General features: G+C 67.6%; 78 protein-coding genes, 1 tRNA gene, 17 pseudogenes and 1 riboswitch (2 of these 97 running past the window's edge). Of the genes and pseudogenes, 29 read left to right on the top strand and 67 right to left on the bottom strand.

The features are described 5' to 3' along the window. From atpA to G4Q83_RS02695, 6 genes are all read right to left on the bottom strand, one after another. On the bottom strand, window positions 1-1,263 hold the 5' portion of the coding sequence (gene atpA, locus G4Q83_RS02720) for a F0F1 ATP synthase subunit alpha (protein WP_128419620.1). It extends 285 nt beyond the left edge of the window; the window shows 1,263 of its 1,548 coding nt (coding positions 1-1,263); its start codon is at window positions 1,261-1,263; its stop codon lies off the left edge, out of view. 144 nt (window positions 1,264-1,407) lie between these two features. After that, on the bottom strand, window positions 1,408-1,935 hold the full coding sequence (locus G4Q83_RS02715; protein WP_128419621.1) for a F0F1 ATP synthase subunit delta: 528 nt from the start codon (window positions 1,933-1,935) through the stop codon (window positions 1,408-1,410). 1 nt (window position 1,936) lies between these two features. Further along, entirely contained in the window at window positions 1,937-2,407 is a 471-nt protein-coding gene (locus G4Q83_RS02710) for a F0F1 ATP synthase subunit B (protein WP_128419622.1), read from the bottom strand. 116 nt (window positions 2,408-2,523) lie between these two features. After that, window positions 2,524-2,823, bottom strand: coding sequence for a F0F1 ATP synthase subunit C (atpE, locus tag G4Q83_RS02705; protein WP_128419623.1), 300 nt, complete (start codon window positions 2,821-2,823; stop codon window positions 2,524-2,526). 76 nt (window positions 2,824-2,899) lie between these two features. After that, window positions 2,900-3,694: a F0F1 ATP synthase subunit A gene (gene atpB, locus G4Q83_RS02700; protein ID WP_128419624.1), complete on the bottom strand. Its 795-nt coding sequence runs from the start codon at window positions 3,692-3,694 to the stop codon at window positions 2,900-2,902. 27 nt (window positions 3,695-3,721) lie between these two features. Then, window positions 3,722-4,087: an ATP synthase subunit I gene (locus tag G4Q83_RS02695; protein WP_128419625.1), complete on the bottom strand. Its 366-nt coding sequence runs from the start codon at window positions 4,085-4,087 to the stop codon at window positions 3,722-3,724. Window positions 4,088-4,523: 436 nt separating this feature from the next. Between G4Q83_RS02695 and G4Q83_RS02690 the strand changes: the two genes are divergently transcribed. Next, the gene (locus G4Q83_RS02690) at window positions 4,524-5,351 is read left to right on the top strand and encodes a hypothetical protein (RefSeq protein WP_128419626.1); all 828 of its coding nucleotides are present in this window, start codon (window positions 4,524-4,526) and stop codon (window positions 5,349-5,351) included. 164 nt (window positions 5,352-5,515) lie between these two features. Here G4Q83_RS02690 and G4Q83_RS02685 read toward each other — a convergent pair whose 3' ends face one another. From G4Q83_RS02685 to aceF, 3 genes are all read right to left on the bottom strand, one after another. Beyond that, window positions 5,516-5,797 (bottom strand): hypothetical protein, encoded by a 282-nt coding sequence (locus G4Q83_RS02685; protein WP_128419627.1) that lies wholly within the window; start codon window positions 5,795-5,797, stop codon window positions 5,516-5,518. A gap of 93 nt (window positions 5,798-5,890) precedes the next feature. Continuing rightward, the gene (gene lpdA / locus G4Q83_RS02680; protein ID WP_128419628.1) at window positions 5,891-7,696 is read right to left on the bottom strand and encodes a dihydrolipoyl dehydrogenase; all 1,806 of its coding nucleotides are present in this window, start codon (window positions 7,694-7,696) and stop codon (window positions 5,891-5,893) included. 135 nt (window positions 7,697-7,831) lie between these two features. After that, a complete protein-coding gene (aceF, locus tag G4Q83_RS02675; RefSeq protein WP_128419629.1) occupies window positions 7,832-9,571 on the bottom strand; it encodes a dihydrolipoyllysine-residue acetyltransferase in 1,740 nt (579 codons plus the stop codon). A gap of 220 nt (window positions 9,572-9,791) precedes the next feature. On the opposite strand from aceF, the pseudogene G4Q83_RS02670 reads away from it, so the two are divergent. Next, window positions 9,792-10,545, top strand: a pseudogene (locus G4Q83_RS02670) (hypothetical protein). Window positions 10,546-10,551: 6 nt separating this feature from the next. Here the strand turns inward: G4Q83_RS02670 and G4Q83_RS02665 are convergent. After that, the gene (locus G4Q83_RS02665; protein ID WP_246432359.1) at window positions 10,552-11,010 is read right to left on the bottom strand and encodes a DNA-deoxyinosine glycosylase; all 459 of its coding nucleotides are present in this window, start codon (window positions 11,008-11,010) and stop codon (window positions 10,552-10,554) included. Between the two features lie 257 nt (window positions 11,011-11,267). Here G4Q83_RS02665 and G4Q83_RS02660 point away from each other — a divergent pair, with 257 nt between their 5' ends. The 3 genes from G4Q83_RS02660 (at window position 11,268) to G4Q83_RS02650 (ending at window position 13,734) form a co-directional block, all read left to right on the top strand. After that, window positions 11,268-11,900: an OmpW/AlkL family protein gene (locus G4Q83_RS02660; protein ID WP_128419631.1), complete on the top strand. Its 633-nt coding sequence runs from the start codon at window positions 11,268-11,270 to the stop codon at window positions 11,898-11,900. A 663-nt stretch (window positions 11,901-12,563) separates the two neighbouring features. Further along, a complete protein-coding gene (locus tag G4Q83_RS02655) occupies window positions 12,564-13,031 on the top strand; it encodes a hypothetical protein (RefSeq protein ID WP_246432253.1) in 468 nt (155 codons plus the stop codon). Window positions 13,032-13,152: 121 nt separating this feature from the next. Beyond that, the gene (locus G4Q83_RS02650) at window positions 13,153-13,734 is read left to right on the top strand and encodes a hypothetical protein (protein WP_128419632.1); all 582 of its coding nucleotides are present in this window, start codon (window positions 13,153-13,155) and stop codon (window positions 13,732-13,734) included. A gap of 24 nt (window positions 13,735-13,758) precedes the next feature. On the opposite strand, the gene G4Q83_RS02645 is transcribed toward G4Q83_RS02650, so the two are convergent. The 4 genes from G4Q83_RS02645 to G4Q83_RS02630 form a co-directional block, all read right to left on the bottom strand. Then, entirely contained in the window at window positions 13,759-14,562 is an 804-nt protein-coding gene (locus G4Q83_RS02645) for a MetQ/NlpA family ABC transporter substrate-binding protein (protein WP_128419633.1), read from the bottom strand. A gap of 185 nt (window positions 14,563-14,747) precedes the next feature. Further along, window positions 14,748-15,443 (bottom strand): methionine ABC transporter permease, encoded by a 696-nt coding sequence (locus tag G4Q83_RS02640; RefSeq protein WP_128419634.1) that lies wholly within the window; start codon window positions 15,441-15,443, stop codon window positions 14,748-14,750. Further along, a complete protein-coding gene (locus tag G4Q83_RS02635) occupies window positions 15,440-16,447 on the bottom strand; it encodes a methionine ABC transporter ATP-binding protein (RefSeq protein ID WP_128419635.1) in 1,008 nt (335 codons plus the stop codon). The genes G4Q83_RS02640 and G4Q83_RS02635 overlap by 4 nt, the downstream gene beginning before the upstream one ends. Before the next feature lie 114 nt (window positions 16,448-16,561). Beyond that, window positions 16,562-17,488, bottom strand: coding sequence for a DMT family transporter (locus G4Q83_RS02630; protein WP_128419636.1), 927 nt, complete (start codon window positions 17,486-17,488; stop codon window positions 16,562-16,564). 107 nt (window positions 17,489-17,595) lie between these two features. Between G4Q83_RS02630 and G4Q83_RS02625 the strand changes: the two genes are divergently transcribed. Both G4Q83_RS02625 and G4Q83_RS02620 read left to right on the top strand, forming a co-directional pair. Next, window positions 17,596-18,078 carry a YajQ family cyclic di-GMP-binding protein gene (locus G4Q83_RS02625; protein ID WP_128419637.1) on the top strand — a complete coding sequence of 161 codons (483 nt, stop codon included), beginning with the start codon at window positions 17,596-17,598 and terminating at the stop codon, window positions 18,076-18,078. A 65-nt stretch (window positions 18,079-18,143) separates the two neighbouring features. Then, window positions 18,144-18,704: a DUF1415 domain-containing protein gene (locus G4Q83_RS02620; protein ID WP_128419638.1), complete on the top strand. Its 561-nt coding sequence runs from the start codon at window positions 18,144-18,146 to the stop codon at window positions 18,702-18,704. Window positions 18,705-18,775: 71 nt separating this feature from the next. Here the strand turns inward: G4Q83_RS02620 and G4Q83_RS02615 are convergent, their stop codons facing one another. After that, window positions 18,776-19,489 carry a pseudouridine synthase gene (locus G4Q83_RS02615; protein ID WP_128419639.1) on the bottom strand — a complete coding sequence of 238 codons (714 nt, stop codon included), beginning with the start codon at window positions 19,487-19,489 and terminating at the stop codon, window positions 18,776-18,778. Then, the gene (locus G4Q83_RS02610) at window positions 19,486-20,559 is read right to left on the bottom strand and encodes a class I SAM-dependent methyltransferase (protein WP_128419640.1); all 1,074 of its coding nucleotides are present in this window, start codon (window positions 20,557-20,559) and stop codon (window positions 19,486-19,488) included. The genes G4Q83_RS02615 and G4Q83_RS02610 overlap by 4 nt, the downstream gene beginning before the upstream one ends. Window positions 20,560-20,701: 142 nt before the next feature. Between G4Q83_RS02610 and G4Q83_RS02605 the strand changes: the two genes are divergently transcribed. Continuing rightward, the gene (locus G4Q83_RS02605; protein ID WP_128419641.1) at window positions 20,702-20,965 is read left to right on the top strand and encodes a hypothetical protein; all 264 of its coding nucleotides are present in this window, start codon (window positions 20,702-20,704) and stop codon (window positions 20,963-20,965) included. A 219-nt stretch (window positions 20,966-21,184) separates the two neighbouring features. On the opposite strand, the gene G4Q83_RS02600 is transcribed toward G4Q83_RS02605, so the two are convergent. The 5 genes from G4Q83_RS02600 to G4Q83_RS02580 form a co-directional block, all read right to left on the bottom strand. After that, window positions 21,185-22,519, bottom strand: a complete 1,335-nt coding sequence (locus tag G4Q83_RS02600; RefSeq protein ID WP_386272420.1) for a PQQ-dependent sugar dehydrogenase — start codon at window positions 22,517-22,519, stop codon at window positions 21,185-21,187. Window positions 22,520-22,625: 106 nt separating this feature from the next. Beyond that, on the bottom strand, window positions 22,626-22,913 hold the full coding sequence (locus G4Q83_RS02595; RefSeq protein WP_128419642.1) for a DUF3247 family protein: 288 nt from the start codon (window positions 22,911-22,913) through the stop codon (window positions 22,626-22,628). Between the two features lie 65 nt (window positions 22,914-22,978). Then, window positions 22,979-24,973, bottom strand: coding sequence for a PAS domain-containing hybrid sensor histidine kinase/response regulator (locus tag G4Q83_RS02590; protein WP_128419643.1), 1,995 nt, complete (start codon window positions 24,971-24,973; stop codon window positions 22,979-22,981). 160 nt (window positions 24,974-25,133) lie between these two features. Further along, window positions 25,134-25,316: a hypothetical protein gene (locus G4Q83_RS02585; protein WP_128419644.1), complete on the bottom strand. Its 183-nt coding sequence runs from the start codon at window positions 25,314-25,316 to the stop codon at window positions 25,134-25,136. Window positions 25,317-25,402: 86 nt separating this feature from the next. Next, entirely contained in the window at window positions 25,403-25,873 is a 471-nt protein-coding gene (locus G4Q83_RS02580) for a hypothetical protein (RefSeq protein ID WP_170069147.1), read from the bottom strand. Between the two features lie 201 nt (window positions 25,874-26,074). Between G4Q83_RS02580 and G4Q83_RS02575 the strand changes: the two genes are divergently transcribed. Further along, window positions 26,075-26,647, top strand: a complete 573-nt coding sequence (locus tag G4Q83_RS02575; protein WP_128419645.1) for a DUF3016 domain-containing protein — start codon at window positions 26,075-26,077, stop codon at window positions 26,645-26,647. Window positions 26,648-26,875: 228 nt separating this feature from the next. Here the strand turns inward: G4Q83_RS02575 and G4Q83_RS22880 are convergent, their stop codons facing one another. Then, on the bottom strand, window positions 26,876-27,781 hold the full coding sequence (locus G4Q83_RS22880) for an ATP-binding cassette domain-containing protein (RefSeq protein WP_246432357.1): 906 nt from the start codon (window positions 27,779-27,781) through the stop codon (window positions 26,876-26,878). 338 nt (window positions 27,782-28,119) lie between these two features. Here G4Q83_RS22880 and G4Q83_RS24405 point away from each other — a divergent pair, with 338 nt between their 5' ends. Next, on the top strand, window positions 28,120-28,734 hold the full coding sequence (locus G4Q83_RS24405; protein WP_185817330.1) for a winged helix-turn-helix domain-containing protein: 615 nt from the start codon (window positions 28,120-28,122) through the stop codon (window positions 28,732-28,734). A 104-nt stretch (window positions 28,735-28,838) separates the two neighbouring features. On the opposite strand, the gene G4Q83_RS02560 is transcribed toward G4Q83_RS24405, so the two are convergent. The 9 genes and pseudogenes from G4Q83_RS02560 to G4Q83_RS02520 all read right to left on the bottom strand — a co-directional run bounded on the left by G4Q83_RS02560 (window position 28,839) and on the right by G4Q83_RS02520 (window position 50,465). Continuing rightward, window positions 28,839-29,783, bottom strand: a complete 945-nt coding sequence (locus tag G4Q83_RS02560; protein WP_128419646.1) for a glycerophosphodiester phosphodiesterase family protein — start codon at window positions 29,781-29,783, stop codon at window positions 28,839-28,841. A 37-nt stretch (window positions 29,784-29,820) separates the two neighbouring features. Next, window positions 29,821-32,700: a TonB-dependent receptor gene (locus tag G4Q83_RS02555; protein WP_128419647.1), complete on the bottom strand. Its 2,880-nt coding sequence runs from the start codon at window positions 32,698-32,700 to the stop codon at window positions 29,821-29,823. A gap of 344 nt (window positions 32,701-33,044) precedes the next feature. Next, the gene (locus tag G4Q83_RS02550; protein ID WP_128419648.1) at window positions 33,045-38,012 is read right to left on the bottom strand and encodes an alpha-2-macroglobulin family protein; all 4,968 of its coding nucleotides are present in this window, start codon (window positions 38,010-38,012) and stop codon (window positions 33,045-33,047) included. A 393-nt stretch (window positions 38,013-38,405) separates the two neighbouring features. Next, window positions 38,406-39,635: a histidine-type phosphatase gene (locus tag G4Q83_RS02545; protein WP_128419649.1), complete on the bottom strand. Its 1,230-nt coding sequence runs from the start codon at window positions 39,633-39,635 to the stop codon at window positions 38,406-38,408. A gap of 35 nt (window positions 39,636-39,670) precedes the next feature. Further along, a pseudogene (locus G4Q83_RS02540) lies at window positions 39,671-40,689 on the bottom strand (Ca2+-dependent phosphoinositide-specific phospholipase C). Window positions 40,690-40,814: 125 nt separating this feature from the next. Then, a complete protein-coding gene (locus G4Q83_RS02535; RefSeq protein ID WP_128419650.1) occupies window positions 40,815-43,628 on the bottom strand; it encodes a TonB-dependent receptor in 2,814 nt (937 codons plus the stop codon). A gap of 574 nt (window positions 43,629-44,202) precedes the next feature. Next, entirely contained in the window at window positions 44,203-47,361 is a 3,159-nt protein-coding gene (locus G4Q83_RS02530; RefSeq protein ID WP_386273526.1) for a calcium-binding protein, read from the bottom strand. Between the two features lie 1,562 nt (window positions 47,362-48,923). Continuing rightward, complete coding sequence (locus G4Q83_RS02525; protein WP_185817191.1) at window positions 48,924-49,907, bottom strand: IS5 family transposase; 984 nt, start codon at window positions 49,905-49,907, stop codon at window positions 48,924-48,926. A gap of 39 nt (window positions 49,908-49,946) precedes the next feature. Then, the gene (locus G4Q83_RS02520) at window positions 49,947-50,465 is read right to left on the bottom strand and encodes a hypothetical protein (RefSeq protein ID WP_185817328.1); all 519 of its coding nucleotides are present in this window, start codon (window positions 50,463-50,465) and stop codon (window positions 49,947-49,949) included. On the opposite strand from G4Q83_RS02520, the gene G4Q83_RS02515 reads away from it, so the two are divergent. Continuing rightward, window positions 50,460-51,443 (top strand): IS5 family transposase, encoded by a 984-nt coding sequence (locus tag G4Q83_RS02515; RefSeq protein ID WP_185817191.1) that lies wholly within the window; start codon window positions 50,460-50,462, stop codon window positions 51,441-51,443. The genes G4Q83_RS02520 and G4Q83_RS02515 overlap by 6 nt on opposite strands. A gap of 239 nt (window positions 51,444-51,682) precedes the next feature. On the opposite strand, the gene G4Q83_RS02510 is transcribed toward G4Q83_RS02515, so the two are convergent. Both G4Q83_RS02510 and G4Q83_RS02505 read right to left on the bottom strand, forming a co-directional pair. Beyond that, entirely contained in the window at window positions 51,683-53,104 is a 1,422-nt protein-coding gene (locus G4Q83_RS02510; protein WP_185817327.1) for an HlyD family type I secretion periplasmic adaptor subunit, read from the bottom strand. Beyond that, a complete protein-coding gene (locus G4Q83_RS02505; protein ID WP_128421906.1) occupies window positions 53,101-55,266 on the bottom strand; it encodes a type I secretion system permease/ATPase in 2,166 nt (721 codons plus the stop codon). Before G4Q83_RS02505 ends, G4Q83_RS02510 begins: the two co-directional genes overlap by 4 nt. Window positions 55,267-55,386: 120 nt before the next feature. Here G4Q83_RS02505 and G4Q83_RS02500 point away from each other — a divergent pair. Further along, window positions 55,387-55,812, top strand: a pseudogene (locus G4Q83_RS02500) (MFS transporter); the annotation flags it as partial. A 38-nt stretch (window positions 55,813-55,850) separates the two neighbouring features. Here the strand turns inward: G4Q83_RS02500 and G4Q83_RS23990 are convergent. The 4 genes and pseudogenes from G4Q83_RS23990 to G4Q83_RS02480 all read right to left on the bottom strand — a co-directional run bounded on the left by G4Q83_RS23990 (window position 55,851) and on the right by G4Q83_RS02480 (window position 63,010). Further along, window positions 55,851-56,908 (bottom strand): annotated as a pseudogene (locus G4Q83_RS23990) (Lnb N-terminal periplasmic domain-containing protein). Beyond that, the gene (locus G4Q83_RS02490; RefSeq protein WP_128421326.1) at window positions 56,905-57,477 is read right to left on the bottom strand and encodes a TetR/AcrR family transcriptional regulator; all 573 of its coding nucleotides are present in this window, start codon (window positions 57,475-57,477) and stop codon (window positions 56,905-56,907) included. Before G4Q83_RS02490 ends, G4Q83_RS23990 begins: the two are co-directional and overlap by 4 nt. A 114-nt stretch (window positions 57,478-57,591) precedes the next feature. Continuing rightward, window positions 57,592-60,309, bottom strand: a complete 2,718-nt coding sequence (gene ppc / locus G4Q83_RS02485) for a phosphoenolpyruvate carboxylase (protein WP_128421325.1) — start codon at window positions 60,307-60,309, stop codon at window positions 57,592-57,594. 190 nt (window positions 60,310-60,499) lie between these two features. Continuing rightward, window positions 60,500-63,010: a S9 family peptidase gene (locus G4Q83_RS02480; RefSeq protein ID WP_128421324.1), complete on the bottom strand. Its 2,511-nt coding sequence runs from the start codon at window positions 63,008-63,010 to the stop codon at window positions 60,500-60,502. 146 nt (window positions 63,011-63,156) lie between these two features. Beyond that, window positions 63,157-63,255: riboswitch (S-adenosyl-L-homocysteine riboswitch) on the top strand. A 37-nt stretch (window positions 63,256-63,292) separates the two neighbouring features. Between G4Q83_RS02480 and ahcY the strand changes: the two genes are divergently transcribed. Next, window positions 63,293-64,738: an adenosylhomocysteinase gene (gene ahcY, locus G4Q83_RS02475; protein WP_128421323.1), complete on the top strand. Its 1,446-nt coding sequence runs from the start codon at window positions 63,293-63,295 to the stop codon at window positions 64,736-64,738. An 88-nt stretch (window positions 64,739-64,826) separates the two neighbouring features. Here the strand turns inward: ahcY and G4Q83_RS02470 are convergent, their stop codons facing one another. Continuing rightward, window positions 64,827-65,594 (bottom strand): class I SAM-dependent DNA methyltransferase, encoded by a 768-nt coding sequence (locus tag G4Q83_RS02470; RefSeq protein WP_128421322.1) that lies wholly within the window; start codon window positions 65,592-65,594, stop codon window positions 64,827-64,829. 551 nt (window positions 65,595-66,145) lie between these two features. On the opposite strand from G4Q83_RS02470, the gene G4Q83_RS02465 reads away from it, so the two are divergent. Genes G4Q83_RS02465 through G4Q83_RS02455 form a run of 3 tightly spaced genes read left to right on the top strand, consistent with a single transcriptional unit; the run spans window position 66,146 to window position 69,052 of the window. Then, window positions 66,146-67,453, top strand: a complete 1,308-nt coding sequence (locus G4Q83_RS02465; protein WP_249027558.1) for a cytochrome P450 — start codon at window positions 66,146-66,148, stop codon at window positions 67,451-67,453. Then, window positions 67,446-68,360, top strand: coding sequence for a sulfotransferase domain-containing protein (locus G4Q83_RS02460; RefSeq protein ID WP_128421320.1), 915 nt, complete (start codon window positions 67,446-67,448; stop codon window positions 68,358-68,360). The genes G4Q83_RS02465 and G4Q83_RS02460 overlap by 8 nt, the downstream gene beginning before the upstream one ends. Beyond that, window positions 68,357-69,052 carry a sulfotransferase family protein gene (locus G4Q83_RS02455; protein ID WP_128421319.1) on the top strand — a complete coding sequence of 232 codons (696 nt, stop codon included), beginning with the start codon at window positions 68,357-68,359 and terminating at the stop codon, window positions 69,050-69,052. Before G4Q83_RS02460 ends, G4Q83_RS02455 begins: the two co-directional genes overlap by 4 nt. Window positions 69,053-69,149: 97 nt before the next feature. On the opposite strand, the gene G4Q83_RS02450 is transcribed toward G4Q83_RS02455, so the two are convergent. The 6 genes and pseudogenes from G4Q83_RS02450 to G4Q83_RS02425 all read right to left on the bottom strand — a co-directional run bounded on the left by G4Q83_RS02450 (window position 69,150) and on the right by G4Q83_RS02425 (window position 72,627). After that, the gene (locus tag G4Q83_RS02450) at window positions 69,150-69,707 is read right to left on the bottom strand and encodes a DUF3228 family protein (protein ID WP_128421318.1); all 558 of its coding nucleotides are present in this window, start codon (window positions 69,705-69,707) and stop codon (window positions 69,150-69,152) included. 754 nt (window positions 69,708-70,461) lie between these two features. Next, window positions 70,462-70,947: pseudogene (locus G4Q83_RS02445) on the bottom strand (IS5 family transposase); the annotation flags it as partial. After that, window positions 70,948-71,139, bottom strand: a pseudogene (locus tag G4Q83_RS02440) (transposase); the annotation flags it as partial. A 14-nt stretch (window positions 71,140-71,153) separates the two neighbouring features. Further along, window positions 71,154-71,696, bottom strand: coding sequence for an Arm DNA-binding domain-containing protein (locus G4Q83_RS02435; RefSeq protein ID WP_425480342.1), 543 nt, complete (start codon window positions 71,694-71,696; stop codon window positions 71,154-71,156). Between the two features lie 227 nt (window positions 71,697-71,923). Further along, window positions 71,924-72,109: a 30S ribosomal protein THX gene (locus G4Q83_RS02430; RefSeq protein ID WP_128421826.1), complete on the bottom strand. Its 186-nt coding sequence runs from the start codon at window positions 72,107-72,109 to the stop codon at window positions 71,924-71,926. A gap of 107 nt (window positions 72,110-72,216) precedes the next feature. Then, window positions 72,217-72,627, bottom strand: a complete 411-nt coding sequence (locus G4Q83_RS02425) for a MerC domain-containing protein (RefSeq protein WP_128421825.1) — start codon at window positions 72,625-72,627, stop codon at window positions 72,217-72,219. 160 nt (window positions 72,628-72,787) lie between these two features. Here G4Q83_RS02425 and G4Q83_RS02420 point away from each other — a divergent pair, with 160 nt between their 5' ends. Continuing rightward, window positions 72,788-74,845, top strand: a complete 2,058-nt coding sequence (locus G4Q83_RS02420; RefSeq protein WP_128421824.1) for a TonB-dependent receptor — start codon at window positions 72,788-72,790, stop codon at window positions 74,843-74,845. Window positions 74,846-75,293: 448 nt separating this feature from the next. Here G4Q83_RS02420 and G4Q83_RS02415 read toward each other — a convergent pair. From G4Q83_RS02415 to G4Q83_RS02400, 4 pseudogenes are all read right to left on the bottom strand, one after another. Next, window positions 75,294-75,614 (bottom strand): annotated as a pseudogene (locus tag G4Q83_RS02415) (TonB-dependent receptor); the annotation flags it as partial. 274 nt (window positions 75,615-75,888) lie between these two features. Then, window positions 75,889-76,026, bottom strand: a pseudogene (locus tag G4Q83_RS02410) (IS5/IS1182 family transposase); the annotation flags it as partial. Continuing rightward, window positions 76,020-76,650, bottom strand: a pseudogene (locus tag G4Q83_RS22870) (IS630 family transposase); the annotation flags it as partial. The pseudogenes G4Q83_RS22870 and G4Q83_RS02410, both read right to left, overlap by 7 nt. Continuing rightward, window positions 76,647-77,797: pseudogene (locus G4Q83_RS02400) on the bottom strand (IS3 family transposase). The pseudogenes G4Q83_RS22870 and G4Q83_RS02400, both read right to left, overlap by 4 nt. 243 nt (window positions 77,798-78,040) lie before the next feature. Here G4Q83_RS02400 and tnpA point away from each other — a divergent pair. Then, window positions 78,041-78,472 (top strand): annotated as a pseudogene (gene tnpA, locus G4Q83_RS02395) (IS200/IS605 family transposase). A 105-nt stretch (window positions 78,473-78,577) separates the two neighbouring features. On the opposite strand, the gene G4Q83_RS02390 reads toward tnpA, so the two are convergent. Both G4Q83_RS02390 and G4Q83_RS02385 read right to left on the bottom strand, forming a co-directional pair. Further along, window positions 78,578-78,946 (bottom strand): Arm DNA-binding domain-containing protein, encoded by a 369-nt coding sequence (locus G4Q83_RS02390; RefSeq protein WP_425480330.1) that lies wholly within the window; start codon window positions 78,944-78,946, stop codon window positions 78,578-78,580. A 223-nt stretch (window positions 78,947-79,169) separates the two neighbouring features. Continuing rightward, window positions 79,170-79,245: transfer RNA gene (locus G4Q83_RS02385), tRNA-Ala, on the bottom strand. Between the two features lie 320 nt (window positions 79,246-79,565). Between G4Q83_RS02385 and G4Q83_RS02380 the strand changes: the two genes are divergently transcribed. Next, window positions 79,566-79,970 carry an H-NS histone family protein gene (locus G4Q83_RS02380; protein ID WP_128421479.1) on the top strand — a complete coding sequence of 135 codons (405 nt, stop codon included), beginning with the start codon at window positions 79,566-79,568 and terminating at the stop codon, window positions 79,968-79,970. A 108-nt stretch (window positions 79,971-80,078) separates the two neighbouring features. Here G4Q83_RS02380 and G4Q83_RS24960 read toward each other — a convergent pair whose 3' ends face one another. Next, a complete protein-coding gene (locus tag G4Q83_RS24960; RefSeq protein ID WP_158255067.1) occupies window positions 80,079-80,240 on the bottom strand; it encodes a hypothetical protein in 162 nt (53 codons plus the stop codon). Between the two features lie 115 nt (window positions 80,241-80,355). Next, window positions 80,356-81,660, bottom strand: coding sequence for a sugar MFS transporter (locus G4Q83_RS02370; RefSeq protein WP_128421477.1), 1,305 nt, complete (start codon window positions 81,658-81,660; stop codon window positions 80,356-80,358). Between the two features lie 518 nt (window positions 81,661-82,178). Here G4Q83_RS02370 and G4Q83_RS02365 point away from each other — a divergent pair. From G4Q83_RS02365 to G4Q83_RS02355, 3 genes are all read left to right on the top strand, one after another. Further along, entirely contained in the window at window positions 82,179-83,279 is a 1,101-nt protein-coding gene (locus G4Q83_RS02365; RefSeq protein ID WP_246432250.1) for a winged helix-turn-helix domain-containing protein, read from the top strand. Between the two features lie 433 nt (window positions 83,280-83,712). Then, window positions 83,713-84,747 carry an XdhC family protein gene (locus tag G4Q83_RS02360; RefSeq protein WP_246432249.1) on the top strand — a complete coding sequence of 345 codons (1,035 nt, stop codon included), beginning with the start codon at window positions 83,713-83,715 and terminating at the stop codon, window positions 84,745-84,747. Beyond that, entirely contained in the window at window positions 84,744-85,349 is a 606-nt protein-coding gene (locus G4Q83_RS02355; RefSeq protein ID WP_128421474.1) for a nucleotidyltransferase family protein, read from the top strand. The genes G4Q83_RS02360 and G4Q83_RS02355 overlap by 4 nt, the downstream gene beginning before the upstream one ends. Before the next feature lie 28 nt (window positions 85,350-85,377). Here G4Q83_RS02355 and G4Q83_RS24395 read toward each other — a convergent pair whose 3' ends face one another. The 5 genes and pseudogenes from G4Q83_RS24395 to G4Q83_RS02335 all read right to left on the bottom strand — a co-directional run. Next, window positions 85,378-85,671, bottom strand: a complete 294-nt coding sequence (locus tag G4Q83_RS24395) for a molybdopterin cofactor-binding domain-containing protein (protein ID WP_425509755.1) — start codon at window positions 85,669-85,671, stop codon at window positions 85,378-85,380. Then, window positions 85,665-87,463, bottom strand: a pseudogene (locus tag G4Q83_RS02350) (xanthine dehydrogenase family protein molybdopterin-binding subunit); the annotation flags it as partial. The pseudogene G4Q83_RS02350 and the gene G4Q83_RS24395, both read right to left, overlap by 7 nt. A 130-nt stretch (window positions 87,464-87,593) precedes the next feature. Continuing rightward, on the bottom strand, window positions 87,594-88,595 hold the full coding sequence (locus G4Q83_RS02345) for an FAD binding domain-containing protein (RefSeq protein WP_128421473.1): 1,002 nt from the start codon (window positions 88,593-88,595) through the stop codon (window positions 87,594-87,596). Further along, window positions 88,582-89,412 carry a 2Fe-2S iron-sulfur cluster-binding protein gene (locus G4Q83_RS02340; RefSeq protein ID WP_128421472.1) on the bottom strand — a complete coding sequence of 277 codons (831 nt, stop codon included), beginning with the start codon at window positions 89,410-89,412 and terminating at the stop codon, window positions 88,582-88,584. The genes G4Q83_RS02345 and G4Q83_RS02340 overlap by 14 nt, the downstream gene beginning before the upstream one ends. Before the next feature lie 495 nt (window positions 89,413-89,907). Further along, window positions 89,908-90,228 (bottom strand): annotated as a pseudogene (locus G4Q83_RS02335) (TonB-dependent receptor); the annotation flags it as partial. Between the two features lie 335 nt (window positions 90,229-90,563). On the opposite strand from G4Q83_RS02335, the gene avrBs3 reads away from it, so the two are divergent. Continuing rightward, window positions 90,564-93,992: a type III secretion system effector avirulence protein AvrBs3 gene (gene avrBs3, locus G4Q83_RS02330; protein WP_185817326.1), complete on the top strand. Its 3,429-nt coding sequence runs from the start codon at window positions 90,564-90,566 to the stop codon at window positions 93,990-93,992. 6 nt (window positions 93,993-93,998) lie between these two features. Here the strand turns inward: avrBs3 and G4Q83_RS02325 are convergent. Continuing rightward, a pseudogene (locus tag G4Q83_RS02325) lies at window positions 93,999-94,184 on the bottom strand (IS5-like element ISCARN85 family transposase); the annotation flags it as partial. Window positions 94,185-94,240: 56 nt separating this feature from the next. On the opposite strand from G4Q83_RS02325, the pseudogene G4Q83_RS02320 reads away from it, so the two are divergent. Together G4Q83_RS02320 and G4Q83_RS02315 are read left to right on the top strand one after the other, a co-directional pair. Further along, window positions 94,241-95,391: pseudogene (locus tag G4Q83_RS02320) on the top strand (IS3 family transposase). 71 nt (window positions 95,392-95,462) lie between these two features. Further along, window positions 95,463-96,482 (top strand): annotated as a pseudogene (locus tag G4Q83_RS02315) (IS5 family transposase). 189 nt (window positions 96,483-96,671) lie between these two features. Here G4Q83_RS02315 and G4Q83_RS02310 read toward each other — a convergent pair. From G4Q83_RS02310 to G4Q83_RS02300, 3 genes and pseudogenes are all read right to left on the bottom strand, one after another. Beyond that, complete coding sequence (locus tag G4Q83_RS02310) at window positions 96,672-97,196, bottom strand: chemotaxis protein CheW (RefSeq protein WP_128421617.1); 525 nt, start codon at window positions 97,194-97,196, stop codon at window positions 96,672-96,674. Window positions 97,197-97,206: 10 nt separating this feature from the next. Then, a complete protein-coding gene (locus G4Q83_RS02305) occupies window positions 97,207-98,871 on the bottom strand; it encodes a methyl-accepting chemotaxis protein (RefSeq protein WP_128421616.1) in 1,665 nt (554 codons plus the stop codon). Window positions 98,872-99,384: 513 nt separating this feature from the next. After that, window positions 99,385-103,694, bottom strand: a pseudogene (locus G4Q83_RS02300) (DEAD/DEAH box helicase); the annotation flags it as partial. Window positions 103,695-104,126: 432 nt separating this feature from the next. On the opposite strand from G4Q83_RS02300, the gene G4Q83_RS02295 reads away from it, so the two are divergent. From G4Q83_RS02295 to G4Q83_RS02280, 4 genes are all read left to right on the top strand, one after another. Next, on the top strand, window positions 104,127-104,441 hold the full coding sequence (locus G4Q83_RS02295; protein ID WP_128421615.1) for a DUF3175 domain-containing protein: 315 nt from the start codon (window positions 104,127-104,129) through the stop codon (window positions 104,439-104,441). 119 nt (window positions 104,442-104,560) lie between these two features. After that, on the top strand, window positions 104,561-105,931 hold the full coding sequence (locus tag G4Q83_RS02290; protein WP_128421614.1) for a sensor domain-containing phosphodiesterase: 1,371 nt from the start codon (window positions 104,561-104,563) through the stop codon (window positions 105,929-105,931). 76 nt (window positions 105,932-106,007) lie between these two features. Continuing rightward, complete coding sequence (locus G4Q83_RS02285; RefSeq protein WP_185817325.1) at window positions 106,008-107,087, top strand: IS630 family transposase; 1,080 nt, start codon at window positions 106,008-106,010, stop codon at window positions 107,085-107,087. Window positions 107,088-107,362: 275 nt separating this feature from the next. Further along, window positions 107,363-107,611, top strand: coding sequence for a hypothetical protein (locus G4Q83_RS02280; RefSeq protein WP_185817324.1), 249 nt, complete (start codon window positions 107,363-107,365; stop codon window positions 107,609-107,611). Window positions 107,612-107,675: 64 nt separating this feature from the next. Here the strand turns inward: G4Q83_RS02280 and G4Q83_RS02275 are convergent. The 6 genes from G4Q83_RS02275 to infB all read right to left on the bottom strand — a co-directional run. Further along, window positions 107,676-108,781, bottom strand: a protein-coding gene (locus G4Q83_RS02275; protein ID WP_185817403.1) for an IS3 family transposase whose coding sequence is annotated in 2 segments (ribosomal slippage) — window positions 107,676-108,523 and window positions 108,523-108,781 — 1,107 coding nt in all. Because the reading frame shifts where the segments join, the coding sequence is not laid out codon by codon here. Between the two features lie 264 nt (window positions 108,782-109,045). Next, a complete protein-coding gene (gene pnp / locus G4Q83_RS02270; RefSeq protein ID WP_128420392.1) occupies window positions 109,046-111,154 on the bottom strand; it encodes a polyribonucleotide nucleotidyltransferase in 2,109 nt (702 codons plus the stop codon). Between the two features lie 164 nt (window positions 111,155-111,318). After that, window positions 111,319-111,579, bottom strand: coding sequence for a 30S ribosomal protein S15 (gene rpsO, locus G4Q83_RS02265; protein ID WP_128420391.1), 261 nt, complete (start codon window positions 111,577-111,579; stop codon window positions 111,319-111,321). A 219-nt stretch (window positions 111,580-111,798) separates the two neighbouring features. Then, window positions 111,799-112,725 carry a tRNA pseudouridine(55) synthase TruB gene (gene truB, locus G4Q83_RS02260; RefSeq protein WP_128420390.1) on the bottom strand — a complete coding sequence of 309 codons (927 nt, stop codon included), beginning with the start codon at window positions 112,723-112,725 and terminating at the stop codon, window positions 111,799-111,801. Window positions 112,726-112,978: 253 nt separating this feature from the next. Next, on the bottom strand, window positions 112,979-113,380 hold the full coding sequence (rbfA, locus tag G4Q83_RS02255; RefSeq protein ID WP_128420389.1) for a 30S ribosome-binding factor RbfA: 402 nt from the start codon (window positions 113,378-113,380) through the stop codon (window positions 112,979-112,981). A gap of 46 nt (window positions 113,381-113,426) precedes the next feature. Further along, window positions 113,427-115,343: the 3' portion of a translation initiation factor IF-2 gene (gene infB / locus G4Q83_RS02250; RefSeq protein ID WP_128420388.1), read on the bottom strand. 762 nt of this gene lie beyond the right edge of the window; only the last 1,917 of its 2,679 coding nucleotides appear in the window; its start codon lies off the right edge, out of view; it ends in the stop codon at window positions 113,427-113,429.

The raw sequence follows: 115,343 nt of genomic DNA, 5'->3' as shown, positions 1-115,343 counted from the left end.
CTTGCGGGTGGCTTCGTCCAGGTCCGAGGCGAACTGCGCGAACGCCGCCAGCTCGCGGTACTGCGCCAGCGAGATGCGGATGCCGCCGGAGAGCTTCTTGATGATCTTGGTCTGCGCCGCGCCGCCGACGCGCGACACCGAGATGCCCGCGTTCACCGCCGGGCGGATACCCGCGTTGAACAGGTCGGTTTCCAGGAAGATCTGGCCGTCGGTGATCGAGATCACGTTGGTCGGCACGAACGCGGACACGTCGCCGGCCTGGGTCTCGATGATCGGCAGCGCGGTCAGCGAACCGGTCCTGCCCTTGACCTCGCCCTTGGTGAACTGCTCGACGTAGTCCTCGGACACGCGCGCGGCGCGCTCCAGCAGGCGGCTGTGCAGGTAGAACACGTCGCCCGGATACGCTTCGCGGCCCGGCGGGCGCTTCAGCAGCAGCGAGATCTGGCGGTAGGCCACGGCCTGCTTGGACAGGTCGTCGTACACGATCAGCGCGTCTTCGCCGCGGTCCATGAAATACTCGCCCATGGTGCAGCCGGCGTAGGCGCTGATGTACTGCATCGCCGCCGATTCGGAGGCGGTGGCGGCGACCACGATGGTGTGCGCCAGCGCGCCGTTCTCTTCCAGCTTGCGCACGATGTTGGCCACGGTCGAGGCTTTCTGCCCGATCGCCACGTACACGCACTTGATGCCGGTGGTCTTCTGGTTGATCACCGCATCGATCGCCAGCGCGGTCTTGCCGGTCTGGCGGTCGCCGATGACCAGCTCGCGTTGGCCGCGGCCGATCGGGATCATCGCGTCGACCGACTTGTAGCCGGTCTGCACGGGCTGGTCGACCGACTTGCGCCAGATCACGCCCGGCGCCACGCGCTCCACCGGCGCGGTCGCGCTGGCGCCCAGCGGCCCCTTGCCGTCGATCGGCTCGCCCAGCGCGTTGACCACGCGGCCGAGCAGTTCCTTGCCCACCGGCACTTCCAGGATGCGGCCGGTGGTCTTGGCCACGTCGCCTTCGCGCAGGTTCTCGTAGTCGCCGAGCACCACGGCGCCGACCGAGTCGCGCTCCAGGTTCAGCGCCAGGGCGAAGGTGTCGTTGGGCAGTTCGATCATTTCGCCCTGCATCACGTCGGCCAGGCCAAAGATGCGCACGATGCCGTCGGACACGCTGGTGACCGTGCCTTCGTTGCGCGACTCCGCGGCCAGCTTGACCTGCTCGATGCGGTGCTTGATCAGTTCGCTGATTTCGGAGGGGTTGAGCGTGGTTGCCATCTTGGTTTCCTTCGGATCGTCCCGCGTAAGGGCGGAGGCGACGTTTGGTTAGCTTCTTTGAGAATCGGGAATGGGGAATCGGGAATCGCAGGTGGCGTCGCCGCCGGGCCGGGTTCTCTCTTCTCTATTCGCCATTCCCGCTTCTTAGTGGGCCAGCGCGGATTGCAGGCGCGACAGCTTGCCTTTCAGCGAGCCATCGATGACCACGTCGCCGGCGTCGATCACCGCGCCGCCGATCAGCGACGCATCCACCGCCGTGGTGATCTCGACCTCGCGGCCGAAGCGCTGCTTCAGCGCCACCTTCAGCGAAGCCACTTCCGCCTCGCTCAGCTCGGCGGCCGAGGTCACGTTGGCCTTGACCACGCATTCGGCCTCGGCACGCAGCTGATCGTACAGCCCGGCGATCTCGGGCAGCAGCGGCAGCCGCTGGCCTTCGGCCAGCAGGCTCAGGAACCGCGCGTACTGCTCGTCGGCCACCTGCGGCGCCAGCAGCGCCACCGCCTGTTCGCGCTGCAGCTGCGGGTTGTGCAGCAACGCGGCCACGCGCGGATCGGCCGCGACCTGCGCGGAGAACGCCAGGGCCTGCGACCACGGCGCGAGCTTGCCGGCATCGCTGGCCGCGGCGAACGCGGCGCGGGCGTACGGACGCGCCAGTGTGAGGGCCTGGCTCATCTCAGATCTCCGCCGCCAGCGCGTCGAGCAGCGCCTTGTGGGCGTTGGCGTCGATTTCGCGCTTGAGCAGCTTTTCCGCACCGCTGACCGCCAGCTGCGACACCTGGCGACGCAGGTCCTCGCGCGCACGGTTGGCCGCGGCGTCGATCTCGGCCTGGGCCAGGTCCTTCTGCCGGTTGGCCTCGGCGATCGCCTCGTGCTTGGCCGCCTCGACGATCTGGTTGGCGCGCGCGTGGGCCTGGTCGATGATCTCGTTGGCCTTGACGCGTGCGTCCTTCAGCGCTTCGTTGACCTTTTCCTGCGCCTGCGCCAGATCCTTCTGGCTGCGATCGGCGGCGGCGAGGCCTTCGGCGATCTTCTGTTGGCGCGCTTCGATGGCCTTCAACAGCGGCGGCCAGATCTTGGTGGCGACGATCCAGATCAGACCGGCAAACGCCAGCGCCTGGGCAAAGAGGGTGAGACCGATATTCATTGGGTACGCTCAGCCAAAGGTGACGGGGTGGACGCGCCGCCATCGCGGCGGGCGCGTCCGAACCTTCATCCGTAGCGGCGGCCGCATCGCTGCGGCCGTCCGTCGGTGCTGCTGGATCAGCCGCCCTGCGGCAGGCGCGACACGAACTCGCCGACCATCGGATTGGCGAACGCGAACAGCAGGCCGACCGCGACGCTGATGATGAACGCGGCGTCGATCAGGCCGGCGGTGATGAACATGCGCACCTGCAGCACCGGGATGAGTTCCGGCTGGCGCGCGGCCGACTCCAGGAACTTGCCGGACATGATGGCCAGACCGAGGCCGGCGCCCAGCGCGGCCAGCCCGATCATGATGCCGACGGCGAGGACGGTGGAGCTCTGGACTTGGGCGAGGTTGGTCAGGACGGCGAAGTACATGGTTTTCTCCAGGAACAAAGTTGCTTGAGGATGGTGAATCGGACGAAGGGTTGCAGGAACGCGTGAAGCAGGAACGTCAGTGGCTGTCTTCCGCCAGGCTCAGGTACACGATGGACAGCATCATGAAGATGAAAGCCTGCAGCGGGATCACCAGCAGGTGGAACAGCATCCAGCCGAAGCCGAACGCGCCGCCGGCCAGCGCGCCGACGATGCCGGCACCGCCCAGCACCCAGATCAGCAGGAACACGATCTCGCCGCCGAACATGTTGCCGAACAGCCGCATCGCCAGCGAGATCGGCTTGCTCAGCCACTCGACGACATTGAGGAGCAGGTTGAACGGCAGCGCCCACTTGCCGAACGGGGCGGTCAGGAATTCCTTGGTCATCCCGCCCGCGCCCTTGGCGCGCAGCGAGAAGAAGATCATCAGGAAGAACACGCTGATCGACATGCCCAGGGTGGCGTTGACATCGGCGGTGGGCACCGGCTTCCAGTAGTGCACGCCGGCCCAGCTCAGCGGGATCGCCATGAAGTCCGACGGGATCATCTTGATGAGGTTCATCATCAAGATCCAGAAGAACAGGGTGATCGCGATCGGGGTCACCAGCTTGCTGGTGCCGTGGTAGGTGTCCTTGGCCTGGCGGTCGACGAACTCGAGCAGGATCTCCACGAACGCCTGCCACTTGCCCGGCACGCCGGCGGTGGCCTTGCGCGTGGCCAGCCAGAAGCCGAACACCATCAACAGGCCCATCAACACCGACATGACCAGCGTGTCGACATGGATTTGCCAGAAACCGCCTTCCTGCACCTGGAAGGTGAGGTTCTGCAGGTGGTGCTGGATGTAGGAGGTAGGGGTTGCTGCCTCGCCCGCCATGAGTCCTGAGCCTTTATCGTGATTCGATCAACGTCTGGCCAGAGCCAGAACCTGGAACATCAGCCCGACGGCGATACCCGCCAGCAGGGCCAGAGGAGGCAGCCGCCACCAGGCAAAGCCCAGCGCCAGCACCGCGAACACCAACACCCACTTCAGCACCATGGCGACGATCAGCCGCGCCATCGCCGCGCCTGCCGCCTGCACGCCGCCGCCCAACGCGGTGCGTGCCGCCAGCCACCCGCCCGCCACCGTCGCCAGCCCGGTCGCGGCGGCGCCCACGGCGTAACTCGGCCCCAGCAGCAGGAACGCCAGGGACACCACCGCCACCGCCAGCAGCGGGTAAACCGCTGCGCGCAGCATCAGCCGCCGACCCGCATCAACGGAGTTCAGCACAGAAAATCCTGCAGTTGGTGGTGGATTGGGGACGTCTTCGCGTCCGTTCTAGCCGCGGGAGTATAGCAATGGGACAATTGACGAGACAACCGCCAAAGGTCGCGACCATCCCGCAACGCGTCCGGCCGCAGACCATACCACGCCGCCGCCGGCCGGACCCATGATGGATGCGATGCAGCAGGGATTTGCGGGGAACCATTCCGCGCCGGCGGGTTCCGTCCCGCAGGGACTGCGCCCAATCCTCGTCGATTCTCAGCGCAGGCCCATGGAGCCCCGGGCAACCGGGGCTCTTCATTGATGCGTCCGATCCGGGATGGACGCCGCACCGCCTTCCCCATACTTTCACGAATGATGGACATGGCCTTAAGGATAGGCGCGCGCGCCGTGGCGTTGGCCATCGGCGCATCCATCTCCAATGACGGAGCTTTTGCCTTTTATGAAACACCTGCTTGCCCTGGCGTTGCCGTGCGCGCTCGCCGCCGCCTATGCCCTCCCCGTGCACGCCGCCGATCCCGACGACCGCTTCACTCTACGTCTGGGCGCGATGAACATCGACAACAGCAACACCCTGCGCGGCCGCACCACGGTCGACGGCCAGCAGATCTCCGGCGCCCAGGACTTCGGTTTCGGCGGCAAGGAGTGGGAGCCGCGCGTCGATGGCGCGTTCCGCCTGAGCACCCGCCCGCGCCTGATCTTCGACTACTTCAAGTACGACAAGGACCGCCGCGAAAGCCTGGGCCAGGACGTGAGCTACAACGGCACCACCGTGCCGGCCGGCAGCTTCATCAAGGGCGAGCTCAAATACCAGGTCGCCAGCCTGGTCTACGACTACGCCGCCATCGACGCGCCCACCTACAACCTGGGCCTGCAGATCGGCGCCGAGTACGCCAGGGTCGAGGCCAACGCCTACGCCGACCTGGGCGCGCTGTACCGCGGCGACGCGATCGACGACCGCGAGGACGGCGCCGCACCGGTGGTGGGCGTCCGTTTCTCCGCGCACCCGGGCGAGCATTGGCTGTTCAGCGTGCAGGGCCAGTACCTCAACACCAAGTGGGGCAGCTTCGACAAGTACGACGGCGACCTGAGCCGCGCCAACGCGATCGTCGAATACCACTTCACCAGGAACTTCGGCCTCTTCGCCGGCTACGATTGGTTCAAGCTGGACGTGGACCGCAAGACCGACTCCAACGCCAGATCGCTGACGGGCGTCGGCCTGAAGCAGGAGTTCAAGGGCCCGGTGGCCGGCGTGACCGTCGCATTCTGATCCCTTCGGGACTCGGGACTCGGGACTCGGGACTCGCAAGCAGTTTCATGCAGAACCCCACAGCGATGCGGGGTTCTGTCGTTGTGGCGGTTGGATGGACGGGCTTGCTTGTGGTCAGTGCGCATGGAGGCACAGACGGCGGCCCGGGTGCGCCGGAACGCCGCTCACGGCGGCTTGGTCACGCCCGCCACCAACAGGTGCCGGTGAATCTCGCAATAGCACGCCTCGCGCCAGCCGTAGTGCGGATCGCGGCACACCGAATGGCGTACCGCGGCAGGCAGGTCGCCCACCGCACTGCGCAGATCGTGTTTCAAGGCCACGAACACCGAACCGGAGTCGGGCCAATCGGTCCGGTGCGGCGGCTCCCTCCCGCATGCGGTTGCCCTTGCCCAGTTCGCGCTCTCCAGCAGCGCCTGCAGTTCGGGGCACAGCGGCATCTCGCGCATCGCATTCTCCTCAACCGCGGCACCGGTGCCGCGCAGAAACGACGACGCCCCGCAAGCGGGGCGTCGTCGGCATCGCCAAGCGCCGCGCGGCGCTTACTTCTTCTTCGGGATGTACAGGTCGGTGATGGTGCCGTCGTAGACCTCGGCGGCCATGCCCACCGATTCGCTCAGGGTCGGGTGTGCGTGGATGGTGTGGCCGATGTCCGCGGTCTCGGCGCCCATCTCGATCGCCAGGCCGATCTCGGCGAGCAGGTCGCCGGCGTGCACGCCGACGATGGCGCCACCGACGACGCGGTGGGTCTGCTCGTCGAAGATCAGCTTGGTGAAGCCCTCGGTGCGGCCGATGCCGATCGCGCGGCCGCTGGCCGCCCATGGAAACTTGGCCACGCCGACCTTCAGGCCCTTGGCCTTGGCCTCGGTCTCGGTGACGCCGACCCAGGCGATTTCCGGGTTGGTATAGGCCACCGATGGGATCACCCGCGCGACCCACTCTTTCTTCTCGCCCGCGGCCACTTCGGCGGCCAGCTTGCCCTCGTGGGTGGCCTTGTGCGCCAGCATCGGGTTGCCGACGATGTCGCCGATGGCAAAGATGTGCGGCACGTTGCTGCGCATCTGCCGGTCGACCGGGATGAAGCCGCGCTCGGTGACGTGCACACCGGCCTTCTCGGCGCCGATCTTCTTGCCGTTCGGCGAACGACCCACCGCGACCAGCACGCGGTCGTAGGTGGTCGCGCCCAGCGCCGGCGTCTGGCCCTCGGCCGCGGCCTCGAACGACACGGTGACGCCCTTCTTGTCGGCCTTGACCTGGCTGGCCTTGGTCTTCAGATGGACCTCCACGCCCTGCTTCTTCAGCCGGTCGGCCAACGGCTTGACCAAGTCCTTGTCGGCGCCCGGCATCAGCTGGTCCATGAACTCGACCACGGTGACCTTGCTGCCCAGCGCGCTGTACACCGTGGCCATTTCCAGGCCGATGATGCCGCCGCCGACCACCAGCAGGGTCTTGGGGATCTCCTGCAGCTCCAGCGCGTCGGTGGAGTCCATCACCCGCTGGTCGTCCCACGGGAAGTTCGGCAGCTTCACCGCCTGCGAACCGGCGGCGATGATGCACTGCTCGAAGCGCAGCAGCTGGATCTTGCCGTCGGCGCCGACGATCTCCAGCTCGTTGGGCGACACGAAGCTGGCCACGCCGGTGACGGTGCGCACCTTGCGCTGCCTGGCCATGCCGGCCAGGCCGCCGGTGAGCTTGCCGACCACGTCGTCCTTGTAGGCGCGCAGCGTGTCCAGGGCGATCTTGGGGGCGCCGAAGGTCACACCGAAATCGCCGGCATGGGCGACCTCGTCGATCACCGCGGCCGCGTGCAGCAGCGCCTTGGACGGGATGCAGCCGACGTTGAGGCACACGCCGCCGAGGCTGGCATAGCGCTCGATCAGCACCGTGTCCAGGCCCAGGTCGGCGGCGCGGAACGCGGCGGTGTAGCCGCCGGGGCCGGCGCCGAGCACGACCATCCTGCATTCGATGTCGGCCGGCTTGCCGCTGGACAGCGCCGGCTTGGGCGCCGGCGGCTCGGCCGGGGCGCGATGCGACGGCGCCACCGGCGGCTTGGCGGCCGGCGTCTCGGCCTTGGCCGGCGCAGGCGCGGCCGCGGGCGCCGCGCTGGCGTCCTCGGTCTCCAGCAGCGCGATCACCGCGCCCTCGGACAGGGTGTCGCCGAGCTTGACCTTCAGTTCCTTGATCACCCCGGCCGCCGCCGACGGCACTTCCAGGGTGGCCTTGTCCGACTCCAGGGTCAGCAGGCCCTGGTCCTTCTTCACCGTGTCGCCAACCGCGACCAGCACTTCGATGACCGGCACCTCGCTGTAGTCGCCGATATCCGGGACCTTGACCTCAATGACCGCCATGCAGCTTCTCCTGTGGCCCGGCCGGCGCGCCGACGGGCGATTGCAGTTCTACGGCGGCGCCGCGATGGACGCGGCGCACGCAGGTGGGGGGGGACGACACGGGCCGCGCCGGGCGCGGCGCCGTTGCGGCAGGGCTTACAGCAGCACGCGGCGCATGTCCGCCAGCACCTGGCTCAGGTAGGTGGTGAAACGCGCCGCCGCAGCGCCGTCGATGACGCGGTGGTCGTAGCTCAGCGACAGCGGCAGCAGCAACTTCGGCACGAATTCCTTGCCGTTCCACACCGGCTGGAGCGCCGCCTTGGACACGCCCAGGATCGCCACTTCCGGCGCGTTGACGATCGGCGTGAACGCGGTGCCGCCGATGCCACCCAGCGAGCTGATCGAGAAGCAGCCGCCGCTCATCTCGGCCGGGCCGAGCTTGCCGTCGCGCGCCTTCTTGGCCAACTCGCCGCTCTCGCGCGCCAGCTCGACCACGCCCTTGCTGTCCACGTCGCGGATCACCGGCACCACCAGCCCGTTCGGGGTGTCGGCGGCGAAACCGATGTGGAAGTACTTCTTCAGGGTCAGGTGCTCGCCGGCCGCATCCAGCGAGGCGTTGAAGTCGGGGAACCGCTTCAGCGCCGCGGCGCTGGCCTTGAGCAGGAACGCGAGCATGGTCAGCTTGATGCCGGCCCCGCTCTTATCGGAAGCGGCGTTCTCCTTGTTCAGCGCCACGCGCAGCGCTTCCAGGTCGGTGACGTCGGCCTGCTCGAACTGGGTGACGTGCGGGATCATCGCCCAGTTGCGCGCCAGGTTGGCGCCGGAGATCTTCTTGATCCGCGACAGCGGCTTGACTTCGACCTCGCCGAACTTGGCGAAGTCCACCTTCGGCCACGGCAGCAGGCTCAGGCCGTTGCCGCCGCCGGTGGCCGCCGCGCCGCCGCCGGCCGTGGCCGCTGCGCCGCCGGCCAGCGCGGCCTTGACGTAGCGCTGCACGTCGTCCTTGCCGATGCGCCCGCCCCGCTCGGTGCCGCGGACCTGGAGCAGGTCCACGCCCAGTTCGCGCGCGAACACGCGCACCGCCGGGCTGGCATACGGCACCTTCTGCGGCAGCACGCTGTCGGCGTTGAACGCCACCGGCGGGCTGCTCGGGGTGCCGGCCGACGCCGCGGAGGCGGTCGCCTTGGCCGGGGCCAAGGTCTGCACCTGCGCGATCTCGCGCTGGGCGAGCTTGTCCGGCGCCGCCGAGACAGGGACCGACTCGACTCCGCCCCCGGTCTCGGCGCTGGGTTCGACCGCGGCACCGGCGTTGGCCCCGGCCACCTCGATCAGCGCCACCACCTTGCCCGCGGACAGGCTGTCGCCGACCTTGACCTTCAGTTCCTTGACCACGCCGGCCACCGACGAGGGCACTTCCATCGTCGCCTTGTCCGACTCCAGGGTGACCAGGCTCTGATCCTTGACCACGCTGTCGCCCACCGCGACCAGCACCTCGATCACCGGCACGTCGCTGTAGTCGCCGATGTCCGGCACGCGCGCCTCGACGATGCCGCCGGCCGCCGGGGCCGGCTTGGTCGCCTGCTGCGCGGCCGCGGCGGGCGTGGCCTTGGCCGGGGCCGCCGCCGGGGCCGGCGCGGCGGCGCTGGCGCGGTCCTCGGCCACTTCGATCAAGGCCACCAGCTTGCCTTCGGACAGGCTGTCGCCAACCTTGACCTTCAGCTCCTTGACCACGCCGGCGAACGGCGACGGCACTTCCATCGTCGCCTTGTCCGACTCCAGGGTGACCAGGCTCTGGTCCTTCTTCACCGTGTCGCCGACCGCCACCAGCACTTCGATGACCGGGACGTCGCTGTAGTCACCGATATCGGGGACAAGTGCTTCCTTGATTTCGGCCATGCGGGCAACTCCGGCAACTGATGAGGGGAAACCCCTATTGTGGCGGCCCCCAGCCGCAGCGCCAACCTTTACCGGCAAAAAAGCCCGCGCCGTGGCGCCGGGAGGCGCCTGCGCAGGCGTTCGCGGCGCCCTTTACGCAGGCGCGCTGTCGCGCCGCCGGGGCGCGCAGCCTTCACGGCCCAGTCCCTAGGATGCGCCGCACCTTCGTCGGAGTATCGCCATGCGTGTGTTCGTGCTACTGATGGCACTGGCGATGCCGCTGGTCGCCTGGTTCTCGCAGCGCGGCGCGTTCGGCCCGACCAATGGCGCCATCTCCGACCGCTACCCGACCCTGATCGTCGCCGCCGGCTACGCGTTCGCGATCTGGGGGGATCTTCCTGCTCGACCTGGCCTTCGGCCTGTGGCAGCTGTCGCCGCGGCGGCGGCGCCACGGCACGCTGGCGCAGGTGCGGCTGCCGGCGGCGCTGGGTTTCGGTCTCACCGCGCTGTGGATGCCGGTGTTCTCGCAGCAGCACTTCCTGCTGGCGCTGGCGGTGATCTGGGCGGCGCTGGCCTGCCTGGCGCTGGCCGCGCTGCGCCTGTCGCGCGACGCGCACGCCGAGCCATGGCAGGCGCTGTGGGCGTGGCTGCCGCTGTCGCTGCACGCCGGCTGGCTGTCGCTGGCCGCGTTCCTGAACACCGCGCAGGTGATCGTCGCCTACCAGTGGCTGTCCATCACGCACATGCTGCCGTGGAGCCTGCTGCTGTTCGCGCTGGCCGGTGCGCTGCTGCTCGGCCTGAACCGGGCGATGCGCGGCAACCTGGCCTATGTCGCGGCGGCGCTGTGGGCGCTGGCCGCGGTCTACGTCAAGCAGGCCGGCAGCGGCCTGGACGGTGCGCGCAGCGCGGCCTGGGTGGCGCTGGCGCTGGCCGCGGCGCTGCTGGTGCAGACGCTGTGGCTGCGGTTGCGCGCGTCGCGGCACGCAGTGCCCTGATCCGGGCTAGGTGGGCGCTGGCGTGAGCCACACCTGCAGCGGCGCCCACGCCTGCTGCAGCCTTGCCAGCGAGAAGGCGGCATTGGCCGGACTGGTCGAGGGTAGCGCCAGCACCGCCGGCGGCGGCTCCCGCGGCGCCAGCTGCGGCTGCACGAAACGCGCGAACGCGTTCGCCGCCGCGGCGCCGTTGCAGGCGATCGCACGCAACTGCGACAACTGCGCGATGCGCGCAGGCAAGGGATTGGGCACTTCGCTGCCGCGCACGATCGCCGTATCCAGGCTGCCGCTGCGCCGACACTGGCCGATCACGTCCCATAGGCCCACGCCGCAGGCGTGCGCTGCCTGCAGGCGCGCGTGATAGTCCAGCTGCGGATCGAAACCGCACAACCCGCCCAGCAATGGCCACAAGCGGTTGCGCGGATGGGCGTAGTAGCGCGCGAGCTGCAGCGACAGCGCGCCGGGCATGGAGCCGAGAATCAGCACCCGGCAATCGTCGCGAATCTGCGCGGGCAAGCCGCGCGACACGGCGTCCGTCGTCACGTCGAACCCACCTCGATGAATGTCGCCAAGTCTTAAAACCTCGTTATTTCAGGCATCGGACGCGTGTGTCTGAACAAGGCTCGCATTCGCTCGACCGAGGTCGGCGTCGATTCATCTTCGCATCGATACGGTGTGCACGCCCACTCCTGTGGCCCCACAAAAAAAAGATTGAGGAGATTCCCATGCGGTCCATTCAAACTCTGAGTCTGGCTGTCGTTTCCGCCCTTGCGTTCGCGCCCGCCGCGTTTGCGCAGGATGGCGACACCGCATCCGGCAAGCGCTTTGCCGTCGTCGGCAGCGCGACCCTGCTCGACCCCCATTCCAAGCCGGCCAACGGCCTCGACGTCGACGGCGGCCCGGCGCCGACCATCAGCGCCAGCTGGCTGATCAACGACAACTGGGCGCTCGAACTGTGGGGCGCGGCCGACAAGTTCAACCACCGCGTCAGCTCCAGCGGCGTGGGCAAGGTCGGTAGCGTCGAACAACAGCCGCTGGCGCTGAGCGGCCAGTACCACTTCGGCCAGGCGGACAACGTGTTCCGTCCGTTCGTCGGCGTCGGCTACTACGCGTCCAACTTCAGCAACGAGAAGATCAACGGCCTGTCGGCCAGCGGCCAGCACGTGAGCCTGGACACCGCCAAGGGTGCGATCGGCACCGTCGGCGTGGACATGAACATCAATTCGAACTGGTTCGCGCGCGCCGATGCGCGCTACATGCATTCGCGTCCGGAACTGCAGGTCGCCGGCAACGGCACCGGCCAGGACCTGAAGCTGGATCCGTGGCTGGTCAGCTTCGGCGTCGGCGCGCGCTTCTAAGCGCGTCTACCTCGGGCGGGCCAGATGTATGCGCCCCCCACGGAACGGTTGAAAGACCCCGGCCTCGGTCGGGGTCTTGCTTTTGATGGCACGATGCTCAAGGCCGCGACCGCGGCGGCCTATCTGGGACAGTGGGTGGGGATGACATCGACCGGCAGAGGCACGACGGGAAACGCCAAACCAGGACGGCCAGCATCATGCGCCGAACAGCGTCATACCCTATTTCGAGACTGACCTGCCTCGACTGAGAACGGCCGTCTCGAACGGCTGTTGGACTGGACGCATCCGCACACCGAGGCAATGAAGATCGGCCAGGGAAAACGCCGGCCGCTCCAACAAACACGAGGCAGACCAGTGTGTGCTTGAGCACATCAATGTGGACAAGCGCTGGGCCTGGCGCCTTGCATGGGCTGTTTCGTGGACACTCACCGGCCATCTTCCGAACCGACCGCGGCCATGCAAACGCTGGCAGTCCCTGATCTCGAACTGTCCCAAGTCAACTACAGGTTACAGGTTCGACTGCCGCTGCCTGCACGATAGAAGCCTGACGGACCCCATGGCCATTTATTGATCAATCTCTCATTTCGACCCGACTAGAAAACCTACGCTACGTTGGCAAGAGTAAAAAATGCAACCTGTGGAAATCATGAAAAAGGACATTACATGAAAATAAGATACTACCCACCAGCTCTATTTTTTCTTGCACTGATAAGTCTTGAAGCTAGCGGCCAAACAAACACGCCGCACACAGGGCTTGGAACCTGCGTTGACTTCATAGCGTCCGGATCAACGACTCTCACCAATCAAATCAATAACAACACTACTTACACAATAGCTTACGGCCCGGCCAACTATACAGACACAATAGCCAAGATTGCTTATATTCAACACTATAGTTGCGATAGCCAGGACGTTCCTCAGCTGTACTTTAGAGTGTCGGCCCTGGCCCATGAATTCGGCCACGTCAACTTCAACTACTCGTTTCCAGTGACAACTCGCCAAGCATATATAGATGAAGCTTGCAAAATGGAGGGATTGGCCGTAATAAACAATATTACCGCAAGAAATGAAATATGGAATTTTCCACAGAATAGCGCCGACATCAAGCTGGCCGCATCGAATACAGAATAACTCTTCGCGAGCTATTATGCCGGAGGACCCAACGTAGCATCGAATGCAGGAAAAACCTTTTGCGACAATAATATCACCTCAACCACTGGGCAGAACTATAACGACTATTACGGAGAACAGTATGACAAAATTCCTTAAAAATTTCTCCGTATTTCATTTTCTCCTAGCATCCCTGCTGAATTTTATGACTCCACCAGCTCACGCAGAAGATGGCCAAAGCAGGGCGACATCAGCAGATGCCGATCGCGTCTTTGAGTTCACGGAACATATTTCGAGCCAAATGATGGAAACACCTTCGCAATTCATCGATTCGTGGCCTGGCGACCACATTTCAAATCCAATATCTCTTGGCGCAGGCAAGACATCCATCATTGATGGAGGCAAATTGAAAATAGGCGACCGCTTGGTTGCCAGAGAGTCGTCGATCCGGATATCGCCCGATGCAAGCAGGATAACTTCGGTAACACTCAACCTGGAAGGCTCTTGCATCTCTCGCCAAGACTTCAAAAACCGATACTCCAAATATCTTGTTTCAAACGTGCCGAGAGGGCAAAGCGACTCGGAAGTATTGACGTTGTCCGTAGCGAAGAGTCGGGGAAAAGTGGAATTTTCGTTCCCGCAGAGCAACCCGCAATGCCTGAGCAGCATTCACATCGCGCCCGCTGATAAACAAACGCTTGAAGCCGCAAAATCGCTCAAATGATCCCGGAACAACGGCTGCCAGCGTTCAGAACGCCGGCAGCACCGCGCCCTGGTACTTGTGCTGGATGAACACCTTGACCTCGGGGCTGGTCAGCGCCTTGGCCAGTTTCTGCACGCGCGGGTCGTCCTTGTCGTCGGCGCGCGCGACCAGGAAGTTCACGTACGGCGAGTCCTTGCTTTCGATCGCCAGCGCGTCGCGGGTGGGATTGAGCCCGGCGTCGAGCGCGTAATTGGTGTTGATCAGCGCCAGGTCGACCTGGTCCAGCACCCGCGGCAGCATCGCCGAATCCAGCTCGCGAAACTTCAGCTGTTTCGGGTTGGCGGCGATGTCGCGCTGGGTGGACAACGCGTTGCCCGGATCCTTGAGCTTGATGACCCCGGCCTTGTCGAGCAGGATCAGCGCGCGACTGTTGTTGCTGGGATCGTTGGGGATCACCACGTCGGCGCCCTGCGGCAGTTCGGCCAGCGACTTGACGCGGCGCGAATAGGCGCCGAACGGCTCGATGTGCACGCCGATCACGGCGACCAGGTCGCTCTTGCGATCGCGGTTGTAGGCGTCCAGGTACGGCGCGGTCTGGAAGTAGTTCACGTCGATCTGCTTCTGCACCACCTGGTCGTTGGGCTGCACGTAGTCGTTGAACACGCGCACCTCCAGGGTCACGCCCTGCTTGGCCAGCAGCGGCTTGACCACCTCCAGGATTTCCGCGTGCGGCACCGCGGTGGCGGCGACGCTGAGCCGGCCGTTGTCGGCGCCGGACGTGGACGTCCCGCAGGCGGCCAGGGCCAGCACGGCGGTGGCGAGCAGCAGACGAAACGGGAGGTTGTTCATGGCAGGCATCCGGAAACGTGGGAAAAAGAATGGCGCGGGCGGGTCTGCGGGCACGCTAGCAGACCCGGCCGCGATGTGCGGCGAAAGGCCCATGTCGCTTGGGGCAGGTGCGGCGTCGGCCGCGACCGCGCTACCGGCAAATGCCGACCGCGGCCGACGCCGCACCTATGCAAGAACGATGCGGCTCAACGCCGGCTGTAGTGCGCGACCAGGCGATCGCCGAGCGTCTGCAGTGCTTGCACCAGCAACAGCAGCACCACCACGGTGACCAGCGCCACGTCGGCGTGCGAGCGCTGGTAGCCGTCGCGATAGGCCAGGTCGCCGAGGCCGCCGGAACCGATCGCGCCGCCCATCGCAGTGAAGCCGATCAGCGCGATGGTGGTCACCGTCGCGCCGGCGATCAGCCCCGGCCGCGCCTCGGGCAGCAGCACCCGCGCCACCAGCTGCCAGGTGGTCGCGCCCATCGCCAGGCTGGCCTCGACCACGCCGCGGTCCACTTCGCGCAGCGCGGTCTCCACCAGCCGCGCGTAGAACGGCGCCGCCCCCACCACCAATGGCAGGATCGCGCCGCGCACGCCCAGCGAGGTACCCATCGCCCACAGCGTCAGCGGGATCATCGCGATCATCAGGATGATGAAGGGCACCGAGCGCAGCACGTTGATCGCCAGCGCCAACGCGCCGTACAGCAGCGGCCGCTGGTGAGTCTGGCGCGGCCCGGTCAGGAACAGCAGCACGCCCAGCGGCAGGCCGATCAGCAGGGTTAGCGGCAGCGCGCCGCCGAGCATCAACAGCGTATCCAGCGTGGCGTTGCCGATCTCGGCCCACTTGCCGGCGTCGAGATTGCGGAAGAACCCGCTGGCAACGGTGGCGAACGGGATCATCGGCGCAGTTCCTCCACATGCACGCCGGCGGCGGCGAACGCGGCCTGCGCCGCGTCCACGTCGCCGCCGACCAGGGCCACGGTCAGCTGGCCGTACGGGGTATCCTTGATCCGGTCGATGCGCCCGGACAGGATGTTGTAGTCGACCGCGGTGGCGCGCGCGATGCGCCCGAGCAGCGGCGCGTAGGTATCGCCGCCGAGGAAGGTCAGGCGCAGGATGCGCCCGCCCACCGCGGCGAAGTCACAATGCAGTTCGCCCGCGTCGACGTGCTCGGCCTCGGACACGAAACGGCGTGTGGTCGGATGCCGCGGATGCAAAAACACCTCGGTGACCGGCCCGCTTTCGACCAGGCGTCCGGCGTCGAGCACCGCCACGCGGTCGCAGACCCGGCGGATCACCTCCATCTCGTGGGTGATCAGCACGATGGTCAGGCCCAGCTCGCGGTTGATCTGCGCCAGCAGGCGCAGCACCGAGGCGGTGGTCTGCGGATCCAGCGCGCTGGTGGCCTCATCGCACAGCAGGATGCGCGGCCGCGTGGCCAGTGCGCGGGCGATGCCGACGCGCTGCTTTTGTCCGCCCGACAGCTGCGCCGGGTACTTGCCGGCGTGCTCGGCCAGACCGACCCGGGCCAGCAGTTCGGCCACCCGCGCGTCGATCTCCGCGCGCGGAGTACCGGCCAGCTCCAGCGGGAAGGCGACGTTGCTAGCGACGCTGCGCGAGGACAGCAGGTTGAAGTGCTGGAAGATCATGCCCACGCGCTGGCGCAGCATGCGCAGCCCGGTGCGGTCCAGCGCGGTGACGTCCTCGTCGTCGATCAGCAGGCGTCCGCCGCTGGGTTCCTCGAGCCGGTTGATCAGCCGGATCAGGGTCGACTTGCCGGCGCCGGAGTGGCCGACGATGCCGAACACCTCGCCGGCCTCGATACGCAGGTCGAGCGGGTGCAGCGCCACGACCGGTTGGCCGGCGAGGGAGTAGGACTTGTGCAGGTGCTCGAACTGGATCAACGCGCGGGGGCCGGCAGCGGAAGGGGGGGGCGCAAAGCCTAGCAGGCCAAGGTTGCGCGCGTTAGTCCATTCGATTCTAACGCTTGCGCGCACTGTCGCCGGCAGCGGCGCCGGCTACGGATGCGCCTGCGCCTGCGCCTGCGCCTGCGGCGGCGGCGGCGGCGGCGGACGCACGGTGGCGCGGATGCGCTCGCGGTGCAGCAGGTACAGCCCGCTGGCGACGATGATCGCCGCGCCCAGCCAGGTCCAGGCGTCGGGCAGCTTGCGCCACAGCAGCCAGTCCCACGGAATCACCCAGATCAGGCCGCTGTACTCCAGCGGCGCGATCAGCGAGGCGTCGCCGCGCCGGAACGCCTCGGTCAAGGCCACCTGCCCCAGCGCGCCGGCCAGGCCCAGCGTGGCGATCCAGCCGGCATCGGCCGGGCGCAGCGGCACCCAGGTCGGCAGCGCCAGCACACCGGCGCCCAGCGCCATGATGAGCAGGAACCAGACCACCAGCGACTGCGGCGTATCGGTGCGCGCCAGCAGGCTGACCAACACCGACGCGACCGCGTAGGCGGTGGCGGCCAGCAGCACCATCAGCCCCGGCAGCGAGACGAAGCCGCCCACGCCCGGGCGCAGCACCACCAGCACCCCGACCAGGCCGATGCCGATCGCGGCCCAGCGCCGCGGGCCGACGTGCTCGCCCAGCAACGGCACCGACAACGCCGCCACCAGCAGCGGCGCGACGAAGTAGATCGTGTACGCGGTGGACAGCGGCAGGCTGCGCAACGCCCAGGCGAAGCAGCCGATCATGGCGATGCCGAGCACGCCGCGCAGCAGATGCAGGCCCCAACGCACCGTCACGATCGAACGCGGGCCGGCGCTGGCCAGCACCCACAGCAGCACGAACGGCAGCGAAGCGCCCCCGCGCAGCATGGCCACCTGCAGCGCCGGATAGTGCGTGGCCAGCAGCTTCATCGCCGCATCCATCAGCGCGAAGCAAGCGACCGCCGCGACCATCCAGGCGGCGGCCGCGGCGTTGGAACGGGAAGCGGGCATCGGCGGATTATCGCCGCGATCGGGCGCAGCGCCCAGCACCGCTGCCGCATCGGCAGCGGCGCTGCGGCGAGATCGGTAGGATATGGCGTCTTTCCCGAGGAACCTCCATGCCTTCCTTCGATGTCGTCTCCGAAGTCGACACCCACGAACTGACCAATGCCGTGGACCAGGCCAACCGCGAGCTATCCACCCGCTTCGACTTCAAGGGCGTCGAAGCCAGGTTCGAGCGCGACGAGCAGGTCATCCACCAGTCCGCGCCCAGCCACTTCCAGGTCAAGCAGATGACCGACATCCTGCGTGCGCGGCTGATCGCGCGCGGCATCGACGTGCGCTGCATGGAATTGGGCGATGTGGAGACCAACCTGGCCGGCGCCCGGCAGAAGATCACGGTCAAGCAGGGCATCGAGCAGAAGCTGGCCAAGAAGATCGTCGCCACGATCAAGGACGCCAGGCTCAAGGTGGAAGCGCAGATCAACGGCGACAAGCTGCGCATCAGCGGCAAGAAGCGCGACGACCTGCAGGAGGTGATGGCGCTGCTGAAGAAGCGCGATTTCGAGCTGCCGCTGCAGTTCGAGAATTTTCGCGACTGAGCCGAACCCGGCGCCCCCCGTCGCCAGCCTCGCCCGATCACCGCCCCTCGCCCGTTGGAATCGCCTTGAACGCCACGAACCCGAACGCCGATCCGATCGCCGCGACCCGCATGTGGCTCGAACGCGCGGTGATCGGCCTGAACCTGTGCCCGTTCGCCAAGGCGGTGCACGTCAAGCGGCAGGTGCGCTACGTGCTCAGCGACGCGACCACGCCCGAAGCGCTGCTGGAGGAACTGGGCGAGGAGCTGCTGTTGCTGCGCGACACCCCGGCCGAGCAGATCGACACCACGTTGATCGTGCATCCGCAGGTGCTGGGCGACTTCCTCGACTACAACGATTTCCTGGACAACGCCGACGCGGCGGTGGAAGCGCTGGACCTGCACGGCATCCTGCAGGTGGCCAGCTTCCATCCGCACTACCAGTTCGCCGGCACCGCGCCGGACGACATCGGCAACTACACCAACCGCGCGCCCTTCCCCACCCTGCACCTGCTGCGCGAGGACAGCGTCGAACGCGCCGTGGCCGCGTTCCCGGAAGCGGACGTGATCGTGGAGCGCAACCTGCAGACCCTGGAAAAACTCGGCCTGGACGGCTGGAAGCGGCTGTTCGAGAGCCGGGATGCGTGATTGGGCATTGGTGATCGGCAACAGCACGGATCGCCGGAGCGCGCTGACCGCGCTTGGCCGATCCCGAATCCCTAATCCCCACTCCCAGCCCCAAACACCTGCTTCAAATCCGCCGCCTCCAGCGCACGCCACTGCCCGGCCGGCATCTCGCCCAGGGCGAAACCGCCGATACGGCTGCGGTGCAGCGCGACCACGTGGTTGCCGACCGCGGCGAACATGCGCCGCGCCTGGTGATAGCGGCCTTCGTACAGGGTGATGCGCGTCTGGCGCGGCCCCAGCGTCTCCAGATCAACCGGCAGCAGCGGGGCGGTCTCGCCGTCCAGCAGCAACGTGCCACTGGCGAACCGCGCCGCCTCGTCGCCGCGCAGGTCCTCGGCCAGGGTCGCTTCGTAGACCTTGGCCAGCTGCGATTTCGGCGAGACGATGCGATGCAGCAGCGCGCCGTCGTCGGTCATCAGCAGCAGGCCGCTGGTGTCGCGGTCCAATCGCCCGACCGTGGACAGCAGCGGTGAACGCAGGCGCAAGCGTGGCGGCAGCAGGTCGTAGACGATGCGTCCCGGGTCCTTGGTCGAGCAGGTGTAGCCGACCGGCTTGTGCAGCGCCAAGAGCAATCCCGGCGGCGGGTCCAAGGCCTCGCCGTCGACCCGGATCGCCGCATGCTCGACCCGGTCGTCGGCGTACAGCACCTCGCCGCCGGCATCGGTGACGCGGCCTTCGCGGAACATCCGCGCGACCTGCTTGCGGCTGCCGTAGCCGAGGTTGGCCAGGTGCTTGACCAGCTTCACCGACGCACCGTGGCGCGGGCCCGCACCGCCAGGATGAGCTTGAAGCCGTCGCGGCTGGCGAGCACCGAGACCTCGCCGAAGCTGGCATCGAGCACCGCCTCATAGGGCAGGTGCCGGTTCGCGACCAGATACAGCCGGCCGCCCGGCTTGAGCGCCTGCGCGGCGACGGCGATGAAACGGCGACCGATGTCAGGGCGTTCCAGCCGCCCGGGCGCATGGAACGGCGGGTTGCTGACGATGACGTCGTACTGCACCGGCAGCCCCGCGGTCACATCGTGCCAGTGATAGCCCACCGCCACCGAGGCCGGCGCCCGCGCCAGGTTCGACCGGGCCAGCCCCAGCGCGCGCGCGTCGGCCTCGAACAGGTCCAGCGCGGCGATCTGCGGGCAGCGCGCCAGCAGTTCCGCCGACAGATAGCCATAGCCGGCACCGAGGTCGGCGCCGTGGCCGGCCAGGTCGGCCGGCAGGTGTTCGGCCAGCAGCGCCGAAGCGGGGTCGATGCGGTCCCAGGCGAACACGCCGGGACGGCTGCGGAAGCGCCCGTCCAGGATCGGCCGCGGCGCGTCCAACTGCGCCCAGCGCTGCTGCAGCGCGGTATCGTGGCCGCCGTGCAGCGGCGCGGTCCAGTACACGCGGCAGTGGTGCTTGGTCAGCTTGCCGCCCAGGCCGGCCAGCTGTTGCAGGTCGTCCTCGCCAGAGCGCGCGCCTTCGTTGTTGGATTGGCAGGCCACCACCGTGGCGCCCGGCGCGGCCAGCGCCACCGCGCGTGCCAGCAGCGCGCGCGCCTCGTCGCGCTGGCGCGGCGGCAGCACCAGCACCAGCGCATGGACGCCGGCATCGGCGTGGTCGCCGGCATCCTCGGTGCGGACCCGCCAGCCGCCCTGCTGCAGGACGGTCGCGAACGGACGATAGCCCTGTTCGCAGACCAGTTGCGCCGGCTGCGCGTGCTGGCGCAGCGCCCAGCCGTCGCGCGCGCGCAAGAACAGCACCTTGCCGGCCGGCCAGCGCAGCGCGCCCTGGGCGAACGGCAGCAACAGGGTATCGAGGGGAGCATCTTGCAGGGCCGGCATCGGGATCGGGTTCGGACAGGGCACGCGCATTCTACCGGCAGCGCGGCGCCGTCCCGATTTTGCGCTAAGCCAACAGATCATTGATGCAATGGCAACATCGGCGCGCCTACGCTGCAGGTCACTCAAACGGATGGAAAGGCATATGCGCGCAGTGTTCATCGGTGGCGTCGTCGACAACAGCGAAGTGGACCTGGACGGCAGCCAGCCACCGTTGCACTACCCGGAAAACACCGGCACCGGGCGTCCGCGCTACCGTCTGCACCAACGCGGCGAGCGCGAGGACGGCAGCGTTGTCTACGCGGTCTATGCCGCGCCCGAACTCGGCGATACGGAGGTGGAGCGCGTGTTCAGCGAGCGCGGCTACGCGCGCCGCTTCGGCGTGGATCCGGCGCCGGTGGAGCATTGAGCGGAAGCGGAGGGCTTCGGATCGATCGTCGCGGCTCTCCACCTGCTGAGCGGCGTCTTCCGACCCAAATGCAAATCCCTGTGGAAGCGGCTGGAGTCGCTCCCACATTCATTCCTTCCGATCCCAATCGCGATCTTCCACTGATCGCGATCTTCCACCGATACTGCCGCCCGGCCGCAGAAGAGCCTGGCGCAGCGAACCACCCCCGGCCGATTCCGGCTACGGCCCAGCCTTCGGCGTCACCCGCCAGATCACGTTGCCGACATCGTCGGCCACCAGCAGCGCGCCGGGCTTGTCCACCGCCACGCCGACCGGGCGGCCCTGCGCCTTGCCTTCGGCATCGAGGAAGCCGGTCAGCACGTCCTGCGCCTTGCCGCTAGGCTTGCCGCTGACGAAGGGCACGTACACCACTTTGTAGCCGGACGGCGGATCGCGGTTCCACGAGCCGTGCTGGCCGATGAAGGCGCCGCCCCGATACACCGGCGGCAACAGCGTGCCTTCGTAGAAGGTCAATCCGAGCGAGGCGGTGTGTGCGCCCAGCGCATAGTCCGGCTTGATCGCGCTGGCCACCATCTCCGCGTTCTGCGGCTTCACGCGCTCGTCCAGGTGCTGGCCGTAGTAGCTGTACGGCCAGCCGTAGAAGCCGCCCTCGCGCACCGAGGTCAGGTAGTCGGGCACCAGGTCGCTGCCGAGCTCGTCGCGCTCGTTGACCACCGCCCACAGCGTGTCCGCGCCGGATTGCCAAGCCAGTCCCACCGGGTTGCGCAGGCCGCTGGCGAAGACCCGGGTCGCCCCGCTGTGCGCATCCACTTCCAGGACCGCGGCGCGGTTGAGTTCTTCGTCCATGCCGTTTTCGGCGACGTTGCTGTTGGCGCCCACGCCGACGTAGAGCTTGCTGCCGTCGCGGCTGGCCAGCAGGCTCTTGGTCCAGTGATGATTGATGCCGCCGGGCAGGTTGGCGACGAAACTGGGGGCGGCGCCGATCTGCGTGTCGCCGTCCTTGTAGGGGAAACTGACCAGCGCATCGGCATTGGCGACGTACAGGCGGTCGCCGACCAGGGCCATGCCGAACGGCGAGTACAGGCCCTTGAGGAACTGCGTGCGCACCTCGGCCACGCCATCGCCGTCGGCATCGCGCAGCAGGGTGATGCGGTTGGCGCTGGGCACGGCCGAACCGGCCTTGGACATCATCGCGCCCTGGATCTTGTCGCGCAGGCCGCTGCTTTCCTTTTCCGGCGCCGGCGGCGCCGCGGTCTCGGCCACCAGCACGTCGCCGTTGGGCAGCACGTACAGCCAGCGCGGGTGGTCCAGCTCGCGGGCGAAGGCCTGCACCGCGAGGCCGGCGGCCGGCGCCGGCGCGGCGCCTTCGGCCCAGCGCTTGACCTCGGCGACCTTCACCGTGGGGATGATGCGCTTGACCGGATCGGGCAACACCGGGTCGGGCCCCATTCCATCCTCGATGGGGTGCTTGGCGGTATCGCCGCAGGCGCCCAGCGTGGCGGCGGACAGCAGGCAGAGTGCCCAACGGGCGGGGGACAGCGGACGTCGCATCATCGTTACTCGGCGCTCCATGGTGTCGACATGGCCACCGATGATGCACAGCGCGCGCTCGGCAAGCGTGAAATAGATGTCAAATCCGGCATTGCACGGCGCGCTGCGGTCAGGGCGCCGGCGCCAACGGTTGTACCTCGCCGATCCGGTCCAGCCAGACGTAGTGCTGCTGTTCGGGATGCAGCGGATCGTCCAGGCGCAGCAGGCCGTTGATGCCTTCGCGCTCCTCGCGGTCGCGAAAGGTCTGCAAGGTGGGACGGACCGACACCGTGCCGCCGACCCGGCTGCCGTCGTCCAGCAGCAGGACCTGCGCCTGCTCCGGCAATGCCGGCAGCCACGCCTGCAGCGCGGCGATCGCGGCGGGGTCGGTGTGCACCACGTCGGCGTACGTGGCCATGCGCGTTTCCTAGCGGGGAAACCCGTGCAACCTAGCGGCAGCGGCGTGAAAACCCCGGAAAACGGCTACTGCTGGCGCGCGAAGCGCACCGCCGACACCAGTTGCGCCACGCTGTATGGCTTGGCCAGGTGCTCCTGGAAGCCGCACTGCAGCGCGCGGCGGCGGTCGTCGGCGCGCGCCAGCGCCGTCACCGCCACGGCCGGCAGCTCGGCCGCCTGCAGACCCATGTTCTCGCGGATCGTGCGGATCAGGCCGTAGCCGTCCATGCCCGGCATGCCGATGTCGGTGAGCATCACGTCGATGCGGTGGTGGCCCCCGTCGAGCACTTCCAGCGCCTCGCTGGCGGAGCTGGCCGTGACCACTTCCGCTCCCTGCTCCTCGAGCAGGCGGCGCAGATAATCGAGCATCTCCGGCTGGTCTTCCACCGCCAGCAGGCGCATGCCCTTCAGCGCATGGGCTTCCACCACCCGCTCGGCCATCGCGAAGGCGCGCACCTCGCGCAGCGGCCGCGTGCCCGGCTCGTCGCGGTGCAGCGGCAGGCGCACGGTGAACACCGATCCGCAGCCGCGGCCGTCGCTGGCCGCGCTGACCTGGCCGCCGTGCATCTCCACCAGCTGCTGCACGATCGCCAGACCCAGGCCCAGGCCGTCGTGCAGGCGCGTGGTGGTGCCGTCGGCCTGGCGGAAACGGCCGAACAGATGCGGCAGGAATTCCGGCGGAATACCATCGCCGGAATCGCGCACCGCCACCGTCGCGTGCTCGCCGTCGGCATCGACGTCGATCGCCAGCTCGATGCGGCCATGCGCCGGAGTGAACTTGATCGCGTTCGACAACAGGTTCCAGAACACCTGCTGCAGGCGCGTGGCGTCGCCCAGCACCAGGCTCCGATGGGCCGGCGCGCGCAGGGTCAGGATCTGGTCCTTGCCTTCGGCCACCGGTTCCTGGGCACGCAGCGCCTCGTGCACCTGCTCGGCCAGGTCCAGTGCTTCCACTTCCAGTTGCACCTTGCCCAACAGCATGCTGCTCAGGTCGAGCATGTCCGAGATCAGGCGCTGCTGCGCGCGTGCGCTGCTGGCGATCACCGACAATCCCTTGCTGCTCGGATCGCCAGGCGGCAGCCGCTGCAGCAGCAGGTCGCTCCAGCCCAGGATGGTGGTCAGCGGAGTACGCAGTTCGTGCGACAGCGTGGCCAGAAACTCGTCCTTCAGCCGCGCCATGCTTTCGGCGGCACCGCGCGCGCTGCGCTCCGATTCGAGCAACTGCTCGCGGGCCAGCTCGATGTCGCGGCGCTCGGTGACGTCCTGGCTGCTGCCGGCCAGGCCGATGAATTCGCCTTCGGCCGCATAGCGCGGCACCGCCGTCAGCTCGATCCAGCGCCACTCGCCGTCGTGGCGGCGCGCCCGCACCAGCGCGCGCAGGTTGCGCTGCTCGTCCAGCGCGCCGCGCAACTCGAATGCGAACGCCCCGGCGTCCTCCGGGTGCAGCACTTCGCCCCAACCCGGCCGCGTGCCGTCGGCCTGCGCGCCGATGCCGAAGAAGTCGGCATAGGCGCTGTTGGTGAAGCGCAGCTGGCCGGTGGCGTCCAGCACCCATACCGGCATCGGCAGGCCTTCGGCGAGCGCGCTGAAGCGTGCCTCGCTTTCGGCCAGATCGCGCTCCACGCGCTTGCGCTCGGTGATGTCGAGGAACTGCATGGCGACCAATCGCTGTTCCGGCGCGCCGACCCGGAACGCGTCCACCGCCCACCAGCGGCCCAATGCGGCCGCGTAGTTCTCGAACTTGGCCGAGCGCCCGCTCAGCGCCACGTCGCCGAACATGCGAAACCAGTGTTCTTCCTGGGTCGGCGACAGCTCGCGCACGCGCCTGCCGACCACGTCGCGCATGCCGGTCTCGCGTTCGAAGGCCAAGTTGACCTGCAGGAACACGTAATCCGCCACGCGCCCTTCCCCGTCGAACAGCACCTGCACCACGCAGAAACCGGAATCGATCTTGTCGAAAATCTCGCGGTAGTGCAGGTCAGGCGTGCACGACGAAGAGGAGGATTCGGTGCTGACATGCATGACAGGGTTTGCTCTGGAAAAAACGGCCTGCGGATGCGGCGACGCGATTCGCGTCCACGGCGCGATAAGGGTTGCTCGGGATCCAGCACGGCGAGACGGAACCCGCATCTTGTTAAGCCGATCGGCCGACGTCAAGCCATGCGGCAACGCGGTGCGGCATTCACCAGAGGAGGGCGAGGACCAGCACAATGCCCAACAGCGACAGCGCGATCCCCGCACACACGCCCCACTGCGTCAGCTGCGCGCTGCGCAGCGTCTGCTCCTCCAGCCAGCGTTCGGCCTCTTCGCGCCACAGCGGCGGCGGCGACTGGCCCAGCATCCGCTGCACGCGCACCACGCCCAACTGGCGGCATTGCGGCCGGCACCGACCGCTCGGGCGCGGCGGCTTCCTCCGGTGCGATCGCGCACGACATGAGCGATTTCCTCAGCCTAGCCGAGCGTGAAACGGGGGCAGTCGCTGCTCAGCTCGCGCTCCACCGCCATCCGTGCCAGGCGCGTGTAGTTGGCACGCGGGCCGGCGCCGCGGCCGACGATCAGGCCCAGATACTCCAGGCCGGTCCAGACCCGGGCTTTCCACTCGACCCCGCTCTCGGCCAGCACCAGGGTCAGCGAATAGCGGAAACCCTGTCCCTGCCGATTGCGATAGGCATAGATCGGCGGAAACTGCACCGCCACGTCCTGCTGCTCGCCGAGCGAAGCCAGGTAGCGGCGCAATTCCTGGCGCACGTCCTCGCCCGGCGCCAGCCGCAGATGCCGCGCCGCGGCATCCAGGTCCGCCTGCTGGTCGACGAAACTGGCTGCGCCGCTCGCCGGACTGTGCCCGTGCCGCTTGGCCCAGTCGATGAACTGCAGGCGCACGTCGGACACCGCGTGGGCTTGATGGAACAACGGCATCTTCATGCGATCCCCGAATCACGGTGTGTGGCGGCCATGGTCGCGTGGGTGCCGTGAAGCACACGGCGACGCGGCGTGAACCGGATGTCACCTGCCGCGGGCGCCCATGAACCGGCGAAGAACGGCGGCGGCACCGGGCGGCGGCGCGATTGCGGCGGCACGCGCGCAGGCACACACTGGCCTGATCCGCCCCCGTGGAGATCCGCCATGAAGATCCGATACGCCTGGACGGCGCTGGCCCTGGCCTGCCTGCTGGCGGGTGGAGCCGGCGCCGCGACCCGCACTGTCACCGACCCGCAAGCCGCTCGCAGCACCGAGGGCGACAATCCGGTGCAGGTGCGCTGGACCGATCCGGCCGCGTTCAGCGAACTGCGCTACAGCCGCAACCGCTGGGAAGCGCAGCGCGGCGACTGGGTACGCGAACTGGCCGACTACCTGCAGCAGCGCGCGGGCAAGCAACTGGCCCCCGGACAGCGGCTGGACGTGGAGCTGACCGACATCAAACGCGCCGGCGACTACGAGCCCTGGCACAGCCTGCAATGGAACGACGTGCGGGTCATGCGCGACATCTACCCTCCGCGCATCGCCTTGAACTTCACGCTGTACGGCGCCGACGGCCGGGTGCTGGATCAGGGCGAACGCAAGCTGCTCGACAGCAGCTATCTGCTCAACAGTTCGATCGGCCTGAACAACGATCCGCTGCGTTACGAGAAGCGCCTCATCGACGACTGGCTGCGCCGCCAGTTCGGCGGCAACCAGGCGGCAGTGGCCGAGCGCTGAGGTCGGCTTTGGCGCGCCCTCGGGCGGGTTGGTCGTGGCGGGTGCGGGGCTCAGGCCCTTGGTCGCGGCTGAACGGCAATGCGTTCGGCGGCTGTTGCTGCAGCTCCCGCCCGCCGCCACGCGTTCATGTGCGGGCTGTCGCGCAGCAGGCCCTCGATCGCCGCCGCGCGACGCCGAACTCGTGGGTGGACAGGTTGGTCGCAGCCAGATCCGGCTGCATGGTGCGGATCAGGTCGAACGGCTCGGCCGGAGGGGAAGTCGCGCCGACAGCACGCCGACGACCTGCACCGGCGTGCCCTGCACCTGCAGCATGCGCCCCACCGCCGCCGGGTCGCCGCCGAATCGCGTTGCCAGAAGCGATGGCCGAGGATCACCGCCTGCGGACCGCTGGGCCGGCTTTCCTGGGCGCTGACGTTGCGCCCCGCCGCCATCGGCAGGCCGAAAGCGCGCGGGAAACCCTCGTCGGCGCTGATCGCCGGGACCCCCTCGCCGGCATCGCCGCGAGCGATGTTGGTCGGCGCCGGAAACCCGCGCACGATGCCTGCCGCCGGCAGGCTCGGCATGCGCCGCAGCGGCGGGTAGTAGCCGGGCGCGGCGAGGTTGCGGTTGCCGCCGCCGGCCACGCCCAGGGTGGCCAGTTGCTGCGCCTGCGGGAACGACAGCGGCTGCCGCAGCGCCTGGTCGAGCAGCGCGAACCGCCTTGGCAGCGGCCACGCCCAGCGCCAGGATCGGCACTGCCAGCAGCAAATAGCCGGGCCTGCGCGCCAGCGCGCGCCAGGACTGCCACGCTTCGGCCCAAGACACCGCGGCGCATGCCGGCAGCGCCAGGTCCTGTGCGTGGCGCACGCGTTCGAAGGCGTCCTCGTCGACGATGCGCCCGTCGAGCATGTGCACGATGCGCTGCGCGCGCCGCGCGAACGCCGCATCGTGGGCGACCATGCACAGCGCGACGCCGTTGTCGTGCAGTTGTTCCAGCAGTTGCATCACCGCCTCGCCGTTGCGGCTGTCGAGGTTGCCGGCGGGTTCGTCGGCAAGCAGGATCGACCGATTGCCGGCCGGCGCGCACGCCACTGCCACGCGCGGCTGCTGGCCGCCGGACAACTGCCCCGGATAGTGCCGGTGGCGGTGGTGCATGCCGACCAGTTCCAGCACTTCGCGCGCGCTGGCGGATCCGACGAAATCACCGCGCGCCACGTCCAGCAGCAGGACGGCACCTGCGGCCGGCGCCAGCCAACGGCGCCGGTGGCGCCACAGCGAACGGTGCGGAGACTTCGCGATATCCATGGGCATTGCAGAGCAGGCTGCATGCCAATCGGCGAAACCCGGCAACCCATTGAAACGGCTGCATGTCGCCATGCCTGAGCGAAACCGCCGCGTCCGCGGGCGGACGCGCGCCGACCATTATTGATTCGAAATAGTTGATCTTGACATCTGGAAATCGCTTCTCCTGTGGGGGACATGGAAAACGCGAGATGAGATCGCTTCCTCGTGAGGCACGGGAAGAGCGGCGTCGGCAGGCGATCGCCCTGCGCAAGCGCGGCTGGACCTACGAAGAGATTGCCGAGCAGACGGACCTGTCCCGTACGGGGGTGTTCGACATCTGCAAGCGATCTGCGCTCGAAGGCGCGACGGCCCTGCGCGACGAACCCGGCGGACGTTCGGTGAATGGAGGTTGCGCGCTGACGCAGCAACAGGGAGTGGGCCTTCGCGTCCTGGTGCGCGAGCGGATGCAGGGCCAGTCGAAGATGTCGTTCGCGTTTTGGACGCGACATGCCGTGCGGGCGTTGATCCGGCCGCGATGCGGTTTGACGCTGACATGGCAGGGTGTCGGCCTGTATCCGGCGCGCTGGGGCTTCACACCGCAAAAGCCGATGAGGCGGGCCTGCGAGCAGCGACGGAAGCGGTGCAGGCATGGCGGAGCGAGACGTCCCCGGAGATGGCGCGCCGGGCAAAAACCGAAGGCGCGCAAATCCAGTGGGGCGAGGAAACGGGGCTGGGCTCGGTCCATGTACGAGGCCGCTCCTACGCACCGATGGGCAAGACGCCCGAGCGGCGCGTGGCGAGCCGACGCGAAGGCCGGTCGGTGACGTCGACGGCGACCAATCGCGGCCAGGTGCGTCCGCTATGCAGCTTGATTCAAGATCATGTATTTCTGGTCAATAAGGACAGCCGCGCGGGGCGCCGCGCGCGCTCAGCGCCGTTCGAGCGAGGCGCGGTAGTGCAGCAGGGCTTCCGGTTCGTCGGTCTGGAACGCGCCGATCCCGGCGCGGTACAACCGCCCCCATACCGCATCCGGATCGCGCAGCGCGTCGGCGTCGCCGCCGTAGCCGGCGACGAAACCCTGCCAGAGCGTATTGACCAGCAGCCGCACGTGCCGCTGCCTGGCCAGCGCGGCCAGCGCCGGCAGCTGTTCGGCGCGCATCCGCGGCAGTTCGATCGCGACCGGACGCACCTTGCCGCCGATCTGGGTGCGCACGGTCTGCAGCAGGTCGTCGCTGCCCGGCGGATTGAGCAGTACCGGGGTGAAGTTGATCCGGTCGAACGGCGGCAGCGACGCCAGCGGCTGGCTGCGCACGCCGACCTCGGTCTTGAGCACGACCTGGCGCTGCATGCCGGCGCGCCGCACCGCGTCCGCCACTTCCGAATAGATTGGCGCCTTGACGTCGAGATTGAGCAGGATCCGACCCTTGGCCGCGGCCAGCATCTGCTCCAGGGTCAGCGGATGCTGATCGGTGAGCGGCGCATCGGCGCCGCCCTCGTCGTCGCGCAGGCGCAGCCGCGACAGCTGCGCCCAGGTCAGCTCGGCGACCTTGCCGCGGCCGTCGGTGGTGCGCTCGACGCTGGCGTCGTGGAACATCACCAGGGTGCCGTCGGCGGCGCGGCGGATGTCGGTCTCGAGCATGTCCACGCCCATCGCCACGCAGCGCTCCAGGCCGGCCAGCGAGTTCTCCGGCGCATGGCCGGGAAAGCCGTGCGCGGGCGCGGGATTGTGGCAGCCGCGATGGGCGATGACGAAGATGCCGCCGGCCGGGTCGGCCAGACGCGCCTGGCTGGCGGCACTGCCGGCGGGCGCCGCGACGGCGGAGCCGGCCAGGGCGCTGCCCAGCAGCAGGAGCGGCAACAGGGAAGATTTCATGGGAATAGGAATCCGAGGATTAAGGGATTAAACGTTTTTAAAGAGAAGGCGTGAAGCGAATGCCGAACCAGTAGGTGGTCGGCACCGAGTAGGTGTCTTTCAACAGGTTCTGGCCCGGCCCGGTCACGCTGGTGATGCGGCTGTGGGTGATGTTGCCGACCTGGCCGACCACGCTGACCTGCTTGTTGATCGCGTAGGTCGCCGACAGGTCCAGCTGCGAGCGCGGCGACCAGTACAGGTCCTGCCAGTCGATGTTGCTGACGATGGCGCGCAACGCCTTGCCCTGGCGGTTGTAGGCCGCGCGCAGTTCCAGCCCGCCGACGCTGTAGAACAGCGAGGCGTTGGCGGTGTAGCCGGGCTGGCCGACCAGGCGATCGACGCTGCGCTGGCGCTGGCTCACCTTCGGCGCGCTGCCGACGCTGTACGGCACGTCCATGCCGCCGTCGAGCACCGCCAGGTTGGCGCTGGCGCCCAACCCGGACAGCGCCGGCACGCCGGGCAGCAAGGTGTTGAGCACCGCGCTCAGTTCCAGGCCGCGCACGTGCGCCCTGGAAGCGTTGGCCGGGGTGCTGATCAGCACGTTCGAATAGGTGGTGCCGTTGAAGCTGAACTGGTCGGTGCGCGACAGGGTGAAGATCTCGTCCTGGATGCGCTTGTTGAACACCGCCGCGGCGAGCATGCCGTCGACATCGTCGGGCAGGCGCCATTCCAGCGACAGGTCCAGGTTGGTCGAGATGCGCGGCTTGATGTCCGGATTGCCCACGGTCACGGTCACGCCCTGCGCATTGGGATTGCCGGCGTCGGTGCTGTTGACGAAGCCGATCGAGGTGCGCGCGGCGTAGGCGTCGTACGGCGGGCGGCCGAGCGTGCGGCTGGCGCCGGCGCGCAGGTCGAGGCGATCGCCGAGGTGGTAGGTCATGATCGCCGACGGCAGCAGGTTGGCGTAATGCGAATCGGTCGGCGCATCGACGTAGACGTATTTGCCGCTGGCCGTATCCAGCTGGCGCTGGCGGCCGACGGTGGACTGCTCGGTGTCGTCGTAGTGCAGGCCGGCCTCCACGTTGAACGCCTCGGCGCGATAGCCGACCAGGCCGTAGGCGCCGAAGATCTTTTCGATATGGCTGAAGTTGTCCTGGTTGCTGAAGGCCGACTGGTCGGTGCTGTTGAACGCGCTCAGCGGCGTGGACTGCAGCACGCGCCGGGCCTTGTCCGGGTCGATGGTGATCAGGTTCAGGCCCAGATAGCGCAGCGGCGCGTTGGACGGTGCCAGCACGTCGGCGATGTTCAGTGCCGGCGCGCTGCGGTTCGGCTCGTAGTCGTCGCGATGGATGTCGAACGACGGCTTGTCGGTGGTGTACGCCAGGCCGGCGCCGAAGCCCAGGCCGCGGTCCTGCTCGCCCTGGTTGAAGCCGTAGTCCAGGCGCCCGGTGAGGATGCGGTCGCGCGCGCTGCGCTTGTAGTCCGGGCGCCAGTACAACAGGCTGTAGTTGTCGTAGTCGGAGTACGCCTGCGGCGCCACCGGGAAGCGCTGGTTCAGCGCCGAGGTGTCGTAGCTGAAGGCGTAGTCGGCGCTGGGAACGACGGTGACGCCGGGCCCGGTCTGGCCGACCGCGACCGCCGCCGGGCGCGAGGCGCCGGTGACGTACTTGAACATCTGGATCGGCTCGTCGTAGGTCGCATCCGACCACGAGCCGCGCGCGGAAAACACCTGCCGGTCGTCCGGACGCCATTCCATGCCGGCCTGGCCGAGCTTGGTGCGGGTGGTGGTGACCTGGTTGGAATAGCCGACCTCGATGTCGCCGGCCGGATAGCTGCCGGAGGTCGCGGTCTGGTTGTAGACGCGATTGCGGTTGCGCGGATCGATGATCAGCTCGTTGCGCTGCATGTCGTCCTTGAAATAGTAGTAGCCCGCGGTGACGTAGGCCTGCAGGTCGGCGCTGGGGCGCGCCTCGAACTTGCCGGTCAGGCCGTAGCGGTCGCGCTTGTCCATCACGTACCAGTACTTGTCCTGCTGCGGCACCGCCCAGCCGTTGCCGAGGTTGCTGCCGCTCTGCAGCACGCCGTTGGCGTCGTAGAACCCGTAGTGCACCGTGTCGGTGGTCATGTGGGTTTCGGTGTAGCTGCTCAGCGTCTGGTAGTTGCCCGACAGGGTCAGGCCGTACTGGCGGTCGCCGCCGAAGGTGGTGCTGCCGGTGGCGCCGAGGCGGTAGCCGGGATCGTCCTGGTCGCGCGGCTTGCCGACGTCGTTGGCGTGGCCCAGCGCGGCCTCGCTGGTGAAGAACGGCTTGCCGCCGTTCTCGAACGCGCTGCGCGTGCGCAGGTTGATCGCGCCGCCGGTGGCGTTGGGGTCCAGGTCGGGGGTGAAGGTCTTGACCACCTGCAGTTCGCTGACCATCGAGGCCGGCAGGATGTCCAGGCGCACGCCGCGGGTGATCGAGCCGAGCGTACCGTTCGGCGTGCCCGGCGAGGCCACGGTCAGGCCGTCGATGGTGACGTTGTTGTAGGACGGGCCGAGGCCGCGCAGCACCGGCGTGGCCGCCTCGTCGCGCGGATGCTCGTTGTCGGTCGCCGGCAGCACCGACAGGCCGGGAATGCGGCGCAGCGCCTCGACGATGGTGGTGTCCGGCAGCGCGCGCACGTCGGTGGAACTGACCACGTCGGTGATGTTGGTGGCCGCGCGCTTGCTCTCGATCGCCGCGGCGTTGGCCTTGCGCACGCCGGTGACGACCACGCTGTCCAGGGTCTTGGCGGTCTCGCCAGCCGGCGGCGACGCGGCGGCGGCGGTCTCGGTGCCGTCGGTGTCCGTGGCGGCGGGCGGCAACGGCGTCGCCGCCTGCTGCGCGAGGGCGGCCTGGCAGGCGGCGGCGAGCAGGCACACCAGCAGGGCGCGCTGGTGGCGGTGGTGCGAACGCGTCATCTCGTCTCCCTGGAAAGGTCGGAATGCAATTAATAACTTAAAAGTAGTTAAATTTAGTCCCGGGGAATGACAGGCCGATGGCACGCTGCGGACAGCGGCAAGCGCGAAGCGGGAGCGGCCGCGGATCGGCGGGCGTTATGGGTGCCGGGCAGCGCGCGCCGAGTGGGCGGGAATGCTGTGTACGCCGTCGCCGCTGACAGGACGTGGCAGGACGAGGCGTGCGCGGGCGACGTCGTGCGCACCGGCATCGTGCGCGCACCAAAACGACGATAGGGCCACAAAGGCCCTATCGTCGTCTCCGTTTCACCTGCGGCCGGACTGGCGCGTGCCCCGGCCGTCGCCCGCTAGGGCTGCACGACGCTGATCGTGCCCGGGTTGCTGCGCCCCACCCCGCGCAGGTCGGGACGGTACATGTCCTCGACCAGCGGTGGCGGCACCGTGTAGGTGCCCGGGGTCACCGCACGCACCAGGTAGAACACCTGCGCCTTGCTGCCCGATGCCAGGCTCAGCGCGGCCACGTAGCGGTCGTCGCGGAACTCCTCGTGCTTGACGTCGGCGGCGTTGGAACGGTCGCTGATCTCGATGCCGTCCACCACCACGTCGGCCCACTGCTTGGCGTCGCCCAGGTTGAAGTTCTCGATCTCCAGGCCGGCCGGCAGCAGGTCGGTCAGCAGCGCGTCGGGCATGCTCACGTTGGAGGTGACGGTGACGCGCACGATCAACGCCTCGCCTTCCTTCAGCGGCCGCGGCGTCCACGGCTTGCCGTCGGTGCCGTACCACTCGCGCTCCACCTTCAGCGTGCTCTCGTCCACCTCCGGCGCCTTGCGCGGGATGCCGGCGATTTCCAGGCTGGCGTACATCGGCGCCTCGCCCTGCGGCACGAAGCTGACCCCGCGCGCCAACTCGGCCTCGCCGAACAGGCGGCCGAAGGCCTTGGCCGCGCCGATCGCCTCGTTGCTGTCGCCGATCGCCAGCTGCCCGGACACCAGCTTACTCTGGTTGGCCAGCAGCGCCTTGCCCATGCGCGCCAGCGCCACCTGCTCCTGGGTGCTCAGCCACAGCCAGCCGCCGCGGCGGCGCGCGTCGATCTCGCGGCCCAGCGCCACCGCGCGCGCGTCGTACTCGGGCTTGGCCAGGCCGCGCTCGTGCAGCAGCGCGATCATCAGCGCGTCGTCGCGGATCACGCTGCCGTAGTCGCCGAAGTAAGGCGGACGGTCGCCGCTGTCCTTGGCGAAGCCGGCCGCGATCGCCGCCTCGCCACGCTTCTTGTCGCCCTGCAGCGACAGCGCCACGCCCAGGTGCACCAGCGACAGGCCGGTCAGCGCCTTGCCGCGGTCGTTGTCGTACAGCGCGCGCAGCGTGCCCAGTGGGGCGCGGTTGACCCGCGCCAGCACGTAGCCGGACCAGGCCTGGTTGGCGAACTTCAGGTTCTCGCGGCGGTCCTGGCCGTAGAAGTTGTTGCCGCCGGACAGCAGGTCCTCGCTGAGCCGGTTGAGCGCCTTCTGCAGCACGTTGTCGGGCACCGCGAAGCCGGCGTCCTTGGCGTCGAGCAGGAACTCGGCGATGTACGGGGTCAGGCCCGGATTGACGTAGCCGTCGTCGCCCCACATCGAGAAGTGGCCGCTGGAGATCTGCATCGACGCCAGCCGCCCGAACGCGCCTTCCATGCGCGCGCGGCGGGTGGCCGCGTCCAGGCCCTTGGCGCCGAGCAGCCTGGCGGTGGCGTCGTCGAGCAGCAGCGCGGCGTAGCCCTTGCTGGTGGTCTGCTCGGCGCAGCCGTACGGGTACTCCAGCGCGCCCTGCAGCGCGCTGGCGAACGGGATCGGCGGCAACGCGCTGACCAGCATGCGCGCGTTGACCGAGCCGGCCATCAGGCCCTCGGCATCGGCCATGCCCAGCGTCACCGGCGCCAGCCCGCCGGTCGCAGACGCGTCCAGCACGCGGGTCTGCGCGCGCAGCACCGACGGCCACGCCGCGCGCACCGGCAGGTCGTAGCGGCGGTCCACGGCGAAGCCGTTGCCGTCCACCCGCACCCGCACCTTGGCCACGGTATAGCCCTCCTGCGCCACCAGCGGAAAGCTGAGCGTGGCCTTGCCGTCCTTGCCGAGCTTGGCGCTGCGCGCGTTCTCGGCGACCGCCAGCGGGCCTTCGCCGTCCACCCGCACCTTGAACTCGCCCGGCTGCCCGGTGAAGTTCTGCACGTCCAGGGTGACCGTGCTGCGGTCGCCCGGCGCCATCACCCGCGGCATGCTGGCCTCGGCCACGATCGGCGCGCGCACCAGCGTCTCCACGTCGCGGTTGCCGTAGCGCTCGTCCGAATACACCAGCGCCGACACCCGCAGCGTGCCGTTGAAGTCCGGCACCGGCAGTTGCACCCGCGCATTGCCCTTGGCGTCGAGCTTCACCGAGCCGGAGAACAGGTCCACGGTCTGCACCCGCGCGGTCGGGCGCTTGGCCTGCGGCAACGCCGCCAGCGCCATGTCGCCGCCGAAGCGCAGCTTGCCGGTGCCGCCCTCGAAGCTCTCGATCACGCGGCCGTAGATGTCGTAGGCGTCCACCCCCAGGCGCCGCTGCGCGAAGAACTGCGCGTTGGCGTCGGGCACCGGGAAGCGGGTGATGTTGAGGATGCCCACGTCGACCGCGGAGATGGTCACGTGCGCCTGCTTGCCGGCCAGTTCCGGCACGCTGACCGTGACCGGCAGCGGCTGCTCCGGACGCATCTGCTTGGGCGCGACCAGGCCCACCGCCACGCGCCGGGTCTTGCGCTCCATCGGCACGAAGGCCACGCCGACCGCGCGCGCCGGGGTGATCTTGCTCGATGCCGAGCCACCGCGGAACACCAGTGCGGTGACGTAGACGTCGTGGCGTTCCCAGTCCTTGGTCACCGGGATCTCGAAGCGGCTGCCCGGCTTCACGTCGATGTCCTGCACGTACAGCATCCTGTCGCTCTCGACCATCAGCACGCCGGGACCGGCGTGCGGCGGGGTCAGGGTGACCTTCAGCGTGTCGCCGGCCCGGTAGGCGGTCTTGTCCAGCGCCAGCTTGACCTTGTCCGGGCGCGCGTCCAGGCCGCGGTTGGCGTCATTCCAGCTCCAGCCGGCGCGGAACGGATAGCGCGTGGTCAGGCCGGTGGACGGATCGAACACGTCCACCCGGTACTCGCCCCACTCCACCGGGAAGTCGAACCTGGCCGCGCCGCTGCCGGCATCGACGGAGATGCTCTGCTTGTTCTCGAAGCGGCGGGTGAAGTCGTAGTCCCAGCGGTTGTCGGTGAACGTCCAGTGGTAGTCGCGCAGCTCGCGCACCAGGGTCGCCTTCAGCCCTTTGGCCGGCTGCGGCCTGCCCCGCGCGTCGACCCGCATCAGCTCGAAGCGCGCATTGGCGTTGGCATCGGCGCCGTCCTTGTCGTCGAACAGCGGACGCACCCCGACCAGCGCCGGCGCCGGCCACAGCACGCGCTTGAGGGTGCGGGTGACGGTACGCCCGCCGGTCTCGTACACGCTGGCCGAGACCAGCGCGGCGATGGGGCTGGTCGGCTTGGCATCGTCCGGCAGCGCCAGGTCCTCGGCGATCTTGCCGTCGGCGCCGAATTCGGTATCGATCGCGTCCTTGGCTTCGCGCGGCAGCTGCAGCGTCGGGTCGCCGAAGAAATAGCCGGGCAGCGCGTCGACCGGATGCTGCTCGACCGCCACCGCCAGCTTGGCGGTGAAACGGTTGCCGTCGGCCGGCGCACCGTACAGGTAGGCGGCGCTGGCCTGCAGCTTGAACGGCTCGCCCGGCTTGAGCGTCTTCTGCGCGCTGTCCAGGTCCAGCTTCATGCGCTCGGGCAGGAACTCCTCGATGCGCAGGGTCATGCCCTGCACCGCTTCCTTGCTGGCCGGGTCGGTGCGGAACTCCACTTGCCAGCGCCCGGTCGGCGCATCGGCGGGAATCAACTGCTCGAAACTGAAATAGCCCTGCTCGCCCGGCAGTAGGCGGGTCTCGCGGAAGATCTTGCCATCGGGCTGCTTCAGGCGCAGGAACACCGGTTGACCACCGGCCGGCTGCGCGCCCTTGCCGCCGCTGGCCACCGGCCTGCCGTCGTTGTCGCGCAGCAGCGCCGACACGCGCAGCGTCTCGCCGGGGCGGTACAGGTCGCGGCCGGACCAGGCGAACACGTCGAACCAGGCGTTCTCGCGCCCGGCCACGGCGAACTCGCTCAGGTCCAGCGCCGGCTGGTTGAACGGCAGCATCGACAGGTCGTTGCCGCTGCGCGCCACCAGCACCTGGCCGGCGTCGAGCGTGTAGTGCAGCAGTGCATTGCCGTTGGCGTCGGTCTCGCCCTTCAGGAACAGCTCGCCCTTGGCGTCGAGGATGCGCAGTTCCACCTTCTTCAGCGGCTCGCCGCTCTGCAGCGAGGCGGTGTGCACGAACAGCTTGTCCTGGTAGGCGCGCGCGTGCAGGCCGATGTCGCTGACGGTGAAGAAGGCGGTGTCGTATTCGTTCTCGAAGCGGCCCGGGCGCTTCATCACCGCGAAGTACAGGCCCGGCGCCTGCAGTTCCTCGATGTCCTGGATCGGCAGATAGGTCAGCGCGCGTTCGTTCTTGTCGCCGCCGAGCACGAAGCGGTTGACGTAGACCGACTCGGCCAGCTGCGCGATCGGGGTACGGTCGCTGTAGTCGCTGTCCATCTCCCAGCTGCCGCGGCGGCCGCCGCGCTGGTACTGGGCGAAGAACGCCGGCAGCGCGCCTTCCTTCACCCGCATGAACTCCACGTCTACGTCCGGCACGTTGAGCGACACCACCGGCAGGCCGCGGCTCTCGCGCGCGGGCAACACGCTGCCCTGCGAGGCGAAGCCGACCGCCGGCTCCAGTTCGCCGGTGTAGACCTTCTGCTTGAGCGGCTTGCCCAGGCGGCTGCCGTCGGCGGCGAGCAGGTCGGCGGAGATCAGCACGGTGTAGTCCTTGGCCGCTTCCACGTACGGATAGCGCAGGGTCTTGCCGTCGTCGGACAGCGACCAGGCGCTGCCGTCGGCGCCGACCTTCTCCTCGAAGCGCAGCAGCGTGTCGAAGTCCTGGGTGCCGACCAGCGGCCGCGAGAATTCCAGCGCCAGCGACAATCCGTCGCGCTTCTGGTCGGGATAGGCGCGGACCAGGCCGAAGCCCTTCATCGCTTCCTTCCGGCCCTGCACCGGCTCGCCGCTGGCATCGGGCAACTGCCCCGATTCGTTGCGCTTGCAGCCGCCCAGCGCCAGCGCCAGGCCCAGCAGCAGGAAAGTGCTCAACAGCCCGGCGCGCAGGACGTTCCACTGCCGCTTCGACTCCGTATGCATGCGTTCGCTCCGTGAAAGTGACGCGAGTATAGAACGCGAAGGCGACGGCCGGAGGGCCAGAGTGCGGCGAGCGCAGGCGTGGCGTTCGCCGTGCCCGGCAAATGAGGTTGCGGGGATCGCGGCGGCGGCGCGGACGGGACGCCAACCTCGCGACGGGCGCAGTGGGAAACCTCCACGGCTCCGGAACCGGCCGGGGCTGAACTGAAGCCACTCCTAGAACACTTTCGATCCAAGTGATGCCACTTGTGGGAGCGACTCCAGGTGGCCTCGGGCCATCAGTCGCGACGAGCTTTACAGGGAGAGCCATTCACGACCTAAGCCGCTCCCACAACACTCCGCTGGCTGCAAATACCAGAGTCGAAAATGCTCTGAAGGACGCCGAGGCACTGCGCCTCACCGCTGCAACGCCGCGTGCAGCACGGCCTGGAACCGCTGCAGCGTGCATAGCCACGTCTTGGCGTGGCTGCAGCCGGGTACGCGCAAGGTCTGCAGCAACGGCGGCCGGCGCAGGCTCAGCGGAGTCAGCGCGCGCAGTTGGTCCAGCGATTGCGCCTGGTAGCGCAGGCGCACGTAGCGCTGGCCGTTGCGCGTGTCACGCAGTTGCTCGAGCACCAGCGCGCCGCCCGGCGGCGCATCGTCCCGGCCGTAGCCGGGCAGATGGAAATGCAGGTCGAGCAGGCCGCTGAGCGCGGCGATGTGGGTATCGCTGGCGACCAGCACGCTCACCCGCGGCGCGCCGGCCACGCCCAGCGTGTCCAGCACCCGCCGCGCCAGCGGTGCGCCGGCGCGCGCGGCCATGTAGTGCGGACGCGCGTAGATCTCGAACAGCAGCGCGTGCAGCCGCGACACCACGCCGATGCGCTCGCGGGTGGCGCGGCCCCAACCCACCCGGTCCAGCGGCAGGCCTTCGGTGTATTGCAGGATGAACACCTCGGCGGTGCCGGAGGTCAGGTCCAGCGGCCCGCGCATGGCGATGCCGCGGCCGTCGCCGCCGGGACTCAGCGACGACGGCATGCGCGCGAAGTCGCAGTCCTGCACGCTGCAACCGAGGATCTGGCGCATGGCCCGCAGTTCCTTCGCATGCGGCGCCAGCAGCGCGCCGGGACCGCCGGTCTGGCGCTGGATCGAGGCCACCGCGGCGGCCGCGTCGAAGTCCAGCGCACCGGCCTCGACCGGCCGGAACAGCGGATCGTCGCTGCCTTGCGGCTGGTGTGCGGCGTGCACGCCGCAGCCAGGCGCCAGCGCCTCGGCCAGGATCTGCGCGCTGGCGATGGTGCGCTGGTCGGTATTGGCATAGACGTCGATCGCATGGGCAGCGGGGCAGCCGCGCGCCGGCAGCACACCGTCGCGGACCAGCCATTGCCGGGTGTACTCGCCGCCCAGCCGCACGCCGGTGCGGCCGTGCGCAGTGAGCAGGCCCGCCGGCGTGTCCCAGACCGGCCAGGGCTGCGCGGCGAGCGCCGCCGCCTCGCCCTGCAGCGGCGCACGCACGCCGTGGCGGAACAGCATCCATACCTGCTCGACCTGCAGCTGCGGCGACGGCGCCGCGTCCGCCGGCCGCGCCTGCGCGCCCGCCGTCACTGCCAGTACCACCCACACCATCCAACGCATGCGCATGCTCATCGTCGTTCCAGGAAAAAAGAAATAAAGAAAACCACTCATTGCCCGGCCTCGCCGCACTGCGCGCTGACCCGGTCGCAGCGCAGGCCTGCGGCGATCCCCAGTCGATAACCCAGCCCTTGCGGGTCGGGTGCGCCGGCGTAATAGTCGCTGCTGATCCATTGCGCACCGCAGTCCAATGCCGCCTGCGCGCGGCGGCGATCGCGGGCCCGCGCCTGCACGCCATCGACGTCGGCACGGGTGCGTACGATGCAGCCCTGCGCGACCCGGGCCCGGATCAGCGCCGCATCGGCCTGTGGATCGGCGATCGACAGCACTGCCGCCTCCGCGGCGTCCGCCGCGTACCAGCCGAACATGATGCGCCCGGCCAATGACGGATGCCCCTGCCGGGACAGCGCCTCGTGGCGCGGAGTGCCGTCGAGCACGAACAGCAGCCGCCCGCGCGCCTGCGCCAGAGTCGGCCAGCGTTGGCCGGCACTGCCGCAGGCAAGCTGGGTTCCTCGCCGCGCACGTCGTCGGGCACGATCGGCCGCGCGCGGCCGACCACCTCGGCAATGTCGCGATCGAGCGCATCCAGGCTGGCCGCATCGAAGGCGGCATGGTGCGGCCACACGCCCGGCAGCGGATCGAAATCCACCGCATCGACCAGCACCACCAGCGGCGCGTGCCGCGGATGCGCCTGCGACCAGCGTGCAAACACCGTCAGGCCGTCGCGGAAGCGCAGGCAGTGACTGGCGTAGTCCAGGCCCGGCTGGTGCAGCACCTTGGCGCCCGGCGTGCGCATCTTCGCCAGCGTCGTCGCCACGGGGCCATGCGCGTACGGCGCCGCGTACAGGCCGCCACGCGGATCAGCGGCGACATCGATCTCGAACTGCAGCAGGCCCAGCGCCAGCTGCGCCCGCAGCGGCGGATGGCCGTAGGCCAGCGCCGGCCATTCGGACGGCGCATGCGCCTGCAGCCGCCGCTGCACCTGCGCTGACGGATACGGCCGGTAACTGTTGTGCGAACCGAGCAGTTGCAACTGGTCGATCCGCAGCGATTCGGGCGGCGCCGGCATTTCCTGCGCACCGCTGCGCATGGCCGGCAACGCAAGCAGCGCGCCGACCCATGCGAGCCATCGCAGGTGCCGCGGCATGCTGCCGCGACCCACGAGCGAGGCCGGCCTATGCGAAGCCCGCCGGTTCAGAACGTGTACTTCACGGTCAGCAGGCTGGTGCGCCCGGCATCGACGATGTCCGAGATCGCGGTGCTGTTGCGGCCCACGTGCGCCCAGTAGCTCAGGCGGTTGGTCAGGTTCGCCACCGACAGGTCGGCGCGCAGGTGCTCGTTCACTGCATAGCCCACGTGCAGATCGACGCGGGCGATCGGCTTCACCCACAGGTGGTCCCAACTGGCGCCCTGGTCCAGGTAGTCGTAGACCGACACGTATTCGCCCGAGTAGTGGTAGCTCAGGTTCACCGACAGCGGCCCCTTCTCGTAGAACAGCTCGGCATTGGCCATCATGTCCGGCGCGTTCTGGATGCGCTCGTCGTGGAAGCCGCTCATGCCCAGGTCGACGCGGGTGGACTGGCGGGTGATGTTGGCGCCGATGCCGAAACCGTCCAGCGGCGCCGGCATGCCTTGCAAGGTCTGCCGCACCGCCGCTTCCACGCCCAGCACCTTGCCGTCGCCACCGTTCTGCGGACGCACGTAGCGCACGTTGCCACTGGTGGACGCGCCGGCATTGGCCGCATCCGAGCCGTTCTCGTAGATGTAGTCGGACAGGCGCTTGTAGTAGCCGGCCAGCATCGCGTGGCCGCCGACGCCGTTGTCCCACTCGCCGGACACATCGACGTTGAGCGCCTTGATCGGCTTCAGGTCGGGATTGCCTTCGGTGATGGTGGTGACGCCGTCGCTGGACACGTCGTAGTTGGCGCCGCCGCCCAACTGCACGAACGCCGGGCGCGTGTAGCTGGTCCACAGCGCGGCGCGGTACACCGCGCCGCCGTCGCCCGGACGGTAGTTCAGGAACACGCTGGGCAGCGGCACGTTGTAGGTGGTGCGGTTGCTGCTGAAGAAGCCGGGCAACTCGTTGCCCTGGCTGTCCTTTGGCATGGTCCAGAAGGTGTTGCGGATGCGGGTCTGTTCGAAGCGCAGGCCCGGGATCACCTCCAGGTCGCCGCTCTTGAACGTAGCCATCGCATATGCCGCGGCAACCGCCTCGTTGCCGCGCATCGTCGCGCAGTTCTGGTTGTTGATCGCCAGGCCGCCGCAGGTGTCGAACGCGGCCGCGGTCAGGTTCTGCGCGATCATCGCCTTCAGCGCGGCATTGCTGAGCTTGACCGTCGGCAGGTCGTACTTGCCCGGGTAGACCGACGCGTAGCGGCCGACCACCAGCCCGGTGTCGCGCAGCAGGGTGCGGTCGGTGAACTTGCCGGTGGTCCAGTTGCGCGAGGTGAATTCGCGCGAGCTGTCCACGTACTTCGCGCCGAACTGCAGGCTGCTCAGCGCGCCGTCGTCGAAGTCGTAGCGCGCGTCGAACTTGGCGCCGCCCTTGTCCTGCCCGCTGTAGGACTTGGTCAGCTGCCCGTGGCGGCGCGCGTACAGGCTGCCGATGTCACTGGCCTGGCGGCGCATGTCCGGGGTCAACAGCGGCATCGGGAAGCCCGCGCTGTCGTAGCTGACGAAGCTGTTGGCGCCGTACGGGAACTGGGTGGAAGTGTACTGGTCCACGCGCGCCGAGATCTCGACGTGGTCCGGACGATCGTTGTTGCCGTAGCCGTAGAACAGGTTCGGCGACAGCGTCCAGTTGCCGAGCTGCTTGTCGGCGCCGAACTGGAAGGTGGCGAGATCGGCCACTTCCGGATTGGTCTCGTACCAGTAGCGTACCGCGATGCGATTGATCTTCGGCTGGTACACGCCGCTGCTGCCGATCCGGGTGTAGCTGACGTCGGCCGGCACGAACTGGGTGTAGCCGGTGTTCTGCTCGGTCTTGGCGTAGGCGTAGGTGGCCCGCGCGTACAGTTGCAGGGTCGGGTCCACACGCCAGTCGAAGGAGACGTTGCCGCCGTAGCGCTTGGTGTCGCCGCCCGAGTAGCCGATGTTGGCGCCGGTCGCCAGCAGCAGGTCTTGCGGGTTGTAACCCGGCGCCGGATCGCCGCTGGCGGTGGTGCGGGAGAAATACTTGTGGTTCCAGTCGCCGCGCGCGGCGGAGGCGCCGGCCACTTCGCTGTTCACGTAGTGGCGCTCGTCGTAGTGGGCGCTGGCGTAGACGCCGAACTGGTTCTCGCCGCCGAACTTGGCGTGGAATTCGCCGGCCGCGCCCTTGCCCAGGCCGCTGTCGTCGTAATCGCGGGCGCGGCTTTCCATGCGTCCGCTGGCGGTGACGCTGCCGCCGATCGCGTCGCTGTAGTCGAAGCCGCTGGGAGTGCGGTAGTCGATGGTGCCGCCAATGGCATCGCCGTCCATCGCCGCGGTGGAGGTCTTGTTCAACACGATGGTCTGCAGGCCCGAGGGCGGCAGCAGGCTCAGCTGCACGCTGCGGCTGTACGGCATGCCCTGGGCGACGTTGACGCCGTTGATCAGGTTGACGTTGTATTCGGCGTTGAGGCCGCGCACCGAGGCGAACATGCCCTCGCCGCGCGCCGCGCCATCGATGCCGCCGAAGTACGACTGCCCCGTGTTGACCACGTTGACGCCCGGCAGCAGGCCCAGCGCCTCGGCGATGTTGTGCACGGCGGTGTACTTCAGGTCGTCGGCCGACAGCACGTTGGCGGTGTTGCTGGCCGCCATCTGCATGTCGGCGGCGTTGTAGCGGTTCGCCGCGACGGTCACCGCCGACAGCGTTTGCGCGTTGCTCTTTGCCGGGGCCGGCGCGGTGTCGTCGCTGGCGCTGCGCTGCGCCTGTTCCTGCGCGGCATCTTCGGCGTGGGCGGCGGCGGCGAGGGCCAGGCTCAGGGCCAGGGCAATGGAACCGGCAAGCCGATGCGGCCTGGCGCGGTGCGGTACGTGATTCATGTGGATTCCATCAGGACGTGGGGTGGTGTCCCGGCACGCGGCGACGCCGCGGCCGTGTAGGCATAGCACTGCCCGTATCGCCGGCGTCGAATCGGCAACTGGGCAGACTTCTGGAGGAGGTTCCGTGTCGGAGCTGGGCCGTGCGAACTGACGCCCCGTTAACAACTGCGGCGCAGTGTGGACGGCGATGTTTGCAGATGCGTGACGGAGTTCATTGGTGAATGGAAATGCGATACATGAATGCTGCATCCGCATGCGTATCGCAAGCGCTCACCGCGGGAACGCTTTCTCTCTGGCACTCGTCTCTGGCACTCGGTGCAGCACACGCCTCGTGTAAGCGCCCCTGGGTGGGCCTCGGGCCATCCATCGCGACGAACGAAGCGGCGGGGAATTGCACTCCAACTGGGGCGCTACCCAAAATCGGGGGGGGGGACGTCGGATGACAGGGATGCAGCGCGACGCGTTCCCGATCGCTGCGGCGATGCCACCATCTTCCCCATTGGCGCGAACCAACAGAGGCCCCGCAACAGCGGGGCCTCTGCCAGAAGACACCAGGATCAACGCAAAGCCGTGTTCAGACGATCGAACTGGCGGCCAACAGTCTCACCTGTTGCGCGTCGACAGGCACCAGGGGCGCCGACGAAGAACTGCTGGTCGCCATCGCCGCGATCAGCGCAGCCACTTCGCTGGAAGCGACCGTCTTGTCCTTGAACTGCAGATACTCGACCTGACTGGAGCTGGAAGTGAACCAGCCCGATACCGTCAATTGATCGTCGCTGCCGCGAATGGCAATGGAAAGATCGTTCCCGGACCGGCTGAAGAAGGTATCGTCCACGGCAAGATCCTTGTCGAACACGATGCGATCCGCAGCCCCACTGTACGTCGAGGTCTCCACCACCGTGTCGTGGCCGTCGCCCTTGTTGAACAGGTAGGTGTCCGAATACCAGCTGCCCTTGAGCGTGTCGTTGCCCGTACCGCCGGCCAGCACGCTGTTGCGCGACTGCGAGGACACCGACAGCACGTCGTCGCCCGCCCCGCCTTCCAGGCGGTTGGTGCCGGTGCCGCCGTCCAGCACGTCGTTGCCGGCGCCGCCCAGCAGCAGATCGTCGCCGTCCCAGCCGGTCAGCGTGTCGTCTCCGCTGGTCCCCCACGTCGTCAGGCCCTTGGCCTTCAACGTCTCCGACGTCCACACCGTGCCATCGGCGAACACGAACTGCTCGATGCGCGTCGATACGTTCTCGCTGGTGGACGTCAACCAGTCCTTCAGCCGGACCGCGTCGGTGCCGTTGCCCAGGTCCAGCACCACGTCCGCTCCCTCGCGCAGCACCCGGATGGCGCTGGCCGCGATCCCGTCGCCGAACACAAGCTTGTCCACCGCGTCGCTGTAAGACGCGGTCTCCACCACCGTGTCGTGGCCGTCGCCCTTGTTGAACAGGTAGGTGTCGGAGTAGTAGCTGCCCTTGAGCGTGTCGTTGCCCGTACCGCCGGCCAGCACGCTGTTGCGCGACTGCGAGGACACCGACAGCACGTCGTCGCCCGCCCCGCCTTCCAGGCGGTTGGTGCCGGTGCCGCCGTCCAGCACGTCATTGCCGGCGCCGCCCAGCAGCAGATCGTCGCCGTCCCAGCCGGTCAGCGTGTCGTCTCCGCTGGTCCCCCACGTCGTCAGGCCCTTGGCCTTCAACGTCTCCGACGTCCACACCGTGCCATCGGCGAACACGAACTGCTCGATGCGCGTCGATACGTTCTCGCTGGTGGACGTCAACCAGTCCTTCAGCCGGACCGCGTCGGTGCCGTTGCCCAGGTCCAGCACCACGTCCGCTCCCTCGCGCAGCACCCGGATGGCGCTGGCCGCGATCCCGTCGCCGAACACGAGCTTGTCCACCGCGTCGCTGTAAGACGCGGTCTCCACCACCGTGTCGTGGCCGTCGCCCTTGTTGAACAGGTAGGTGTCCGAATACCAGCTGCCCTTGAGCGTGTCGTTGCCCGTACCGCCGGCCAGCACGCTGTTGCGCGACTGCGAGGACACCGACAGCACGTCGTCGCCCGCCCCGCCTTCCAGGCGGTTGGTGCCGGTGCCGCCGTCCAGCACGTCATTGCCGGCGCCGCCCAGCAGCAGATCGTCGCCGTCCCAGCCGGTCAGCGTGTCGTCTCCGCTGGTCCCCCACGTCGTCAGGCCCTTGGCCTTCAACGTCTCCGACGTCCACACCGTGCCATCGGCGAACACGAACTGCTCGATGCGCGTCGATACGTTCTCGCTGGTGGACGTCAACCAGTCCTTCAGCCGGACCGCGTCGGTGCCGTTGCCCAGGTCCAGCACCACGTCCGCTCCCTCGCGCAGCACCCGGATGGCGCTGGCCGCGATCCCGTCGCCGAACACGAGCTTGTCCACCGCGTCGCTGTAAGACGCGGTCTCCACCACCGTGTCGTGGCCGTCGCCCTTGTTGAACAGGTAGGTGTCGGAGTAGTAGCTGCCCTTGAGCGTGTCGTTGCCCGTACCGCCGGCCAGCACGCTGTTGCGCGACTGCGAGGACACCGACAGCACGTCGTCGCCCGCCCCGCCTTCCAGGCGGTTGGTGCCGGTGCCGCCGTCCAGCACGTCATTGCCGGCGCCGCCCAGCAGCAGATCGTCGCCGTCCCAGCCGGTCAGCGTGTCGTCTCCGCTGGTCCCCCACGTCGTCAGGCCCTTGGCCTTCAACGTCTCCGACGTCCACACCGTGCCATCGGCGAACACGAACTGCTCGATGCGCGTCGATACGTTCTCGCTGGTGGACGTCAACCAGTCCTTCAGCCGGACCGCGTCGGTGCCGTTGCCCAGGTCCAGCACCACGTCCGCTCCCTCGCGCAGCACCCGGATGGCGCTGGCCGCGATCCCGTCGCCGAACACGAGCTTGTCCACCGCGTCGCTGTAAGACGCGGTCTCCACCACCGTGTCGTGGCCGTCGCCCTTGTTGAACAGGTAGGTGTCGGAGTAGTAGCTGCCCTTGAGCGTGTCGTTGCCCGTACCGCCGGCCAGCACGCTGTTGCGCGACTGCGAGGACACCGACAGCACGTCGTCGCCCGCCCCGCCTTCCAGGCGGTTGGTGCCGGTGCCGCCGTCCAGCACGTCGTTGCCGGCGCCGCCCAGCAGCAGATCGTCGCCGTCCCAGCCGGTCAGCGTGTCGTCTCCGCTGGTCCCCCACGTCGTCAGGCCCTTGGCCTTCAACGTCTCCGACGTCCACACCGTGCCATCGGCGAACACGAACTGCTCGATGCGCGTCGATACGTTCTCGCTGGTGGACGTCAACCAGTCCTTCAGCCGGACCGCGTCGGTGCCGTTGCCCAGGTCCAGCACCACGTCCGCTCCCTCGCGCAGCACCCGGATGGCGCTGGCCGCGATCCCGTCGCCGAACACAAGCTTGTCCACCGCGTCGCTGTAAGACGCGGTCTCCACCACCGTGTCGTGGCCGTCGCCCTTGTTGAACAGGTAGGTGTCGGAGTAGTAGCTGCCCTTGAGCGTGTCGTTGCCCGTACCGCCGGCCAGCACGCTGTTGCGCGACTGCGAGGACACCGACAGCACGTCGTCGCCCGCCCCGCCTTCCAGGCGGTTGGTGCCGGTGCCACCATCCAGAACATCGTTACCAGCACCGCCAATTATTGTGTCGTTGCCGTTGCCGCCGGAGAGGGAGTCGTTGCCTTCCGTTCCAATAATCACGTCGTCGGCGCCGCCACCAACAACATTGCTGCCAAACAGCACTCCCATTAGGCTTCCCGCACGTATCTTGAAATCTGAGTGATCAACAGCCATCTGATCTAGCTCAAGCAGCGTATCGATCCAGTTCCACTCTAACGGCAGTTTCGCCGAGCCCTCTCTTAAATCGTAAAGATCCTCAAGTGCCGCAGCATTACCCTCTTTTACAAGGGTCGCTTTAAGCTTGGCATTTATTCCATCCATCTTGAATACGATTTCACCATATTCATTGAAACTAATTTTCAAATTATCCAAATAGTCACTCAAACGAGTATCAAACACCACCCCATTATAGAGCTGAAGTTTTAGAGAATCATACCCCTTCAGCAACAAACTAGTCTGCTCTTGCCCCAATACAACATTGAAAGACAACCCCGCACTTGAATTAACAGCATTCCAAGATGAATTTCCCAAGCGTAGCGGCTGACCATCACTTCCGCCGGAGAAGAATAGCTCGCCATTGAACTTCTCCATGATAGAAAGGATTTTTGAAATATCAAAAATTTCACCTTTCATATCGGTTCCATGTACAGCTAGACGCCCCCTACCTTTCTGACCACTAAAGTAGTCGGAACTAGACCGCATTGTTGAGGTATTCGCCCAAGCGAGAAGTACTGAATCAACAACCGTCAATGCCTCGGCCCGAGAAAGATCCGTCGATATAGATTTGATCAAACCATAGATATCTTCATTTAAACTTACCGCCTCCTGCAAGTCACGAACGAGACCAAAGCCCGCTACATTTACGACTTCTTTTGCATGTTCAGTTAATGGAATTTTATCCACAAACTCTCGATGAAATGCGTCAGATGCTAGCAAAAGGTCAGCAGCGACACCTTGCGATCCATCTGAGCGGGTGAAGCTGCCGTAGCTATCGACAGTATTTCCGTTATTCAACGCAACATTTTTTGTAGATACAGGCGCTACCGATATGCTAGATATACCAAGCTCGGATAAGCCAAATAGTTCACCAGCTTGAGATATGCCATCCTGATTCAAATCACGCCATACCTGGACAGATGAAAAATCTTCATCTTTTGCATCAAACTTCCCATCACTATTTTTATCCAAAGCTGCGAGTGCCCTCAGGCCTGCGGACACCTCGGAAGTTTGACCAGGCGCAAGCTCGGCTCCCGGAGTGTGATCTCCGAAAAGCTCTGATCCACCATCAATAACTCCGTTTCCATTTCGGTCAAACACGAGAATCCCATCGTCGGCGCTGACCCAACCTGTTCCCTCCTTGACGGAGTTTCCCTCATGATCGAAAAGTACTTTTCCGCTTGCTGAAATTGTCTCAATTCCATCACCATCCAAGTCGAGAACCAAGGGATCCGTAGATCTTCTCCAACCTTTAGATGACTGAAAATTCCCTCCAACCGCGTCAGCAAGCTTTTCATCCAACTCACGATCAAAATGCCTTAAGAGGCCATACCACCATCCAACCAAACCATTAGGGATAGTCTGATCAACGCGGTCGGAGGATGAGGCAAGCCATATCGACCACGCCCACGGCGCTCAGACCCTCGGTTTTTCGCCGTTTCCGGCGCATTTCCGGGGTATTTCCCGGATTACAGGCACACCCTCCCCACGACAGGCAGCAACTGCTTTCGCTTCAGCCACAGGTTCGACAGCGCAAACAGCGTCAGCACTTGCGCCGTGTTCTTCGCCAGGCCGCGATAGCGCACCTTGACGTAGCCAAACTGGCGCTTGATCACCCGGAACGGATGCTCCACCTTCGCCCTCAGGCTGGCCTTGGCGTGCTCCCAGCGCTGTGCCCACTTCAATTCGCGCTTGCTCTTGATCTGCTTCAGCTTCGAGGGCTTCTCCGCGATCAGATAGCGCAGCTTGCGCTTGCTCGCCATCTCCTCGCGCTTGGCCAGCCCGGTGTAGCCGCTGTCGCCGCATACCGTGTCTTCCTTGCCGTGCAGCAGCTTGTGCGCCTGGGTGATATCTGCGGCGTTGGCCGCCGTGCATTCCAAGTGGTGCACCAGCCCGGACTCATCGTCCACGCCGATGTGCGCTTTCATCCCGAAGTAGTACTGATTGCCCTTCTTGGTCTGGTGCATTTCCGGGTCGCGCTCGCCGTTCTTGTTCTTGGTCGAGCTGGGCGCGGCAATGATCGTGGCGTCCACGATGGTGCCGCCGCGCAGGCTCTGGCCCTTGCGCGATAGGTGCGCGTTGACCCGGTTGAACAGCGTGCGCGCCAGATCGTGCGTCTCCAGCAACCGGCGGAAGTTGAGGATCGTGGTCTCGTCCGGCACCTCATCCAACCCGCCGATCCTGGCGAAACGGCGCATCGACGCCGTGTCGTACAAGGCTTCTTCCGCGCCCGGGTCGCTCAGTGCGTACCACTGCTGCAGAAAGTGGATGCGCAGCATTGTCTCCAGCGGGTACGGCTGACGGCCCGGATGGCCCGACTTCGGATAGTGCGGCGCGATCAGCGCCAGCAGGTCTTTCCACGGCACCACCTGATCCATCTCGGCCAGCAACCTTTCGCGCCGCGTCTGCTTGCGCTTGCCGTTGTACTCCGCGTCGCCGAAAGACAATTGCATCGTCGTTGTCCTGTTGGGCTTTGTACGATTGTCGCAGGATCAGAGGGAGTTGTTCAGACCATCCTTAGACAATACCCCGCCAGACTCCGGATCAAAAAGTTTATCCATGGTAAATTTGTCATCAAGCGTAGTCTTCCAGCTAAAAACGCTTGTTCCGACAGTCAATTCAACCTTTGCGGACGGAATCGGACGAGCCATCGGGTCCGTCGGGTTCGGCTCGAACCCACCAGGCTTCAATACAATGCCAACCTGCGAACCCCCTGGCCCCTTGACACTTAATGTGACAGCATCGCCGGAAATCGTATAACCGCCATTGTCATCACGAACAACATTACCCTTCACTGTTACATTACTTCTCCCGGAATTTAGCCCGCCTGAAATTTGAATTTCCCCATCAGTGGAATAGGTAACGCCGGTTGATACGGCCCCACCCAATTCATCAGGCGTATATTTGACAGAGACCTTATCACCAACAGTAGTTATTTTAAGGATGGTCTGAACAACTCCCTCTGATCCTGCGACAATCGTACAAAGCCCAACAGGACAACGACGATGCAATTGTCTTTCGGCGACGCGGAGTACAACGGCAAGCGCAAGCAGACGCGGCGCGAAAGGTTGCTGGCCGAGATGGATCAGGTGGTGCCGTGGAAAGACCTGCTGGCGCTGATCGCGCCGCACTATCCGAAGTCGGGCCATCCGGGCCGTCAGCCGTACCCGCTGGAGACAATGCTGCGCATCCACTTTCTGCAGCAGTGGTACGCACTGAGCGACCCGGGCGCGGAAGAAGCCTTGTACGACACGGCGTCGATGCGCCGTTTCGCCAGGATCGGCGGGTTGGATGAGGTGCCGGACGAGACCACGATCCTCAACTTCCGCCGGTTGCTGGAGACGCACGATCTGGCGCGCACGCTGTTCAACCGGGTCAACGCGCACCTATCGCGCAAGGGCCAGAGCCTGCGCGGCGGCACCATCGTGGACGCCACGATCATTGCCGCGCCCAGCTCGACCAAGAACAAGAACGGCGAGCGCGACCCGGAAATGCACCAGACCAAGAAGGGCAATCAGTACTACTTCGGGATGAAAGCGCACATCGGCGTGGACGATGAGTCCGGGCTGGTGCACCACTTGGAATGCACGGCGGCCAACGCCGCAGATATCACCCAGGCGCACAAGCTGCTGCACGGCAAGGAAGACACGGTATGCGGCGACAGCGGCTACACCGGGCTGGCCAAGCGCGAGGAGATGGCGAGCAAGCGCAAGCTGCGCTATCTGATCGCGGAGAAGCCCTCGAAGCTGAAGCAGATCAAGAGCAAGCGCGAATTGAAGTGGGCACAGCGCTGGGAGCACGCCAAGGCCAGCCTGAGGGCGAAGGTGGAGCATCCGTTCCGGGTGATCAAGCGCCAGTTTGGCTACGTCAAGGTGCGCTATCGCGGCCTGGCGAAGAACACGGCGCAAGTGCTGACGCTGTTTGCGCTGTCGAACCTGTGGCTGAAGCGAAAGCAGTTGCTGCCTGTCGTGGGGAGGGTGTGCCTGTAATCCGGGAAATACCCCGGAAATGCGCCGGAAACGGCGAAAAACCGAGGGTCTGAGCGCCGTGGGCGTGGTCGATATGGCTTGCCTCATCCTCCGACCGCGTTGATCAGACTATCCTTAAGCGAACTCGGCAACCCCTTTACAGCAGCCATATAAACTCCATGTGTTGAAAATAAAATTAAGTTCCAATCGACGCTGATAATAATGCCATCGGATTTACATCACACCCAACCCAAACCAATTTATCTTTCCCGAAAAGACTCTGCGCTGTGGCGCCCAATGGGATCCAATAAATAATTAATAATCCTCCTTTTCCCCGTCTTAATCTCGGCACTCAAACTCATTCCCGCACTCATCCTAACTTTTACTCCCTCAACATCTAAAATGTCGCCATTGAGCTTGATCCGCGCCGGAAATACCAAACCAAGCTTCTCGTCCTGCGCCGCATCGTGCGACACGCTGGCCACGGTGCCGGTCAGGTAGCCATAGCGGGTGTAGGGAAAACTCTCGATCTTCACCGTCACCGGCTGGCCCGGCCGCAGGAAGCCGATGTCCTTGTTCAACACCGTGGCCTCCACCTCCAGCGCCTCTTCGACCGGCACCACCACCAGCAGCGGCTGCGCCGGCGTCACCACGCCGCCCACGGTGTGCACCGCCAGTTGCTGGACCGTGCCGTCCACCGGGGCGCGCAATGCCATCTGTTCGTCGCGCCGCTCCGTCTTGGCCACGTCCTGCGCCAGCTGCCCCGCCTGCTCGCTCGCCTCGCGCACCGCGTCCAATGCCTGCCGCCGGGTCTCGGTCAGCAGCATGCGCCGTTCTTCCTGCGCCGCGCCCAGCGCCGAGCCGATCTCCTGCAGGCGGTTGCGCTGGGTGGCCAGCTGGCTTTCCGCCGCGATGCGCTCCTGTTCGCGCAGCAGGTATTCGTGGCGCCCCACGTACTTGCCTTCGACCAGGCGCCCGTAGTCGTCCGCGCGCACTTTGGCGATGCGGGCGGATTCTTCCAGCGGACCGATCGCCTCCTGCGTGGTGCGCAGTTCCGCCTGCCGTTGCGCGATGCTCGCCTGCAGGTGGTGGCGGTGGGCCTGGAAGGCGTCGTACTGGCTGACGACTAGTTGCTGCTCGGTTGCAATGCGCTCGGCGTCCAAATCAGGCGCTGGATCCAACCGCGGCGGCCGGCCATCGACGATCGCACGGGCAAGCGCCGACTGCCGCAGGACGGCCAGGCGCGCATTGACCAGGGCACCGCCGGCCTGCACGAACTCCGCGCCGGTTGCGGTCGCATCGAGCTCGATCAGCAGCTGGCCCCGCTTCACCGTCTGCCCATCGCGCACCAGAATCCTGCGCACCACCGCTGTCTCTGCCGTCTGCACCACCTTGGTCCTCGAATCGACCACGGTCTTGCCCGGCGCGACGGCGACGATGTCCAGCTGGCCCAGGCACGCCCACAGCAGCGCGGTGCAGAACAGCGCGATGATGATCCGCATGCTCCAGCGCGCCGTGGGCGAGGCCGGGGTTTCGGTCAGCTCCAGGTGCGCGGGCAGGAACGCGCGCTCGTCCGCCGTCCGGTGCGGCGCATCCAGTTGCTTGCGCAGGGACCAGGCCGACGTGAAGACGTCGACGTAGCGACGCAAGACGTCGCGCCATCCCTGCAGCCGATGCGTCATGGCGCCCCCTGCTGAAGCCGGAACAGGTGTGCGTAATGGCCGTCCGGGCGGGCCACCAGTTCCTCGTGCGAGCCGCTTTCCACGAGGCGCCCTTTTTCCACCACCACGATCCGGTCGGCCCGGCGCACCGTCGACAGGCGGTGGGCGATGATCAGCACCGTGCGCCCCTTGCAGATCGCCCGCATGTTGCGCATCACCGCATGCTCGGACGCGTAGTCCAGGGCGCTGGTGGCCTCGTCGAGGATCAGGATCCGGGGGTCGGTGATCAGCGCGCGGGCGATGGCGATGCGTTGCCGTTGCCCGCCGGACAGCCCCGCGCCGTGCTCGCCCACCTTGGTGTCGTAGCCTTCGGGCAGTTCCACGATGAACTCGTGCGCGCCGGCCAGCGTGGCGGCGTGGATCACGCGCTCCAGCGGCAGCCCCGGGTCGCACAGGGCGATGTTCTCGCGCACGCTGCGGTTGAACAGGAAGTTCTCCTGCAGCACCACGCCCAGTTGCCGCCGCAGCCAGGCCGGGTCGGCCAGTGCCAGATCCTGGCCGTCGATCAGCACCCGCCCGCGCTCGGGGGTGTAGAGCCGCTGCACCAGCTTGGTCAGCGTGCTCTTGCCCGAGCCGGAACGCCCCACGATGCCGAGTACCTCGCCAGCGCCGATCTCCAGGTCGATGCCGTTCAGCACTTCCGGCGCATCCGGACGGTAGCGGAAGCCGACCCGTTCGAACGTGACCTGGCCACGGATCGGCGGCAGCGCCAACCGGCTGCCGGGCACCTCGGTGCGGGTGTTCAGGATGTCCCCCAGCCGCTCCACCGAGATGCCGACCTGCTGGAAGTCCTGCCATAGCTGCGCCAGCCGGATGATCGGCGCGGTCACCTGCCCGGACAGCATGTTGAAGGCGATGAGCTGGCCGACCGACAGCGTGCCTTCGATCACCCGTTTCGCGCCCCAGAACAGCACCGCCACCGCCACCAGCTTCTGCACCAGCTGTACGCCCTGCTGGCCCAGCGTCGCGATCCGGGTGACGTTGAAGCCCGCGCTCACGTAGCCGGCCAGCTGGTTGTCCCAGGTCCGCGTGACCCGCCGGTCCACCGCCATCGCCTTGACCGTCCCGATGCCGCTGACGGTCTCGACCAGAAACGACTGGTTGTCCGCTCCCCGCGCGAACTGCTCGTTGAGGCGGCCGCGCAGCACCGGGGTGATGGCCGCCGAGATCAGCGCATACACCGGCAGCGACAGCACCACGATCAAGGTCAGCCAACCGCTGTACCAGCACATCACCGCAAGAAACACCACCGTGAACAACAGGTCCAGCACCGAGGTCAGGGCCTGCCCGGTCAGGAAGTTGCGGATGTTCTCCAGTTCGCGGACGCGGGCGATGGTGTCGCCCACCCGCCTGGACTCGAAGTAGGCCAGCGGCAGCCCCAGCACGTGCCGGAACAGCCGGGCCCCCAGCTCGACATCGATCTTGCTGGTGGTATGCGCGAACACGTAGGTGCGCAATCCCGACAGCACCACCTCGAACACCGCGATCGCCACCAGCCCGATGGCGATGACGTCCAGCGTGGTCAGGCCCTGATGCACCAGCACCTTGTCCATGACCACCTGGAAGAACAACGGGGTCACCAGCGCGAACAGCTGGATGAACAAGGACACCACGAATACTTCCAGCATCAGCCGCCGGTACTTGACCAGCGCCGGGATGAACCAGCTGACATCGAACTTGGCCAGCTCCCCCAGCACCGACGCGCGCGAGGCGACCTGGAGCAGCCTGCCCGCGTAGCGCGCCTGGAACTCGGCGCTCGAGAGCGTGCGCGGACGGCGCTCGGCCAGGTCGTGGATCAGGATCCGATCGTCCTGGGCCTGGGCGAGGATGAAAGGCGCGCCCTCCGGGACCAGCGCCAGCGCGGGCAGGGTCGCCAGCGCAAGGCGGTGCGCCGGCTGTGCCACCACCTTGGCCTTGAGCCCCAGCTTGCGGGCCGCCAGCAGCAGCGCCACCTCGTCGAAGGGCGCGCCGCCGCGGCCGCCGTCATGCGCCAGTTGCGCCGCATCGGCCGCGATCCCGTGGAACTGCGCCAGCAGGACCAAGCCCTGCAGGGCCAGATCGGGTGCCTCGGATGCGGACCGAGCGCCTTCCACCAACCCAGGCGCGGCATTTCCCCCTGACATTTCGCGTTCCTTGCGGGGCCCGTCGAGGCCGCTTCAGGCCAATATCTTGCGCGAGGAAGATGACTGTCAAGCGGTTTCCAGCCCGATTGCTTATGATTTTTCAGCATAAGACCTGCGCTCTTGCCTGAATACGCAGGCACCGTTGCCACCGCGGTCGCCGCTGGTGTGCCGATCGCAACCGTGATCGGCCAGCGCCAGGGCTGGCCGATGCCTTTCTGGTTCGTCGCGGCCATCGGTCTGGTGTCGCTGCTGGCGATGGCGGCCACCTTGCCGCGCAGGATCGACATCGCGCCGGCCGGCGGCCTCATCGAGCAGGTCAAGGTGCTGGGCAGCGGACGCCTGCTGATCGCGTTCGGCATGAACGTCTGTGCCTGGGGCGGCACCTTCGTCGCCTTCGCCTATCTGCCCAGCATCCTAGCCGACATCACCGGCGTCGGCCCGAACGGCGTGGCGTGGATGCTGGCCCTCTACGGGGTCTCGGTGATCGTCGGCAATGTCCTGGGCGGGCGCGTCTCCGACAAGGCCGTGGTGCCGGCGCTGGCGTTGATGCTCGGCGCGCAGTCGGCGGCCCTGCACCGTGCGGATCAGCGCGACGCGGCGGAGGTTTCCCTGCCAGGAATGCCTACGCGGATGCGCTGCGAGAAGTCGGCGCCGGCGCCGGCCTGGCGGGCGCGTTCGCCGATGCGCCCGCGGGCCTGCAGCGTGGCCAGCGCGTCGCCGGGCACCAAGCCGTGCTGCGCATGGACATAGGACGGCAGATAGCCGGACCGCCGCCGCTAGTCCAGCGGCAACTGCGGCTCGAGCTTGCGCACCAGTTCGAACACGATGGTGGTGCAGTTGCTGGTGGCGGTGTCGTAGAACGGCGGCCGGCGCCGCAACTGCTGCGCCGGCGCCACGTCGCCCTGGAACAGCTGGCGCAGCCGCGCGCGCGGGAGGTTCAGACGATACAGCTACACGTCCTCGCCGCGCACGTTGCTGCGCACCGCGAGGATATCGCGCCCGTCGGCGGCGACCATGACCTGTTCGAATTGCGGAAGAACCCGGCCAGCGCCGGGAACGATTCGCCGCGCTCCTTGCCGATCTCCAGTGAGAACACCACCCGGCGGCCGTCGTCGAAGCCGAACGAGACCAGGGTGTGGGCGATCGCAGGGCCCATCCAGTCGGACAGCGCCAGGTCCGCCACGGCCAGTCGGTCCAGATCGTGCTGGCGGGTTTCCCAGCGCGGCGTGTCGTCGCTGCCGCTGCACCAGGCGAAGTTGCGCACGTTGCGCAGGGTGACGATGCGGCCGTCGACCTGCGGCGGCGCCTGCGCCACGTCGTCGGCCCGGTCGCAGTTCTGCTCGGGCAGCAACTGCGACCAGCCCAGGCCCAGGCCGGCGCAGGCGATGGCGAAGATCAGCGGCAGCACGCGGTAGTCGCGGGAGTGCCACAGGCCCCACAGTGCGGCGGCGGCCATTGCCGCCCACAGGATCGCCGAGGCATAGCGCACCAGCGCGCCGGTATGCGGCAGGCCGGCGAGGAACAGCCCGCCCCAGACGCCGGCCACCACGATCGCCAGGGCGGCCGCGGCGCGCGCCAGCCGCGCCGGCCAGCGCCGGTGCGCGGCCGCGCGGTCCTGCGGCTGCCGGGAGCGGACGCTCATCGCGCGGCGGCCGCCACCGGCGCCGGCGCGGTCAGCGCATGGCACAGCAGCCACCAGCCGCGCAGCGCCAGCGCCTTGCGTTCGGCGCCGTCCTGGCCGCGCTGGCACGCGCCGAGCATGTCCAGCAGCAGGACCAGGTCGCCGATGTCCAGGTCCTGGCGGCATCGGCCGGCGTCGATGCCGCAACGCAGCAGCGGCGCCAGGACCGCCGTCAGGCGCGCGCGCGCCGCTTCGACCGCGGGATGGTCGCGCGGCATCGAGCGCCAGTAGTCCGACAGCGGCGCGGACATCGCGATGTGCTCGGCGATGTCGCGCAGCAGCAGGAACAGCCCGTCCGGGCGCACCCCGATGTCGCGCGCGCAGCACTCCAGCCCGTCCAGGCCGCGCTCGAGCAGCGCCAGCATCAGCGCGGGGCGGTCGGCGAAGTGGCGGTACAGCGTGGCGCGGCCCAGGCCCGACCGCTCGATCACCCGTTCCAGCGGCGCCAGCACGCCGTGCTCGCAGAACACTTCGTCGGCCGCGTCGAGCAGCAGGTGGCGGCGTTGGGCGGCGTCGGCGCGGAGATCCATGCCGGGGATTATCGGACAATTTTGTCCGATCGCGGAAGTCCCGCCGGCCCGATCGCGACCGGCGCCCACGGCAGCCGCACCGGCCGGGCGCGCCGAGGGCAGATCCGGCCCGCCTCAACCGGTGTTCTGCACGCCCTGCGAGACGCCGTTGACGCAGGCCACCAATGCCCGCAGCAGGTCCTCGTCCTCGCCGCCGGTGACGCGCCAGCGCTGCAGCAGGTCCACCTGCAGCACGCTGATCGGATCGATGTAGGGATTGCGCAGGCGGATCGACAGTGCCAGGCGCGGGTCGTGCTGCAGCAGCGCCGACTGCCCGGTCAGCGACTTCACCCAGCTTTTGGTCAGCGCCAGTTCGTCGCCGATGCGCGGGAAGAAGCGCGCATGCAGCGGCCCGGCCAGGCGCGAGAACATCTCGGCGATGTTGAGGTCGCCCTTGGACAGCACCATCGCGATGTCGTCGAGGAAGGTGCGGAAGAACGGCCAGTCGGCGGCCATCTCGCGCAGCGTGTCCTCGTGGCCGGCCGCGACCGCCGCGCGCAGCCCGCTGCCGACGCCGTACCAGCCCGGGATCACCGCGCGCGCCTGGCTCCACGCGAACACCCACGGAATCGCGCGCAGGTTCTGCAGCGCCGCATCCTGGCCCAGCCGCCGCGACGGCCGCGAGCCCAGCGTCATCCGCTCGATCACGTCGATCGGCGTGGCCAGGCGGAAGTAACGCATGAACTCCGCATCGCCGACGAAGCTGCGGTAGGCGGCGGTGCTGTGCTCGGCGACGAGGTCCATCACCGGCCGCCACGCCTGCTCGCGCGCATCCGGTGCGCGTGGGCGCAGGCTCGACAGCAGCACCGCGCCGGTCATCTGTTCCAGCGAGCGCAGCGCCAGCGCGCGGATGCCGTACTTGCGATGGATCACCTCGCCCTGCTCGGTGACCCGCAGCCGGCCGTCGACGCTGCCGCGCGGCGCCGCCTCCAGCGCGCGCGTGGTCTTGCCGCCGCCGCGCACGATCGAACCGCCGCGGCCATGGAAGAAGGTCAGGCGGATGCCGAGTTCGGCCGCCGCCTCGAGCAGTTCCACCTGCGCGCGCTGCAGGCCCCAGCGCGAGGCGGCGATGCCGCCGTCCTTGCCGCTGTCCGAATAGCCGAGCATCACCATCTGCACGTCGTCGCGCGCGGCCAGGTGGCGGCGGTAGACCGGATCGGCCAGCAGCTCGCGCAGGACCGCGGTGCCGCCGCGCAGGTCGTCCACGGTCTCGAACAGCGGCACGATGTCCAGCGGCACCGTGCCGTCGGCGGCGACCAGGCCGCCGCGCCGTGCCAGCGCGAGCACGATCAGCATGTCGGCGCGGCTGTGCGCCATGCTGACGATGTAGCTGCCCAGCGCATCGGCGCCGTGGCGTGCGCGCGCATCGGCGAGCGCGGCGAACACCGCGTCCAGGCGCGCGTTGCCGGCGTCCTCGGGCGCCGCCGGCAGGGTCCGCTCGCCGCCGGCATAGGCGCCGAGCGCGCGGGCGCGCTCGGCGGCCGGGCGCGCGTCCCAGTCGTCCTCGCCCAGCGCGGCGGCGACCGCGCGCGCATGCACGCTGGACTCCTGGCGCAGGTCCAGGCGCGCCAGGTGGAAGCCGAAGCTGCGCACCCGCCACAGCAGGCGGCGCACCGCGAACCAGCCGGCGTGCAGGCCCTTGTTGGCCTGCAGGCTGTCCAGGATCAGCGCAAGGTCCTGCTCCAGTTCGGCCGGCGCGGCATAGGCGCCCGGGGCATCGTCCAGGGTGGCCCGCAGCCGCGCGCGCATCAGATCGTTGAACAGCCGGTACGGCATGTCGCCATGGCGTGGGCGCGAGCGCGCCGCGGCCTCGGGCAGCAGTTGCCGGTAGCGTTGCAGCTGCGCCAGCAGCGGCGCGCTGACCGCCACCAGCGTGGTCGACTGGCTGAGCAGGCTGGCCAGCCGCCACAGTTCCTTCAGATAGCGGTCCAGCACCGCGCGGCGCTGCGCATCGAGCGTGGCGGTGATGGTGGCCGCATCCACGTTCGGATTGCCGTCCATGTCGCCGCCGACCCAGGTGCCGAAGCGCAGCAGGCGCGGCAGCGGCAGCGGCGCCCCGTAGGTTTCCTCGATCGCCTGCTCCAGGGTCTCGTACATCACCGGGACCACCCGGTACAGCACCTGGGTCAGGTAGAAGCCGACGTGCTTGCGTTCGTCTTCCACCGTCGGCCGCACCGGCGAGGAGTCGGCGGTCTGCCACGACGCGGTCAGCGCCATGCGCAGGCGCGCCGCATCGGTGGCGCGTTCGCCGGGCGTGCGCATGCCGTCGAGGTTGTCGACCAGGCTGGCCACCATCAGTTGCTCCTTCTCCAGCAGCGCGCGGCGCACCGCCTCGGTCGGGTGCGCGGTGAACACCGGCTCCACGTCGATGCGCGGCAGCCACTGGCCCAGTTCCTGCGCGCTGACGCCCTGCGCCTTGAGCCGGCGCAACGCATCGTGCAGGCCGTCCGGCTGCGGCGCGCCGGCGCTGTTGCGCTGGTAGTCGCGGCGGCGGCGGATGCGGTGCACCCGCTCGGCGATGTTGACCACCTGGAAATAGGTGCTGAAGGCGCGCACCAGCGCCTCCGCGGCGCACGGCGCGCGGCCCTCGAGCTGCGCGCTCAGCGAGGACGGCGGCGCATCGCTCTGGCGGCGGGCGATCGCGGTGGTGCGGATGGTTTCGATCTCGTCGAGGAACTCCGCAGACACCTGCTCGGCGAGCAGGTCGCCGACCAGCGCCCCCAGTCGGCGTACGTCGTCGCGCAAGGGGATATCGGGCGTGGCAAACACGATATTGCTGCGGTACTCGTTCATCGGCAACGCACGACTCGGCAGGAGAGGCGCGGCAAGACTAACCCAAAGTATTCGTCGCTCGCCTGCCGCGGCGACGGTTTCAACGCGAACCATCGCGTTCCCCCGCCGTGGCGACGATGGAACGGCGCACGCGCGACTGGGCCGCCTGTCGCTTGCCGCTGCAACCGTCGCCGGACAGCGCCGGCCGCGCTCAACGGCGCGGCTGGCGCACCGGCCGCGGCGGCGACGCTGGCCCCAGGTAGGTCCGCAGCCAGCGCTCGCTCTCGGCCAGCATCTGCAACACCGATTCGCGCGCGCGGTAGGCATGCGCCTCGTTGGGCAGGATCACCAGCCGCGCGGTGCCGCCGTTGCCCTTGATCGCCGCGTACATGCGCTCGCTCTGGATCGGGAAGGTGCCGGCGTTGTTGTCCTCGGCGCCATGGATCAACAGCAGCGGATCCTTGATCCGGTCGGCGTAGTTGAAGGGGGACATCGCCTGGTACACCGGCTGCGCCTGCCAGTACGTGCGTTCCTCGGACTGGAAGCCGAACGGGGTCAGCGAGCGGTTGTAGGCGCCGCTGCGGGCGATGCCGGCCTTGAACAGGCGGGTGTGCGCAAGCAGATTCGCGGTCATGAAGGCGCCATAGGAATGCCCACCGATGGCGATGCGCGCGCGATCGGCGACGCCGCGCCGCACCACCTCGTCCACCGCCGCCTGCGCGTCGGCGACCAGTTGCTCGACATAGCTGTCGTTCGGCTCGCGCTCGCCTTCGCCGACGATCGGCATCGACGGATCGTTGAGCACCGCATAGCCCAGCGCCAGGAAGGCCTGCGGTCCCCAGTAGCCGATCGCGTTGAAGCGGTACGGCGAGTCGGTGACCTGGCTGGCGGCGTCGGCCGACTTGAAATTGCCGGGGTAGGCCCACATCAGCAGCGGCAGCGGGCCGTCGCGCTTGGCGTCGTAGCCGGGCGGCAGCAACAGCGTCGCGGTCAGTTCCACCCCGTCCTGGCGCCGGTAGCGGATCTGTTCCTTGTGCGCCCCGCGCAGTTGCGGGGTGGGATCGGCGAAATGGGTCAAGGCCACCGGCCGGGACGCATCGCCATCGTCGATGCGGTAGTAGTTGAGCGGCTGCTGCGGCGACTCGCGGGTGATCAGCAAACGCCGGCCGGCCGTATCCAGCACCGCCTGCGGTGCCTCGTAGTACGGCGCCTGCGACTGGAACAGGCGGGTGCTGCGGCGCGTGTCCAGGTCGTAGCGGTCCAGGAACGGACGATCGCCCTGCGGCGAGGCGCCCTCGCCCTGCAGGAACAGGCTGTGGCCGTCGTCGGCCACCAGCAGCCGCGCATTGCCGGCCGCATCGCTGACCGTCACCGGCGTGCCCGGGTCGCCGTAGCGGTCCTCCCGCGAGCGCTGCACCAGCAGTTGCGGGGCCTGCCCGGGATGGTCGGGCGCCACCCGCCACTGCCTGCGCTGGCGCGTCTTCCACCAGAACTCGTCGATCAGCGCCAGGTCGCCGCGGCCCCAGGCGATGCCCTCGAAGCGCGTCTGCAGCCGCATCAGCGTGCGCGGCGGCTCGGCGAACGGCGCGGCCTGCAGCATCACCGCATCGCGGATCGGCGCGGCACGCGCCGGATCGCCACCGTCCTGCGCCTCGGCCCAGATCAGCGTCGCCGGCGCATCGCTGCGCCAGTCGATCTCGCGCACGCCGGTGCGCACCGCGTCGTTGCCGGTGGGCAGGCCTTCCGCCAGCGGCAGCTGCGCCACGCTGTGCACCAGCCTGCCGTCGCGATCGAGCACCTCGATCGCACGCGGGAAGCCGCTGGCTGGCACCAGATAGGAGAACGGTCGCTGCAGGCGCTGCGCCAACAGATAACGGCCGTCGGGCGATGGCGCCAGCGACAGGTACAGGTCCGGCGCGGCGATGCGCCGCACGCTGCCCTCGACATCGACCAGCGCCGGCTGCGCGCGCAGCTGGTAGTCGAACTGGCGCGCGTCGGCCTCGCTCTTGAGCAGATCCTGGTAGGTGCGCAGTGCGCTGCCGCCGCCGCCGGCGGTCTGCTGGACCGCCGGCCCGGTTGGCACGGCGTCGCTGGCCGGCGCCGGGCCCTGCGCCTGCGGCTGCAGCAACACCAATAATTGGCGGCTGTCCGGCATCCACGCGTAGCTCCTGCCGACGATGGTGTTGAGCCGCTCGGCCACGCGCCGCGCCCGGCGCTGGGCGACGTCCACCACCCACAGCTCATTGGCGCCGCTGCGCGCGTCGACCCGGTTGAACGCCAGGTGGCGCTGGTCCGGCGCCCATGCCAGGCCGGCGATCGACAACGGCGACGGCAGCCCGTCGATGGCCAGTTCGCGGCCGTCGGCGACCTGCAGCAGCCACAGCCTGTCGCCGAAGACGAAGCGGCTCCAGGAGCGGGTGCGCGGATGGATGCGCATCCCGGCCAGCTTCAGTTCCGGCTGTGCCACCTCGGCGATGCTCGCCAGCGTCGGCACCTGCAGCATCGCCGCCAGATCGCGGTGCGGCCCCAGCAGCAGCTGCGGCGGGCGCGGCGCATCGACGATCGCCTGCAGCGGCGCCGACGGCAGCTGGTAGCCGGCGTCCGTGGCGGCGGCGTCCGCAGCGTCCGCACCCGGCGCCACGCCGCCCGCGGCCAGTCCCGCGCACAGCAGCGCACGCAACGGTGCGGTGTCGCGGCGGCGCGGGTGGCTGGTCTGGTTCATGTGCGTCCCTCGATCCCGGCAAAACGGTGACGGTAGCAGCTGCCGCCTTCGCCGCCCCGTGTCGATGGTTGGGCCGGCGTGCGCCGCGTCCCAGGGCGGCGCGCCGGTTCAGGCGCCGCGCGCCGCAGCCGCTATAATCGGTTCCCTCCGCCGAGGGGCGCTGCGACCGTGTCGATGCGGGCTTCCCGCCTCCAGACCCGGCCAGGCTCGGCGGCAGGCTTGAGCGACAACGGCGCCCGGACCTTCGCGAGTTTTTTCTCGCCATTGACCGGAGCCATATCGATGAACGCTGCACTCAAGAACGTTTCCGCACAGGGCGACTACAAGGTCGCCGACATCTCCCTGGCCGATTGGGGCCGCAAGGAACTGGACATCGCCGAGCACGAGATGCCGGGCCTGATGGCGATCCGCCGCCAGTACGCCGCCGCCAAGCCGCTGGCCGGCGTGCGCGTGACCGGCTCGCTGCACATGACCATCCAGACCGCGGTGCTGATCGAGACGCTGAAGGACATCGGCGCCGACCTGCGCTGGGCCTCGTGCAACATCTTCTCCACCCAGGATCACGCCGCCGCGGCGATCGCCGCCACCGGCACCCCGGTGTTCGCCTGGAAGGGCGAGACCCTGGAGGAATACTGGGACTGCACCCTGGCCGCGCTGACCTTCACCCTGGCCGACGGCACCCAGACCGGCCCGCAACTGGTGGTGGACGACGGCGGCGACGTCACCTTGCTGATCCACAAGGGCTACGAGCTGGAGAACGGCTCCAAGTGGGTGGACGAACCGGCCTCCTCGCACGAGGAACAGGTCATCAAGAACCTGCTCAAGCGCGTGGCCGCCGAGCGCCCCGGCTACTGGACCCGCGTGGTCGGGGACTGGAAGGGCGTGTCCGAGGAAACCACCACCGGCGTGCACCGCCTGTACCAGTTGGCCGAGGCCGGCACCCTGTTGGTGCCGTCGATCAACGTCAACGACTCGGTGACCAAGAGCAAGTTCGACAACCTGTACGGCTGCCGCGAGTCGCTGGCCGACGGCCTCAAGCGCGCGATGGACGTGATGCTGGCCGGCAAGGTCGCCGTGGTGTGCGGCTACGGCGACGTCGGCAAGGGCTCGGCGCACAGCCTGCGCGCCTACGGCGCGCGCGTCATCGTCACCGAGATCGACCCGATCTGCGCGCTGCAGGCGGCGATGGAAGGCTTCGAGGTCAACACCGTCGAGGACAGCCTGGGCCAGGCCGACATCTACGTCACCACCACCGGCAACAAGGACATCCTGCGCATCGAGCACCTGACGCGGATGAAGGACCAGGCCATCGTCTGCAACATCGGCCACTTCGACAACGAGATCCAGGTCGAGGCGCTGTACAAGTTCCCCGGCATGCGGAAGATCAACATCAAGCCACAGGTGGACAAGTTCGTGTTCCCGAACGGCAACGCGATCTTCCTGCTGGCCGAGGGCCGCCTGGTCAACCTGGGCTGCGCCACCGGCCATCCCAGTTTCGTGATGTCCAACAGCTTCGCCAACCAGACCCTGGCGCAGATCGACCTGTGGCGGAACAAGGACAGCTACGAAAAGCAGGTCTACCGCCTGCCCAAGAAGCTGGACGAGGAAGTGGCGCGCCTGCACCTGGAAAAGATCGGCGTGAAGCTGACCAAGCTGACCGGCGAACAGGCCGCCTACCTCGGCGTGTCGGTCGATGGCCCGTACAAACCGGAGCATTACCGCTACTGAGCGGCCGCCGGCCTGGGGTCGATACGTCGTGCGGCGCAAGGCGCCCGACGTGTTTCACACTCGACGCGCCCGCCGCCGCATCGGGCGGTCAACGCTGGACGCCGGCGTCGGGCGTGTAGATCGATACCTGCGTGCGGCTGCGCGCGCTGTACGGTTGCCGTGTCCAACTGCTCCATCGCGCAGACAGGCGCAAGCCGGCGATGTGCGCCATCAGATCCAGTTCGGACGGCCAGACATAGCGCCTGCGCTCGGCGAAGATACGCGTGCCGGCCTCACCCGCCACCACCACACGCTGGTCGATGCGCTGCAGCACCGGGTCGGCCTGGGAGCACAGCAGCATGACCGCGGCGCCTTCGCTATCTTCGCCCGGTACATCGAGTACCCGGCTCACCTTGCCGTCGGTATCGAAGGCCTCGGCGCCCGGAACGGCGGTCTGGATCACCAGCGATCCATCGACGGCCAGGCATCGGCCGGCGTTGACGATGCAACGCAATTGCTCGGCCTGCGTGAGCAGGTAGCCTAACGAAAACACGGCATAGATCAGCCCGAATGGTCCGGGCAAAGGCATCTCGACAAAATCGGCGCAGACCAGTTGCAAGCGCTCGCTGCCCGGCTTGGCGCGCAGCTTGTCCAGCATCGCGGGCGCGTTGTCGATTCCCGCGACCGGCACGCCATGCTGCGACAGTGGCAAGGCAATACGACCGGTGCCGATGCCGAGTTCGAGCGACGCACGCCCGGCGGCGAGTTCGGCCAATGTCTGCACGCACTGCTGGGTCGCATCCGCAGGCCACTGATCGTGCCAGTCGTCGTAGAACGCGGCGAAACGGTTGTACTGGTGTGTGGCGATCACGCGCATCGGCTCGCTACTGGAACTGGCACGACGATAACATGAACCAGATCACACATCACCGCACCGCTACGTACTGTCGGTGGACCCATGGCGCATTGCACGATCCTTTGGTTTGGCCATATGACTATTGGTTTTGCGCTTGACCCGTCCATTGCGGCCATGCATGCTCTGCATGCTCCTGAAACACCTATTCGACGGGAGCGCGCTCGTCCCATTGGAAATCGTCCCATTCAGAAGGAATATCGGCATGAAACGCCTTTTTGATTCGCTGGCACGTTGGGTCCAGGCACTCGGTGGCCGCAAGCTCGGCTATATCTACTCCTACTGACCCATCCACCCGGGCAGCTGGCGCCGTTGTAGAGAGGAGGCACGACGCCTCCTTTCGTAGAGTCTGCGCGCGGACAGCGCCCACCGCTCGGCCGCATCGCGGCGCACGCTGCATTACCGGTACCAGCAGCCCAGGCCAATCGATGCGAGCCAGCTCGATCCGCCGCGTTCCGCCCGGCCCCCGAGGGCATTGGGCGCTCGGCAATCGTGCCGCATTCTCCGACGATCCGCTGGCGTTCCTGCAGGCGTGCGCGCGCGACCACGGCGACGTCGTCAGGATCGCCGAACGCACCTATCTGGTTGCCGAACCGGCATTGATCGGCGAGGTGCTCGGCGACGACGGCGAACGCCATGGGAAGTGCGATCCGGATCCCAGTCAACGCCGTGCCGCGTTCCCCGCGTCGGTCATGAACAGCGTCGGCAAGGACTGGCGCCAGAAGCGACAACGGTTGCAGCCGGCATTCCGCTCGGCGCTGGTGCGGGACTATGCCGCGCAAGCAGTTGCGGCCACGCAACCATTGCTGCAGCGCTGGGCGCAGCCGGGCGATGCGATGGACATGCGCGTACTGATGACCGAGGTGTGCGCGCAACTGGGCGCCGGCTTCCTGCTCGGCGATCCGTCGCAGTCTCCCCACCTTTCGCAGATGCTGCCGATGGTGGACGCGATCATGCAGCAGACGCGCAGCCAGTCCAGGCATCCGTGGTGGTGGCCGACACCGGGCAACCGGCGCCTGCGCCGCGCGCGCGACGAGTTGGATGCGGCACTGGACCGAATCCTGGCGCATTGCCTGGACACCCCGCCAAGCGCCGCGTCGGTCTTGGACCTGCTGCTGGCCGAGGATCCGCAAGGCCGCAGTCGGTGGTGCCGGGACGAGACAGCGGCCATGCTGATGTCCGCGCTGGAGCCGATGGCCGCCGGCCTGGCCTGGACCTTGCTGTTGCTGGCGCAGCACCCGCAGACCGCGCAGGCCTTGGCGGACGAGGCCGGTGCGGCGCTGGATGCGGACGCTCTCCCCGGCGCCGACGTGATCGAGCGGTTGCCGCTGGCCAAGGCCTGCGTGAAAGAGGCGATGCGGCTGTATCCGCCGGCATGGATGACCGCCAGGATCGCGCAACGCGCGACCACGCTGAGCGGCTTCGATGTCCCGGCCGGCACGCAACTGGTGGTGAGCCAATGGGTCGTACACCGCGATCGGCGCAACTTTTCCGATCCCGACGCCTTCGTTCCCGAACGCTGGCTGCACGGCGCGCGCATCCAGCCGCTGCCGCGCTATGCCTATTTCCCGTTCGGCGGCGGCCCCCGAAGCTGTATCGGCAGCATGCTGGCGATGACCCAGATGACCGTGGTGATCGCCTGCGTGCTGCACGCCTTCGCGCTGCGACTGGCTCCGGACGCGCGCCCGTCGCCCTTCCCCGCGCTGGTACTGCGGCCGCTCGATGTACGCATCGCGTTGCTGCCGCGCCCGGCGGGCGCAGCGGGCATGTCGCAGGCATGGCCGCGCCCTTCTCCCTCCGTTTCGGACATCCCGCATGGCTGACGTGGCCGCTCCGATGAAATCACGGGAATACGCAAACCGCTTCTTCGACTCCACCGTGTGGAACGATGTCGTCTTCCGCGACGACGACATCGTGATCGCCAGCTACGCCAAGGCAGGGACGACCTGGCTGCAGCAAATCGTCGCCCAGCTGATCTTCGGCGGAAAGGCCCGCATCGACGTCTCGGCCATCTCGCCCTGGGTCGATGGCGTGCACCCGGACAAGGCAAGCAAACACGCACTGCTCGCGGCGCAGACGCATCGGCGTTTCATGAAGACGCATTTGCCGGCCGATGCGCTGGTGTTCTGCGAGCGCGCCAAGTATCTGTACATCGGCCGCGATGGGCGCGACATCGCCTTCAGTCTGTACGATCACCAATGCGCGGTCAGCCAGGACGCCCAGGCGCGCCTGGATGCGGGCGGCGAAGGCGCGGGCAGGCTTCGCGTCGTGCAGCCACCGAGCCTGCCGATGACGGACTACGTGGCGCACTGGCTGGAACGCGACGGCGCGCCGTTCTGGCCATTCTGGGAAGGCGTACGCTCCTGGTGGGAGCTGCGGACACGGTGCAATGTACTGATGCTGCACTATGCCGATCTGCTCGACGATCTTCCCGGCCAGGCGCGGCGGATCGCGGCATTTCTCGATATCCAGGTCCGGCCCTCCGCTTGGAACGCCATCCTGGCGCACTGTCGCTTCGACTACATGCGCATGCACGCGGCGCGCTATGTGCCGCAGGGCGCAGGGCTGTGGCGCGATGGCGGCAAAGCGTTCTTCAACCGGGGCCGCAATGGACGCTGGCGCGAGGTGCTGGCGCCGGCGGTCAGTGCAGCCTACGAGCGGCGCGCGCACCAGCTACTGGGTGCGGACGGCGCACGCTGGCTGGCGCATGGGCAGGCGGGAGGCGCATGACGCTGCAGGTGATCGGCGCCGGCCTCGGGCGTACCGGCACATTGTCGCTGAAGCTGGCGCTGGAGTACCTCGGACTCGGCCGCTGCTACCACGCGATGGAGTTGGCGGCGAATCTGCGGCATGCGTTGCCGCGATGGAATGCGGCGATCGAGGGACGCCCGGACTGGGACGCGATCTTTGCCGGCTATAGCGCGACGACCGACTACCCAGGTTGCTGCTTCTGGCCGGAACTGGCGGCTCACTGGACGCAGGCCAAGGTGATCCTGACCGTGCGCGACCCCGACGCCTGGTTCGACTCCGTGCAGGCGACGATCTTCGCGACGGACGACCGCGCCCCGTCGCTGTTCGGCAGCGACGGCCAGAAGCTCAGCCGGTTCCTGCGACGCGACATGGGCCAGCATCTCGGCGAGCGCGCCTTCATGACCGACTACTTCCAGCGCTGGAACCAGCGCGTGATCGACCGCGTACCGAAGGAGCGCCTGCTGGTGCTCACCGCCGACGAGGGCTGGGACAGGCTGTGCGGCTTCCTGGGCCTGCCGGTACCGCAGGTGCCCTATCCCCGCGTGCATGCGCGCGAAGGCGGCGGGCAGGCGCGTCCGCTCCCGACCGACCCGGCGCTGGTCGAGCAACGCCTGCGCGCCTACCTGGAACAGCTCGCAACCACGGCGTTCGCATCCTCGGACCGCCTATGAGCGGGATGCGCCGCGGACACGCACGGAAGCCATCGCGGCGCATCGCCGCACGCCCATCAAGGCAACGCCAGCATGGGCACCCGCCCGGCGGCAGCGCCTATTGCCGCCAGTTGGCATTGCGCTCCCAGAACGCCACGCTGCGCCGGTACGCCTCGCGGTCCAGCGCGACGCCCGAGCCGCCTTCCTCCACGCCCAGCGCATTGCGCAGCATCGTGATCGGCGCCATCGGGATCTGCTGCGGTTCGGCGGTGTAGAGGCAGCCGACCACGCCCCAGTCGGCCGCGATCGGCACGCCCTCATGCGCCAGTTGCTCGCGGCTGTAGAGGATGGGCAGCAGGTATTGGGCGACTGGCGGCTCGACGCCTTCGAACCAGCGCACCAGCACCGGCAGCTCCTGCCCGCTGCGCGCCTCGTAGCCGGAGCGCAGCAGGTGGCGGTTGGCAGCGGTGATCGGCATGGTCAGGCAACGGGTCGCGGTCCAGTTGCGGTGCACGTGCAACTTGCAGAATGGCGCATAGCCGTCCAGCACTTGCAGCGGCGCGGTGTTGTTGAGATGGCGCTCGAAGTGCGCCGGCGTGCAGTCCTGGATCGCGTTGCGGCGCTGGTCGCGCGGGAACAGGCGGGTGCGGGCGAAAGGGGTGAGGACGATGGACATGGCCGGTGCGGGCACGAGGACGGCCAAGCGTAGCGCGCCCGGCGGGCAATGCACAGCGCCGAAAACCGCGCGCATGCGGCGGACGGCAGGCATCGGCACCAACGGTTCCGCAGTGCCTCCTACAGGGTGCCCCGCCGAACAGCCGTACCGTACGCGCTGCAGCCCCGCCTGTGTGGACCGGCGGTGGCGCGGTGTTGCGCGCGCCATGGCAATCCCGCGCAGGTACGGCGCCTGCTACGGATGCGCCAGCGCATGGTCGATTCGGATAGAAGGCATCGCGCGTCGTCGTGCGGCTGTGCATGCGCTTTGGGACGGAGACTTTAGCATCGGGCAACGCAAGGCGTTGCGCATATGCAGCGACGTGGCGGCTCGGCAGGCATGCAACGTACGCATGGCGCGCCGCATCGATGCCCGCATGCATCTGCATCGCTCCGGCACGCAGCGAACACCAGCGGCGCGCGGCCTGCAAGCGCCCGTAGGGGGCAGACCGGCAGCCGCCGCTTGCGCAAGCGCATGCACCCTACGCTGTCCGCGCAACGCCGGCATTGCGCTGCATCGCCATGTTTCACCTCCCGGGCGGAACCGGATCCCGCTTTGCATCGACCAATGCAATGAATACCTATCTAGGGAAGGTCTGAACAACGTTCCAGACCACATACATTCCGGCATCTTGAACGCCAGGAACGCGTAAAGCGGGTTTGTCGGACGAGGTTTTGCGCTTTTCTGGCGACGTATCCCGCGCCAGGCAGCATTCCCCCCTGGCCGGCAGCAACTGCCGGCGCGCCATCCATCGATTGGAGAGCGCAAACAACGTCAGCACCTGCGCCGTGTTCTTGGCTAGGCCCCGATAGCGGACCTTGGTGTAACCGAACTGGCGTTTGATCACCCGGAATGGATGCTCCACCTTCGCGCGTACGCTGGCCTTGAAGTGTTCCCAACGCGTTTGCCGGGCACGCTCGCGTTGATTGCCGATGGCTTGGATCGTCGAGGGTCTGGCGGCAATGAAGAATGCTGCCTTGCAGTTTTGCAGTTCGTCGCGTTTGTCCGCACCGCTATCGCCGCTATCGCCGAACACGCTGTCTTCTTTGCCATGCAGCAAGGCGTGCGCCACCGTGACATCGGCGACATTGGCGGCCGTGCAACGGACCTGGTGCACCAACCCGGAAAACGCATCCACGCCGATGTGCGCCTTCATCCCGAAATACCACTGATTGCCCTTCTTGGTCTGATGCATCTCAGGGCGCCACTTCGGGAAGTCGCTGGGCAGCGCTGGCCACTGACAGCCGGTGCGCAGCAGGTACAGCACCGCGCACCACACGTCCTACAGATCCACGGTCCGTGGCTTGGTACGCTTGCGCGCCTGCTCCAGAATGGGGCGGATCTGCTCGAACCGCTCCCGGCTCATGGCACTCGGATACGTCTTTGTGCGCATCCGCAGAGTTTGCACTACCCGGGAAAGATCGTGAACAGGTTCTTACGCAGCACGCCGAACGTGCGGTTAGCCTCGGCCGGCTTGTAGGCCAACTTCTCCATCAGCCCGGCAATATCGGGCCGCTTCACGTCATGCACTTTCTTGCGACCCAGCAACGGGATGATGTTGCGGTCGATGACGCCCTGATAGCCACGCTGCGTGCTGAGCTTGTTGCGCCTCTTGGAGTAGTCCTCCATGAACTTCTTGCACAAGTCGGCCATCGTGGGCGCCTTGCGTGCCTCGGCTTTGGCACCACCGGGGTCGCCGCCCCGGCGAACCTCGGCAAGCCACTCCTGCGCAAGCGAGCGTGCCTGTTCGACGGTCAGTTCCCCGAACAGACCCAGCGAGGGCTTGCGCGTCTGCCCCGAGATTGTCCGGTACTGGAGCATGAACACTCGGCGACCAGTCGGGGTAATCTTGCAGAAGAAGCCGGGCACCACTGTATCCCGTAGTTCGACATCCTTTGCCTGGGGTCGCGCCGACTCTACGGCGGTCTTGGTAAGCTTGATCTTAGCCATGATGACTCCTCGGAACGCCTCGGATTCCAAGAGCCAAATAGGAGCGGCGCGAGGGAAAACCGGGGCAGGTTTCAGAAAGCACCGGCATATGATGGATGCGCGTAATTTATTGATAAACCTACTGTATCGAGCTACGACGCAGTCAGCGAATTACCGGGCTGGAGTCATCCTGAAACAAAAAAACGCGGCGCAAGCGCCGCGTTCCCGCGTACTGCTGGAGCCGCGAATCAGCCGGCCTTGGCGACCGTCTTCTTGGCCACGGCCTTTTTCGCCGCCGGGGCCTTGACCACCGACTTCTTGGCGACCGGCGCAGTTGCGCCCACCGCCACCTTGTTCACGCTGTGCGCGCGCGAATTGCCATAGCTGGCGTTGTAGCGCTTGCCCTTGGCGGTCTTGCGGTCACCCTTACCCATGCTCATCGACTCCTGAATGTTGTGCGAAATCCCCGCGCGATGCACGGGTTTGGCGAGGCCAGCGGGTCGGCGCCCTCGCGCAAGGGCGGCAAGCCTACCACGTGCGCTCAGTGGGCGCAGCTGGCGTCGTGCAGATGGCCGTGATTGAGCCGCAGGTTGAGCAGGTGCGCCAGCCCGACCAGGGTGCCGCCAAAGGTCATGACCGCCGCATGCGCGGCCACGGCATGGTGCAGCGCAGGCACCAGGATGCCGAGCCACAGCGACAGCAGGCCCAGCAGCAGCAGGCCCAGCGCCTGCCAGGCGCGGTGCCGACGGTAGCCCAGGACCAGGCTGAACAGGCCCAGGCAGGTCACGAACAGCACCAACGTGCGTTCCACGCCATCGCCCAGCCACACCGACAGGCCCAGCGACGGCAGCAGCGCCAGCGCCAGCGGCAGCAGCGCGCAATGCACCGCACACAGCAGCGAACCGGTGGCGCCCAGGCGGTCGAGCAATGCGCGCAGATCAAAGGTTTGCATGACTTCCAGCACAGTGGTGATTTTGTTATACAATAATATAACATTAACCGCGGTGCAGACCAGGGTCGCGTCCCCCGCCTGCGTTGCCTGTCGCCGCCCTGCAGCGATGCGAGCGTTCGCGCCCCCGCCACGGCCCCTTCTTTCTTTCACCGGTATGCCTATGCCCTCGTTCCGTTCTCCCCCGTTCCGCCGCACCGCGTTGTCTCTGGCGCTGGTTACCCTGCTGAGTCCCGCCCTTGCCCTGGCCGCCGCTGCGGCCGACGACGCCACGCCGCCGCCCAGCGACAGCCGCCATGCCCACGGCCGCAAGCAGGATCGCCACGTGAAGGATATGGATGGGGTGGTGGTCACCGCCAGCCCGCTGCGCAATGCCGCAGGCGATTTGAGCAAGCCGGTGGAGGTGCTGGCCGGCGAGCGCCTGGACGAGAACCGCGGCGCCAGCATCGGCGAGACCGTGGCCAGCCTGCCCGGCGTGCAGAGCTCCAACTTCGGACCCGGCGTCGGCCGGCCGATCATCCGCGGCCTGGATGGCCCGCGCGTGGCGGTGCTCAGCGATGGCCTGTCCACCCAGGACGTGTCCACCGTCAGCCAGGACCACTCGCCGGCGGTGGAGTCGTTCCTGGCCGACCAGATCGAAGTGCTGAAAGGGCCGTCCACGCTGCTGTACGGCTCCGGCGCGATCGGCGGCGTGGTCAACGTGGTCGACGGGCGCATCGCCGAGACCCCGGTGGACGGTGTCCACGGCCGCGCCGAGGTACGCTTCGACGGCGGCGACAAGGACGGCAACACCGACATGTTCCGGGTCGACGCCGGCAACGGCAGCGGCCTGTCGATCCATGCCGACGGGGTGTACCGCAACCAGAAGGACTACGACACGCCGCAGGGCCGGCAGGCCAATTCCTTCATTGACACCAAGACCGGCTCGATCGGTGCCTCGCTGGCCGGCGACTGGGGCTTCGTCGGCGTGTCGGCCTCGCGCTTGCGCGACAACTACGGCAACCCGGGCGAGCCCGGCGACCCGGCCGCGGGCGAGCGCGGCGTGTCGTTGCGCATGCACCAGGACCGCTACGAACTCAAGGGCGGGCTGAACGATCCGTGGGGCGACGGCAGCGCGCTGCGCTACAGCTTCGGCCACACCGACTACAGCCACACCGAGTTCGAGGGCGAGAACGTCGGAACGGTTTTCGACAAGCGCGCCAACGAAGGCCGCGTCGAAGCCTCCTTCACCTTCGGTGGCGGCTGGCAGACTGCGTTCGGCCTGCAGGGCGGCGACACCACATTCCAGGCGATCGGCGAGGAAGCGTTCGTGCCGAAGACCGACACCCGCTCGCTGGGCGTGTTCGCCGTGGCGCGCAACAGCTGGGAGCGCGTCAGCGCCGAGGTCGGCGCGCGCGTGGACAAGGTCAAGTACGAGACCGACACCGGCGTGGACCGCGATTTCACCCCGAAGAGCTTCTCGCTCAGCGGCGGCTTCCGCTTCAATGAACAGTGGCGCCTGACCGCCAACCTCGACCACGCCGAGCGCGCGCCGGCCGAGGAAGAACTGTTCGCCGACGGCCCGCACATCGCCACCCTCGCCTACGAGATCGGCGACGCCGACCTCAAGACCGAAAAAGCCAACCAGGCCGAGCTGGGGCTGAACTTCAAGAACGAGTGGATGGACGCCAAGGTCGCCGCGTACTACAACCGCTACAACGACTTCATCTACATCGTCGATACCGGCGCGCAGTGGTTCCACGAGGAAGACAACGACTTCCTGCCGATCCGCCAATGGACCCAGGCCGACGCGGTGTTCCATGGCTTCGAGGGCGAGGCCACCTTCCACCTGGCCGACAACGACAGCGGCGCCTGGGACCTGCGCGTGTTCGGCGACACCGTGCGCGCGCGGCTGAAGGACGGCGGCAACCTGCCGCGCATCGCGCCAGCACGCTACGGCGCGCAGCTGCGCTGGGACGCCAGCCACTGGCGCGCCTCGCTCGGCGCCACCCGCTACCAGAAGCAGGACAAGGTGGCGGTCAACGAGACCCCGACCGACGGCTACACGCTGGTCGACGCGCACCTGGCCTACCACGTCGATGCCGGCGCCACCGCGTGGGAAGTGTTCCTGGACGGCAACAACCTGAGCAACCAGGACGCGCGCGTGCACACCTCGTTCCTGAAGGACGACGTGATGCTTCCGGGCCGCAACGCGTCGTTCGGCGTGCGCCTGTTCTTCTGACGCGCCGGCTCTTCCGGCGCGGTCCCCCTCCTCCGCCCGCGCCAGAAGCGAGGCCGCACAAGGGCGGCCTCATTCTTTTGTGCTTTTGTGGACACCGCCCGCACCGCCGCAGCCGCGCCTCGGCATCGAATGGCGCAACCGCCGCCCTGTAGAGCGAGTTCGGTCGCCACAGGCGATACAGATGAGCGCGGCGCGATTGAAGTCCCTCCCGCCAACACTTCGCTGACGGCAGCATGAAACATTTGAAGCGATGTCGCGCTGGGCAACATGCCGCGATGGCGGCCGGCCTGCGCAACCCATCACGCAATCGGCGCGGCCTTCGGCCAGGTCCAGTTCGTCGGTCATGTTGCCGCTGGCGGTGCCCCCCAGTGCTCGCCGGCATGCAGGCTGGCGCCGACGTCGAGCTTTTCGTAGCACGGCAGGCGCTGGCTGTTGGTCAGGTCGGCGTAGCGCTGCCGATGAATAGCGCATAGGTGGGCGCGGTGCCGCCCATCACGCTGAAGCGGTCGGAGAGGGTCCGGTCGCCGAGCTGCCAGTCCAGTTCGCCGCCGAACAGGTCGATGTTGATGCCGCGGCCATCGGCCAGGTCGCGCCGGATCGTCTCCCCGTTCGGGCCGACCGGCAAGGTCATGTTGCGGAAGTCGCTGCTGAGCAGGGTGCCGGTCGGCGCGTCCAGGCTGGGGAAGCTGGCCAGGCCGCTGCCGTTGTTGCGTGACAGCAGCGGGATTGCGATGTAGAACGTGCCGTCGTCGGTGTGGCGCGCGTGGAAGAGGCTCGGCAGGGATTCGTGCGAAAAACCGCCATTTCTCTTCTCTGGCAACCCATTGAATGCAGACGCGATAGCAAGTTCCGCGCGGGGGATTCCTATACTGGCCCTGGCCCGCAGTCATGGGCCCGCTTAGCAGGCTGCTGAAATACCAACAGCCAAGTCCTGCCGACCGCAGTGGTATCGATTCCTGCGGCCATTGACGGTCGGACAAGCGGGCCTGGAAAGGCCCTTTGCTCTCGCTCGTGCGGCATCCAGGGGGTCTGCACACCCCGATTCATGCCCTTGCTCCAATCGGCGCGCAGACCTGGCCCAGCGTGCGCACGCGCACCAAGTTGTAGGCCGCCATGTTCGGCACGAACGTCTGGTGCACCTTCTCCAGACCGCACACCATCGCCTGCCGGATCCGGCCCAATCCAGCGCCGCGAACAGCGAAGTCGTACCTGACGTTGGTCGTCGTGGGTGCGCGTGGCCGGCTTACCATAGGTCAGCGGCAGGCCAGGCTGGGTCCGATTGAGTACCTGGATCTGACTCTTCTCATCCACGCACAACACCAGCGCCCGATTCGGCGGGGCCAGGGAGCGCCCTACGACATCGCGCACCTTGTCCACGAAATGTGGGTCGGTGGACAGTTTGAAGCTTTCCTGCAAATGCGGCTTCAGACCGAAAGCATGCCAGATACGCTGCACCGTTGCCGGGAAACCCCGGTTTCCCGGCTCATCTGGCGCACGCTCCAGTGCATGGCATTTGCCGGCGTGCTCTGGCGGACCTTGTCCACGATCTGCTGGACCTGCTCATCGCCCACCGTGCGCGGACGTCCTGCGCGCGGAGCATCCGTCAGCCCGGCCAGCCGGTAAGCTTCGTAGCGGCGTCGCCACTTGGACACGGTCTGGATCATTGTGCCCAAACGCTCGACGATGACTCTGCCCGGTTGCCCTTCCGCGCACCCCAGCACGATCCGCATGCGCAGTTTCTCGTCCTCCGACGCCTTTCGCACACGTAGGCCTGCTGGACCGGCCAGATTTCCGTAGACACTCAGTCGCCGCTCTGCGCGTAGCGCCTTTCAAACTCTACCGGTGACACGCCGCCAGCGGAACCATGCCGGCGGATCGGGTTGTAGAACATCTCGATATAGTCGAACACGTCCGATGCCGCCATGGCGCGTGTCGGGTAGATCCGACGCTTGATACGTTCCTTCTTCAAGACGCTGAAGAAGCTCTCGGCCACGGCGTTGTCATGGCAGTTCCCGCGTCGGCTCATGCTCGGCACCATCCGGTGCGCCTTCAGGAACGACTGCCAATCGCTGCTGGTGAACTGGCAGCCCTGGTCGGAGTGCACCATCACGCCAGGACCGGGCTTGCGCCGCCACGCCGCTGCCACCAGTGCCTGCAGCACCAGATCGCTGGTCATTGTCGAAGCGGTTGCCCAACCCACGATCTGGCGCCAATACAGCTCCATTACCGCTGCCAAGAACAGCCAGCCCTCGTAGGTGCGGATATAGGTGATGTCCGTGACCCAGACCTTGTTCGGGGCCTGCGGAATGAAGTCCCGGTTGAGCACATTCGCCACCACGCCGACCGGACCTCCCCGCTAACGCGGCTTGCTGCCGTAGCCAACCTGCGCTCGCAAGCCTTCGGCCTTCATCAAGCGCCGCACCCGGTGACGGCTGCAACGCTCGCCGGCCTCACGCAGATCCAGGGTGAGCTTGCGATAGCCGTACACCGCGCCGCTGGCCAGCCAGTGGTGCTTGATCAGGCCCAGCAAGCGCTGGTCCTCGCGTTCGCGGACGCTGGTGCCGTTGCGCAGCCAGGCCTAGTAACCACTGCGATGCACGCCCAGCACCCGGCACATCGTCGCCAGACGAAACTCCCGGACGTGCGCACGCATGAACGCGTACTTCGCCCTTACCCCTTGGCAAAGTACGCGGCGGCTTTTTTTAGGATGTCGCGCTCCTCGGTTACCCGCCTCAGTTCGGCCTTGAGCCGGCGAATCTCCGCTGAGTCGGTCGACGCCGCTGCAGCGCCGGCTGCCGGCGCCATCTTCCTGGCGGCCTGCACCCACCCGTATAGCGTGTGCTTGGGAATCCCGATTCGGGAGGCCACATCCACCACCGTGAAGCCGCGTTCGATCACCTGCTTCACCGCCTCGGCCCGGAACTCATCCGTGTACTGCTTGCTGTTGCCCATAAACACCTCGGTCATTGCCATCAATTATGGCGTCCGGATGTCTACGAAAGGCTGGCCGGTCCAGCATGCCTGACACTACTACTCAAAAGATCGTGAACAGGTTCTTAGGGCCTGTTAACACTAAACCAACCTGAGAGTTCCCCCGGCTCTGCCGGGGAGGCAGTAGAAGTTTGACGTATCCGGGAGTCCATCCCGGAGACTCCGCAACGTGAGCGGCCAAGCACACGAGACGGAGAAACCGAGATGGATGAGTTTGAGAGCTTAAGTCACACCGGGTGGGAGTGTCTGTACCACGTTGTGTTCATACCGAAGTGTCGCCGTAAGACACTGTATGTGGGTCTGAGGAAGCATCTAGGAGAGGTGTTCCGGCGATTGGCCGAGCAGAAGGAGAGCCGGGTCGAGGAGGGCCATCTGATGCCAGATCACGTCCATATGCTGTTGAAGATTCCGCCGAAGTAGGCGGTGTCGCAGGTGGTGGGCTATATCAAGGGCAAGAGCGCCATCCACCTAGCGCGGGTGTATGGGGAGCGGAAGCGGAACTTTGTAGGGCAGAGCTTCTGGGCGCGAGGTTACTTCGTTACGAGGGTAGGTCGGGATGAAGGGTTGATCGGGGCATACATCCAGAACCAAGAGGCGGAAGATCGGCGCTTGGACCAATTGCAGTTGCTGAGGTAGTCGGCCACCTTCAGGTGGCCCTAACAAGGGAGGCGCGTAGCGCTCCCGCAGCCGCTTTGAGCGGCTCACATCTCTAAAGCCCCCGGCTTTGCCGGGGGATATTTACTAGCCGCGCTGCGTGCTGGGCTTGTTGCGCTGTTTGGAGTAGTCCTCCATGAAGATATGGCAATACTCCTTCATGGTCGGCGCCTTGCGCGCGGCAATCTTGGCCGCGCGCAAGGCGCTCCGGCGAACCTCGGCCGGCCACTCCTGCACCATGACGCGGGCCTGATCGACGGTCAGTTCCCCGTACTTTCCCAGGGCGGGCTTCCGGCGCTCGCCGGCGTTCGTGCGGTACTGAAGCATGAACACCTTGCCGCTGGCCGGGGTGATCTTGCACAGGAAGCCGGGCACCACGGTATCCCGCAGTTCGATGGCCTTGGCCTGGGGGTGCGCCGCATCGACTGCGGACTTGGTGCGCTTGATCTTCGCCATGATGACTCCTCGGAAAGCCCGGTTTCCAAGAGCCGCATGGGAGCCACGCGAGGGGAAGCCGGGTCACGTTTCGGAAAGCACCGGCCTATGATGGACACGCCTAAGTTATTGATAAAAATGCTGTATCGAGCCAGGGCGCGTGCCAGCGAACTGCGGTCCTGGAGTCATCGTGAAACAGAAAAGCCCCGGAGGCGACTCCGGGGCTTTAAGTTGTCTGAACAAGTGGTGGAGCGGAAGGGGATCGAACCCTCGACCTTCGCATTGCGAACGCGACGCTCTCCCAGCTGAGCTACCGCCCCACATCAGACGCCCAGTCTAACGGCCCGGGGCATGTGTGCCAAGAGGGGCGATGCAGACGGCGCGGACGCGTCGGCCGGACGCGACGCCGCACCGCTCCGGCCCAAGGCGTGCCGCATCCGTAGCCGCACGACTGCGCGCCGCGCCGGCCGTGGATGAATGCGGGCTGCGGCGCCGCATTCCGGCAGTGATGGCAGAGAACTGAGCAGTGATGGCAGAGAACGGATATAATCGCGAGCCGAAATCACCGCCAGACGATTTCGTTGTTCCGGAGGACGTACTCCGACCGTTCCAACTTTTATTATCCACGGGTCTTTAGAAAATGACGGAAGTTCGCAACTTGCAACAAATCGCCGAAGCCAAGGCCAAGCTGCAGGAAGAGATGCGCAAGCTGGAAGAGCAGGAGAAGCAGGTGCGCGAAGGCGAGACCAGCGCCGCCCATGGCAATGTGCTGTCGCTGCTGGAGCAGTTCGCCGAATTCTTCAGCGCCAAGCAGCGCAACGAGATCGCCGCCTACGTGAGCAGCGCGGCGCCCAAGCCAGCCAGCGCCAAGTCCGCCGGCGGCCGCAGCGAGGTCAAGCCGAAGTATCAACTGCCGCATACCGGCGAGACCTGGTCCGGCCGTGGCCGCACGCCGAAGGCGTTCGCCGCCTGGGAAGGCACCGCCGCCTACAACGAATGGAAAACGCGCCACCCGGGCCTGAAATTCCCGCTGGTCAAATACTGATCGGCCGCAGGAAAAAGGCCGGATCGGAGCCTGCGTCAGAACTGGTTCCGGCCCGGAACCGAGCAGCGTCCCGCAATGGGCGTCGCTTTTTCCCGGAAACGAACGGATTCAGGCAGCCTGCAGTCTTCCGATCAGTTCCCTGTCGCCGAGCAGGCTGCGCAGGCGTTCGAGGTTGCAGGACAGCACCGCCAGTGCCATTTCCGTGGCCGCTGCGGCCGCGCCGCGCAGCGGGAACCGTCGCCCAAGGCGACGCTCCATCAACTCGGCCAACACCCATTCTACCGTTTGTCGGCGCAGCACCATCCATCGCCCCGGGCGCGGCGCCGCGCCCCGCGGTCGGCATGCCACAGCGCCATCGCGCCGCGTGGTGTCGGCCGTCGCCGTTCTAGGCGTTGGCCGGCGGCGGCCGCGTCTTCGCGCCCCACAGCGCATAGAACAGCACGTACAGCTCGCATGCGGCGGTGAGCAGGAAGGCGCGTTGCAGGCCGACATGATCGGCCAGCCAGCCCTGCACCACCACCAGCGCGCCGCCGGCGATGGCCATGATCAGCAGGCCGGAGCCTTCCTCGGTGAGCGGGCCCAGGCCCTTGATGCCGAGGGTGAAGATGGTCGGGAACATGATGGAGTGGAACAGGCCCACCGCGATCAGCGACCACATCGCGACATGGCCGGTGCTGAACACGGCCAGCAGCACCACCACGAACGCGCCGACCGAGAACGACGCCAGCACGGTTTCCGGGCGGATCGCGCGCATCAGCGCGCTGCCGGCGAAACGTCCCACCATCATCCCGCCCCACAGCAGGAACAGGTAGTGCGAGGCCTGTTCGTGGGTGAGGTTGCCAATGTGCGGCTGCGACACGAAATTGATGAACAGGTTGGAGACACCGATCTCGGCGATCAGGTAGATGAAGATGGCCGGGATGCCGAGCACCAGATTGCGATGCCGCCACAGCGAATGGTTGGCGCGTTCCTGGCTGGTGGCGCGCCGGGTGGCCTGGCCGAGCGTCGGCAGCCTGCTGCGGGCGACGACGATGGCCAGCGCCACCAGTACCGCGGCGACGATCAGATAAGGCAACTGCACCGACTGCGCGTCGGCTAGGCGTTCGGCCTGGCTCAGCACGGCATCGCCCTTGGCGGTGCCGGAGGCCGAGCGGCCCAGGATCAGGTAGCCGCCGAACAGCGGCGCCAGGGTGGTGCCGACCGAGTTGAACGCCTGCATCAGGTTGAGCCGTGCCGAGGCGGTGTCCACCGTGCCGATCACCGCGACGTACGGATTGGCCGCGACCTGCAGCAGGGTGATGCCGCTGGCGATCACGAACAGCGAACCGAGCGTGATGCCGTACGAGACCAGGCGTGCGGCGGCGATCATGCCCAGCGCGCCGAGCGCCATGATGCCCAGTCCAATGACCAGCGCGCGCTGGTAGCCGATCCGCTGGATCAGCTTGGCCGACGGCAGCGAGGCGAAGAAGTAGGCGATGAACCAGACCGATTCGATCAGCGTGGCCTGGGTGTAGCTCAGTTCGAACACGCTGCGCAGGTGCGGCAGCAGCGTGTTGTTGATGACGGTGATGAAGCCCCACATGAAGAACAGCGAGGCCAGCAGCGACAGTGCGGCGCGGTAGGACGGCGCATGGCCGGGCAGTGGCGCGGGAGTGGAGCGCGGGGCCGCCGGCCCGATCGGTTCTGCCATGGTGGATGCGTTCTCCGCACTGCTGCAGCGTCTGTCGGTAGGCACGCGGCGCCGTCGCCTGCGGACACGATGGCCGCGCCGCCGCGCCGTCGCCGCGCGTGGCTGGCGCCATGTCGAAACCGGGCATGGCGCCAGCGCAGCGGCGAGGATAGGTGGCACGCTGGCGGCGCGACCAATGATTTAAATCGCGGCGCCCATACGTGTATTGCAATGCCGCGCTGCAGCGGGCGTCGTCCTGGCGCTGGCCGGGGGCAGGGCCGTGGCGGCCGATCGCCGCCGCGGCGCCGGCCAGGCGCGGCATTGGCGCCAGCCGCTGCGCGGCCCGGTGTGGACGACGCCACAGCGGGCGTCTCCATCGACAGCGAGCGCGCGCCGCTCCCGCCCGCGCACGTCGCCGGTGCGGCGGCGGCCGCGCAGCGTCCGGCGTTGCTATGCTCTGCGGCATCCTGCGATCGTCGGAATGCCGCACCGATGCCGAAGACAGGCGTTGCCTCTGTTCCGCTCGCCGCCGCGCGCGCGTGTTGTGGCTCGATGCGCAGCGGCTGACCGCCGCCGCGCCGTTCGGTGCGGGTGCGGAGGCGGTGCGGCAGGCCATCGTGCATCTCGGCTATGTGCAGATCGATACCATCCACGTGATCGAGCGCAGCCACCACCACGTGCTGTACAGCCGCATCCCCGAGTACCGCCAACAGGACCTGGAGCGGGTCCAGTCGCAGGACAAGTCGGTGTTCGAGTACTGGACGCATGCGCTGGCCTATGTGCCGGTCGCCGACTACCGCATGTACGTGGCGCAGATGGCGCGCTATCGCGCCGGGACGGACGCGGCGGGCAAGGTCGATCCCGCCGGTTATGCGAAGCTGCTGCGGCGCATTCGCGACGACGGACCGTTGTCGATCCGCGACATCGACGACGACGTACTGGTCGAGAAGACCCATCCGTGGGGCAGCCGCAAGCCGTCGCGCGCGGCGTTGCGCTATGGCTTCTTCAGCGGCGATCTGGTGGTCGGCCAGCGCAGCGGCATGCTCAAGACCTACGAACTGGCCGTGCGCCACTTCGGCTGGAGCCGGCGCCCGCGCCCGGCGAGCCCAGCGCAGTACGCGCGCTACCTGCTGGACCGGGCGCTGCGCGCGCAGGGCATCGTCGGCGTGGAGTCGGTGTGCTACGGCAACGCCGGCGCCAAGGCGGCGGTGCGCGCGCTGATCGCCACCGCGGTCGCCAGGAGGCAGCTGCTTCCGGTGCATCTGCAAGGACAGGAACAGGCGGCGCTGTGGGCCGAGCCGGCGTTACTGGAGCGGCCGCTGCCGCGGCTGGACGCGTCGTTCGCGCATCTGCTGTCACCGTTCGATCCGCTGCTGATCCAGCGCAAGCGCCTGCTGCAGTTCTTCGGCTACGGACACCGCTTCGAGGCCTACCTGCCGGCGGCGCAGCGGGTGCTCGGCTACTTCGCGCTGCCGGTGCTGGTCGGCGACCGCATCGTGGCCGCGCTCGACCTGAAAATGGATCGCCAGGCCGGCAGCCTGCGGATCCAGAAATGGACCTGGCTGGTGCCGCAGCGGCCCGCGCTGAAGGCGGCGATCGACGCAGCGCTGGAGCGTTTCGAGCGTTTTCATCTGCGCTAGCGAGCCACGCCTGTGGCGCTGCGCTGCCCACCTGCGCCCGAACAAAAACCCCCTGCGATGCAGGCCCGGCCGGAAACGCCGCGATGCAATCGTAGCGCGCCTTGGCGCCGCCCATCATGCTGTGGCGGTGCCGGCCAGGGGCAGGGCAGTCGGCGCGGCGGCGCCGAGCAGGCGCCGCCGGATCCGATCGGCGATGTCGGTGTCCGGTGCGTGGGTGTCCATGTGGTCCCTGCATCGCGGGCGGCGTGGGGACGATGCGTGCGCACCCCGGTCTCGATCGCATGATCCTGCTGGTTTGCCGTCGCCTGCGATGGCCGCAGCGCTTCCGGCGGCCGGCCAAGTCACCTCGCCACCACAGGCCGCTATTTACCCTGTCCTTCCCAGCCACGGCCTGTGCCGCATGTCCGCCGCCAGACACTGTCTCCAAGACGCCATGCTCGCCTGCCGACACCGCGCGCCCGTGGTGCTGGCGGTGGTGATGGTTGCCGAAGGCTCCACCTACGCGCATGCCGGCGCGATCGCGCTGTTCGGCGTCGACGGCGCGCAGCAGGGCTGGCTCAGCGGCGGTTGCCTGGAACCGGATATCGCGCGCTGCGCGGCGAGCGCGGCGGCGGCCGGCACGCTGGCGTGGATGGAGATCGACACGCGCGCCGACGAGGATCTGCTGTCCGGCTCGGCGGTGGGCTGCCGCGGGCGCCTGCACCTGGCCTTGTTGCCGCTGTCGGCGCTGCCCGGCTTCGAACGCCTGGCGCAGGCATGGTTGCAGCGGCGCGGTGGTTTGACCCTGGCGCTGGATGCCGGCGGCGGTGTCGCCGCGACGGTGGCTGGCGAAGTGCTGCAGTGGCGCTTGCCGCGCCAGGCCCGGCCTGCCGTGGCGGCCTGCAGTGGCCAGGTGCAGGTGCCGCCGCCGCGGGTCAGTGTGTTCGGCGCCGGCCCCGAAAGCGCCGTGCTGCTGCCACTGCTGCGGCAGCTGGGCTGGATGACCACGCTGGTGGAACAGCGTCCGCGCTGGGCAGGGCAGGCGATGCTGGCCGACCTGGCGCTGGCGTGCACGCCGACCCGGGCCCTGGCCGAGTGCGCCGACAGCGATGCGGCGCTGGTGATGCACCACCACTTCGAACTGGACCGCGAGGCGCTGGACGCGCTGGCGGCGAGCGCGATCCCGTTCCTGGGCCTGCTGGGACCGGCGCGCCGGCGCGAGGACCTGTTCCGCCTGTTGCGACCGCAGCAGCACGCGCAACTGTTGCCGCGACTGCATTCGCCGATCGGATTGCGGCTCGGCGGCAGCGGTGCCGAGGCGATCGCGCTGAGCATCGCCGCGCAGTTGCAGGCCGAATGCGCCGCGACGTCGGCGGACGCTGTGCCGGAACCGGGCCGGCGCACGGTGACCCGATTGCACGGTGGCGATGCCGTGCCGCCGCTGCCGGCGGTGGCGCGCGTCGAACGCGGCACGCGGGTCGCGCGATGAGCCCCGCGCATGCCGCCCTGGTCCTCGGCGCCGGCGCCAGCCGCCGCCTTGGCCATGCCAAGCAGGCGCTGACCCGCGACGGCGAGCCGCTGCTGCGCCGCGCGGTGCGGTTGGCGCTGGCGTCGGCGCCAGCGCGCTGCGTGGTGGTGCTGGGGGCACAAGCCGAGGCGCTGCGTCCGGCGCTGGACGGCCTGCCGGTGGAGATCGTGATCAACCCGGACTGGTCGGCCGGGATGGGCAGCAGCCTGGCCTGCCTGCGCGCCGCGGTGCATGAGGATGCATCGATCAGTCACAGCCTGGTGCTCGGCTGCGACCAGCCAGCGCTGGGTGCGGCGCATCTGCAGGACCTGCTGGCGGCGGCGTATCGCGCCGCGTCCGGTTGCGCGGTCAGCGCCTACGCCGGCGTGCGCGGCATGCCGGCGGTAGTGGCGCAGGCGCGCTGGCGCGATCTGCCGCTGTCCGGCGACCAGGGCCTGCGCGCGCTGTTGGAGGCGATGGCACTGGACGGTCTCGGCTGCATCGTCGCCCCGGCGCTGGCACTGGACCTGGATACGCAGGGCGACGTGCTGGCCGCGGTGGAGCGCGGCTGGCTGGATCCGTAGCCCGGCGCGCCGCCGGCGCCGGCCCGGCTCAACCGATCAGCTTGTCCGGGGTGATCGGCAGGTCGCGGATGCGCCTGCCGGTGGCATGGAACACGGCATTGGCGATGGCCGCGGGAATGCCGACCATGCCCAGCTCGCCCATGCCCTTGACCCCGAGCGGGTTGACGATCTTGTCGTCTTCCTCGACGAACATGGTCTCGATCAGGTGCACGTCGGCATTGACCGGCACATGGTAGTCGGCCAGCGAGGAGTTGAGCATGCGCCCGTAGCGGTGGTCGACCTCGGTGCCTTCGCTGAGCGCCATGCCGATGCCCATCACCACCCCCCGATTTCCTGGCTGTGCGAGGTCAGCGGGTTCATGATCCTGCCGCAGGCGGTGGCCTCGATGACCCGGGTCACCTGCACCATGCCGGTGTCCGGATCGACCTTGACCTCGATGAACTGCGCGCCGTGTGCAGCGGTGGCGTAGTTCTCGCGCTGCGGAGAGGGCTTGGACTCGTGGACCACTTCCAGTTCCTGGAAACCGTGCTGGCGCATCAGTCCGGCCACGTCCAGGCCGGCGCCGGGCTGGCCGGTCGGGCGCAGTTGGCCGCCGGCCAGTTCCACCGCGTCCACGTCCAGGTCGGCGAACGCGGATTGCCCGTCCTGCCTGGCCAGTGCTAGCAGCTTGCCGCGGATCTCGCGCGCCGCGCCGTGGATCGCGCTGCCGACACTGGCGGTGGTCCACGAGCCGCCCTGCGACGGCGCCTTGGGCAAGCGCGTGTCGCCGAGCTCGAATTGCACGCGCGTGGCGTCCAGGCCCAGGTACTCGGCGGCGATCAGGGTCATCACCGTATAGGTGCCGGGGCCGATGTCGGCGGTGGCGCTGCCGACCTGAGCGCTGCCGTCGGCCTTGAGCACCACCCGCGCCAGCGCCGGCATCTGCATCGCCGCCCAGGTGCCGGTGGCCATGCCCCAGCCGACCAGCAGCCGGCGGTCGCGCATCGAGCGCGGCTCGGGGGTGCGCTGGCTCCAGCCGAATCTCTCCGCGCCGAGTCGGTAGCACTCGCGCAGCGCCTTGCTGGAAAACGGCTTGCCGGTCTCCGGGTCGGTCTCGGCGTAGTTGGCCAGGCGCAGCTGCAGCGGATCCATCTTCAGCGCGTAGGCCAGTTCGTCCATCGCGCACTCGATGCCGAACATCTGGCTGATGGTCCCGGGCGCGCGCATCGCCTGTGGCGTCGGCAGGTCGGTTTCCACCACTTCGAAGCGGTCCTCCACGTTGCGGCAGGCGTACAGCGAACGCGCATTGCGGAAGATGGCCTCGTTGAACGCCTCGATGCGCGAGGTGTTGAGCACGTGCCGGTAGCGGATCCCCTGCAGCGCGCCGGCGGCGTCGGCGCCCAGATCCAGCTCCACCCGGTAGTAGGGGCGGTAGCCGTGGCCGCTGAAATCTGCCGGCGGGTATAGACGAGCTTGACCGGGCGCCCGACCGCCTTGGACACCGCGCCGAGCAGGAAGGTGTAGTAGTTCGGGCGCAGGCACGAGCCGAACGCGCCGCCAACGAACAGCGACACCACATTGACCTGTTCGGGCGCAATGCCGAAGTAGCCGGCCAGTTGCTCGCGGTCCTGGTGGACGCTCTGGCTCTTGTTGATGACGGTCAGCCGGTTGCCGATCCAGTAGCCGATGCCGCCGTGCGGTTCCATCGGGTTGTGGTGCTCGATCGGCATCGTGTACGCGGCCTGTAGCTTGACCGGCGCGGCGGCGAACGCGGCGGCCGGATCGCCGCGTGGCCGCGGTGATTCTTCCGGGGTCGGATCGTGGGCCTGACCGAGCAGCGCGTCGAAATCGGTGCGTGGCGTCTCGGCCGCGTAGTCGACCTGGATCAGCCGCGCGGCATGTCGCGCCTGCTCGAAGGTGGAGGCCACCACCACCGCGATCGGTTGGGCGCTGAAATGGATGCGGTCGTCGAGCATGGCGCGGAACGACAGGTCCTCGCCCTTCTTCTTGACTTCGTCCGAGACCGGCTTGATCGAGTTGAGGTGGGTCAGCACCTTGATCACGCCCGGCGCGGCCTTGGCGGCGCCGGTGTCGATGCGGACGATGCGACCCTTGGCGATGGTGCTGGTGAGGATGTAGCCATGGGTCAGGTGCGGGATCTGGAACTCCGCCGCATAGCGCGCCTTGCCGGTGACCTTGGCGTAGCCATCGACGCGACGCATTTCCTTGCCGATATAGCTCATTGCAGATTCTCCGGTTCGGCGTTCACGCGGCATCGCTGCCGCTGGCGCGGTGCAGGGCGCGAATCATCGCGTGCATGCCCATCGGCACCTTGTAGGCGTTGTGCGCCAGCGGGCGCGCCGCCGCCATCTCGGCCTGCGCGGCGGCGGCGAAGGCGGCCTCGTCGGCGCGCTGTCCGCGCAGGGCGCGTTCGGCGGCGTGCGCGCGCCACGGCTTGTGCGCCACGCCGCCCATGGCGATGCGTGCTTCGCGGATGCGTCCGTCCGGCTCCAGCGCCAGCGCCGCGGCGACCGAGATCAGTGCGAACGCATAGCTGGCACGGTCGCGCACCTTCAGGTAGTGGCTGTGCGCGGCGAAGCGCTGCGCCGGCAGGACGATGGACTCGATCAGCTCGCCATGCGCCAGCTGGTTGTCCAGGTCGGCGCGCGCATCGGGCAGCAGGTGGAACTCGGCGAAGGGAATCTCGCGGCGGGTACCGGCCGGCGTGCGCACCTGCACCGTCGCATCCAGCGCGGCCAGCGCCACGCACATGTCCGACGGATGCACCGCCACGCAGTGTTCGCTGTGGCCGAAGATCGCATGGGTGCGGTTGAGCCCCTCGCGCGCGCCGCAGCCGCTGCCGGGATCGCGCTTGTTGCAGGGCAGGGCGGTGTCGTAGAAATAACCGCAGCGGGTGCGCTGCAGCAGGTTGCCGCCGTTGCTGGCCATGTTGCGCAGTTGCATCGTCGCCCCGGCCAGGATCGCTTGGCTCAGCAGCGGATAGCGCTGGCGCACCAACGGATGGTTGGCGGTGTGGGTGTTGTTGGCCAGTGCGCCCAGGCGCAGGCCGCCGTCGGCGGTCTCGCCGATCTCGGCCAGGTCCTTGAGTCGGGTCAGGTCGACGATCTCGTCGGCATCGGTCACGCCTTCCTTCATCAGATCGAGCAGGTTGGTGCCCCCGCCCAGGAAGCGCGCGCCCGGGTTGGCGGCGACGCGGCGCACCGCGTCCTCGGGAGAATTGGCGCGCTGGTACTTAAACGGCGTCATCGGCCACCTCCTTCGCCATCTTCGCCGCAGTCAGTTCGGACTGGTCGACGTAGCGCCAGGTCAGCGGGCGCGGCGCGCCGCCGCTGTGCACGTCCTGGATCGCGGCGACGATCTTGGGATAGGCACCGCAACGGCAGATGTTGCCGCTCATGCGTTCGCTCACTTCCGCGTCGCTGAGTTCGGTCACCGGCTGGCTGACATCGGCGCTGACGTGGCTGGCGTCGCCGCGCTTGATCTCGTTGAGCAGCGCCACCGCCGAGCAGATCTGCCCAGGCGTGCAGTAGCCGCACTGGAAGCCGTCGTGCTGCACGAACGCGGCCTGCATCGGATGTAGCCGTTCGCCGTCGACCAGGCCTTCGATGGTGGTGACCTGCGCGTCCTCGGCCTGCGCCGCCAGGGTCAGGCAGGCCAGCCGCCGTTCGCCGTCGACGATCACCGTGCAGGCGCCGCACTGGCCGTGGTCGCAGCCTTTCTTGGTGCCGGTCAGCGCCAGGTGCTCGCGCAGCGCGTCCAGCAGCGTGGTACGCGGGTCCAGCGTCAGCGCGTGGCGCTGGCCGTTGATCCACAGCACCACCGGCAGCGCATTCTGCGGCAGCGGCACGCTGGCCGGGGCAGCGAACGCGGCGTCGCTGAAGGCGATCTGGCCGCCTGCGCTGCTCAGCCCGGCGGCCGACAGCAGGGCGATGAATTCGCGACGCGACAGGCCGTTGACGCCCAGCCTGCGCGCGAGCGCCGCCTCGTCGTCGCTCAGCGGCGCATCGCGCGGTATCCCGGCGGCGTCGCGCGCGGCGGGGGAAGGGAGGGGGTCGTGCTGCATCGGTCTCTCCTGCATGGGGGACCGCCGCAACGCCGCGCGATGTGTGGCGGAGGCGACGGTTCGACCTGGGAGCGGCGGCGCCATCGCGGCGCCAGGGGGCGGCGCGCAATGACACGCCGGTAGCCAGCATTGCTGCGGTCCCGCGAAGAGACTGCGAAGGCACTGCGAAGGCACTGCGACGGCAGGGTGATGCGCATGCCGGTACAGCACGCTGCACTGTCGACATTGTGCCGATCGCAAACGCCGGCGGCGGGAATGCGGATGCGCTACCGGCGGTACGCCACCGACAGCTGCTACTGGAGTCCAGCGATCGGGCGACCCGTGAACACGCCGCCGGTGGCGGCGCCGGGCACGCGCGCGCAGCCTTCGGCCAGGTCCAGTTCGTCGGTCATGTTGCCGCTGGCGGTGCCCCCCAGTGCTCGCCGGCATGCAGGCTGGCGCCGACGTCGAGCTTTTCGTAGCACGGCAGGCGCTGGCTGTTGGTCAGGTCGGCGTAGCGCTGCCGATGAATAGCGCATAGGTGGGCGCGGTGCCGCCCATCACGCTGAAGCGGTCGGAGAGGGTCCGGTCGCCGAGCTGCCAGTCCAGTTCGCCGCCGAACAGGTCGATGTTGATGCCGCGGCCATCGGCCAGGTCGCGCCGGATCGTCTCCCCGTTCGGGCCGACCGGCAAGGTCATGTTGCGGAAGTCGCTGCTGAGCAGGGTGCCGGTCGGCGCGTCCAGGCTGGGGAAGCTGGCCAGGCCGCTGCCGTTGTTGCGTGACAGCAGCGGGATTGCGATGTAGAACGTGCCGTCGTCGGTGTGGCGCGCGTGGAAGAGGCTCGGCAGGGATTCGTGCGAAAAACCGCCATTTCTCTTCTCTGGCAACCCATTGAATGCAGACGCGATAGCAAGTTCCGCGCGGGGGATTCCTATATTGGCCCTGGCCCGCAGTCATGGGCCCGCTTAGCGGCTTCCTCATCGTTGATCAGGAGGATCGGGGTTCCGTATTGCGACCCCATGCAGGCTCGAGCCTGATGCGGGAGCGCCGAATGATCCCGCCCGAGCTCCCATCCGAAAACCTGTGCCGCTATGCGAAGTTGGGGAAAGGGCGTCGGGAACCAAAGGGTTTAGTCTTCCGGGCATAAGCACTTTTGAAAGAGGAACGGCTGATGGAACCCATTCGTTCTCGCACGCCAAGTCCTGCCCGGGAGCCGCAGGCCGGATCGGATGAGGCTCAGCCCATTGTTGGTCGGCTCGCGTCTACGGCCGCCAGCAGCCCCTTCGCCAGCAGCCCCCTTGATGGCTTGCCCGCTCGGCCGGTGGTGTCCCCGACCCGCCGGCCGGCCACGCCCGAATCCTCGCCTGCTTTTTCGGTGGGCGGCTTCAGCGAACTGCTGCGTCGGTTTGATCCATCGCTTTATACATTTCCTTCCTTGGACGCTCACAGTGCAGACGCTGTACCTGGAGAGAACGCCGTGGTGCAGTCGGTTCTGCGCACAGCGTATGAACCGCAGTCCCACTCTGGCGCGGCTGTCACTGCTCCATCGCCAACCCCGCCTCGCGTCCAGGCGGCAGCGCGGCGGCGGAGTTCTGCCCAGACCTTCGCTTCGTCTGCAGAGAGTGTGGATCTGAGTGCGCTAGGCTACACCCAGAAGCAACGGGAGCAGATCAAGCCAGGTGCTTGGTCGACAGTGGCGCAGCATCACGCGGCATTGGCCGACCATGGGTTTACGCACGTGCAGATCATTGAGCTCAGCAAACATGCGGCATCGTTAGGGACCGTGGCTGACAGGTATCAGGCGATTATCACGGTGCTGCCCGAGGCGACACACAAACAAATCGTAGAAGTGGGTAAACAGTGGTCGGGCGCTCGAACCCTGCAGACATTGCCTACGGTGGCGGAGAATTTGAGAGGCCCGCCGTTACAGTTGGAAACATGCCAACTGATCAAGATTGCAAAACGTGGCGGCGCTCCAGCGCTTGAGGCAGTCCAAGCATTGCGCAATGCGCTTACTGGCGAACCACTGCACCTGACCCCGGCGCAGGTCGTGGGCATCGCCAGCAACATCGGCGGCAAGCAGGCGCTGGAGACGGTGCAGCGGCGGCTGCCCGTGCTGTGCGCACCGCCCCATGGCCTGACCTCGGCGCAGGTCGTGGGCATCGCCAGCCACGGCGGCGGCAAGCAGGCGCTGGAGACGGTGCACAGGCTGCTGCCCGTGCTGTGCGATCCCCTCTATGGCCTGACCCCGGCGCAGGTCGTGGGCATCGCCAGCCACGATGGCGGCAAGCAGGCGCTGGAGACGGTGCAGCGGCTGCTGCCCGAGCTGTGCGCACCGCCCCATGGCCTGACCTCGGCGCAGGTCGTGGGCATCGCCAGCCACGGCGGCGGCAAGCAGGCGCTGGAGACGGTGCACAGGCTGCTGCCCGAGCTGTGCGCGCCACCCCATGGCCTGACCCCGGCGCAGGTCGTGGGCATCGCAAGCAACGATGGCGGCAAGCAGGCGCTGGAGACGGTGCAGCGGCTGCTGCCCGAGCTGTGCGCGCCACCCCATGGCCTGACCCCGGCGCAGGTCGTGGGCATCGCAAGCAACGACGGCGGCAAGCAGGCGCTGGAGACGGTGCAGCGGCTGCTGCCCGAGCTGTGCGCGCCCCCCCATGGCCTGACCCCGGCGCAGGTCGTGGGCATCGCCAGCAACATCGGCGGCAAGCAGGCGCTGGAGACGGTGCGCAGGCTGCTGCCCGAGTTGTGCGCGCCACCCCATGGCCTGACCCCGGCGCAGGTCGTGGGCATCGCCAGTCACGATGGCGGCAAGCAGGCGCTGGAGACGGTGCGCAGGCTGCTGCCCGAGTTGTGCGCGCGGCCCTATGGCCTGACCCCGGCGCAGGTCGTGGGCATCGCCAGCCACGATGGCGGCAAGCAGGCGCTGGAGGCGGTGCGCAGGCTGCTGCCCGAGTTGTGCGCGCGGCCCTATGGTCTGACCCCGGCGCAGGTCGTGGGCATCGCCAGCAACCGCGGCGGCAAGCAGGCGCTGGAGACGGTGCGCGGGCTGTTGCCCGAGTTGTGCGCGCGGCCCTATGGCCTGACCCCGACGCAGGTCGTGGGCATCGCCAGCAACGGCGGCGGCAAGCAGGCGCTGGAGACGGTGCGCGGGCTGTTGCCCGAGTTGTGCGCGCGGCCCTATGGCCTGACCCCGGCGCAGGTCGTGGGCATCGCCAGCCACGATGGCGGCAAGCAGGCGCTGGAGACGGTGCGCAGGCTGCTGCCCGTGCTGTGCGCACCGCCCTATGGCCTGACCCCGGCGCAGGTCGTGGACATCGCCAGCCACAATGGCGGCAAGCAGGCGCTGGAGACGGTGCGCAGGCTGCTGCGCGAGTTGTGCGCGCGGCCCTATGGCCTGACCCCGGCGCAGGTCGTGGGCATCGCCAGCCACGATGGCGGCAAGCAGGCGCTGGAGACGGTGCACAGGCTGCTGCCCGTGCTGTGCGATCCCCTCTATGGCCTGACCCCGGCGCAGGTCGTGGGCATCGCCAGCAACGGCGGCGGCAAGCAGGCGCTGGAGACGGTGCACAGGCTGCTGCCCGTGCTGTGCGATCCCCTCTATGGCCTGACCCCGGCGCAGGTCGTGGGCATCGCCAGCAACATCGGCGGCAAGCAGGCGCTGGAGACGGTGCAGCGGCTGCTGCCCGAGTTGTGCAAGCCCCCCTATGGCCTGACCCCGGCGCAGGTCGTGGGCATCGCCAGCAACGGCGGCGGCAAGCAGGCGCTGGAAGGTGTTGTTGCCCAGTTATCCACTCCTCACCCGGCGTTGGCAGCTTTTACCAACGATCGCCTCGTCGCCTTGGCCTGCCTCGGCGGACGTCCTGCGTTGGAGGCGGTCAAGAACGGTTTGCCACGGACGGTGGCATTGATCAGGAAAATGAATAAGCGTGTTCCCGAACGTACGGCCCACCACGGAGCCGAACTCGGAAAAATACTTCGATTGCTGAGTTTCTTCCAGGGCCACTCCAATCCAACGCATGCATTTCATGAAGCGACGGCCGAGTTCGAGATGAGCAAGCAAGAGTTGTTACAACTATTTCGCCGTTTTGGCGTCACAGAACTCGAAGCCCTCAGTGGAACTATCCCCGCGGCATCCCAGCGTTGGCAGCGCATTCTCCATGCATTGATGAAACCGCCCTCTGCTTCGGTTCAAGCTCCGATTCAGGAGTCCTTGCATGAATTCGCCGATTCCCTGGAGCGCGAATTGGATGCGCCCAGCCCGATGCAGGATGCATCCCCGGCTGGGTCAAGCAGCCGCAAACGGTTTCGATCCGATGATCCAGTGCACAGGTTCCCAGCACAGCAGATGGCCGATGCGCCCATTCCCGAACATCGAGACGCTCCTCATCTCCCCTTCGCCAGCAGCAGGAGTACAAAACGCTCGCTTTCCATAGCCAGCGGCCTCCGGGATCCTGGAATGCCGACGGACGAGGATCTGGCAGTTTCCAACACTGCTTTCCAAGAATATGCGGACTTCTCCTTCTCCCCTGGAGCGGTGGAAAGTTTTCCAGTGTTCGACGAAGAGGAAACGGCATGGTTGATGAATGTCTTTTCCTAGGGCCTGTTAACACATCCGAAGCCCATCAACGACCAGGACGAAGCTGAGGAATCCAAGGAACATGGCATCCAGCTTCTCGAAGCGCGAGAAAATCCGGCGGTAGCCTTTCAGGCGACGGAACAGTCTCTCCACTTCGTTGCGCCGCTTGTACATCTCCCGGTTGTATTCCCAAGGCTCGACCCGATTGGACCGGCCAGCCTTTCGTAGACATCCGGACGCCATAATTGATGGCAATGACCGAGGTGTTTATGGGCAACAGCAAGCAGTACACGGATGAGTTCCGGGCCGAGGCGGTGAAGCAGGTGATCGAACGCGGCTTCACGGTGGTGGATGTGGCCTCCCGAATCGGGATTCCCAAGCACACGCTATACGGGTGGGTGCAGGCCGCCAGGAAGATGGCGCCGGCAGCCGGCGCTGCAGCGGCGTCGACCGACTCAGCGGAGATTCGCCGGCTCAAGGCCGAACTGAGGCGGGTAACCGAGGAGCGCGACATCCTAAAAAAAGCCGCCGCGTACTTTGCCAAGGGGTAAGGGCGAAGTACGCGTTCATGCGTGCGCACGTCCGGGAGTTTCGTCTGGCGACGATGTGCCGGGTGCTGGGCGTGCATCGCAGTGGTTACTAGGCCTGGCTGCGCAACGGCACCAGCGTCCGCGAACGCGAGGACCAGCGCTTGCTGGGCCTGATCAAGCACCACTGGCTGGCCAGCGGCGCGGTGTACGGCTATCGCAAGCTCACCCTGGATCTGCGTGAGGCCGGCGAGCGTTGCAGCCGTCACCGGGTGCGGCGCTTGATGAAGGCCGAAGGCTTGCGAGCGCAGGTTGGCTACGGCAGCAAGCCGCGTTAGCGGGGAGGTCCGGTCGGCGTGGTGGCGAATGTGCTCAACCGGGACTTCATTCCGCAGGCCCCGAACAAGGTCTGGGTCACGGACATCACCTATATCCGCACCTACGAGGGCTGGCTGTTCTTGGCAGCGGTAATGGAGCTGTATTGGCGCCAGATCGTGGGTTGGGCAACCGCTTCGACAATGACCAGCGATCTGGTGCTGCAGGCACTGGTGGCAGCGGCGTGGCGGCGCAAGCCCGGTCCTGGCGTGATGGTGCACTCCGACCAGGGCTGCCAGTTCACCAGCAGCGATTGGCAGTCGTTCCTGAAGGCGCACCGGATGGTGCCGAGCATGAGCCGACGCGGGAACTGCCATGACAACGCCGTGGCCGAGAGCTTCTTCAGCGTCTTGAAGAAGGAACGTATCAAGCGTCGGATCTACCCGACACGCGCCATGGCGGCATCGGACGTGTTCGACTATATCGAGATGTTCTACAACCCGATCCGCCGGCATGGTTCCGCTGGCGGCGTGTCACCGGTAGAGTTTGAAAGGCGCTACGCGCAGAGCGGCGACTGAGTGTCTACGGAAATCTGGCCGGTCCACCCCATATCGGCGACACTATCAAGATCTGATCGAGGGCGCGATACATGACGCAGCTTAGCTTCTCCGACGCCGAGCATGCCGGTAAGCGCAAGCGGACCCGCCGCGAGGTGTTCCTTGCGCAGATGGAACAGGTGGTGCCGTGGAGCGCGCTGCTGTCGCAGATCGCGCCCCACTACCCGAAGGCCGGTCGAGGCCGCCATTCGTATGGGCTGGAGACGATGTTACGCATTCACTTCCTGCAGCAGTGGTATGCGTTGAGCGATCCGGCGATGGAGGAGGCGCTGTATGAGATCGCCTCGATGCGTCAGTTCGCACGGCTGTCGTTGCTGGAGGCGATACCGGATGAGACGACGATCCTCAATTTCCGGCATTTGCTGGAACGGCATGGATTGGCGCCGAAGCTGCTGGAGGCGGTGAACCGGCATCTCCAAGGCAAGGGATTGTTGCTGCGGCAGGGAACGATCATGGACGCCACGATCATCGAGGCGCCGAGTTCGACGAACAACAGCAGCGGCACGCGCGATCCGACGATGCACCAGACCAAGAAAGGCCAGCAGTGGTTCTTCGGGATGAAGGCGCACATCGGGGTGGATCGGGACTCGGGCCTGGTGCACACGGTGGTGTCGATCGCCGCGAACGTGGCCGATGTGACGCAGTCGGAGAAGTTGCTGCACGGCAAGGAGCGCGAGGTCTACGCCGATGCGGGGTAGACCGGGGCGGACAAGCGCGAGGAACTGAAGGGTAAGCGCGTGTGCTGGAACATTGCCGAGCGGCGGAGCCGGATCAGGGCGCTGGCGGAGGGCGAGTTGAAGACTCTCAGCGAACTCGTCGAGCACCTGATCGCCAAGGTGCGGGCGCGGGTGGAGCATCCGTTCAGGGTGATCAAGCGGCAGTTCGGTCACCGGAAGGTGCGTTATCGGGGGCTGGCCAAGAACGATGCGCAGTTGAACGTGCTGTTTGCGTTGTCGAACCTATGGATGGCGCGCAGGCAGTTGTTGGCGATGACGGGGAAGGTGTGCCTGCGAACTGGAAAGGATGGGGTGTTTCCGCAGGTTACGGCCTGAAATGGCCTGAATGAGTGAAATATGCGTATCCATTTGCCGGTCAATCAGCCGCATCCGATCACGCCGCTTGGATCGGTGGCTTGTTCAGACCTTCCCTAGCGAAGCCGCCGTGACGCGGATATCACAGCCTGCGCGGTTCGATTCGGGCGCTGCGCGGCGACGTTCCGGCGTCGGCGCAGGTGCGCTGCTTCAGGCCGCCGCCTGCAGCGCTGCCGCGGCGGCAGCGTCCATGCACAGCATGCGCTCGCGGTCCAGCAGGATCACCAGGCGGCCCTCCAGCTTGGCCACGCCCTGCAGCAGTTCGTGGCCGATGCCGGTGCCGAACGACGGCGCCGTCTCGATCTGCTGCTCCGGGATGTCCAGCACTTCGCTGACCGCATCGACCAGCAGGCCGAACGCCTGCGTCGTGCCGGCGTCCTGCGCCGCCGCGATCACGATGCAACTGCGCGGGGTGACCTGGCTGGGCGTGCGGCCGAGCCGCCGTTGCAGGTCCACCACCGGCACCACGGCGCCGCGCAGATTGATCACGCCGCGCACACAGGCGGGCAGCGTCGGCACCGGTGTCGGCGCGCGATACGCGATGACCTCGTGGATACCGACGATGTTCAGGCCGAACAGCTCCCGTTCCAGCTGGAAAGTCAGGAACTGCGCCGGCACCGACGCCGCGTCCGTCTTCAGCGGCAGCGCCGCTGCATTGCCGGGATATGCGTGCATGGCGTGCTCCTCAGAAGCTGGCGAACTGCGATTCGTCCGGACCCGCCGCCATCGCATACGCCGGCTGCGCAATGCGCGGACGCGCGCGCCGCGCCCCGGCTCGGCCGCTGGCGAGCGGCTTGACGGCGGGCTTGTCCACGCTGCGGGGCGCGCGCGGCGCGTTCTCTTGGCCCAAATGGAAGAACGCCATCGACTGCTGCAGTTGTTCGGCCTGCGAGCTCATTTCCTCGGCGGTGGCGGCCAGTTCCTCGGACGCGGTGGCGTTCTGCTGCGTGGTCTGGCTCAGCTGCACCACCGCCGAGTTGATCTGCGCCACGCCGGAGGACTGCTCCTGCGACGCCGCGGCGATCTCCTGCACCAGGTCGGAGGTCTTCTTGATGCTGGGCACGATGGTCTCCAGCAGACGCCCGGCCTTCTCCGCCAGCTGCACGCTGCTGCCGGCGACCTCGCCGATCTCCTGCGCGGCGACCTGGCTGCGCTCGGCCAGCTTGCGCACTTCCGCGGCGACCACCGCGAAGCCCTTGCCGTGCTCGCCGGCGCGCGCGGCCTCGATCGCCGCGTTCAGCGCCAGCAGGTTGGTCTGGTAGGCGATGTCGTCGATGATGCCGATCTTCTGCGCGATCTGCTTCATCGCCGATACCGTGGCGACCACCGCCTCGCCGCCCTCCACCGTTTCCTTGGCCGCCTGCGCGGCCATGCCGTCGGTGATGCGTGCGTTCTCGGTGTTCTGCCCGATCGACGCGGTCATCTGCTCCAGCGAGGCGCTGGTCTCCTCCACGCCGGCCGCCTGCTCGGTCGATGCCTGGCTCAGCGACTGCGCGGTCGCACTGACCTCCTCCGAGGCACCGGCCAGGGACTGCGCGCTGGCGTTGACCTCGCCGACCACCTGCTGGAGCTTTTCGACCATGCGCCGCATCGCCAGCAGCAATTGGCCGGCTTCGTCCGTGGACTTGGTCTCGATCAGGATGCTCAGGTTGCCCTGCGCCAGCGCGTTGGCCACGTCCACCGCATTGCCGATCGGTTTGGTCACGCTGCGGCTGATGAAGAAGCCCAGGCCGACCCCGAGCAGCACGCCGCCGACGATGATCGCGACCAGGGTCTTGGTGCTGCTGGCATAGATATCGCCGGTCGCATCGTTGGCCTTGGATGCATTGGCTTCCTTGATCATGCTCAGGTCCGACATCAGCGCATCCAGTTCGTCGCTGCTGCCGCGCACCGCCCTGGACAACTCGGCCAATTGCGCATTGCCCACCGGCAGCGGCTGCTGCACGACCGATTCGACGAACTTACCGCGCAGTTCCAGATAGTTCTTCCACACCCGATCGAAGTGCGACAGCTTGGCCTTGGCCTCCGGCTCATCGAGCAAGGCCCTGGCCTTGTTCATGTGTTCCACCACTTCCGAGGTGTATTTGTCGAGATTGGCGATCTGCTTCAGGCGCTCTTCCTCGGAGCTGGCCAGTTGCAGGTTGAGGCGGGCGCGCCCGGCGTTGATCAGGTTGATGTTGGCTTCCTTCAGGTTCGACATGCCGACCAGTTCGCGCTCGTACAGCCGCGTCGCATACTCGTTGATCTTTCCCGAGTTGAGGATGCCGATCCAACCGATGCACGCACCGATGGCGGCGACGATAAGGAACGCGCCGGTCAACCTGATACCGATTTTCACATTGCCCAACATGATGATTCCCCCGATTGTTTGGTAACGAGCGCGCCACCACGACGCGTCCGAACGTCCTTCCCGTTGCACCAAGCCGATCGGGAACGAATCGGCAACGTCTTTCAGATGTGGCATCGACGTGGCGTCGACGCAGTGCAGATCGCCCGTTGCTTGCAGGCTATCGGCAATCGGCAAAGCCGTCTTTAACCGCGGCCTAAACTGCAGAATCGCGCATACGGACAAGCGCCGGCGAGGCTTCGCTGAATACGGAAAGAGCCTTCCACCGCAGTGGTCTCGCTTGCCTGGAGCGGTGTCGCCATGTTTCGGCCGGAATGCCGCATTTGTCCTTTGCGGCCAATTCCCACCATCACCGGCCGGCAATGAACTGGGATGCACACCGCCGTTGCTTGTAGACAAAGAGTGAAATGCGCCATCGCGCAGCGCGGCGGCAATGGCGCGGGCGCCGGACGCAGCCCCCGTCGCGATGCCGCGGCCTCAGCCGCGAACCGCGATCGTGGCGATACCGGCATGCAGGCCCGCCGCCGTCCTCAGGCGCTGCCGCGCGCCGGCGCTGTCGGCGGCGCTCAACGCCTGCAGCGGCTCGAAACGCTCCGCCACCCAGGTCGCCACCGGCACGCCATCGCGGTACAGCACCCGCGCCCCAGGCATGCGCGGCACCCGGTTGCCCGGCAGCACGCTGCCGAGCAGGTTCGCCGGGTCGGCGGCGGCGACGCACAGCCAGGCGCCGTCGTGCGGTTCGCGCCGCATCCGGCGCAACAGTCCGATCGCCTCGGCTGCGCGAACTGCTCGCCGGACAGCCCGTCGATGAAACGTCCGCCGCGGATCTCGCCGCGCGCCTCCAGCCAGCGATAGACGCGCAGCAGTTCGCGCCACGGCGGCAGCCACGCCGCCTCGCGCTCGAGCAGGCGCCAACAGACCACGCCATAGCGGCGCAGCAGGGTTCGCGCCAGATGTTCGACCGCCTCGGCGCGGGCGGCGCCGTCGCCGGCGTCCACGGCGCCGCGTAACAGCGCCCAGCGGCCCGCGTCCTGGATGGCGTACAGCGGCACCCGGCGCCGGCGCCGCGACAGCGCCGACGGCCGCTTCGATGCCGGCACCGGCAACGCGCGCAGCCCGGCGTAGCTGTCGCAATGGATGCGGCCGGCGGCCACCAGTTCCGCCAGCGCCTCTTCCAGCTCGGTGGACAGTAGCCGCGTGGCGTCGGCGATCTCATCGAAGAACGAGGCGCCGCGCGCGCCCAGGCAGTCGGCGACCTTCTGCGCGCGCGTGCCGAGCGCGCCGGGAACGACCGGCATCGACGCCAGCCGCGCCCACTGCGCCGCGCTGCGCCGCGGCAGCAGCACGATCGGCGTGCTGCGCAGCGAACCGCCGCCGGCCATGGCAGCCGCCGCCGGGCGCAGCCGCGTCCACAGCGTGCGTCCGGCGCTGCACAGCTCGTCCAGCCAGCCCGGCGCATAGTCGCGCACCCGCGCCGACAGCAGTTCGGCCTCCCGCAGCGCCGCCGGCGCCTCGAAGCCTTCCAGTTGCGCCAGCACGCTGGCCAGCGCCTCGGCGCCGGCGACCTGGCCTTCGCCGTCCAGGTGCTGCCAGCGGAACAGGAAGCGCGCGTAGTCGCGCGGCGCCACTGGCTCGATCTCGCGGCGCAGCCGGCCCAGCGTGCAGCGATGGATCCGCGCCAGCAGCTGGCGCTCGCACCACTCGGCGGCGGCCTCGGCGCTGAAGCGGCCGGGCAGCACGTAGCCGTCCTGCTGCAGCGCCAGCAACGTCGCCTGCACCTCGCGCAGCGGCAGCCGCAGCGGCGCTGCCAGCGACGCCGCGGTCACCGGCCCCAAGGCGGACAGGCGCGAGCGCAACAGCTCGCGCAACGCTCCGTCGCGCTGCCAGTCGTCGATCGCGTAGCCGTCCGGCACGGCGATGCGCGGCTGCGCGGCGGCTTGCGGATACAACGGCGCGACCAGCGCCAGCGATTCGGCCGCAACCCATAGCGCGGCGCCGTCGGCATCAATCCCTGCTAGGCGAGTGGCCCGCGCATCGGCGGCCAGTTCGGCCAGCCAGGTCGGCCACGCCGCGTGCATGGCGGCCTCGGCGTCCGCCAGCGCACCGAGCGCGACCAGCGCCTCGTGCATCTCGTCGCGGCTGCGCGGCTGCGGCCAGGCCTCGGCGCGCACCGCGGCGATCGCCTCCGGATCGAGCCGGCCGAGGTCCTCGGCGCTGTCCGGATCCTGGTAGCGACGGCCGTGCACGGCCTGGGTGCGGCGCTCTTCCAGCGGCGCATCGTCGAGGAACGCGTACGGCCGTGCGTCCAGCGCCTCGGCCGCCAGCGGCGACGGCGCCGCCAGATCGCGCGCCAGCACGCGCACGCTGCCATCCTCGATGCCGCGCAACAGCCGCAGCCAGCCGTCGCTGTCCATCGCCTCGTGCAGGCAGTCGTGCAACGTCTGCGCGACCAGCGGGTGCTCGGGAATCTCGCGCTCGCCGACCAGATTCTCGGCGCACACCACCTGGTCCGGGAACACCGTGGCCAGCAGGTCCTCGGACTTCATCCGCTGCAGTTGCGGGGCGACCTTGCGCCCGCCGGCGAAGCGCGGCAAGGCCAGCGCATTGGTGGCGTTCCAGCGCCAGCGCACGCCGAACAGCGGCGCATCCAGCAGCGCCTGCACCAGCACCTGCAGCGCCGACGACGCATGCAGGTAGCGCGCGACGTCCTCCAGCGCGAAGCTGTGCCGGGTCGACAGCGACAGCACGATCGCGTCTTCGGTGGCCGCCGCCTGCAGTTCGAAATTGAAGGTGCGGCAAAAGCGCTTGCGCAGGGCCAGGCCCCAAGCGCGGTTGATGCGGCTGCCGTGGACGCTGTGGATCACCAGTTGGGTGCCGCCGCTGGCGTCGAAGAAGCGCTCCAGCACGATGCACTGCTGCGTGGGCAGCGCACCCAGCGCGGCGCGCGCGCGACCCAGGTAGTCGACGATTTGTTGCGCGGCGGCGGCATCCAGCGCCAGTTCCGCGTCCAGCCAGGCCAGCGCCTGCGCCGCGCCGCCCTGCTCCATGCACTGTTCCAGTTGCGCGCGCAACCGCGCCACGCCGGCCGACAGTTCGTCGCTGCGCCCCGGCGCCTCGCCAAGCCAGAACGGGATGTTCGGCGGCGCGCCGCGCGCGTCCTCCACCCGCACCCGCCCCGGCTCCACGCGCAGGATGCGGTAGCTGGCGTTGCCGAGCTGGAACACGTCGCCGCTGAGGCTCTCGACCGCGAAATCCTCGTTGACCGTGCCGATGGTCTCGGCCTGCGGCTCCAGCAGCACGCTGTAGTCGCCGCTCTCGGGAATGGTGCCGCCGGAAGTCAGCGCCGCCAGGCGCGCGCCGCGGCGCTGACGCACGCGGCGATGCACCGCGTCGCGATGCAGATAGCCGGCACGCGGCCCCAGCCGCGTGCTGAAGCCTTCGCTCAGCATCCGCAGCACCGCGTCGAAGCAGACGCGCGGCAGCGCCGCGTAGGGCCAGGCGCCGCGCACCAGCGCATACAGCGCGTCCTCGTCCCATTCCTGGCACGCCACCTCGGCAACGATCTGTTGCGCCAGCACGTCCAGCGGCGCGTCGAGCAGGCGCAGCGCATCCAGTTCGCCGCGGCGCACGCAGTCGAGCAGTGCCGCGCATTCGACCAGATCGTCGCGCGATTGCGGGAACAGCCGCGCCTTCGGCGTGCCGCCGACGGCGTGGCCGGAACGTCCGGCGCGCTGCAGGAAGCTGGCGATCGAGCGCGGCGAGCCGAGCTGGCACACCAGGTCCACCTCGCCGATGTCCAGGCCCAGTTCCAGCGATGCGGTGACGACCAGCGCCTGCAGCCGACCGGCCTTGAGCCGTTGCTCGGCGAGCAGCCGCGCCTCGCGCGCCAGGCTGCCGTGATGCGCCGCCACCGCGTCCCTGCCGAGCAACTCGGCAAGGTGCCGCGCCGTGCGCTCGGCCATGCGCCGGGTGTTGACGAACACCAGCGTGGTGCGATGCGCGCGCACCAGCTCGGCCAGGCGCGCGTACACCTGCTGCCATTGGTCGTTGGACATGCTCGCGCTGAGCGGCGTCGGCGGCAATTCCAGCGCCAGGTCGCGGGCGCGCGCATAGCCGATGTCGACGATCGCGCAATCGGGCCGCCCCGCATCCACCGCAGCAGCGCTGCCGACCAGGAAGCGCGCGACCGCGTCGATCGGCTTCTGCGTCGCCGACAGGCCAATGCGCAGCGGCGGCGCCGCGCACAGCTGCTGCAGGCGCTGCAGCGACAGCGCCAGATGGCTGCCGCGCTTGTTCGCCGCCAGCGCGTGAATCTCGTCGACGATCACCGTGCGCACGTGGCGCAGCGCATCGCGGCCGGATATCGAACCAAGCAGCACGTACAGCGACTCGGGCGTGGTCACCAGCACGTACGGCGGCCGCCGCCGCGCCTGCGCGCGCTCGCGCTGCGGCGTGTCGCCGGTACGCACCGCGGTGCGGATCTCCACAGCGGGCAGGCCGAGCGCGGCCAGTTCGGCGCGGATGCCGGCCAGCGGCGCTTCGAGATTGAGCCGGATATCGTTTGAAAGCGCTTTCAGCGGCGATACGTACAGCACCTGGGTGCGATCGGCGAGCACGCCATCGCGCAGACCTTCACGCAACAGCGCATCCAGCGCGGCGAGAAACGCGGTCAGGGTCTTGCCAGAGCCGGTCGGCGCGGCCACCAGCGTGTGCCGTCCGGCCTGGATCGCGGGCCACGCGGCCAGCTGCGCCGGTGTGGGCGCAGGGAAGCGGCGCTCGAACCAACGGGCGACGGCGGGATGGAAGCGTGCTTGTACGAACGACATGCGGTCTCCTGCGACGCGCGCCATTGCAATCGGATGCGATGCGCGGAAGGCGGAACCGTCGCGATTGTCCCACGCGACATTCGCGAAAACGGCGCATGCAACAGGTACGTTACAGGCGCCGATCAAGCGGGGGTGCAGCGCACGGCTGTTTTCAAGAGGTTTTTCGGTTAATCGTTCATCCAGAACTGCGCTGTCTACCACGCAGGTGCGGAGGCGCGGTTATGTTGTCGATGACGTCACAGGAGCCACCCGGAAGCCTGCATGCAGCACGGAAGCACGATCGAACACCGGCGCACGGGTGCCTGCGCAACGCTGCCCGCATGCCTGCGGCGTTGCGCGAAGGAACCGATCCGCAGCGATGCGGACGTCCTGGATGGGTTCCATCGTTTCACTCCGTCACCACACTTCGTCACCAGCCAAGGAGCATCACCAATGGCACACAGCGACTCGAACGTCTCCACCACCCACTGGGTCCAGCACGTCAACGAATCCAGCGACGCGCTGGACCTCGCCGCCAACGTGTTCGAACGCGACGACCCGGTGTCCATCGCCCGTTCGCTCAAGCATTCCGCCGACCAGAGCGCGCGGCGCCGTACCGGGCCCTACCGCTCCGCGATGTCGATGCTGACCTTCTATATCAACCGCGCCGGCAAGCAACTGCCGGCCCAGCGCCGCGAGGTGCTGGAGCAGGCCAAGGACGAACTGCGCAGTCTGTACGGCAGGCCACGCAAGGGCGCCGCCGGTTGAAGGCGGCGACGCTGCGCCGCGCGGCGCAGCGTGATGCGCGCGGCAATTCCGCATTCCGCTGGCGCCGTCCAGGCGCGATCCGATTGCCCTGCGCCGAAACATGGGCGCATGATCGGCGCATGAGCAAGGAACCCGACGTTTCGGACTGGGTCCAGCGCCCTGCCGATGCCACTGCCGAGCGCGCTCCCGTCGCCTCGGCGATGAGCGAGGACGCGCTGCTGCTGTCGCGGATCATCCTCGCCCAGGGCGAGATCGCCGCGGCCGGCAGCGATCCGCTGCAGGTGGTGGACGTGGTGACCCGCCGTGCGCAGGAACTGACCCGCTCCACCGGCGCGGTGGTGGAGATGTGCGACGGCAACGACATGCTGTACTGGTCGGCCAGCGGCATCGCCGAACAGCACCTGGGCCTGCGCCTGCCCAGCCAGGACAGCCTGTCCGGGCTGTGCATGCGCAGCGGTCAGGTGCTGCAATGCGACGACTCGGAGGAAGACCCGCGGGTCAACCGCGCCGCCTGCCGCAAGGTCGGCCTGCGCTCGATGCTGGTGGTGCCGCTGCGCTATGGCGACCGCGGCATCGGCGTGCTCAAGGTGATGTCGCCCTACCGCTGCAGCTACACCGCACAGGACGTGCGCACGCTGGAGATGCTGGCGACCCTGGTCGGCGCGACCCTGGCGCTGGCGATGGACCGTGCCGCGCTGCAGACCGACATCGCGCGCCGCCAGAACGCGGAGAAACACGCGTTCCGCGAGAGGGCGGCGATCGCCACGCGCATCCGCGAAGCGGTCGCCAACGAGCGCCTGCAGATCGTGACGCAACCGGTCCTGGCGCTGGCCACGCAGCGCATCGTCGGCGTGGAGGCATTGTCGCGGTTCCCGTCCAACCCCGGGCAGCCGCCGCTGCGCTGGTTCGAGGACGCGAGCAGGGTCGGGCTGGCCCTGGAGCTGGAACTGGCCGCGGCGCGCAAGGCGCTGCCGTTGCTGGCGCAGCTGCCGGCGCCGTTGTACCTGGCGATCAACGTCTCCGCGCAGACTCTGCTGCACCCGCAGCTGGAAGCGCTGCTGCATGGCCACGACCTGTCGCGGGTGGTGCTGGAAATCACCGAGCAGTTGCAGGCGCCGGACTATCCGCGCCTGTCCGGGCACATCGGCGCGCTGCAGCGGCAGGGCCTGCGCATCGCTCTGGACGCCGATATCGGCTTCGCCAGCCTGCACCACCTGCTGCACCTGTCGCCGGACATCATCAAGCTGGACCTGACCCTGACCCGCGGCATCGATGCCGAACCGCGGCGCCAGCGGCTGGCACTGGCGATCCTGTCCTTCGCCGCCGAGACCGACGCCAACGTGATCGTCGAAGGCATCGAGACCGAGAGCGAGCTGGCGACGCTGCAGGCGCTGGGCGCGCGCTACGGGCAGGGCTACCAGCTGGCCCATCCGGGGCCGCTGTCGGCGCACCTGACGCGCTATCCGGTGATCGGCGACGAGCCGGGCTAGTGTTGTGTCTCACAAATAATCTGAACTATGTAGCAACTTGGCTGTCGAAGTGTTTTCCGTGTAAGAGACGATAGCGATGGCTCGCACAGGACGCCCCGTCACGAAGCTGCAGATCACTGATGCCGAGTGCGCGGAACTGAAGGGCCGCCTGCGAATACGCAAGGCGCCGGAGGACGAGAAACTACGCATGCGGATCGTGTTGGGTTGCGCAGCAGGGGAGTCGGGAAACGTGATCGCTGAGCGCTTGCAGACCACGATCCAGACGGTATCCAAGTGGAGGCGACGCTACGAGGCCTACCGATTGGCCGGGCTGACGGATGCTCCGCGTACAGGACGTCCGCGCAGCGTAGACGATGAACAGGTCCAGCAGATTGTGGACAAGGTCCGCCAGAGCGCGCCAGCAAACGCCACGCATTGGAGCGTGCGCCAAATGAGCCGGCAGACCGGCGTTTCGCCAGCCACGGTGCAACGCATCTGGCATGCCTTCGGTCTCAAGCCGCACTTGCAAGAGACCTTCAAACTGTCCACGGATCCGCATTGCGTGGACAAGGGGCGTGATGTGGTGGGGCTGTACCTGGCTCCGCCGGACCGTGCGCTGGTGTTGTGCGTCGATGGGAAGAGCCAGATCCCGGCGCTCAACCGCACCCAGCCCGGCTTGCCGCTGAGCTTTGGCAAGCCGGCCACGCGCCCCCATGACTACCGGCGTCATGGGACGACCTCGCTGTTTGCAGCATTGGATGTAGCCACCGGCAAGGTCATCGGACAGCTCAAGCCCCGCCACCGCAGCGTGGAATGTCTCCGGTTCCTGAAAACCATCGAGGCCACTGTGCCGGGCAAGCAGGAGATCCATTTGATCATGGACAACTACGGTACGCACAACACGGAGAAGGTCGGTGCCTGGTTGGCGGCCCATCCCCGCTGCCACGTCCGCTTCACTCCGACCTCGGCCTCATGGCTCAACCTGGTCGAGCGCTTCTTCAGTCAGCTCAGTGAGCAGTGGATCAAGCGTGGCGCCCACACCCGCGTCAACGATTTGGAGCAGGCCATCAAAGACTACATCGACCGCCACAACGAGAATCCGAAGCCTTTTGTCTGGCACAAGAGTGCTGATTCTATTATCACCCGCGTCGCATGGGCGGCCACTAAACTTAGTTAATATTATTTGTGAGACATCACACTAGAGCACTTTCGATCCAAATGATGCCACTTGTGGGAGCGACTTCAGGGCACCTCTAAAAACCCTTTTTTGGCATCATAAAAGGCCAAAAAAAGACAGCCGAGGTCTTGCGATGATCAGCTTGTTTGCTGGGCACGAACGCGAGTCCAAGCGGCAGCAGATGGGCGACCGGCTGACGCTGCTGTCGCGCCATATCGACTTCGCGGCGATCGCCCAGGCGGTGGACGCGAAGCTGACCCTGGGAACGGGTCAGCGTGATGGCCGTCCGGCCTTCAGTCGCGACGAACTTTCACGCCGACGTGCGCCAGGTGTTGTCCATCATGGCCACCTGGGCCTGGATCCGCACCGGATCCCCGCTGTCCCACATCTATGCGCGCCTCACCGCCGCAGGCAAGCCCGCCAAGGTCGCCATCGTCGCATGCATGCACAAATACCTGCGGTGGCTCAATGACATCGCGCGCGATCGAGCGACGTACGCGCCTCCTGCGCTCGCCTCTGCATGACAGTTGACTCCCACAACACTCCGCTGGCTGCCCGACGTCCCCCCGCTTTCAGTAGCGGGGCTCTTTAGAGTCCGGGTTTCATCGTAGCGGCTTTGGCCGCTAGCTGTTGGGCATAGGCGGCCGGGGTCAGGCCGCCCAAGATCTTCTTCGGTCGCTCCTCGTTATATTCCCGTCGCCAGGTCTCGATCTCGGTGCGGGCGTGCAGCAGCCTCGGGAACCAGTGCTCGTTGAGGCATTCGTCGCGCAGGCGGCCGTTGAAGCTCTCGATGTAGGCGTTCTGGTTCGGCTTGCCTGGCTGGATCAAGCGCAGCTGCACACCGCGCTCGTGGGCCCACGTCACCATCGTCTTGCCGCAGAACTCCTTGCCGTTGTCGGTGCGGATCACCTGCGGCAGACCCCGTGTCAGCGCCAGCCGATCCAGCACCCGGGCCACGCCGTGGCCGGAGATGGCCCGCTCCACCTCGATCGCCACCGCCTCGTGCGTGGCATCGTCGACGATGGTCAGGGCCTTGAGCACCCGGCCCTCGGCGGTGCGGTCGAACACGAAGTCCATCGACCAGACCTGGTTGGCGGTTCCAGGCCGAAGCAACGGTTGGCGCTCGCCCAGCAGCACCTTCTTCCGCTTGCGCCGGCGCACCTGCAACCTGGCCTCCTGATACAGCCGTTCCACCCGCTTGTAGTTCACCGGCCACTGCTCCTGCCGCAGCTTCAGATAGATCATCCCGACGCCGTAGCGCTTGTGCCGCTGCGCTAGCGCCAGGATCCGCTCGCGCAGCTCGACGTTGCGATCCGGACGTGGGACGTAGCGCAGCGCGCTGGCGCTCATCCGCACCACGGCCAGCGCCCGCCGCTCAGGGAGCCCGCGCTCCATCAGGTGCCGCACCAGCATCCTGCGCGCCGGTGCGGTCACCACTTTTTTCGCAGGGCGTCCTTGATGACGTCGTTCTCGAACAGCTGCTCGGCCAGCAGCTTCTTCAGCCGCGTGTTCTCCGCCTCCAGCTCCTTGAGCCGCTTGGCCTCCGGCACGCTCATGCCGCCGAACTTGCTGCGCCACAGGTAGTAGGAGGCCTCGCTGAACCCGTGCCGCCGGCACAGGTCCTTCACCGCCACGCCGGCTTCGGCCTCACGCAGGAAGCCGATGATCTGCTCTTCGGAAAAGCGCTTCTTCACGTCCAATCTCCGTCTCGTTGGGGATTGGACTCCAAATCGCCGTGCTACTCAAAACCGGGGGGGACGTCGTGCCAATAGCAAGAGTCGAAACTGCTCTAGCGCGCGGCAAGCCTCGTTAAAGCATCTGGATTGCTGTTGCAGGAGCAGCTCTGGATAGCCTTACGCGTCCCGATCGCTCACGGAGCACACGCCGCGCCAGCGCCACCCATGAAAAAAACGGGCCGAAGCCCGCTTTTTGCTGGTACAGCGATAAGCGCCGACGGCTTACTCGGCGGTCATGCCCTCGCCTTCCTCGACGGCCTTCATCGACAGGCGGATGCGGCCCTGCTTGTCGACCTCCAGCACCTTGACCTTGACCAGATCGCCTTCCTTCAGCACGTCGCTGACCTTCTCGACGCGGTCGCTGGAGATCTGCGACACGTGCACCAGGCCGTCCTTGCCCGGCAGGATGGTGACGAACGCGCCGAAGTCCATGATCTTGGCGACCTTGCCTTCGTAGATGCGGCCCGGTTCCACGTCCGAGGTAATCTGCTCGATGCGCGCCTTGGCGGCCTGCGCGGCGATCGCGTTGACCGAGGCGATGACGATGGTGCCGTCGTCCTGGATGTCGATCTGGGTGCCGGTCTCCTTGGTGATCGCCTGGATGGTCGAGCCGCCCTTGCCGATCACTTCGCGGATCTTGTCCGGGTGGATCTTGATCGTCAGCAGGCGCGGCGCGTAGTCGCTCAACTCCGACCGCGGCGTGGTCAGCGCGCTGGCCATCTCGCCGAGGATGTGCAGGCGGCCGGCCTTGGCCTGCGCCAGGGCCTGCTTCATGATCTCCTCGGTGATGCCTTCGATCTTGATGTCCATCTGCAGCGCGGACACGCCTTCGGCGGTACCGGCGACCTTGAAGTCCATGTCGCCGAGGTGGTCTTCGTCGCCCAGAATGTCCGACAGCACTACGAAGTCGTCGCCTTCCTTGACCAGGCCCATCGCGATGCCCGCGACCGGCGCCTTCACCGGCACGCCGGCGTCCATCAGCGCCAGCGAGCTGCCGCACACCGAGGCCATCGACGAGGAACCGTTGGATTCGGTGATTTCCGAGACCACGCGGATCGTGTACGGGAACTCTTCCATGCTCGGCATCACCGCCAGCACGCCGCGCTTGGCGAGGCGGCCGTGGCCGATCTCGCGACGCTTCGGCGCGCCGAAGCGGCCGCACTCGCCCACCGAGTAGGGGGGGAAGTTGTAGTGGAACAGGAAGTTTTCCTTGTACTCGCCGCTGACCGCGTCGATCACCTGGCCGTCGCGGGCGGTGCCCAGCGTGGTGACCACGATCGCCTGGGTCTCGCCGCGGGTGAACAGCGCCGAGCCGTGGGTGCGCGGCAGCACGCCGGCCTTGACGCTGATCGGGCGCACCGTGTCCAGCGCACGGCCGTCGATGCGCACCTTGGTGCTCAGCACCGAGCCGCGCATGGTCTGGTACTCCAGCTCGCCGAACTCCTTGGACAGGTCGGCGGCGACCCAGCCTTCGACCGTGGCGCGCGGCGCCAGCTGCGCCAGCACGTCCTTCTTGATCGCCGAGATCGCATCGCGGCGCTGAAGCTTGTCGCGCACCTGGAAGGCCGACGCCAGCTGCTCGCCGACCGCTTCCTTCAGCGCCGCGATCATGCCGTCGTTCTTCGCCGGGGCGACCCAGTCCGACGGCTTGGTGCCGGCTTCGACGGTCAGCTCGTTGATGATGTTGATGACCTTCTGCATCTCGCGATGGCCGAAGGTGACCGCGCCCAGCATCACTTCTTCCGACAGCAGCGCCGCTTCGGACTCGACCATCAGCACCGCGTTGGCGGTACCGGCCACGACCAGCTCCAGCTGCGAGTCCTTCAGCTCCGACACGGTCGGGTTGAGGAGGTATTCGCCGTTCTTGTAGCCGACCTTGGCGGCGCCGATCGGGCCGTTGAACGGGGTGCCGGCCAGCGACAGCGCGGCCGAGGCGCCGATCAGCGCGGCGATGTCGCCGTCGATGTCCGGGTTCATCGACATCACCGTGGCGATGATCTGCACTTCGTTCTTGTAGTCCTCCGGGAACAGCGGACGGATCGGACGGTCGATCAGACGCGAAATCAGCGTCTCCTTCTCGGTCGCACGGCCCTCGCGCTTGAAGAAGCCGCCGGGGATGCGGCCGCCGGCGTAGAACTTCTCCTGGTAATCGACCGTCAGCGGGAAGAAGTCCTGGCCTTCGCGCGCGCTCCTGGCGGCGACGGCGGTGACCAGCAGTACGGTGTCGTCCATCTTGACGATGACGGCGCCGCCGGCCTGGCGGGCGATCTCGCCGGTTTCGAGGGTGACGGTGTGCTTGCCGTACTGGAAGGTTTTGGTGATTTTTGCCACGGGGTTTCCTTGGATGATGCTGTCTTCGAATGGACCGCTGACGGCCCATGCCGCTGGCGGGTGGCCGGGAGGATCCGGCCGGCGGCGCGGAGCGTTCCCCGGGCCAGGGTATTACCCAAAACAAAACCGCGGCGCATCACTGCGCCGCGGTGGGGTGCGTTGACTCAGCGACGCAGGCCGTGCTTCTCGATCAGCGCCTTGTAGCGCTCGCCATCCTCCTTCTTCAGGTAGTCGAGCAGGCGGCGGCGGCGGTTGACCATCTGCAGCAGGCCGCGGCGGCTGTGGTGATCCTTCTTGTGGGTGCCGAAGTGGCCGGTCAGCAGTTTGATGCGGGCGGTCAGCAGCGCGACCTGCACTTCCGGGGAGCCGGTGTCGGCGGCGGCGCGCTTGTTTTCTTCGATGATTTTCTGGGTGTCGATGGGCATGAGGTTTCTCTGGGATGCGGAGCCGGCAGGAACGTGCGGATGACGCACCGCCTGGATCGCCGATTGCGAAGAGTGCGCCGAAGCGCGGGGATGCCGGAAAGGCCGCGGAATTGTACCGGTCCCAGGCATGGCGAACAAGGCGTTAACACGGCGTCACGGTTCAGCCCGACACCTGGGCGGCCCGTGCGGGAAGTGCCGGTGCGTGCGATGCAGCCCGGATCAGAGATTGAACATGCGCTGCGGCGCCAACAGTCCGCTGTCGTCGACCTGGCCCAGGCCCAGCGGCACGCCGTCGGCGCCGAACACCGCGACCGCACCCCGCGCCCAGTCGGCCCCGCGCAGGCGCTGGCCCATGCGAAAGCGCAGCGCCGCAGCATGGTCCAGGCACAGCGGCGGGAAATCGGCCAGGCCGGCGGCCAGCGGCAGCAGCAGTGCCTCCAGCGCCGCCGGGTCCTGCGCGGCCAACTGCTGCAACTGCTCCAGGGTCGCCATCTGCGGCTCCCGGAACGGTTCCACCCACAGCCGCCGCAGCCCGGCAATATGTGCGCCGCAGCCCAGCGCCTCGCCCAGGTCGCGGGCCAGGCTGCGGACATAGGTGCCGGAGCCGCAGGCCACGTGCAGGCGCAGGCGTTCGCCTGCGTGGGCGAGCACGTCGATGGCGTGGACCTCGACCTCGCGCTCCGGCGCCGCGATCGCCTCGCCGCGGCGCGCCTTCGCGTACAGCGGCTCGCCACCCTGCTTGAGCGCCGAATAGATCGGCGCGCGCTGGCGGATGCGCCCACGCAGCGGCGCCAGCGCCGCCTGCAGCGCGGCCGCATCGATCGGCGGCAGCGGCCGGGTGCGCAGCACCGCGCCGTCGGCATCGTCGCTGTCGGTGCTGACCCCGAGCACGATCTCGGCCTCGTAGGCCTTGGCCGAGCCCAGCAGCAACCCGGCCAGCTTGGTCGCCTCGCCGAAGCACAGCGGCAGCAGGCCGGTGGCCAGCGGGTCCAGACTGCCGGTATGGCCGCCCTTCTCCGCGCGGAACAGCCGCCGCGCCGCTTGCAGCGCCGCGTTGGAACTCATGCCGGCCGGCTTGTCGAGCAATACGATGCCGTCGAGGCGGCGGAAGGAAATACGGGGCAGGCGGGGGCCGAACACGGGCATGGGGGGCAATCGGAATCGGAATCGGGACCGGGACCGGGGACTCGGGACTCGGAAAAGCCGAATCGGGAGTCGGACGGTGAGGCCTGCGATGGCGCGGGCCGGGCTTTGGGATACAGCTGCCGAACGGTAGCGGACAGCGGATGCGACGACGGCAGGCGACGACGCCGAAGAACGGCCATCGATGCAAAAAACTGCTTGCCATTCGCCAATGCGGCTTGCGTGCGGCCTCGATGCTTGCGCATCGTGCCGCCGCTCAACCCTTGGACGCGGCCGGCTCGCTGTCGCCGTCGTCGTCTGCGGTCTCCTGCAGTTCCGGCATGTCGCGCAGCAGGTTGTCGATGCGCTCGCCGCGGTCGACCGAATCGTCGTAGTGAAAATGCAGTTCGGGCACGTGGCGCAGCTTCATCGCCCGCGCCAGCTCGCTGCGCAACTGCGGCGCCAGTTCCTTCAGGCCCTTGACCGCTTCGGCCGAGCGCTCCGGCAGCAACGCGGTGACGAACACCTTGGCATGGGCCAGGTCGCGGGTGACCTCGACATCGGAAACGCTGACCGACGGCAGGCCATGGTTGCGCACGGCCGAATGCACGATCGTGCCCAGGTCGCGGCGGATCTGCGCGGAGACACGATCGGTACGGTGGAAGGATTTTGTCGCCATGGTCCGGAACCTCTCTGTTCGGGACCCGGGACCCGGGTCCCGGCTATCACAGCGTGCGCTGCACTTCGATGCGCTCGAAGCACTCGATCTGGTCGCCCGGCTTGACGTCGTTGTAGGCCTTCACGCCGATACCGCACTCGGTACCGTTGCGCACCTCGTCGACGTTCTCCTTGAAGCGACGCAGCGATTCCAGCTCGCCCTCGAACACCACGGTGTTGTCGCGCAGCACGCGGATCGGCTTGTTGCGCTTGACGATGCCCTCCACCACCATGCAGCCGGCGACCGCGCCGAACTTGGAGCTGCGGAACACGTCGCGCACTTCGGCGGTACCGATGATCTCTTCGCGGATCTCCACGCCGAGCAGACCGGAGGCCACTTGCTTCACCTGGTCGATCACGTCGTAGATGATCGAGAAATAGCGCAGGTCCACGCCGTTGGTTTCGATGATGCGCCGCGCCGACGCGTCCGCACGCACGTTGAAGCCGATCACCGTGGCCTTGGACGCCAGCGCCGAGTTCGCATCGGACTCGGTGATGCCGCCGACGCCGGAGTGGATCACGTTGATGCGGATCTGCTCGTTGGACAGCGCCACCAGCGACTGCTTCAGCGCTTCCACCGACCCCTGCACGTCGGCCTTGATCACCAGGTTCAGCGACAGCTGGCCTTCGCCCTTGCCGAGCTGCGACATGATGTCTTCCATGCGGCTGCCCGCCGAGGACACCAGGCGCGATTCGCGGCGCTTGGCTTCGCGCTGCTGCGCCACGTCCTTGGCCAGGCGCTCGTCGTCGACCACGACGAAATCGTCGCCCGCATCCGGCACGCCCGACAGACCCAATACCTGCACCGGGATCGACGGACCCGCCTCGGCCGGCTGGCCGCCGGTCTCGTCGAACAGCGCACGCACGCGGCCGTACTGCACGCCGCACACCAGGTAGTCGCCGCGCTTCAGGCTGCCCTGCTGCACCAGCACCGTCGCCACCGGGCCGCGGCCCTTGTCCAGCGAGGATTCGATCACCACGCCGCTGGCGCGGCCCTCGAACACCGCCTTCAGTTCCAGCACTTCGGCCTGCAGCGAGATCGCGTCGAGCAGCGTGTCGATGCCCGCGCCGGTCTTGGCCGAGACTTCGACGAACTGGGTGTCGCCACCGAATTCTTCGGCGACCACGTCCTGCGACAGCAGTTCGTTCTTGACCCGCAGCGGATCGGCGCCGGACTTGTCGATCTTGTTGACCGCCACGATCAGCGGCACGCCGGCCGCCTTGGCGTGCTTGACCGCCTCGATGGTCTGCGGCATCACGCCGTCGTCGGCCGCCACCACCAGCACCACGATGTCGGTGAGCTTGGCGCCGCGCGCGCGCATCGAGGTGAAGGCCGCATGGCCCGGGGTGTCCAGGAAGCTGATGACGCCGCGGTCGGTCTCGACGTGGTAGGCGCCGATGTGCTGGGTGATGCCGCCGGCTTCGCCGGAGGCGACCTTGGTGCGGCGGATGTAGTCCAGCAGCGAGGTCTTGCCGTGGTCGACGTGGCCCATGATGGTGACCACCGGCGGACGCGGGCGCTTCTCGCCCTGCGTGTCCTCGGTGTGCGCCAGCAGCGCGTCCTCGGCGTCGGCGCTGCCCGCGCGCACCGGCTTGTGGCCCAGTTCCTCGGTGATCAGCGCCGCGGTGTCGTGGTCGATGGACTGGGTGATGGTGGCCATCACGCCCATCTTGAACAGCGCCTTGACCACGTCGCCGCCCTTCAGCGCGAGCTTCTGCGCCAGGTCGGCCACGGTGATCGTGTCGCCGATCGCCACGTCGCGCACCACCGGCGCGGTCGGGCGCTCGAAGCCGTGCGCGCCGCCGCCGCTGCGCGCCGGTTCGGCCTGACGGCGGCCGCCGCTGGCGCCGCCGCGCGGCTTGCCGCGCACGTTGGAACGGCGCGCGCGATCGGCCGCGGACAGGTGCAACTGGCCGGCGAAGCG

The organism is Xanthomonas theicola (assembly GCF_014236795.1).
GTDB classification, from domain to species: domain Bacteria; phylum Pseudomonadota; class Gammaproteobacteria; order Xanthomonadales; family Xanthomonadaceae; genus Xanthomonas_A; species Xanthomonas_A theicola.
Note: the sequence above shows the minus strand (reverse complement) of the source record. Positions and strands in the feature narration are given on the sequence as shown.

Excerpts from the sequence above, each read along its gene's own strand:
- G4Q83_RS02605 (WP_128419641.1), top strand. The coding sequence starts at position 20,702 with ATGCGCGCAGTGTTCATCGGTGGCGTCGTCGACAACAGCGAAGTGGAC.
- G4Q83_RS02640 (WP_128419634.1), bottom strand. The coding sequence starts at position 15,443 with ATGATCCCGTTCGCCACCGTTGCCAGCGGGTTCTTCCGCAATCTCGAC.
- atpE (WP_128419623.1), bottom strand. The coding sequence starts at position 2,823 with ATGTACTTCGCCGTCCTGACCAACCTCGCCCAAGTCCAGAGCTCCACC.
- G4Q83_RS02305 (WP_128421616.1), bottom strand. The coding sequence starts at position 98,871 with ATGTTGGGCAATGTGAAAATCGGTATCAGGTTGACCGGCGCGTTCCTT.
- lpdA (WP_128419628.1), bottom strand. The coding sequence starts at position 7,696 with ATGGCGGTCATTGAGGTCAAGGTCCCGGATATCGGCGACTACAGCGAG.
- G4Q83_RS02285 (WP_185817325.1), top strand. The coding sequence starts at position 106,008 with ATGGCTCGCACAGGACGCCCCGTCACGAAGCTGCAGATCACTGATGCC.
- G4Q83_RS02355 (WP_128421474.1), top strand. The coding sequence starts at position 84,744 with ATGAGCCCCGCGCATGCCGCCCTGGTCCTCGGCGCCGGCGCCAGCCGC.
- G4Q83_RS02590 (WP_128419643.1), bottom strand. The coding sequence starts at position 24,973 with ATGCATGTCAGCACCGAATCCTCCTCTTCGTCGTGCACGCCTGACCTG.
- G4Q83_RS02660 (WP_128419631.1), top strand. The coding sequence starts at position 11,268 with ATGCGGTCCATTCAAACTCTGAGTCTGGCTGTCGTTTCCGCCCTTGCG.
- G4Q83_RS02535 (WP_128419650.1), bottom strand. The coding sequence starts at position 43,628 with ATGAATCACGTACCGCACCGCGCCAGGCCGCATCGGCTTGCCGGTTCC.
- G4Q83_RS02625 (WP_128419637.1), top strand. The coding sequence starts at position 17,596 with ATGCCTTCCTTCGATGTCGTCTCCGAAGTCGACACCCACGAACTGACC.
- G4Q83_RS02505 (WP_128421906.1), bottom strand. The coding sequence starts at position 55,266 with ATGTCAGGGGGAAATGCCGCGCCTGGGTTGGTGGAAGGCGCTCGGTCC.
- G4Q83_RS02310 (WP_128421617.1), bottom strand. The coding sequence starts at position 97,196 with ATGCACGCATATCCCGGCAATGCAGCGGCGCTGCCGCTGAAGACGGAC.
- G4Q83_RS02655 (WP_246432253.1), top strand. The coding sequence starts at position 12,564 with ATGAAAATAAGATACTACCCACCAGCTCTATTTTTTCTTGCACTGATA.
- G4Q83_RS02610 (WP_128419640.1), bottom strand. The coding sequence starts at position 20,559 with ATGCCGGCCCTGCAAGATGCTCCCCTCGATACCCTGTTGCTGCCGTTC.
- ppc (WP_128421325.1), bottom strand. The coding sequence starts at position 60,309 with ATGAACGAGTACCGCAGCAATATCGTGTTTGCCACGCCCGATATCCCC.
- G4Q83_RS02715 (WP_128419621.1), bottom strand. The coding sequence starts at position 1,935 with ATGAGCCAGGCCCTCACACTGGCGCGTCCGTACGCCCGCGCCGCGTTC.
- aceF (WP_128419629.1), bottom strand. The coding sequence starts at position 9,571 with ATGGCCGAAATCAAGGAAGCACTTGTCCCCGATATCGGTGACTACAGC.
- G4Q83_RS02450 (WP_128421318.1), bottom strand. The coding sequence starts at position 69,707 with ATGTCCATCGTCCTCACCCCTTTCGCCCGCACCCGCCTGTTCCCGCGC.
- truB (WP_128420390.1), bottom strand. The coding sequence starts at position 112,725 with ATGCCCGTGTTCGGCCCCCGCCTGCCCCGTATTTCCTTCCGCCGCCTC.
- G4Q83_RS02685 (WP_128419627.1), bottom strand. The coding sequence starts at position 5,797 with ATGCGCGAGATGCCGCTGTGCCCCGAACTGCAGGCGCTGCTGGAGAGC.
- G4Q83_RS02525 (WP_185817191.1), bottom strand. The coding sequence starts at position 49,907 with ATGCAATTGTCTTTCGGCGACGCGGAGTACAACGGCAAGCGCAAGCAG.
- G4Q83_RS02460 (WP_128421320.1), top strand. The coding sequence starts at position 67,446 with ATGGCTGACGTGGCCGCTCCGATGAAATCACGGGAATACGCAAACCGC.
- G4Q83_RS02665 (WP_246432359.1), bottom strand. The coding sequence starts at position 11,010 with ATGCCCGGCGCGCTGTCGCTGCAGCTCGCGCGCTACTACGCCCATCCG.
- rpsO (WP_128420391.1), bottom strand. The coding sequence starts at position 111,579 with ATGCCCATCGACACCCAGAAAATCATCGAAGAAAACAAGCGCGCCGCC.
- G4Q83_RS02480 (WP_128421324.1), bottom strand. The coding sequence starts at position 63,010 with ATGAACCAGACCAGCCACCCGCGCCGCCGCGACACCGCACCGTTGCGT.
- G4Q83_RS02560 (WP_128419646.1), bottom strand. The coding sequence starts at position 29,783 with ATGAAATCTTCCCTGTTGCCGCTCCTGCTGCTGGGCAGCGCCCTGGCC.
- G4Q83_RS02710 (WP_128419622.1), bottom strand. The coding sequence starts at position 2,407 with ATGAATATCGGTCTCACCCTCTTTGCCCAGGCGCTGGCGTTTGCCGGT.
- G4Q83_RS02430 (WP_128421826.1), bottom strand. The coding sequence starts at position 72,109 with ATGGGTAAGGGTGACCGCAAGACCGCCAAGGGCAAGCGCTACAACGCC.
- G4Q83_RS02630 (WP_128419636.1), bottom strand. The coding sequence starts at position 17,488 with ATGCCCGCTTCCCGTTCCAACGCCGCGGCCGCCGCCTGGATGGTCGCG.
- G4Q83_RS02600 (WP_386272420.1), bottom strand. The coding sequence starts at position 22,519 with ATGATGCGACGTCCGCTGTCCCCCGCCCGTTGGGCACTCTGCCTGCTG.
- G4Q83_RS02645 (WP_128419633.1), bottom strand. The coding sequence starts at position 14,562 with ATGAACAACCTCCCGTTTCGTCTGCTGCTCGCCACCGCCGTGCTGGCC.
- ahcY (WP_128421323.1), top strand. The coding sequence starts at position 63,293 with ATGAACGCTGCACTCAAGAACGTTTCCGCACAGGGCGACTACAAGGTC.
- G4Q83_RS02490 (WP_128421326.1), bottom strand. The coding sequence starts at position 57,477 with ATGGATCTCCGCGCCGACGCCGCCCAACGCCGCCACCTGCTGCTCGAC.
- G4Q83_RS02595 (WP_128419642.1), bottom strand. The coding sequence starts at position 22,913 with ATGGCCACGTACGCCGACGTGGTGCACACCGACCCCGCCGCGATCGCC.
- G4Q83_RS22880 (WP_246432357.1), bottom strand. The coding sequence starts at position 27,781 with ATGCACCACCGCCACCGGCACTATCCGGGGCAGTTGTCCGGCGGCCAG.
- G4Q83_RS02345 (WP_128421473.1), bottom strand. The coding sequence starts at position 88,595 with ATGACGCCGTTTAAGTACCAGCGCGCCAATTCTCCCGAGGACGCGGTG.
- G4Q83_RS02290 (WP_128421614.1), top strand. The coding sequence starts at position 104,561 with ATGAGCAAGGAACCCGACGTTTCGGACTGGGTCCAGCGCCCTGCCGAT.
- G4Q83_RS02420 (WP_128421824.1), top strand. The coding sequence starts at position 72,788 with ATGCCCTCGTTCCGTTCTCCCCCGTTCCGCCGCACCGCGTTGTCTCTG.
- G4Q83_RS02390 (WP_425480330.1), bottom strand. The coding sequence starts at position 78,946 with ATGGCGAAGATCAAGCGCACCAAGTCCGCAGTCGATGCGGCGCACCCC.
- G4Q83_RS02510 (WP_185817327.1), bottom strand. The coding sequence starts at position 53,104 with ATGACGCATCGGCTGCAGGGATGGCGCGACGTCTTGCGTCGCTACGTC.
- atpB (WP_128419624.1), bottom strand. The coding sequence starts at position 3,694 with ATGGCGGGCGAGGCAGCAACCCCTACCTCCTACATCCAGCACCACCTG.
- rbfA (WP_128420389.1), bottom strand. The coding sequence starts at position 113,380 with ATGGCGACAAAATCCTTCCACCGTACCGATCGTGTCTCCGCGCAGATC.
- avrBs3 (WP_185817326.1), top strand. The coding sequence starts at position 90,564 with ATGGAACCCATTCGTTCTCGCACGCCAAGTCCTGCCCGGGAGCCGCAG.
- G4Q83_RS02555 (WP_128419647.1), bottom strand. The coding sequence starts at position 32,700 with ATGACGCGTTCGCACCACCGCCACCAGCGCGCCCTGCTGGTGTGCCTG.
- G4Q83_RS02580 (WP_170069147.1), bottom strand. The coding sequence starts at position 25,873 with ATGAAGATGCCGTTGTTCCATCAAGCCCACGCGGTGTCCGACGTGCGC.
- G4Q83_RS02340 (WP_128421472.1), bottom strand. The coding sequence starts at position 89,412 with ATGCAGCACGACCCCCTCCCTTCCCCCGCCGCGCGCGACGCCGCCGGG.
- G4Q83_RS02515 (WP_185817191.1), top strand. The coding sequence starts at position 50,460 with ATGCAATTGTCTTTCGGCGACGCGGAGTACAACGGCAAGCGCAAGCAG.
- G4Q83_RS02370 (WP_128421477.1), bottom strand. The coding sequence starts at position 81,660 with ATGGCAGAACCGATCGGGCCGGCGGCCCCGCGCTCCACTCCCGCGCCA.
- G4Q83_RS02455 (WP_128421319.1), top strand. The coding sequence starts at position 68,357 with ATGACGCTGCAGGTGATCGGCGCCGGCCTCGGGCGTACCGGCACATTG.
- G4Q83_RS02575 (WP_128419645.1), top strand. The coding sequence starts at position 26,075 with ATGAAGATCCGATACGCCTGGACGGCGCTGGCCCTGGCCTGCCTGCTG.
- G4Q83_RS02650 (WP_128419632.1), top strand. The coding sequence starts at position 13,153 with ATGACAAAATTCCTTAAAAATTTCTCCGTATTTCATTTTCTCCTAGCA.
- G4Q83_RS02360 (WP_246432249.1), top strand. The coding sequence starts at position 83,713 with ATGCTCGCCTGCCGACACCGCGCGCCCGTGGTGCTGGCGGTGGTGATG.
- G4Q83_RS02425 (WP_128421825.1), bottom strand. The coding sequence starts at position 72,627 with ATGCAAACCTTTGATCTGCGCGCATTGCTCGACCGCCTGGGCGCCACC.
- G4Q83_RS02545 (WP_128419649.1), bottom strand. The coding sequence starts at position 39,635 with ATGAGCATGCGCATGCGTTGGATGGTGTGGGTGGTACTGGCAGTGACG.
- G4Q83_RS24405 (WP_185817330.1), top strand. The coding sequence starts at position 28,120 with ATGAGATCGCTTCCTCGTGAGGCACGGGAAGAGCGGCGTCGGCAGGCG.
- G4Q83_RS02690 (WP_128419626.1), top strand. The coding sequence starts at position 4,524 with ATGAAACACCTGCTTGCCCTGGCGTTGCCGTGCGCGCTCGCCGCCGCC.
- G4Q83_RS02550 (WP_128419648.1), bottom strand. The coding sequence starts at position 38,012 with ATGCATACGGAGTCGAAGCGGCAGTGGAACGTCCTGCGCGCCGGGCTG.
- G4Q83_RS02295 (WP_128421615.1), top strand. The coding sequence starts at position 104,127 with ATGGCACACAGCGACTCGAACGTCTCCACCACCCACTGGGTCCAGCAC.
- G4Q83_RS02435 (WP_425480342.1), bottom strand. The coding sequence starts at position 71,696 with ATGGCTAAGATCAAGCTTACCAAGACCGCCGTAGAGTCGGCGCGACCC.
- G4Q83_RS02470 (WP_128421322.1), bottom strand. The coding sequence starts at position 65,594 with ATGCGCGTGATCGCCACACACCAGTACAACCGTTTCGCCGCGTTCTAC.
- G4Q83_RS02380 (WP_128421479.1), top strand. The coding sequence starts at position 79,566 with ATGACGGAAGTTCGCAACTTGCAACAAATCGCCGAAGCCAAGGCCAAG.